The sequence below is a fragment of the Paenibacillus sp. Root52 genome (genome assembly GCF_001426865.1).
GTDB lineage: Bacteria > Bacillota > Bacilli > Paenibacillales > Paenibacillaceae > Paenibacillus.
This window is the reverse complement of sequence record NZ_LMFO01000001.1, coordinates 115,343-230,685: the sequence shown is the minus strand read 5'-3', so window position 1 is coordinate 230,685 and position 115,343 is coordinate 115,343. Positions and strand designations below refer to the sequence as shown.

The following is a 115,343-nucleotide window of genomic DNA, read 5'->3' as shown; positions in this document are numbered from 1 at the left end:
TGCAGAACCTAACAACTCTTCAGCTCAGGTCACCCCTGAACTAGTTGGCAGCCTGATGATGGGTCTGCAAGGTCAGGACAATGTTGCTCAAGTCACGCCACTTGGCATGACAGAAGATCTGGCGATATTTAGTCTCATTCCGAAGACAGGCCCTAATGATGTGACCACCAAAGACCTAGTCAATGATCTACGTTCTGCCGATGCCAGTTTCGCACAGCAGAATGACGTAAAAATTGGAGTTACAGGTCTGACAGCGGTCAACATTGATATGTCGGCCAAACTGGCACAGGTATTCCCTATTTATGTAGGTATTATTATTCTACTCTCACTCATTATTCTATTACTTGTATTCCGTTCAATTATCGTTCCGATCAAAGCAACGATTGGCTTCCTGCTTAGTATTCTGGCTACATTCGGTATTACAACCGCGGTGTTTCAATGGGGCTGGCTGCATTCGCTCTTTGGCTTCGATACGGGTGGTCCGCTGCTGAGCTTCATGCCGATTATCGTAACAGGTATTTTGTATGGTCTAGCCATGGACTATCAGGTGTTTCTCGTCAGCTCGATGCGCGAATCGTATGTACATGGTCACAGAGGACGCGAATCGGTTGTTCATGGATACAATCAGGTCAGTCGCGTTGTTGTAGCGGCAGCGGTGATCATGGTTTCTGTATTCGCAGGATTCATCTTCACAGATGATGTCATGATCAAACAGATCGGTTTTACGTTGGCCGTAGGTATCCTGATTGATGCCTTCATCATTCGTATGGGACTTGTTCCTGCCACTATGGCGATCTTCGGTGACAAAGCCTGGACGCTTCCTAAGTGGTTGGATCGTATCCTGCCGAATCTGGATGTGGAGGGTGAGAAGCTGATTGCAACACTGAATGCGAGTGATCAAACACCTTCTCATTCTGGATCAAAAAAATAAATGAATGAATGATTAATGGGCTGAATCAATCATCACTTGCCTAATACGAAGACCTCCTCTGATAGAATCATTGGAGGTCTTTTTTTATTTTACATACTCGCCAATCAACTGATCTAGGCAATAATGTCTTCGATATTCTGATCATAGCTAAGAGACTGGCAAGAGGACACAAAGCTTGAGAATAACTTTTGACTATACTCATCTACACTGAAACTATATTCTGGATGCCACTGTACAGCCATAACAAATGTGCGCTCAGGCATAACTACAGCTTCCACTAATCCATCCTCGGCGACGGCTACAGCCGTTAATTGATCAGCTAAAACTTTGATGCCCTGATGATGATAACTATTCACTTTAATTGTATGGGTCTGAAGAATATCATGAAGTAAATTATGATTAGCAATATGTACCTCATGGACAAGATTCGTGTACGGCGGACTTTGCTTGTGCTGAACAGATGTCGGTAACTGCAACCCAGTCGGAATATCCTGAATCAAAGACCCGCCCAACATTACATTAAATAGCTGCAGTCCACGGCAAATCCCAAAGGCTGGTTTATCTAGCTGGGCGACCTTTTGAAAAAGAAGTGCCTCCATTCGATCCCGTTCATGACATAGCTCCCCGCACGTCTCCTCCACCTTTTCATGATAAAGCTCTGGATTGAGATCATGTCCGCCGGTGAATAAAAATCCGTCAAGTTCATGCGCTAGCCTTACAATAATATCGAGGTTAGTCGTCAGAGGTAACATCATTGGAATTCCGCCTGAACTCTCTATAGCGTACATATAATCCGGGAGCATCCAATAACTCTTTTTATTAGAATCATACAATGGCAGAACACCGATGATTGGCTTTTTCATTCTTTTTACCTCCTCATGTCATGGAACTTACTGCTGGAACCAAGAAAGCTTTTTATCATTCTATCAAATCTGCTCCCATACAAGCTCACCAAAAGATTGCATTTTTCTACTACAAGTCAGCTAAATGGGAATGTAAAAGTTACTATCAAGACGCATATGTTATTGAGAAAAAAGATATAGAACAACAGAAAACCATACAACTCTGCTTAACAGCAAATTTGTATGGTTTCTCGCGAACCTTATTCTATTATTCATTGCAGCAAAACATTCATTCATCTTGGTCTGTCAGTTTAGGCTGCATTCGTTGCCATTTCTCCATCTGTCTTCAATTGAATCGAGCGCTGGCATACTTTCGTAATAACAAAAGCTGACAAAGCCAGCACAACGGCAACCGGCGGTACCCAATTCACGCCACCCAGATTAACGGCAAGCCCGCCGATTCCAGAACCAAGCGCAATGCCAACATTGGCCGATACGGGTAGCAATGTGGATGCAAACGCTTGAGATTTTGGCGCGACTACGCCAGATACATCATACAGATACAGTTGGGATGCGGCACTCATCGAGGATGACAGACAACCGATCAAGAATAGAAACGTTAGCCCAAGCCACAGATTCGATACAGTTAAACTCAGCCCTACGAAGATAACGGCTTGAATAATAAAAAGCCAGTTAAGCTTGGGTAGGAAATCGCCTTTGGCAATTTTGGCTCCGATCCAGTTACTCAAAATACTGCAGGCTCCATAGATCAGGAGCACACCGCTGATCCAACTTGTAGGCACCCCCATGGACTGGCTCAATAAAGGAGTAATGTACGTAAATGTCACGAAGATACAGCTATTACCGAGCACTGGAATCAAGCAGGCCAGCAGAATACGAGGTTTCATAAATAAAACCATTTGGTCACTGAATGAACTGGTGATCGTCGTCGTTTGCCGCGGAAGAATACGGAACATCAATATGAACGGTATCACACCGATCCCTGCAGTTACTACAAAGGTCATCCACCAGTTCAGATGCTGTCCAATGAATGTCCCTAGTGGTACGCCAAATACATTAGCGATAGAAAACCCGCCTAAGATCCAAGCGATCGCTTCGCCCCTTCTCTCCTGCTGAACTGCATCGCTAGCAATGGAGATCGACAGCGAAACGGTAAGCCCACAAGCGACCGCTGATACAATACGAATAGCCATTAATGAATAGAATGTTGTGGCGAACACCGTCAGTAGATTCAACGCGAGTACGATGCCAAAACCGATCAGAATGGAGCTTCTGCGTGACAGTTTGGACAAAGATGCGACCGCAAACGGTGTCCCGATAGCGTAGGCAATCGCAAATCCAGACACGAGCGCACCAGCGGCAGCCAGCGATACTTTCATCGCATGCTCTATTTCTTTTAATACACCTACGATGACATATTCGGTCGTGCCTAATACGAAGCTCACTAGCGTAAGCGTTAATATAAGTAAAGTTTCTCTATTTCTAGTCATGAATAAGCCCTCACTATTCCTCTCTATTGTTGCGATTGTTGCAGACCTTTCTATGTCTCTTATATTTATTTTATGTCAAATTATATACTTCCCCTTCCCCTTAGTTCGATATATAGTACATATGAATAGTCAAATTGTACTGTCAGATGAGACTAGGCGACAATTAAGGTTGTTGTGGTCTTATTTATAAACATGATATATGTTGTCATTTTGTATGTAGATGTAATGAAGGGAAGACAAGCTAAATGAATACACACTTAGAACCCGCCCAACGATATGATGATCAAGAATGTACTATTATTTACGTAGGTAAGCTTGCGGATCATCCCCATTGGAGCTTCCCTACACACAAGCATGACGATCTGCATGAGATTATTTATGTAATAGACGGTAAAGGCTCGTTCACAATCAACGGCACGAAGCATTCAGTTCAACAAGGCGATCTGCTTGTCTATAACAAAGGAACATTACATGAAGAGAAATCGGATCCTGAGTTCCCGTTATCCACCTATTATTGCGGCTTCCGTTTCCATGAAGGGGTCCATCCAGATAGAGATTGGGTTGTTTCCCCTGGCAGTGAACCTGTCATTCGCTCGAACCGCTATTCGGAGGAACTCTGTTCGTTAATGCAGACGATGTTCAATGAGTTTTCAATCCGTGAAGACGGGTACGAATATATCTCTCATCATGTGCTAAAAGCCATATTGATCATTATTCATCGGATGTCACATCATCAGCGCACAGCAAGCGAGATTGTTCTGAGCAATAACCTTGCGGAGAGAGTTAAAGACTATCTGGATACTAACTACAGACAACCCATTAAGTTAAAAGAACTAGCGGATCATTTTCACATTGACTTCTATTATCTAATTCATATGTATTCCAAACACTATGGTACGTCTCCTTATCACTACTTGATCCAGCGTAGAATGGGAGAAGCTACCCGGTTATTAGTCTCTACCAAGAAAAAGGTATGGGAAATTGCCAAGCTCGTTGGCTATGATAATCCAAACTACTTCACGATTCTGTTCACCAAAACAGTTGGTGAGTCTCCTCGTAGCTTTAGAAAACAAAATCAAAAGGATATGTTCGTCGAGAATTGATCCACATAACGGAAAAATAAAAAAACAGGTAGCCATTCTGAACTGGCTACCTGTTATAAACAGGCTTTTATAGACATGAGCGACGTTTCATTTCCTATCAAAGAAGCTAAAAAAGCCGCCAATTGGCGACTTTTCGAACTGTCCACTTGTTATGATGTTACATGTTACACCAGATGGGATATGCGTATATCAATAGATCTGTTTAAACGGAAATGAGACCATGCTTTACAAAACTTTTGTACAGCCCATCATTCTCTAGATCATCTGTAATATCGTCTGCGATCTCTTTCAAGCCAGGCTTGGCATTTCCCATCGCGATTCCCAACCTGCAAAATTCCAGCATCTCGACATCGTTCATCCCGTCTCCAATTCCAATCGTATGTTCCACGGGCAAACCAAGATGATGTAGCACATCTGCAATCGCAACGGCCTTATGAATGCCAGGCAGCATTAATTCTCCACTGTCTTCTCCGAAGATCGGGACTGTGCACTGAATAGCTTGGAATTTCCCTTCAAACCGTTGCTTAATCGTTGCAAATGGAACCTTGCTCTCTAGGAAACACACTTTGTTGACATCTTCTTTGTTCCAATCCGTTTCCCCATAAGTGAGTTGAGTGATAAATGGATGTGGTAATGCCTCCATTTGTTGCCTTGCCGCAGGATTATTCTCTACATTTCCATGCAACAATCTCTCCAGATGAGGCTTCAGATCAGGGCTTGCGTACAGCGCCGAATTCGACTCAAGATAGAAATTAATACCATGCTCAATGAAGAAATCAACCATATCAATTACGTCTTCAGGAAGTACTTTTTTATGATAGAGGGTCTCTCCATCCACTTCCACATAACCGCCTCCTGCACCAATCAGCCCGTCAAATCCCAAATTCCAGATCTCATCATATATTTCAGCCTTCGAACGTCCTGTGCATAGAAACAATAAATGACCGTTTTCTCTCGCCAAACGACAAGCAGCTTGGGCAGACTCCGGTACACTGCCATCATCCGTCACAAGTGTACCGTCGATATCAATAAATATAATTTTACGTTGTTGATCCTGACTCATGTTCTTGCTTCCCCCTCATGAAAGGCGATATTATGTTGGAACGTACTCCAGGTTAAAATTATTTCATGAGTTGAGTGTATCGGTTGTAACGGGTTACAAGTCAAGCTATAAATGGTTTAGCTCACTAGCTTCAATCCTACTGCGGAGCCGAGTACCATCGTAATAAATACAATTCGTAGTGCATTTCGGGGTTCCCCATAAAAAATCATGCCTAGAATCGCTCCGCCTGAGGCTCCGATTCCAGTCCACACAGCATAAGCTGTTCCCATGGGAAGAGTCTCCATCGCCAGAGATAACGACCAGAAGCTCAGGCCAAACCCAGCGATTAACAAAACTAATGAAATTACATTTCGGTCTTTGTGCAGCTTATTGATCATAAGCACCCCGATCATCTCAAATATTCCGGCCATAATTAGAAATATCCAGTTCATTAATGATGCCCCTCCTTCGTTTTCTCTTTGCTTAACATTTTAAGACCGATCACACCAAGCAAGAGCAATCCAATAAGTAGCATTTTTCCGGTCTGCATCGCCGCACCAAATAGAATAATCTCTGCAAGTACGGTGCCGGCTGTACCCAGTCCAACAAATACAGCGTATACCGTTCCTACAGCAAGCGAACGTGAAGCTGCAATCATCAAGGTAAAACTTATAATGATTGCGATCAGGGTTAACCCCCATTCCAACACTCCACTCGCATGCTTCAGGCCAATCACCCAACCTACCTCAAAAATGGCTGCTACAATTACGGATAACCAGGTTTTGTTCATTGTTGTCACACTCCTTCTTCATAAGTTGCATTTTGCAATAGAATTACATGCAATCAAAACAAAAAAAGCCTGGGAAACAAACTGCAGTTACGCAGTTTATCTCCCAGGCTTTTGTCCTTCCGTGACACAACCAAACGGCTGTGAGTTTTCTCTCGGACCAGACCAACATCTCTGTCGCGGAACCCTAGAAAACTTTCATGTAATTCTATTGTCCAATCAATTATACAGATTTCTTGCTTATTAGCAATCAAAACTTATGCAGACATCCATTCAAGAAATTCAAGCCGATTACCAAACGGATCACTCAAGTAAAACCTTCTTACCCCTTCATCTGTCCGTTCGTCATCATGAATTACTTCAATCTGTTTACGTTGCAGATCATCACGTAGCTCATCCAAATTCTGCACATGAAAGGCAGGATGAGCTTTTAAGGCAGGAACAAAAGCTTCTTGGACTCCAATGTGCACTTGATGAGCACCACATTGAAACCATACGCCACCACGTTTTTGTAGAGCTTCAGGTTTGGGGATTTCACGCCACCCTAATAACTGATTATAAAAGTGACGAGCCTCTTTTTCACAACCTTCTGGAGCCGCTAGTTGCACGTGGTCAAGACCATAGAAATGATAAGACATCTAATTCCTCCTTGTGGTTTCGTTAGATGAAACTTAGTTTCATTATATAAGCTAACTTTATCGTAATTCTCAGTAAAAATCCAGTATTTTCTCATTTTCATATGGAATTTTATTTTGAAAATGTAGGTTGACTTTAGGGTTCAGGAATGGTTTGCTTTTTCTCCAGTTAGAAAGAGAAATAGTACCAATGGCGGTGATAGAAGCTAAGTACAATTGATTTTTCTATTATGAATTTTTCATATGTTGAAATATTATAATGAAATTTCCCCTGAGCTAAAGATACTAAGGTTGTTGTTGCTGAGTTAATGTTGGTCACTGTTGGGCTATTGAGTGCCTATTAATTTCTATGAACTCTTTCTGAGTTTTTTGAATGATTTTCTGTTATGAATTTTTCATGTATTGAAAATAAATAATATCAACCACTAACGGCTTTCCACCGAATTTCAGTATCACCAGATAGAGAAAAGAATACAAAAAAAGCCACCATCGGTGGCCTTTTTGACTTATATTAAGAGCATTCTGCCTCAACAATTTTCACGATATCGTTGCGCATTGAAGATCCTTTATTCTTATAGAACTATGTTGCCTCTTATATTTGTCCTGTCCAATCAGGTCTTGCAACCTTTTTCCAATGCGTTCTAATCTCTTCATAAACATCTTGTGGCAATGCTCCTTGGGATACGAGATCCGCATTTTGCTGCCAACGATTCGGCTTAGAGGTTCCGACAATTGCTGTATCCACACCCTCTGTGCTCAAGGTGAAGCGTAAGGCCGTTTCAACAGCTTTTTGCACGTTAGTATCTTTGAGAAAAGCATAGTCTAGTTCCTTCAAGCGCTTCCAATACACATATGAATAATCCTTTTCCGGAAGCGTCTCATGTGTCCATGCTGCGTTCGCGATCGGTCTTTTGGCGATTACCCCCATATTTCTTTTACGTGCCTCAGGTAAAGTCAGCTCAATCGCCTCTTGATCAGCAATATTTAGGGAGGTCTCCAAACTGTCAAATGCCCCAGTCTCTATTGCGTACAGTGCATCCTTCGTATCCCCGCTATATCCAATAAATCTGGTTTTCCCTGCTTGCTTCGCACGCTGAAGAACTTCTATAACTGCCCCTTTCCGAAGCACCTCTTCAGAACAGCTATGTAGATGAATGACATCCACATAGTCCGTTTTTAGACGCTTAAGACTCCGATCAATGGTTTGCTCCAGCACTTTAGCATCCCAATTCGGCCCTTCGATCCCAGCGGCATGTCCACATTTGGTAAATAGATAATAGTCATCTCGACGATGTGACAACACCTCTCCAATCAATGTCTCACTATCCCCATAACATTCAGCGGTATCAATGATATTAAGTCCTGCATCTAACGCACTGTTTAACAATGTCGCCACATCTTCCTTAGAAACGTTCTGTCCAATCTCAGCTCCACCAAATCCAAGTGTACTCACTTGCATACCTGTATTCCCATATTCACGTCGTTCCATGGATGATTCCTCCTCCAAACTTCGTAATATCGTTAATGAAGACAAACCTAACCAGGACTATTACCCGATCTAACTGGTTTTAAAACCCATAAATGGACATTCCACCATCCACTAAGAGCGTTTGCCCAGTAATATAGCCTGCCGCATCGGATGCCAAAAATATAACCGGTCCCACTACCTCATGTAGCTCACCGACGCGCTGAAGTGGTGTTCGCTCAATGATCTCTCCAAGGTATTTGGCATCATTCAATAGCTTCTCGGTCAGTGGTGTATGGAAATACCACGGGCCAACAGCATTGACACGAATTCCGTATTTCCCCCACTCCATTGCAAGCACCTTCGTCATATGTATCATGGCTGCCTTCGTCGATCCATACACAACGCCAGTCCGAAGGGCTGTATGCCCGCCAACCGAGGAGATATTTACGATTTTTCCACCGCCCTGATCCTTCATATGTTGACCAGCTATTTGTGAAGCCATAAAAGCCGATTTCAGATTAGTCTGCATAATCGTTTCCCATTGCTCGTCCGTTACTTCCAGTGCAGGTGTGCGGATGTTCATACCTGCATTATTAACAAGAATGTCCAACCTTCCCATCTCAACAATGGCCTCTCTGAATGTCTCTTCGAGTTGCTCTCTGGACGTTACATCGGCAGCAAGAGCTATCGCTCTGCGCCCTGTGTGTTCTTGAATGTAGGCTGCAGTTTCCTCAATTTCGCTGAAAGTCCGTGATACCAACACTACTTCACTGCCCGACTCAGCAAGCCCTATGGCAATCGCCTTACCAATCCCTCTGCCTGCACCTGTCACCAGTGCCGTTTGTCCCTCCAGATGAAATTCCAGCTTGTTCATTTCATACACTCCTTATCTAGCTTACAATATGTAGTTTTTTCATTAATTTATCCATTACGTCACAAAAAACTGACTGGGATTACCAAGCTCCGGATGGAACTTTTCTCGAAAACGTCCGCCTGTGTAGGCTCCAATAACCTTGCGCCAGAAAGCCTGAGCGACTACGTTGTTACGTACCTGTGTAACCTTCCAACGACCAGGAAACCGTTCAAACAACTCATGCGCCGCTTGTGTCCCCACTCCGCTGCGCCGATATTTTTGCATCACAAAAAATTCAGTTAAGTAGTAATCATTGTCGATATTTCCTGGTTCAAAGCGTTCTACCAGAGCGAATCCAGCTGGCGCTCCATCACTCGTTATCAAGAACGGGAATTTGCGTCCTTCTTCTGCCCAGAATGCATCCAGTCCAGGGTATTCTGGAAACACTCCATTATGGTCAACATCAATATTAAGATATTTGGTGAAATCATAAAGATAGAATTGCATTAAATGCCGAATTACCTGACGACGTTCCCAGGGAACCAGCTCCAGTTTCATATTCATCCGGTTCATCTCCCCTGCTCCACGATTTATTACTATATTTATTACTTTAAAGGTTTGATCGCGGAAGGGCAAGAATGACGAACCAACCTACATGACGTTCGTGAACAGACTGTGACCATGTAAATTATGGTACACTTAAGCATAGACTATCTTGAGAAATGCTTGATCTTGGAGGTGCCGACATTGACTAATGTTCAAAAAGAAATTGACCGACGCAAGCTGGATGAGAAGCTACCTACCATGCCCTGGTTCGTTCAGCAATTCATTGACTATAAATTACCGGATCTCTCTCCCTCCACCTTGCTGGAGTATCTGCGAGACTATGATACGTTCTTTAGCTGGCTCCGTGCGGAAGGCTTGTCTGTAGCTAGCACCAACGCAGAGGTTACTTTAATTGAGCTAGAAGTGCTCCGAATGGATTCCGTAACCGCCTATCGATTATTTCTTACAACCAAGCGTGAGGGAGCTAATTCTAGAATTACAGTATCTCGAAAATTATCTTCCCTACGTTCACTCTTTCACTACTTAAGCCAAATTGCCGAAGATGAAGATTTCTATCCCTTACTCAAACGCAATATTATGGCCAAAATTGAAATTAAGCGCACACATAAACCGAAGGATACTGCCGCCAAACTAAAAGGAAAAATTCTCGAAGATGAAGAATTACTAGAATTCATCGGATACATTTTGGAAGGGTATGCGGTGGATGTGGAGAAGAATAAACAAGCGCTGTACTCACATGAGCTGAACAAAGAACGAGATGCCTGTATTGCCAGCCTCATCTTGAACTCCGGATTGCGGGTATCCGAAATCGTTAATTTGAACTTGGATGACCTTGATCTAAATAACAAGCTATTATATGTTTACCGCAAAGGTAACAATGACGAAACGTACAAGACACCTGTCTACTTCAGAGAACAGGCCAAAGACGAACTTGCCATCTATACCAACCTAAGACAGACAAGGTACCGTACACCGAAACGGGAGAAGGCTTTGTTCATTGCTCTACGCAATGGAGAATCTGAGGGAAGTCGAATGACGAAGCGCGCGATCCAGGCCATGATCATGAAATATGCTAAGCGGTTTGGCAAACCTTATTTGACTGTACATAAGCTGCGCCATTCCTTCGCTACCGATTATTATTTGCAGAACGATATATACAAAACGAAAGAACAACTAGGGCATGCCTCTACAGAGACTACCGAAATTTATGCCCATCTCACCGACAAAACAATGTCAGAGGCGATTGAACGCCGTAATGAAGGCACCGGGTCTTAAACTAGGGAGTGTCCGTAAATTCCGAAGTACGCAGATTTTACCGAATTTTCGTTCCAAGCCAGGAAGTTTTCCGCAGGCGTGCCGGGGCACGTCAAGGGAAAGTGACGCAGCAGGGGGCGAAAATTCGGTAAAAGATGCTTCAGCGAGTTTTCAGACACGACCTAGCATGATCTATGGCAAAATAAAAATAGAGCGATTGATCCTAAGGTCTCAATCGCTCTATTTCACATACTAGAACATAATCAATATTATAATCGAACTCAGCATGCTTCGATCTTAAATCCCCTCAATACGTTGTAACAGCCAGTTACCGATATGCTCTGTCTGCTGAATATCGTGCCAAACTAACTGCTCACAAGCTACATCGTCACGATCTACTGCTGCCCTTGTAACCACGGCTATGATCCCCTTTAATTGTTCGTACAATATGAGATCTTCGGGTTCTCGGATCATCAGAAGCTTAGGATATGCCGCTTGCTTGTGCCCTTCAATCAGAATCCAGTCATACTCGGTTAAATATTCAACCATGTCACGAAGCTCTGTAGCTCGTTGTTCAATGATGGCCGTCCGTGTATCGGACATCACAACGACAGCCGAGGCTCCATTCGCAGTGAAGTTATAAGAGTCCGTGCCTTCCTGATCCATCTGGAAGTGATCATGTCCATCATGTTTAATGACGGCGACCCTGCGTCCAAGAAAGGTCAGTTGTTTAGTCAACGCTGCTGTCAGCGTACTCTTACCTGAGTTTTTATATCCCACGATCTGCACGATATGAGGTTGCTTTGTTTGGATATCTGACATAGCCTACCTCACAAGACCTTTAGGCAGCTTGAGAATCCGTACTAGCTCACCCGCAGGAATCCCCTTTTTGTCAGGCGGAATAATAATCAAACATTCGCTATCCTTGATCGTGATCATCACACTGGATTCATCAACCCGGGCTGCTGCCGGCAATGCATGAACCTCACCATTTCGAACCTCTATTCGTCCCCGCACAAAACGGGTATAGTTATTTACCTTTGTATACCCTTCATCTAATATGGCTGTCCATTCTTGTAAATAAGGATGAGGATCATTTTGCATCATGCGAATCGTAGGTCGAACAAATAAGTTAAATCCAACAAAACATGCTCCTGGATTGCCTGATAATGCAAATAGGTTTTTTTGATCCACGATGGCTGCTGTGGTGACACTTCCTGGTCTCATTGTCACTTTGTTAAACAGCATTTCGATGTCGTCTTCACGCACAAGATCTCCCATAATATCATAGTCACCTACAGACACGCCGCCTGTTGTAACAACCATATCGTTGTGCTTGACTGCTTCAGCTAGTGTTTTACGCGCGGTTTCCGCATCATCTGCGATGGAACCGTACATGATCGGCTCACCACCTGCCTCAACAACGAGTGAGCGCAGTAAATAACTGTTACTATTACGAATCCGTCCAGGCTGCAGCGGCTCGTCCAAAGCTAACAATTCGGTTCCCGTTGCGAAGATCGCCACCTTCGGCCGTCGAAATACGGGTACTTCCGCTACACCAAATGTAGCTAATACGGATTGTTCACCTGCTTGGATCAGCGTGCCTGCATCCAGCAGCAACTGGCCTTCTTCTACTTCTAGCCCAATTGGCGTAATGTTAGCCTTTGCCTGTACATGTCGTTTCAAACCAATCCATTGCTCGCCATTCTCTGTTTTACTCTCGGTCATCTCAAGCATCACAACAGCGTCAGCACCTTCTGGCACCTGTGCTCCGGTCATTATTCGCGCTGTTGTACCTGGCGTAATCGTCTGATCCGATGTATATCCACAAGGAATCTCATCTACAACACGAAGCCAGATTTGCTGTTCGCTGCTAGCATGAAGCGTGTCGCTGCTTAGTATGGCGTAGCCATCCATTCCTGATCTGCGGAAGAACGGATACGGATGGGGCGCAACGATCTTCTCCGCAAGCGTGCGTCCATGTGCCGATTCTAAGGACACTTTCTCGATTGCGCCTGGTCGTACATGAGCAGCAATTCTAGCCTGAGCATCAGGAACCTGTACAGCCGTTCGATTGAATTTAGCATTTGTCATATCATCAGTATGCGAGTTTAATTTCAATGCAGTCGAGCCTCCTAGTGAGCAATCTCTATGTCTAAAAGTGTAGCTTGAAAGTTATAAGGTGACAAGCGTTATCCCTATTCTGTAACGGATATAACATCATTTGTTCATGGATTGACCATAATATGCTGTAGAAACGGAGGAATCCCATGTGAATGATCGATGTGAATTATGTGGTAGAGAGCCTGTCAAAACAACCGTTCATCATCTTACGCCCAAGCAGATGGGAGGCAGCTTCATGCCTACTGCGGATCTATGTATTGCGTGCCACAAACAAATTCATTCCCTCTTCACAAATCGAGATATTATGACGCTGGGATTAACTACCCTTCAGGCTCTTCGAGAGCATGAACGCATGGCTCCGTTTATTCGCTGGATTCGCAAACAACCCGCAACAACGATTCCGCGTATCCGCAAATCGAATCATGTTCGTAATTCCTGAAGCAATAAAAAAAGAACAGCGTCTGAGGTTGATCCGTGGATAGAGCACTACTCCACCTTACCTCTTCGCTGTTCTTCTTATGCGTTACAATGTACTGATTAGGAAGTCCGTGCTACCTTCGCCGCATGATTCGGCCTCCGCCCACCCTTGTTTTTGGCTTCTTGTAAGAGCTCTTGGGTGAGTTGAATAATCCGCCACTTTTGCCGCGATCAATCTTACCTGAACTTGGTTCCTTCTTACGACTAAACAAACCTCCGCCAGAACCTACACTGGTATCCGTATCGCCACCACGTCTAGTAATTGAGCCTTTGCGTTCCACGGTAATCGGTGGAGCAAGCTTTTTGTCATTACTTGTAGGCGCACGAAAAGTGCCTTCCCTTGGTTTATACGTATCTTTGTTTGTATACCCACGATATTTCCCGTTTCCGCCTCCGCCAAAGGAATCAAACAAATTTCCGATTAACGTTGCGGTTAAATATCCCTGTAAAAAGGAAGAATCGTAGTTCTGACGAACGTATTCTTTGGAATCAACTTCAATTAACGTGTCTTCCTCTTTATTGGGATCCTGCTGTAAATGGTAATATTGATCCTGATACACCAGGAACATCCGCTCGGTGCTCTCAGCCGAAATCTGATCGGGTTGACGCTGCTCAGACAATTCCTGGGCAACCTCTGGAACGGTACGCTCAGCAGCCCGGTATACATAGGATGTGGTGTTACCGCTACCACTCACAGATTCAAGTGGGTAGTTGTCCTGTACGGTAGGTGCACCGCAAGCGGACAACAGTGACATCACAAGGCTAAGAACCAACATTAATTTCAAACTATGTGCCATGTGTTTTTTCATGGGAACCTCTCCTAGCTCGAACGAATCACTTTGATATCCGCAGGAAGGATAACCTCACCCTCATAAAGTGTAAAACGTCTGTCTTGCCACTCCACACGAAGTAGCTTGTGATCATCAGACTGATACTGCCACACGAGCTGCTCTCCTGCCTGGCCATATGGTGTTCTGCCTGCAGTCGTTACCATACCTCCATATTCTTCCTCCAAGTGGTATGCGCGTCCATCTAGATCTAATAAGGTTGGCACCTCATCTGGTGCATCTAGACGACCATCAATCGGTGTGTAGAGAGCATAACGCGTCAATTCACGCTCCTCAATGTGCAAGTGTCTGAAAGCTGTACCATCCTGCAGTGTTAATACGACGGCATTTCTCGAACGATGATGTACCCGCCCAACAACCTCATATGTCACAAGAGAGACTTCACAGATATCACCAGGTTCAAGCTGTAGCATCGTCTTCTCGGCCCGAGGCGGTTCGGGTTTAGCTAGTATTCCTTTAATCCGTTTCCATACACTCATGCCCATTAACTCCCGTTCTATATCTTCTAGAGGTTGGTTGACCCTCAATTTATAAGCAAGCTGCAATAATTAATGCACCTACAATATGCAATGCACCTGAGAAGAGACCATACCCTGTTTTCCCTTGTTGAATACCTGTATCCAGATCTAAATTGGCTCTTGTACGAATAACATAATGCACGCCATTCTCCAGAATCAGCAATATAATAAAGGATACGACAGATACGAGCAGTGCCTCACCAAGATGTCCTGCAGTTGAGATTGAGGTCGCCAATACGTAACCTTGGGCAAAAAGCTTCATAACCATCCGAGTGGTTACGGCCATATTGCCTGCTTTCACTTCAGCAAAATCCTTGTATTTCGTAAACAATGAATCCACATACATCAAGACAAACAGCAAAACCGAACCCGATAACGTCCAGACCAGCATTGCCAAAATGTTCAAATCCATTTCAACAGCCCCCACATTTCAACATGAACCGCATTTAAAAGCGAAGAAGAAACACATGTCTCTTCTCCGCTAATTTCCTTACATCATCCAAAAGTTAGTTCTTATTATCGTACTGCTTCATCAGTGCTGCCAGTTCATCTTCAACCGCCTGATCTTTACCAAGCTTCTCGAATTCATCATCCAAGGACTTTCCTTTGGAGGACATTTCATTGCTCGCTTCAGCCTGTGCTTCCATTTGCATCATTTTTTCTTCCATACGCTTCATTCCAGCACTTGCTGTGTCGGAACTGAATCCGTTCAGCGCTTTGTTAATTTCAGTTTGAGCCTTCGCTGCATTATAACGAGCAACCAAAGTCTCACGTTTGTTTTTCATTTCCGTTAACTGCTTGCGCATCTCATCTAACTTACCACGCAGATTGTCAGCGGAAGCTTTATTCTGGTCATAGCTTGTTTTGTATTCAGCCATTTTTTCTTCAGCCGTTTTCTTCTCTTCTAGCGCTCGGCGAGCCAAATCCATATTTTGTGCGCGTGCTGCAGTATGCGCTTGCTCTTCGCGTTTCTTCACTAAAGCTTCTTGCTCTTCATAAAGCTGCTTGAACTTCTTCTCAATGGCGATCTGTGCAGCTACAGCCTTCTCCGCATCTTGCAAATCCTCTTGCATATCACGAATATACTGGTCTGTCATTTTAATTGGATCTTCTGCCTTATCAATGATGGAGTTAATATTGGACATCGTTAGATCTCGTAAACGTTTGAAAATGGACATTATGTTATTCCTCCTAGTCGATATTACAACCTTGTATATAATCATACATACGTGATAATCCTCAACCCGTTTCAATTTTAGCAAAAAAAATCATAACAAACTTCTTCATCATGTAAAATTATTCATTTATTTGACCTTTTAGCAGCAGATGTTCATCAAGGAGCCTCTCTGCAGTCTGCACGATTTCATCAATCTGCATGCGTGTGACCGCATCAAAATGAATGCCCATAATTACCGTCACCGTAACCTTCAACTGATGTGCCGCCTTGCGCGCAAGCCTCTCGCATAACTCCTGCTCCTTATGCCCTGGAACATGAAAGGTAGCTCCACTAAGACGATCGTGATCTACATAATAGGTTGCCACCGCTCCTATGTGTGCATCGCCGCCTGTAACCATGAATACTTTGTCCTGCCCCACTTCTACAACCTGTAATCGAATTGAACTCAAATCATATTTACTCATACTAATCCACCTATCCTTTTCTCTATCTCATGTTATGGTCCGAATTATGAACAAGATTCGAGAGACTGACAATGAAACATCTCACAGGTCGAATAAATCACGATTACATCGGGCATACCATAGAGAACGCATTTTGGGAAAAGGGGGCTGCTATTATGCGTATTCGCCTCATCGCAATATCATTTATCGTCTTTCTCTTGAGCGGAAATTTCGCTCCTGCTCATATGTCGGCTGAACCGAACCAAGCCAGTACACCTGTCACCGAATTTGATGCACAGGGCGATGAACAGCTTACGCTAGGTCAACTTAGACAGAAATATGCTGATACGTTCAAGACGAATGGGCCTTCCACCAAACAGGTTGCTCTGACTTTTGATGACGTTCCTGATCCAAGATTCACTCCACAGGTATTGGATGTTTTGAAGAAATATAAGGTCAAAGCGACTTTTTTTATTGTAGGCAAACGGGCAGAGAAACATCCGGCTCTAGTCAAACGCATGGTTCGTGAAGGTCATATCATTGGTAACCACAGCTATAGTCACCCTGAATTCAGTAAGCTGACGATGAACGATTTTCGCAAACAAATTTTACATACCGGGGATATCATTCGCAATCTAACCGGGTATACGCCAAAAATGATTCGCCCACCTTACGGGGATATTAATGAAAAACAGCTCCAATGGGCTCAAAAGCAGCAATATAGCATTGTGAACTGGAATGTCGATTCACTCGATTGGAAAGGTCTTTCCAAAGATGAAGTGAAACAGAATATATTATCGGCTGTTAAACCAGGGTCGATTGTTCTTCAACATGCAGGAGGCGGAGTGGGTTCTAACCTACAAGGAACGATTGATGCGTTACCAGAAATCATTGAGGAGCTTCGAGCTCGGGGATATAGCCTTGTAACACTGGACGAGATGTTAAATATCTCTAAGAGCAAGTAATTCCAGCATATTGCATTAAGAGTCCCTTCGGTTGGAATCTTGGTAAGCATGAATGATTAGTGAATAGCTGCGTTTGAATCGTCTGATCCAACGTTAAACTAAAAAGGGCGTCCTCTACTCACATCAGACTGTGAATGGAAGACACCCTTTTTCATTTTGTTTGCATGACGTTTATTTTAGAATGTAAAGCTCAACATCTTGGAAACCGAATGTGCTTACGGATTGTTTACTACCAGGAATGAAAATATCAACGCGTTTGCCTTTAATCGCACCGCCTGTATCTCGCGCCGTAGCTACAAACGCTTGTTTCGGCAGTCCTGGGTGTGCGTGACCTGTCACGAGGACTTTCGTTCCCAGCGGGATCACACTTGGATCTACAGCGATTGTACCCAGTTCAAGCGGATTACCGAAATAATCTACTGCACCCCATTTTCCGTTTTCGGACGGATCTGCAGAGTATGCTGTTGCCTTCATTTCAATGGACTTGCTGTAATCAAATGTTTTACCCCAGGCTTCAACCACTTTGCTGTCTGCATTGACATCCAAGCTTGCTGTTGTGATCGTTTTAGCCTCTGCTTTGGCTGCTGGAGCCGCTGCTGCCGAGACGGTGTTAGCTTGTCCAGGTACAGTAATTTTCAGCCCACCATAGATGTTATAAGGTGAAATATTGGCATTTGCTTTAATGAGTGCTTCCATACCTACACCATACTGTTTGGATAAAGTATAGAATGTATCCCCCTCTTTGGCCACATGAACAGAGTCAGCGTAAGCTGGAACGGCCTGAATGAGCATAGCTGCTGTCAGCAATGCTGTTGCTGCTTTCGCAATACGTTTCTTGTTAAACATGGTCTTCCTCCCTCATTATGCCTGCGAGGTTAGTTGTCGGATTCGGATGGAGGAAACCACCCTATAGGTTCAATCACATGCCCTTAACGTTATGTACGCCCTAATTCACCCCTAGCAGTACGCGAACATCAATCCTCGTTTCTGCATCGTTACATCCCCCGCACTTCCTCCTCGGAAGTTTCGGCAGGAACAATATATCACAATCTTGTAACCTATAGTTGTAGTAAATCTTACCAATACGTTTATGACACATCAAAATTGGTTAATAAATAAGCCTTTTTCATATTAATAATTCATATATGTCTTCTATATAAGTAACAAAAAAGTTACCTTTTATTCCATCGATCCTTCCGATTATGTATCTCCGGAAAACAAATAAAAACAGCCCTGCCGACGATGATGTCGACAAGGCTGTTTGTTACTCTTCATTCAATAGTGTATCCCCAGCTGCTCGGCAGCTTATGATCACATAACTATAGAACTTTAGCAAGAAAATCACGTGTACGAGCATTCTTAGGTGCACCAAACACTTCATCAGGTGTTCCTTGCTCAATAATTACTCCGCCATCCATGAACAGAATCCGGTCTCCTACTTCACGAGCAAAGCCCATTTCATGCGTAACAATGACCATTGTCATTCCACCCTCTGCCAGGCGTTTCATGACATCAAGCACCTCTCCAACCATCTCTGGATCGAGTGCTGAAGTTGGCTCGTCAAACAACATTACATGTGGTTGCATTGCCAAGGCTCTCGCAATCGCAATACGCTGTTTTTGTCCACCTGACAACTGGTTGGGGTATGCATCTTTTTTGTCAGAAAGGCCAACCGTTTTAAGCAAATCGGCTGCAATCTGATCGGCTTCCTGCACCGATTGTTTCTTTACTTTGATCGGGGCAATCGTGATGTTCTGCTGAATCGTCTTGTGAGGAAACAGGTTGAAATGTTGAAACACCATACCCATCTTCTCACGAGTAGCATTGATGTTATGCTTCGGTTCTGTAATTGAAACACCTTCGAATAGGATCTCGCCTGAAGTCGGCTGCTCAAGCAGGTTCAGACAACGCAAAAACGTACTTTTACCCGAACCGGATGGCCCGATGACAACGACAACCTCACCTTTGCCAATCGTGACGTCAATGCCTTTTAACACTTCATTTTTCCCATAGGATTTATATAATTGACTAACGTCGATCACTTGCATTCAACTTCCTTTCCAGTCGTCCGAGCAGCTTGGACAATATGAAGGTCATTACGAAATAAATTGCTGCTGCAATAAGGAATGGATTCATCCCTTGGTACGTAATATTTTTGACCACACTTGCTTGATACATAATGTCGACCATACCAATAATCGAGATAATGGAAGACTCTTTAATAATCGTTACGAACTCGTTACCGATTGCCGGCAAGACAGCCTTGAACGCTTGGGGCAAAATAATGTAGCGCATCGCTGCGCCTCTACCCATGCCAAGTGAACGAGCAGCCTCTAGTTGTCCACGATCTACACCTTGCACACCTGCACGGAAAATCTCCGCAAGATAAGCACCACTGTTGATAGAGAGTGTAATTACACCGGCTTGTAGCGCCGAGAAATTAATTCCAAAGGTCAGTGACAAACCATAATAGATAATCATCAATTGTACGAGCATAGGCGTACCACGAATAAGTTCAACGTACGCTGTACCGATCCAACGCAGAATAGCCATATCATGCATACGGAACATACAGATAATCAAACCGATGATTACCCCGAATAATACACCCAATGCAGATAACAAGAGAGTGTAACCAATACCTTTAGCATAGAAGCTTTTGTATGCCCAGAATACTTCGAATATATTTTTGGTATCTTTACCTACCATCAATTGGCTTGCTTCAGTGACCATTTCTTCGATTCTATTTTCACTCTTAAGCCGATCCAACGTACTATTTACCGCATTCAGCAGTTCAGTATTGCCTTTACGAATTCCGATTGCAGCCTCAACCTGCTCGCCGTCCACCACAATAGGTGCAAGACCGATGGCATCATCCAAATAACCAGCAGCTACGGTATCTTCTACAATCGCTGCATTTACACGATTGGTCTGCAACTGTAGAACGATGTCGGAGATTTTATCCAGTGCCGTTAATTGAGCACCTGGAATTCCCTGTCCAATGGTTTCCTGAATAGATCCCTTTTGAACCCCGATTTTTTCATTTTGCAGATCCGCCATCGTTAAATATTTTCCTGCGTCTTCCGTGCGAATCATAATGACTTGCTTCGATTTATAATACGTATCAGAGAAATCGATGCTTTTCTTACGCTCTTCCGTTGGTGTCATGCCTGAAATGACTAAGTCTACACGACCGCTCTGGAGTGCAGGTAGAAGCCCGTCAAATCCCATATCCTCAATGACAAGCTCCGCTCCTAGATCTGCAGCGATTTCTTTTGCAATTTCAATATCAAATCCAACAATTTCATCTTTTCCATCAATAACTTTATGGAATTCATATGGCGCGAAGTCGGCACTTGTGCCGAGCACCAATTTTTTACCGCCTGAATTGTCCGTAGTGCCGCTTGCGAGTACCGTCGGTACAGCAACTGTCAACATCAGTACAAAGGCCAGCAGCATCATGGTATAACGACTAATCAATTTCAACCCTGTTCTCCCCTTACAATACTTTGTATACGACTTTGTCCATAGTTTTACATCACTCGATATATCTGCTTTTAAGAAGCTGCCCATAAAAATGATGCATAAGCCTCATATCGATGCCTGAGTCATTATAAAGTACAATGCATGATTATGCAATGCATTTTGTTTTTACAAATCTTGACTTGTTTCTGAAAAATGAGAGCAAACATGATATAATCATTTCACTATTTTTATTTTCTTCGAGAAGGGGCTTACGATGACACATTCCAAATCACAAATTTTAACGGTTATTGACCAATATGCTTCCCGTTTTAAAGAAATTTCATCATACATCGGTGCAAATCCCGAACTTGGCAACGAAGAGTATCTTGCCTCTGCTCGCTTAAAAGAAGAATTAACGTATCATGGCTTCGAAGTAGAAGCGCCGATTCTCGGACTTGATACAGCTTTTATCGGAACTTACACCGCAGCTAAGCCTGGGCCAACCATTGCTTTATTGTGCGAATATGATGCCTTACCTGAGATTGGTCATACCTGTGGACATCACCTCATCTGTATGATGAGTCTCGGTGCTGCTGTAGGTCTCAAGTCGATCCTCGATGAAGTGGGAGGAACCATTAAAGTGTTCGGTACACCTGCCGAAGAGACACGTGGTGCCAAAGTTCCTATGGCCGAGGCAGGCATGTTCGATGACTGTGATATTGCAATCATGGCTCACCCTTATTATGCCTATGAGAGATCAGGAAGCTCGCTCGCGATTGATGCCGTGCAATTTGAGTTCCATGGCAAATCGTCCCACGCTGCAGCTAGCCCGCACGAAGGCATTAATGCACTCGATGCAGTCATCCAAACCTTTAATGGCATTAATGCTTTTCGGCAACAGGTCAAAAGCACAGTTAGAATCCACGGTGTAATTAATCATGGCGGACAAGCTGCGAACATTATCCCTGATTATGCTTCTGCTCAATTTTATGTACGAGCAGCCACTCGTAAAGAACTGAATATCCTCACCGAGCGAGTCATTCAAATTGCAGAAGGATCGGCATTGCAGACTGGATGTAAGCTGGTCACGTCCAACTATGAAACTTCTTACGATGAGATGGCTACCAACGATCGCTTATCAAACACATTTAGCGAAAATCTAGTTCAACTCGGGATTCCACAAGAAGAGATCGTAAGTGGCAATGATCATGGCTCGATGGATATTGGTAATGTATCCCTTCGTTGCCCAGCGATTCACCCTTACATTCGTGTTGTGGATGAAGTTCATACCCTGCATTCCATTGAGTTTCGTGATTTGGCTCTACAGGAACGTGCGCTAGACGGCATGATTCTAGGTGCTAAGGCGCTTGCAACAACCGCTTACGATGTATTAACTCAGCCCTCATTGCTGGAAGCGATCCAGTCTGAATTTAAGCAGCTTAAACATTAATTAGATGAAATAAATCCTACTGCTCAGAGTCTACTCACTCCCTTGATTTAGGGGTTCAAGTGTAGGCTTTTTCTTTATGTAGAGTATGTATATAGACCATCAACCTGGAGATGCTGTGAAAAGGATATTGAAAATGTTGAAAAAAATGTATGATTTCCACAACTGATGCAGAAAAACCGATTCAAAGCTCGCTAACTTGGTTATATACACATACCTTATCTTATAATTTCAGGAGGTGCTCTCATGCTGCTTGAAGCGTTGTACCACGTTCCTCGAGACAAATGGGCTTATGCCTACGATCCGTCTACGATCCATCTGCGTGTGCGCACCAAGAGAAATGATGTACAGTACGTGACTGCACTCACCGGTGACAAATATGATTGGTCAGGTACCTTCCGTGAAATTCAACTTGAAAAGGCTGCAGCGGACAGCATGTTCGATTATTGGGAGATCGCGGTTAAACCAAAATTCAAGCGTGTGTCCTACATATTTCGAATTACATCAGGCTCGGAAAATATATATCTGGCTGACGATGGGTTTCATCATACCCCACCTTACCCAACTGGAGGATATTATGAGTTCTCTTACATACATGAAATCGATGTATTTAAGGTACCAGAATGGGCAAAGGAAGCTGTCTTTTATCAAATCATGACCGAGAGGTTCGCGAATGGTAATCCAGAGTTGAATCCCGAAGAAACACAGCCTTGGGGTGGCAAACCTGAACTGGATAACTATTTTGGTGGTGACCTACAAGGTGTATTGGATCATCTACAGGATTTAACAGAACTAGGAGTTAACGCAATTTACTTTACCCCCCTCTTCCAAGCCAACTCCTACCATAAATATGACACCATTGATTATAAAAAAGTAGATCCGCATTTTGGAGACAATGAATTGCTCAAACAAGTAGCCGAAGCCTGCCATCGACGTGGAATTCGCGTTATGCTTGATGCGGTATTCAACCATTGCAGTGAGGACTTCCCTCCCTTTCAAGATGTGCTAAAGCACGGACAAGCTTCCAAGTATGCAGATTGGTTCCACATTAATGAATTCCCCGTGCAGATCAAGGACGGAATCCCCTCATACGACACATTCGGATTTTATGGCAGCATGCCCAAATTTAATACAGCTAACCCTGAAGTTAAAGCCTATCTCCTCGATGTTGCTGAATATTGGATCAAAGAAATTAGACTGGATGGATGGCGACTAGATGTCGCAAATGAAGTGGATAATCATTTCTGGCGGGACTTTCGTAAAGTGGTGAAAGCGGCCAATCCTGACGCATATATCGTAGGTGAAGTGTGGAGCGATTCCTTGACCTGGCTCATGGGAGATCAATTCGATTCGGTGATGAATTATCCCTTTGCCGACAAAGTGCTGGAGTTCTTCTGCGGGTCGATGGATGGTTACAATTTTGCAAACGAGATGGGATCCCTTATCATGCGTTACCCTCAGCAAACGAATGAAGTCATTTTCAATATGTTATGCAGCCATGACACCCCTCGTCTGCTGTCCAGAAGTGGACAAGATAAGCGAAGATTGAAACTTGCGGTCGTGTTCCTTTTCACTTACATTGGAACCCCGTGTATTTTTTATGGAGATGAGGTAGGCATAAGTGGTGACAGTGACCCAGATTGCCGCAAATGTATGGAGTGGGACACTGCTAAGCAAGATCGGGAGCTATATGATTTTTACCGACTAATGATTGATTTGCGCAAGAGCAATGAAGCACTGCGTAAAGGTCGTTTTCGCTTCTTAAAAGCAGACCAGCATGACCCCTGTATTGTATATGAGCGCATGGATGAACGTCTTCATTTTACCGTCTGGATGAACAATACCCCAGAGAGTCGTACCCTTTCACACCCTATGGAAACCCAAGATTGGAAAGATGCTCTAACCGAGCAAGAGGTCGTTCCTACCGGTGGTATCATGCATATCAAGCTTGATCCTTACGGCTACCGTATTTTATATCGACTGCTTGATTCTCATGAACATCGATTCTAGAGGTTATGCAACATAAAACCATAGAATCTTGTGATAAACTGCCCGCATGCGTAGTCCCGCCTCTATCATTTAGGTTATTTGCACAAAATAGTCTGTGGTTTGTAGCCGTAAAAGCCAAAATGCTCCAACTTGCGTAGATCTAGCTACACAAGTTAGAGCATTTTTTGTTACCTTACAAAATGGATCAAGTTGAATATTACTTATCTGTTGTAATATCCCGATAGATATCCATGTATTCTTCGGCAGAGACATCCCAGCTATAGTCCCCGCTCATCGCATTTTTCACAATCGTCTTCCAATGCTGCTTCTCTCTGTAGTACTCCTGAGCACGCCGAATCGTATTCATCATATCATGGGCGTTAAAGTTCGTGAACGAGAATCCGTTCCCTTCACCAGTAAATTCATTATAAGACTGCACCGTATCATTCAATCCGCCCGTTTCACGCACGAGAGGGATGCTCCCATATCGAAGAGCTAGCAGCTGACTGATGCCACATGGCTCGAATCGTGAAGGCATTAAGAAGAGATCACTTCCTGCATAGAAGCGCCTGGACAATCCATCATTAAACGTAATTTGAGCAGACATCTTGAGCGGGAAGCGATTGGCTGCCTCACGGAACCAATGCTCATAATCGGACTCCCCTGTGCCAAGCACTGCAAATTGAATATCATCGTAATACAGCAATTCATCAAGTACACGGCAGACGAGGTCTAGCCCTTTTGAATCAACAAGACGGGTTACCATAACCATCAGAGGAACGTCTGGACGAACAGGCAGACCAAGCTCCTTTTGTAATTCTACTTTGTTCTCAATTTTCTTGGATAGACTTGTTCGATATTTCACTGCGATTTTGTTGTCGGTTGCCGGATTATAACTGTTGGTATCAATTCCATTTACGATTCCGCTGAAGCGATTCCCTAGAGAACTAAGCAGTCCATCTAGCCCATAACCATAATAGGAAGTCTGTACTTCCTGAGCATACGTTGGGCTTACGGTAGTAACATGATCCGCATAGACAATACCTGCTTTCAGAAAATTCACATTACCGTAATATTCCACACCATCCATGGTGAAGTACCGATCATCGAGTTCTAGCAAGTCACTGAACAACGAATGTGGGAATACGCCTTGATACAGCAAATTATGTATCGTAAAGACCGTTCGTATCTCACTATAAAACGCATCATGGGCATAATGTGCCTGCAGCAACAGAGGAATCATACCTGCATGCCAATCATGAGTATGCAGCACATCAGGCTTGAATTCCAGAAGTGGCAATACTTCAAGCACAGCTCGGTTGAAGAACGCAAACCGTTCCCCATCATCCATATAACCATACACGCCATCCCGTCCAAAATAATACTCGTTATCTACAAAGTACACCGGGATACCTTCATATTTCATCATTTCGATTCCACAATATTGCCGGCGCCAGCCGAGTGGCACATCCGTCACAATAACAGGCTGCATGGCCTCTTTGTATTCATCAGGTATACCTTTATATTTGGGTAAAATGACCCGAACATCTGCCCCAGCCTTTTGCAAGGCTTGAGGCAAAGCTCCAATCACATCAGCAAGTCCTCCTGTTTTGATAAATGGATGTGCCTCTGCGGCAGCAAATAGAATGTTCACGCCTTCTTCCTCCTTCTCGGTTTGACCGGGGTGCTTGCTATAGTTTCAATCGTTTTTGGTCTGACAGAAGTGACTTGATTCGATGTCTCATCCGCTTTCCGGCGTGTTGTCTTTTTTAGAATAACCACGCTCAGTGGAGGTAAAACAATTTCCAGACTATATGGATGCCCGTGAAAAGGAATCTTTTCTGTAGGCAACTGCATATCATTTAGTATACCTGATCCTCCGTAATCGGAATGATCGCTGTTCAGAACTTCGGTATACATACCGGGACGCATGACGCCAATCCGGTAACGCTCCCGCTTGACTGGTTGAAAGTTAATGAGCACAAGGAGTGTATCCGCAGGTTTTTTTCCTTTGCGAACATATGAAATGACGCTCTGTGCATGATCATCCGGAGCAATCCATTCATAACCGTCTAAGGAATGATCAAGCTCCCACAACGCTTTCTCGTTGCAGTAAAGCGCAGACAGATCCCGCTCAAATTGATGAAGCTTGCGGTGACTGTCATAGTCTAGTAAGAACCAGTCCAGTTGATCCTCATCTTTCCATTCGATGAACTGGCCAAACTCTCCTCCCATGAACAATAGTTTTTTACCAGGGAACGTCATGAAGTATCCTAAGAAAGCACGCATCCCGTCAAACTTTTGCTCGTACGTTCCTGGCATTTTGTCCAGCAATGACTTTTTACCATGCACGACCTCATCATGGGAGAGAGGAAGCACATAATTTTCAGAGAAGGAGTAGACGACAGGAAATGTGAGCAAATGATGTTTGGATGGACGCTCATGGAAATCAGACTCGATATAATCCAGCGTATCATTCATCCAACCCATGTTCCATTTGTAGTTAAAGCCTAACCCTCCCACGTCGACCGGAGAGGTCACGAGTGGCCACGCACTTGATTCTTCAGCCATCATCAGTGCATAAGGATAGTATTGGAATACCGTTTGATTCAATTGCTGGAGGAACGCTACAGCTTCTTGGTTCTCCAATCCACCATCTACATTAGGACGGAATTGACCTGGCCCTTTTTCAAAATCAAGTTTCAGCATGCTCGTTACTGCATCTACGCGTAGTCCATCAAAATGATACATTTCCATCCAATACAAAGCATTGGAGATCAAGAACGAACAAACTTCAGGTTTAGAGTAGTCAAAACTGAGTGTTCCCCAGCCGGGTTTCTCCGCTAACAACGGATCTGCATACTCATATAGAGGTGTTCCATCGAACAATCGCAAACCATGTGCGTCTTTGGCAAAATGAGCCGGAACCCAATCAAGCAGTACACCGATTCCTGCCTGATGTAGCGTATCTACGAGATACATCAGATCCTTCGGATGTCCATAACGACTAGTCGGGGCGTAGAAACCCGTATTTTGGTATCCCCAGGAAAGGTCATACGGATGCTCGCTTAAGGGCATCATTTCCACATGGGTATAGTTCATTTCTAATAAGTATGGAACTAGAAGATCAGCCATTTCCCGATAGGTATACAGCGTGCCATCGTCTTTGCGCTTCCAAGTTCCAATGTGCATCTCATAAATATGTAAAGGCTTGTTGTAGACGCCTCTTTGCTTGCGTCTCCACGCCCCATCATTCCACTTATAACCTTGAATGGAACTTGTTACTGAAGCGGTCTGTGGTCTGACCTCAGCTTCAAAGGCGTATGGATCTGCTTTGAGCAATTCCGTCCCATCTTCCGTTAATATACGAAATTTGTATAAAGTTCCTTCATGGATTTCAGGAAAAAAACGAGTCCAAAATCCAGAATCGGGTATCTTATATAGAGGATCCTGTTGACCGTTCCATCCATTACGATCTAGAGCCAGCCCTACTTCTTTGGCATTCGGAGCCCATACGGTAAATTGGTACCCCTGACGGCGATCCACGGTCGCAGGCTGTGCGCCTAAAATACGATAACTGTGATGAAGGTTTCCTTCATGAAACAAATAAATATCCTCCGGTGAAATAACCGGACTTGTCAGTGGTTGAATAGCCAAGAGATCACCTTCTTCCTAAGAAAATAGTCATAACAGCAACCATTACCCCATTCTAGCCAAGTTGAAAAGAAAAATGACGCGTTTAAAAAAATGTTGTATATTTTCAGAATTTTTACAGTATATATCGTTTCAATGGCTCCACGTTGCGTTTATGTATCTACTACACTAGAAAAATATCTTGGGAGGGAAACGATCATGTTTAATAAAGATTGCATCGCTATGCTGTTGGCGGGAGGAGAGGGTAAAAGATTAGCCCCCTTAACTTCAAGTATCGCAAAACCCGCTGTACCGTTTGGCGGGCACTACCGTATTATCGATTTTCCTCTCAGCAACTGCGTTAATTCAGGCATCGACACTGTAGGTGTGCTTACGCAGTACCAAGCTGACTCTTTACACGATCACATTGGTGAAGGAGAACCTTGGGGAATTGGTAATACGGTTGATGCAGGAATCTCCCTGCTTCCATCTTATCATACAGGAAATGACGAATACTTGGGAACGGCGGATGCCATTTATAAAAATATTGACTATATTGACAAACAAAACCCCGAAAATGTGCTGATTTTGTCGGGTGACCATATTTATCATATGAATTATCGCGAAATGTTGGATGCCCACATCGCGAATGGTGCAGCGGCAACTATTTCCGTAATGGAAGTCCCATGGGAGGAAGCACATCGATTTGGCATTATGGCTGCCGATGAGAATTTACGTGTTACCGAATTTGCTGAAAAGCCTGCTGAACCAAAAAGTAACCTAGCTTCTATGGGTATCTACATGTTTAAGTGGGATTATCTGAAACATCATTTGCTGATTGACGCTGCAAACGAAGAATCAAGCCATGATTTTGGTAAAGACGTCATTCCACAGATGTTGAATGAGAACAATCCCCTATACGTTTATAACTTCGATGGGTATTGGAAAGATGTTGGCACTGTGAAAAGCCTGTGGGATGCTCACATGGATCTGCTTCATAACGAAGAGAACTGGAGCTTGCAAAAAGATCACTGGCCAATGTTTACACGCGAATGGAGAACAAAACCAAGTGTGTACAAAGCTCGCAATAGCCGGATCGAACATCTCTCCTCCTTGATTCATGATTCTTGCGCCATTGAAGGTCATGCGGATCGTTCCGTCATTTTCTGCGGAGCTGAGGTTGGTAAAGGATCTGAAGTTCTTGACAGCGTGGTAATGCCGAATGCTCGCATCGGTCGTGGCGTTCACATCGAGCGTGCAATTATCGGGGAAGGTGCCATTATTAAAGACGGCGCGATCGTTAAAGGCACTGCTGACGAAATTATGGTTGTTGGCCCTCAAGAGGTTGTGGCTGCTAAACCGGCTGTACGTACTCAACCTACACGTATATTCAAAGAAGTATACGAAAAAACAGGCCGTTTGCGTGCGGGAGAGCTCTCCTCATAATATAGAAAAAGGTGGATTCCATAGGAATCCACCTTTTTTGTGTTATCAATTTGGAATTGATCCATCACTCGATTGGGTCTCTACTTCATCATCATTCGTATCTTCCATGAGAGCCGGTAACGTAATGGTGACCGTTGTACCTGATCCCAGTTCACTTTGCATGGTAATCGTGCCTTCATGCAGTTCCACGAGCTCCTGTGTGATGGCTAGACCGAGCCCTGTTCCCCCGTTCTGATGATTCACCTGGAAGAAGCGGTCTCGCACTTTAATTAGGTGCTCCTCACTAATCCCGATCCCCGTATCTTGAATGGCGGCGATAATCTGACCATTCTCTTCTTTTACGGACAAGTAGATCCAGGAGTTCTCATGTGAGAATTTAATCGCATTATCTACAATGTTAAGGAATACTTGCTTCAGTCGGTTTCCATCACCAAATACGTTATACGGATACGTTTCATCGGCATCCAGCTTCAGATGAATTTGCTTTTGTTCCGCTTTGGCCCAGACATTCAGCATCGTTTCTTGCACAATTTCACGAATACTGACTGTTCCCTTCACCAGCTTCATCTGATTCTGTTGCAATTTGGAGAAATCGAGCATCTCTTCTACAAGCCCAATTAAACGCTCCGTTTCTTTGGAAATGATGCTCATCCCGATTCGTGTCTCCTCTGGATCATAACCTCCGGAGTCCAATGTCTCACTCCAGCCTTTGATACTTGTCAGAGGGGTACGCAACTCATGCGAGATAGATGATATGAAGTCGTCCTTAATCTGATTACTTCGTACGATCTCATGTGCCATGAAATTCAATGTTGAGGCTAACTCACCTAGTTCATGCTTGTAATTGCCCTTGACCCTAACATCCAGTCGCCCACGTGCCATCTGAGCAGATACAGCAGTGATATTATTAATCGGACGAACAATGGAATTCGCCATACCTATACTAATAATTAATACGATAGCAAGCACAGCTACACCTACTGCACTAGCCAGCAAACCCATAACCAGCAATTTCGAGTTGACCATGGTGAGTGCTGTCATATATCGGATAACATACGTATGATCTCCACCAAGGTCGAATTTGTGCGAAACAGCCATAATCTGTTCACCTGTCGAAGGTTCCCTGCCTACCCATCGCCCCATCGCACCATTAAGCGCCTGAGAAATATCACTCGTTTGCAGCACAGCACGATCGGATTCAAAAGCGGTTGAGCTTGCCAATACACGTCCATTCAGATCAAGAATCTGCAATTCTGTATTGGATAATTTCAGATTTTCAAGCAATCTAGACAGATTGTTACCATCCTCAGCATTATTTGCCCGCGAGATTGGTTCAAAAAAATCCTTGGAATTCGAAATATGAGTACTTATGGTGTTATAGATGCTCTCGTAGTAATATCGCTGCACCGCCAGCATAAATACAAATTCCACCAGCAGCAGAGCTAGAAAAACTACGAAAAAGTAGTGTAATACAATCTGCCGCGTAATACCTTTTTTTATCATTGCTCCCTGCCCTTCCATTTGTACCCGTGTCCCCATACAGTTTGCAGGTATTCAGGTTCGGAAGGGTTGTTCTCAATTTTCTGGCGTAAGCGACGTATATTTACATCCACAATTTTGGGGTCACCCATGTACTCTTTGCCCCAGACATGATCCAGCAGCAAATCTCGACTGAGCGGTGTATTTTCCTTCTCTAAGAAAAATTGAATCAATGAAAATTCTGTAGGTGTTAGCTCAATTAGTTCATTTTGTTTCTTAAATTGCTTCGAGATTAGGTCAAGCGAGAACGGGCCAGATTGGAAAGTAACCTTAGCCGCTGTCTCCCGGTGCACATTGACACGACGCAGTAAGGACTGAATACGAGCAATCAGCTCGGTTGGACTGAAAGGCTTGCTCACATGGTCATCTGCTCCGACCGATAATGCATATACTTTATCCTGTTCCTGTACTTTAGCTGTTAAGAAAATAATACCTAAGCGTTCATTGGTCTCACGAATGCGTCGACAGACTTCGAATCCGTCAATGCCCGGTACCATGACATCCAAAAGCGCTAAGTCAATATCCGGCACGGACTGCAAGATTCGCAGTGCTTCATGACCATCTCCTGCTTCAAGCACCTCAAATCCATTTCTTTTCAGATTAATGACGATAAAACTGCGGATGGATTCTTCATCTTCCAAAATAAGTACTTTACTCATTTAGCTCGTCCTTTCTGTTCAGTTGCGACATGTTATCTAGTAATCCATCAGTATTCGGTTGGGCTACACGCGAAGCAATAACTCGATCGTTCGTTCGTGTAATCTCTTTCCACCGTTTCCCTTTTTCCTGTTCCCACTGGGACAGTGTAAAGTACTTGATTTCAGCTACTGTTTCATCGGTATCGATCATTTTGAAGCGAATGTATTTTTCTTTTTCTGATCGGGTATCAATGGTAATTTTACCGTACCACTCAGACTTGAGATTTAAATGGAATAAGTCGGCGTCATCCCGATATTGGAATGAAACAAACTCCTTGCCGTCCTTGCCATCCCACTGATAAAAATTATAGAACCACATACGCGAATCAAAAACGTAATGCTCCCAACCTTTTGGGGTTTCTTTAAGCCCAAATTCAATAATACCATCATTGTTGAAATCACCGCTTAAAATTTTGTCATCTCTATACGTTTGATCCGGAGATTTGAACGCATTTACCAGTTTGTTATCCTTCACATAGATAAGCTGAGAGAATGAACTCTTATCATCCAGCTCGGCATCCAGAACAATTCCCGGCTGATCCTTGGCAATCTGGCCTCCAAGTGCATTGTAAATCTCTTTTACCGTATAGTCCGTCTGCATCCGATCAACTTCCTTGAAGCTACCCTCATCGTATTGGTACAATGCAATCGTTGCGAATCCACTGCTATTCAGGGAAACAATCGTAAAATCACTTTTCCCGTCACCATTCAGATCGAGTGGATTGCCTTGTGCATCATCAATAATAAATTGATTGTAGGGTACGCCGCCTAATACCTGTTCGAGCGCACCATTTTTATAGGAGTATGCCGTTAAGGCTTTTTGATCCTGCAAGCTTACGCCCAATATAATATCGGGATTGCCATCATTCGTAATATCCAGCAGCTTGAAGGACTGCAGCTCACTACCTGGAACATCAAACGTTAATTTTTTGACCCATGCGCCGCCTTGTTCCTCCAGCAGTAATCCGTGAATCCGAACATTCTCATTCGGTGTCTCATAAAAAGCAATGGCTTCCCTTGTCCCATCTCCATTAAGATCTTCCACACGGATCATGCTGGTATTGCTCAGATCTTTCGGACGAATGAGTTCACTTTCGGGAGGCTGCTCGAGCTGCACGACGTTGTACAGTTTTTCTTTATCTGTTGACATCATCGGTTTACGCATCAAAATCTTGGGGTCACTGATTACCGTACATCCGCTCAAAACAGAGCCCAGCAACATAGCAATCGCTCCACCTGCTATCAAGCGTCCCCAACGTGAGTTAAGCAAGTTCATCACTCTTTTCAATAGTATAAGAGGTTGTTCAAGTCTAATAAGGTAATATCATTCTTTTCGAACAGTAAACATGTATTAAATCATATTCTTCTCTTGCTGCGTCAGCCGCCGTCCACGTATATCAAAAGCAATCTTGCCCTCTGCTAGTCCCCAGATCCGCGTCGCGTGCTTCTCCGCAAGTTCAATTGGCAATACCGCAATGATGGTTGCCCGTTCCTCTTCACATAATTTACGTAACGTTTCCAGAACAGCATCTGCTGTATGTGGATCCAGTCCAATAACCGGTTCATCGGCCAAAATCACCTTAGCGCCATGAGCCAGCGCTCTGGCAATAGCTACACGCTGCTTCTCTCCACCACTAAGCTTTTCAGCGAGCTGATGCGCTTTATCGAGAAGGCCTAGACTCTCCAAATAATCCATAGCCCCCATATAATCATCCGAACGAACCATACCCGTGACCATTCTCCATACGGGTGTCTGACCTGAACGACCAATCAACACATTTTTGAGCGCTGATCTTCTTGGAAATAATTCAGGATTTTGTTCTAAGTATGCCCATTCACGCTTTATTCTCCGTTTACCAGCCATGCCTTCTTTTAATATTTCGGCTCCGTCTACGGTTAAGCGACCGCTATCCCATTTCTCCATCATCGCCAGGCATTTAAGCAGCATGCTCTTACCACTGCCGCTTGAACCTACAACAGCGATCATTTCTCCTTGTTGCATATCAAATCGAATATCCCGCAAAACCGGAATTCTGTCCGCTCCTACGGATTTACTTAAATTCTCAACTCTGATCATCGCGATGTCTCCCCTTGTCCAAGGTTTTCCCTACTCCATAGTGTACTCGGAAACGGACATCAATTTCCATGCGAACACCAGCTTCTATTCTACCACAGATTGAAGCTCAGGTTTACGTCTAAAGAACACACCTGCAACTCCAAACAGAAGATACATGCAACCCATCCATATAAACATGCTTCCTGGGGAGAACCAGTTAATAACCTGACCGCCGAGGTTAGGCCCAATAATGCTACCAATTGTGAAGTAAAAGGATGCTACAACATTAGCCGCTGGCAGCAGCACTTTTGGCAATAGATCCGCTGCATAAGCCAGTCCAAGAGAGAAAAACGACCCAACGAGTCCTCCTGCAATCGTCAGTAACACCAGCGTCCACCAGAAATGGGTTCCGGCTGCCGGAATGAGCATAAACGTAATCCCTCCTGCAATCCCAGCGGACATGAGCACCTTTTTTCTACCCAATCGATCACTTAACATCCCAAGCGGGAACTGCAGGAACAGTCCACCTATTCCGACAAATGGAAGCAACGAAGAGATCTGGCTCTCATCCATGCCAATGCGGAGACCGTACACGGGGAAGTTACTGTTCATTCCCGCTTCCATATAACCGTACAAAAGTGCTGGTATTAGCGCATACCATGCCCAGGTCAAGCTGCGACGGAATCGACGTTCCGGCATTTGCCCCTGTTCTACCTTCTCAGGTCTAGAATTCGGAAGTTTCATTAATACAAGCACGAGCACAGCTCCCATACAGATGAAAAGTACCCAGAATGGAACCGCTTGACCGAATCCCAGCAGCTTGATGCCGAGCGGACCAATACTGAATCCTAGTCCATAGGACATCCCGTATAGGGATATGTAGCGCCCTCTTTTCTCTGGAGCCGTCACAAGAAGAACCCAGAGCTGGGCGGCATAGTGCAGAGCACTATCTCCAACGCCAACGATGAGGCGTAGAATGAACCATATTTTGATGTCCGGAAAATAAGGAAATAAGATTAAGGGAATCATAACAAAGATGAGCCCGCCAATGATTAATTTTTTGAAACCAAATGCTCCTAATAAACGCTCTGCCACTAGGGTCATAGCAAATGATCCAACATACAATGCGGCAGCATTAAGTCCATTGAGACCTGGGGATACACCCTTTTGTTCCAAAAAGATGGACAATACTGGTAATAAAAGCCCCTGGCTAATCCCTGCCACAACAATAACCGTTATCAAAATCAGGTAGTTGGATATGGAATGTGACGGTTTAGCAGTATGAATAGATGACACGAAATGATTTCCCTCCTGCAAGCATACAAAGAAAAATCGCCATCGCTGACGACTTTTCGTATGATCTTCATATTCTTTTGCTCAAGCACAGATATCCCAGGACATTTGGCCGGGACTTGAACATTATAGTGGACAACGCCGTGCAAAACAAGCCATAATAGTACATAAGTCGCTGTGTATATTAGATGTGACGGGAGGATTCTACATCATATGCCTTATCAAGTTAAAATTGATGTTTCACCGATATATGAGATGCTCAATAGTTTTCTGGTTTATGTCACCAAGAAGTGGATCCAGCATTTGGACGTTGGTCCAGAATGGATCCTTGAGGTCGAAGGCAAACTAAGCTCCAACGTGAGAGCTGCGCTGGCTCCAGCCGCTACGTGGCCTTTTGATGATTTTGATGTATTGTTTGCATGGGCTGCATACCGAAACTGTGATTCAGAGAATCAGGATTTCCTGAACATGCTTTCGGATATGTCGGCAGAACAATTATTTGCACAGATCTCACCTTTACTGCCTTCCATTACAATGGAAGAGTCCACACGGATACGGGACAGTTATGTTCCGCTTTTGCGCTTGTGGGACGAACATTACTGCAAGAATATCAGCGAAGATTATCGTACCTGGCTCGAAGAGGATGCGGAGGAAAAACAGATTCTGTTGGACAAAATGGGACCAGAACTGTTAATTGAATATGCGACAGCAGGTGTCATTGTTGAACCGATGCCTGGACTGAACGAAGTGATTCTTTTTCCAACCATCCATAATCGGCCTATTAATATGTACTGTTTCTATGAAGGCATGATGATTATGCAATATCCGATTGATGCACCTGAAGAAGATGAAGATCAACCGCCAACCTGCTTGTTGCGATTCACTCATGCTCTGGCTGATCCCGAGAGACTTCGCTTGTTGCGTTACGTTTCGGGCGAACCGAAATCGCTAGCTGAAATGTGTGAGGAACTCGATAAGGACGAAGATATGGTCAAAGACCAGGTAATGGCGCTGCGCATCGCGGGCTTGCTGAGAACACATCTTCTTGGAAGTAACCGTAAAGAGAAATATAGTATTCGGCCGGATGGCGTGTCTGAACTGAACATGTTCCTGGAATCCTACATTCGCATATAAATGCATTAAACTGAGGTTGCCGGCTGCAAGGAGTGATTTTGATATGAGCAACACGAAACAACACATTTTGTTCGACCTAGATGATACGCTTGTATACTGTAACAAATACTTCAACCTCATTCTGGGTGAATTCTTCGAAAACATGCAGGAGTGGTTTGACGGTGATGATCTAACCATTCAGCAGATTCGTGAGAAGCAACTAGAGATTGACGTAACTGGAGTTAACAAAGTGGGGTTCGCAAGTCACCATTTCCCTCAATCTCTGATTGATACGTATCGTTACTTCTCGCAAAAGTTCGCAAGATCTACCTCCCCCAAAGAGGAGAACTACTTAAGCAAACTTGGAATGAGTGTGTACGATCAGGAGGTAGAACCTTATCCTCATATGGTCGAAACGTTGGAGAACCTGCAGTCCGCTGGACATGCCCTCTATCTCTACACTGGTGGGGAAACTGTCATTCAACAACGTAAGATTGATCAGATGAAGTTATCTGCATATTTCGATGATCGCATCTATATACGGCAACACAAAAACGTTGAAGCTCTGGAAGGCATTTTATCTTCGGGGACGTTTGACCGTACAGCGACGTGGATGATTGGTAATTCCTTAAGAACAGACATTATGCCTGCTGTAACAGCTGGAATTCACAGTATCTATATTAAGCAGCCTAATGAATGGCAATACAATATCGTGGAGCTGAAACCTAATCCCGAACGCGCTTTATATACGATTACGGCACTTGAAGAGGTACCGAAAGTTATACAAGAGAATATCGAGCAACAATACAAAAAGACCCTGTAATCTTACAGGGTCTTTTCGTGCTGTATTTATTACAATACACTCTCTACCTATGTTTCATTTGTCAATACCAGAGAGTCCAAATGCAGAGCTTTTACGTCTCTATCTTCTCGGCTGTCAGTTTACCGGTAAGCATGTCCTGCAACACAATACGAGCTTTAACGGTACTGCCGTCTTTTCGTTTAAAAGCCAGCACTTGTGTGCTTCCTTTGTCGATCAACGATTTCAGCATCGTACTCGTTATTTTTTTGCCGATGTACTCTTTCCAGATGACAAAGCCACAGCCTTCTTTGAATCGTGTGCATCCATAACCTTTTTTACCTTCAATGATCTGGCCCGTACAACCAGGTGCAGGGCACGGAGCCAACAGCTCACGAGCACCAGACGGATTAGAAACAGCAACAGTCGTCTTAGTTTTAGCTGCTGTACCAGTGGCGCTACGGGCGTTGCCAGAAGCTCCTGAAGATGAACGTGACGTTGATGCAGAAGAACTAGCCGCTGTTCTGGTTGAAGTTTTAGCCCTGTTCCCTTTGCTACTAGCGCCCTTGCCTTTACCTCGACTGCCACGAGCATCTTCACCAAATGCATCTGCTGGCGCAGGAGCTTGCACCTTAACCTTATCAATAATCGACATGGTAAACTTTTTCACGTTCTCCATAAACTTGTCTTGTCCCGCTTCTCCTTTGGAGATTTGGTACAATCTCCGTTCCCATTGACCTGTCATTTCTGGAGATGTTAAGAGATCTACACCTGCTCGTCGAATTAATTCGATGGCCGTTCGCCCTTTGAGCGTAAGTTGCATCTTTTTGCCCTGCATAGTAATATAACCAACATTTTTGAGACGCTCAATCGTAGCAGCCCGCGTTGCCGGTGTTCCTAATCCACTGTCTTTCATGGCATCACGAAGCTCTTCATTCTCGATCTGCTTCCCGGCACTCTCCATCGCCTTGAGCAACGTACCTTCGGTATAACTTTTTGGAGGCTGGGTAGCTTTCTCCTTGAATTCACTCTTCGTGCATTGAACAGGTAATTCAGGCTGAACGGAGAAGGACTTGTCCGTCCACTCCTCCGCTTCCTCTTCTTCATTACCATTCTTTTTGGTTTTCTTCTTCCCAGAGCCACTCTGTTCCTGATCTGATGAAGAGAGTACCACTTTCCAACCTAATGACAATAACTCCTTCACAGACGTTTTGAACTGATGCTGTTCAACCTCTGTTAGTACGGTGTGCTGTTTATACTCGGCTGGTGGGTAAAAATGAGATAAAAAACGTCTAACGATCAGATCATAGATGTTCTGTTCATCCTTGGATAATGTACCTGGTCGCTTCAACGTTGGCAAAATCGCATGGTGATCTTCAACCCGTGATGGGTTACAGACCCCTTTATTATTTTTGTGTACCAGTTCTGGCTTAGCTCCTTGAGCTAGCTCACTGTACGTTCCATTTTTCAATAAATTCAGCGTTTTGTGCATGCCTTCAATATTCTGTTCCGTCACATAGTTGGAGTTCGTACGTGGATACGAGATTACCTTATGTTTTTCATATAAGGCTTGGGCAATGTCCAACGTTTTCTTCGCACCATAACCAAATTTCGCATTCGCCTCACGCTGCAAAAGTGTGAGATCGTACAACCGGTAGGGATATTCCTTCGTTTGTTTTGCTTCATATTTGGTGATATGCCCTGTCTTGCCCTTCACACTGGCTGCAATTGCCTCCGCTGCCTCTGGATCAGTGAGTTTGTCACCTTGACGCAAGCCACGATATTCAACACCTTCCTGACGAAACCAAGCCGCCACTTCATAAAAGGTCTGCGACTGAAAAGCTTCAATCTCAATCTCTCGATCATAGATCAATGCGAGTACCGGTGTCTGAACACGTCCAACAGACAACAGCGCATTGTGCCGTGTCGTGAAAGCGCGTGAAGCATTCATTCCGATCAGCCAATCTGCCTCGCTTCGTGCACGAGCAGCATGTGTAAGATTTTCAAACTCCGATGCATCCTTCAGCCCATCAAATCCTTTTTGGATACTTGCGGCAGTCAGATCCGATATCCATAATCGTTTAACCGGCTGACGAAGCTTCAACTGCTGCTGGATCAGCGCGAAGATATACTGACCCTCACGCCCTGCGTCACATGCATTGATAATAGCAGAAGCGCGTTTGGAAAGTTCTCCGATGATCTTCAATTGATCCTTCGTTTTGGGGTTAGGTACGATTTTGAACTGATCCGGAATGATGGGTAAGTCAGCGATGTTCCAACGCTTATACTTCGTATCATATGCATCTGGTTCAGCCAGTCCGAGCAAATGACCAATCGCCCAAGTGATGATGTAATGCTCCCCTTCGAGGTAACTGCGATTGTTCTTGGCTTTTGGTTCTATGACGGCGGCAATGGTTCGACCCATATCAGGCTTCTCCGCTATAACCAGTGTCTTCATCCGTCCATCTCTCCTCCTTCACCGTCCGCACGACGGCAAAAAGGGGCCTTCCGCCCACGGAAGCCCCTTGCTTCTGAAACATATTATATCAGATTTTGAGTCCGGGAGCATCCCTCCACGAGGGAATTACCCAGCAGCCGGCTCATTTAAAGCTCGTTTTTGTCTACATTCCTTGCATACGCCTTGAAAATCAAGTCGATGATCCGTAACGGCAAATCCATATTGCCGCTCAATTTGCTGTTCTAAACGTAACAGACCATCCTCCATAATCTCCTCTACACTGCCGCAGTCTGTACAAATGAGATGGTGATGATGATGAGACCCGTCCGTACTACGTAGATCAAACCGCGCAGCCCCATCTCCAAAATTAATTTTCTCTACCACTTGCAGATCACTTAACAATTCAAGTGTGCGATATACCGTTGCAAGGCCAATCTCAGGGAATTGTTCTTTTACAAGTAAGAAGACTTCTTCGGCGCTAAAATGATCCTTTTCATGCTCAAGTAACACACGCACGGTCACTTCACGTTGTTGAGTCAACTTGTATCCTTTCTCAACCAATTGCTTCTTAATATCATAAATCTGGTCTGAAATGCATTTGTCCCTATTCGTTGCCATAGTTGGTTGCACCTCCGAATATTATATGTGTTCACGTCATTGATTTTCATATTTTAAAAATCTCTTATTTATAATTATTATAATATAATAATAAATCTTTAGGGAATAAAAAGCAATGCTCTACCTCACACTTACACTAAAAAAACGCAAACGACGCAGTCTTAACTACGGAATGACTAAGTAATTGATCTAACTTGTTCTATATTCCCAAAACAAATAAAGAACAGATAAAAAGCAGATAGAACGTAACATAGAAAGTAATATAGAAAGCAAATAAAAAACCCCCGCCATCATGGCGAGGGTTGCAATAACGATATGAGTTATACGAGAACCGTAGCTCCCATCAAATATTTATCAACTTCACGAGCTGCTTCGCGACCTTCATTGATTGCCCATACAACAAGACTTTGTCCACGACGCATGTCGCCTGCTGCAAATACTTTATCAACGTTCGTGTTGTATTTACCATAGCGGGCTTTAACATTGGTACGACGGTCTGTTGCAAGTCCCAATTGTTCTACCAATGTCTGTTCTGGCCCATCAAAACCGATTGCAATCATCGCCATTTGAGCAGGGAAAACGCGCTCTGTTCCAGGGATTGGTTGATAGATTTTGCGACCTGTCTCATCCACGATACGCTCAATCTGAACGGTATGCAACTCTTTCAAGTTGCCTTCTTCATCACCAACAAATTTCGTTGTCATGATGGAGAATTCACGCGGATCTTGACCAAACAACGCTTTGGCTTCTTCTTGAGCGTAATCTAACGTGTACACATTAGGGAACTGTGGCCAAGGATTATTAATCCGGTCACGCTCCATAGGTGCTTGAGTGTGAGTACCAAACTGAGTAATCGTACGACAACCATGACGAAGCGATGTAGCTACACAGTCAGAGCCAGTGTCCCCGCCACCGATAACGATAACATCTTTGTCTTGTGCAGACATATAGTTACCATCCTCCAAGTTAGAATCCAAATAGCTCTTAATGCTACTATTGAGGAAGTCCATAGCGTAATGCACGCCTTTCAGGTCACTACCTTCAATGTTGAATTCACGAGGTTTGGTTGCGCCACCACACAATACAACAGCATCATAATCGTCTACCAGTTGCTGTGCAGGAATATCTTTACCGATCTCTGTATTTGTAATGAATTGAACGCCTTCTGCTTCAAGCAAGTCCACACGACGTTGAACTACTTTTTTATCTAATTTCATTGTTGGAATACCGTACATCAACAAACCACCCACACGGTCAGAACGCTCATATACTGTTACAGTGTGACCTGCTTTGTTCAATTGAGCCGCAGTTGCAAGTCCTGCTGGACCCGAACCAACAACAGCTACACGTTTACCCGTGCGTTTCTCTGGAGGTTGAGGAACTACCCATCCTTCTTCAAACCCTTTTTCAATAATCGCTTCTTCTATCGTTTTAATGGTTACAGGCTGACCAATCAATCCAACGGTACAAGATCCTTCACAAGGAGCTGGACAGACACGACCTGTAAACTCAGGGAAGTTATTCGTTTTGTGAAGACGCTCAAGTGCTTCTCTCCACAATCCGCGGTAGACAAGGTTGTTCCATTCCGGAATCAGGTTATGCACGGGGCATCCTGACGTGCCACCAATCATATCTATACCTGTATGGCAATACGGGGTACCACAATCCATGCATCGTGCACCTTGTGTTCTGAGCTCTTCTTCGGCCATATGTTTATGAAACTCTTCCCAATCCTTAATCCGCTCCGCTGGCTCGCGATCCGCTGGCAATTGCCGTTTGTATTCCATAAATCCAGTAGGTGTAGACATCTTACGTTTTCCCCCATCCGTTCTTGTCTTAATCCCTTCATCTGCACGATTCTATATGAAATGGATTACTCATGATCTGAGTTTTTTGTCTATTGTATCACAAAATCTTCTCGAAGATATTTCAATTATAGTAGCATTTCGACATCTGAATATTAAATGGATTATCCGCATAATTATTTGTATTTTATACATCATATCGTCACAATCTACTCATGGTCAATCCCCTAATTTTGGTGCAATATGTGTTATTTCATTATAAAAACAGGCGTGCGTTGGTCATTTCACAGTTCAGAACGTCACGTAAATGTCAGATAATTTACCATTAATATCAACTAATTTGTGCCTATATGATGCTTTTTTCCGAATATTACGCTTATTTTAGGGCTTTACAACGTTGAATGCCTACAACTTTTACACTATTTGTCTTATGACAGCTGATCTATATGTATATTATACATAATCCCCCATGCTTTATGTTACATAAATGTTATATACCATTTTTTTGCAGATTAAAATGTTCTGAAAAAATTGAAAAAGACGCTGTTCACGAATATTTCGTAATCAGCGCCTCAACATTTTTTTTATAAATCACTTCAAAACGTATAAATCGATTGAAGCTATGTTCCATCTTATTGTTTACGTTCATAAAACTCGAAGGTAAACGCGTGGACGTTTTTCTCATCCTGTTCGCCTTCAACTTGCTTAATTAGCTCCCATTCAGACCAATCCACTTCGGGGAAAAACGTATCTCCCTCAAAATGTTCATGAATCTTAGTGACAACAAGACGGTCGGCAAACGGTAAAAATTCACGATAAACCTGTGAACCACCGATTACACACAACTCTTCCCCTTGCGTTACACTTAGACCCTCTTCGATGGTGTGAACCACTTCAGCTTGCTCTGCTTTGTAGTCTAAGTCTCTAGTTATGACGATATTACGACGTTTAGGGAGTGGTTTGCCACCAAAAGATTCCCACGTATTACGTCCCATAATAATGGTTTTGTTCAACGTTTGTTGTTTGAAAAAGGCCATATCTTTGGGTAAATGCCACGGCAGTGAATTATTTAAGCCAATCACGCCATTCTCCCCCATCGCCCATACAAGTTCAATGCTCAACAGTTATACACTCCTTCAATCCAAAATCAATATCGATTCCGCTTCTGCATTTTATACTGCAATTGGAGCTTTAATGCCTGGATGGTGCTGATAGTTCTCAAATTCGAAATCTTCAAACTTATAGTCAAAAATGGATTCTGGCTTGCGCTTAATTACCAATTTAGGTAATGCAAAAGGTTCACGCGCCAGTTGAGTTTTGACCTGCTCTACATGGTTTGAATAGATATGCACATCTCCACCTGACCAGATGAACTCACCCACCTCAAGATCACATTGTTGCGCAATCATATGTGTTAGAAGCGCATAACTGGCAATGTTAAACGGCAGACCCAAGAACGTATCTACTGAACGCATGGTAAGCATACATGATAATTTACCCTCTGCAACATAAAACTGAAACGCGAAATGGCATGGCGGAAGCTTCATGTGGTTAATTTCGGCCACATTCCACGCACTTACAAGATGACGTCTAGAATCTGGGTTGTTTTTAATCGAATCAATCACTGCCGCGATCTGGTCGATCTTCTCTCCATTTGGCGCTTCCCACGAACGCCACTGTGAGCCATACACAGGTCCGAGATCACCATTCTCATCCGCCCAATCGTCCCAGATTTTCACGCCGTTTTCTTTCAAGTAAGCAATGTTTGTATCCCCACTCAGGAACCATAAAAGCTCATGGATCACCGATTTAAGATGAATTCGTTTTGTTGTAACAAGTGGAAATCCTTCAGAAAGATCATAACGAAGCTGTCTACCAAATACAGATTGTGTTCCCGTTCCGGTACGATCTCCTTTGTGTACGCCATTGTCCAATATATCTTGTAATAAATCGAGATAGTTTTTCAAGTTGATTTCCCCTCACATCTCTATATATGTTGCCACTCAGTTCCAGATTGACTCGAATTACATCATGTCTGACCATCTTAACAGTTTATCACACTGTGCACGTTGGAAAAAGAGTTGAGCCATATTCAATTTTGCCCACGTTTTACAGTACTAAGTGCAACATATTCACCTACGGAAGCCATTTAACTCACAAAAAAAAGGTGAGTAGCGCTAACGCACTACTCACCTCTTTGATCTACGTATGATGCCGGACGAATCCGAAGCTTAGAGGATCTTAACGGGAGATGATGTGGATCGGGTGACCCATAACCAATTCCGCTGCTTCCATCACGATTTCGCCCAAAGTTGGGTGAGCGTGGATAGTAAGCGCCAGATCTTCCAAAGTTGCGCCCATCTCGATTGCAAGACCAAGCTCAGCAATCAGGTTGGAAGCTTCCAGACCAACGATTTGGCAACCCAGTACAAGGCCGCTCTCTTCGTCAGCTACGATTTTCACGAAGCCTTCAGCATGGTTCAAAGATACTGCACGGCCGTTACCCGCATAAGGGAATTTACCTGCTTTTACTTTGTAACCTTTTTCTTTAGCTTCTTTTTCAGTGTAACCTACGCTGGAGCATTCTGGATCTGTGAAGACAACAGCTGGCATACATTTGTAATCTACTACAGATGGTTGTCCTGCAATTGCTTCAGCAGCCACTTTACCTTCATAAGAAGCTTTGTGCGCCAGAGCAAGACCAGATACGATATCACCAATTGCGAAGATGTGCGGAATGCTAGTGCGACCTTGGTGGTCAACTTTAACGAATCCACGCTCATCAACGTCAACACCGATCATATCAAGACCAAGCTCACCATCTGTGTTTGGACGACGTCCAACAGTAACAAGCAGGTAATCTGCAGTTACTTCTTTGGACTCACCATTTACAGAATATTTAACAGTTACATCTTTATCCGTTTGCTCCGCACTTTCAGCTTTTGCACCCGTTACGATTTCGATGCCTGTTTTCTTCATGTTTTTAGCCACAAGGCTAGTCATGTCTTTATCGAATCCTGGCAATACAGTATCCAAACCTTCGATGATTGTTACTTTAGCACCGAATTTGGAGTACATTTGACCAAGCTCAGCGCCGATATAACCGCCACCGATTACGATCATACTTTTTGGTACTTCAGGCAAGTTCAATGCTTCTGTTGAAGACAGAATGCGTCCGCCAAACGGGAAAGGTTTCAGTTCGATTGGACGGGAACCTGTTGCAATGATTGCATTTTTGAACTTGTAACGCGGTGACTCATGATCGTTAAATACACGAGCTTCGTTTTCGTTGATGAACATGCACTCACCGTTGAAAACTTCAACTTTGTTGCCTTTGAGCAAACCAGCTACGCCGCCAGTCATTTTCTTAACAACGCCGTTTTTGAATTCTTGAGTTTTGCTGAAGTCTACTTTAACGTTCTCAGCAGAGATACCAAATGCTTCACCGTGAAGTGCAGACTCATATTGGTGTGCAGCAGAGATCAAAGCTTTGGATGGAATACATCCGCGGTTCAAACATACGCCGCCCAGCTCGGATTTGTCTACGATCAATACGCTTTGGCCCAGTTGTGCAGCACGGATGGCAGCTACATAGCCACCAGGTCCTGCACCAATTACTAATGTGTCGATATTGAGAGAAGCGTCGCCTACTACCATATCTTACACCTCCATAACAAGCAACTCAGGGTTAGCGAGAAGCTGTTTAATGTAATTCATAAAGTTTTGTGCAGTTGCGCCATCGATGATACGGTGGTCGAAGCTCAAGGAAAGAGCCATTACTGGTGCTGCAACAACTTCGCCGTTTTTGATAACCGCTTTTTCACTGATGCGTCCCGTTCCGAGGATAGCAACTTCAGGGAAGTTGATGATCGGAGTGAAGAACATACCGCCAGCAGAACCGATGTTACTGATGGAGATTGTGCTTCCTTTCATTTCGTTCGCGCTCAGTTTACCTTCACGACCACGAGCTGCCAGATCACGGATAGAGTCAGCGATCATCCAGATGGATTTACGATCAGCATCTTTGATAACAGGAACGATCAAACCGTTGTCTGTATCTGTAGCGATACCGATGTTGTAGTATTTTTTGTAAACAATTTCGTTAGCTTCTTCATCGATCATTGCGTTCAGAGCAGGGAATTGGCGGGAAGCCGCAACCAATGCTTTAACGATGAATGGCAAGTAAGTAACTTTTGTTCCTTTTTTCTCAGCAATTGGTTTCATGCGAGTACGGAAAGCAACCAATTCAGTTACGTCAACTTCGTCCATGATTGTAACGTGAGGTGCTGTGTAAGCCGATTTAACCATTGCGTTAGAGATCGCTTTACGGATACCTTTGAACGGTACGCGCTCTTCTTCAAGGCGTTGATCAGCTGCAGCAGCTGGTGCTGCGGATTTTTTCTCTTCTTGAGCAGGTGCTTCGGAAGATGCCGCTGCGGAAGAACCGCCACCATTTTTGAAGGATTCAACATCTTCTTTGGTTACTTTACCGTTGTTGCCAGTACCGTTAACCTGAGCGATGTCTACACCTTGTTCACGAGCGAATTTACGCACGCTTGGAGTTGCCAGAACGTCTTTAGCAGGTACTGCTGGTACGCTGTTATTTCCGCCTTCTTTAGCTGCATCCGGGTTGGAAGCTGCCGCAGAAGAACCGCTAGTGTCTGCTCCACCTTGAGCTGCATCTTTCTCTTGCTCGCCTTGATCGCCAGCAGGAGCGTCGTCTTGCTCAGGAATTTCGCCTTCTGCGTCAATGATTGCTACAACTTCACCAACGTGGCAGATTTGACCGTCTTTAGCGAATACTTCAGTAACTGTTCCGTTAACCGGACAAGGCACTTCAACTACCGCTTTATCGTTCTGCACTTCCATGATGATATCGTCGTCAGTTACCTTGTCCCCAACTTTGATGTGCATCTTGATGATTTCGCCTTCGTGAAGGCCTTCGCCTAGTTCAGGGAATTTATATTCAAATTTAGCCAACTGAAAAACCTCCTTGATTATGTGCTCAATCCTGAAAACAACCCTTAACTCCAAGAACCAACTGTTACTGCTAATGCAAATAACTGTTACTCAAGGGGCTAATGGCTGTTTACAGTGCAGCCTACGCTGCGGTGTGAATCACCATACTGCGCCTTGCGGCATGTCAGATGATTAAATTAGAAATTTACGACTTTGTTAACCGCAGCAACAATACGTGCTGGGTTAGGCAGCCATGTATCTTCGATTTGCGCAAAAGGATATACAGTATCCGGACCTGCTACACGCAGTACCGGTGCTTCCAAGTGCAGGATTGCTTTTTCATTGATTTGTGCAATGACTTCAGCTGCAATACCTGCGCTCTTTTGAGCTTCTTGTACAACAATAGCGCGATTTGTTTTCTTAACAGAAGCAATAACTGTATCGATATCGATCGGGCTGATCGTACGAAGGTCGATTACTTCAACTTTAATTCCTTGTTTTTCAAGCTCTTCCGCTGCTTTAACGGAAGTGTGAACCATCATACCGTAAGTGATGATAGTAACGTCGGAACCTTCACGAACAACGTTCGCTTTACCCAGTTCAACAACATAGTCCTCTTCAGGCACTTCTGCACGGAAAGCATGGTACAGGTTCAAGTGCTCCATGAAGAATACAGGATCGTTGTCGCGGATAGAAGCAATCATCAGACCTTTTGCATCGTAAGGGTTAGATGGAACTACTACTTTAATACCCGGAGTTTGCGTGAGCAAACCTTCCAGAGAATCTGTATGCAATTCTGCCGCTTTTACACCGCCACCGAATGGTGTACGGAATACGATTGGAGAATTGTATTTTCCGCCGGAGCGGAAACGCATACGAGCAGCTTGAACTACCATTTGGTCAAGTGCTTCGAAGATGAAACCAACGAATTGGATTTCAGCTACTGGACGGAAGCCTTGGATACCCAAACCTACAGCCAGACCACCAATAGCGGACTCAGCCAGCGGAGTATCAAATACACGCTCTTCGCCAAACTCTTTTTGCAGACCTTCCGTTACACGGAAAACACCGCCTACATTACCTACGTCTTCACCGAAAAGCAGAACGTTAGGATCACGTTTCAACTCAACGCGAAGCGCATCACGGATTGCTTCTTTCATGTTCAATTGTGCCATTTGCTTCATTTCCTCCTTAAACATTGACAGTTCACATTTGAATTCATACATGTATACCGAGACACCATAACTGGCGCCGGATGTTTATGCTTTATCGGAAAAAACTTATTGGAAATCAGCTTTTTGCTCTTCCAAGTGCTTAGGCGTTTGTTCGAACATGCTGTCGATCAAGCCTGAAATCGTCATTTTCTCGGTTTTTTCCGCTTTTTTGATCTCTTCGTTTACTTTAGCTTTTGCTTCTTCTTTCACACGTGCTGTATCTTCTTCAGTCCACAGACCTTTTTTCTCCAGATACTTAGCGAAACGTGCGATTGGATCTTTTACGCTCCACTCAGCCTCTTCTTCTTTTGTACGATATTTGGAAGCATCGTCAGAAAGGGAGTGAGGACGGAAACGGTAAGTTACCGCTTCGATCAATGTAGCGCCTTCTCCGTTACGTCCACGTTCAGCAGCTTCCTGAACAGCTTTGATAACAGCGAAGATGTCCATACCGTCAACTTTAACACCTTTGATCCCTGCTGCTACCGCTTTGTGAGCGATGGACAGAGCTGCTGTTTGTTTAGCAAAAGGAGTTGTGATGGCATAACCATTGTTTTGTACGAAGAAGATAACTGGCAGTTTGTATACACCAGCGTAGTTCAGACCTTCATAGAAGTCACCTTCAGAAGAACCGCCATCACCTGTGTACGTAATAACAACTTGCTTTTGTTTCTTCAATTTGTAACCCATAGCGATACCCATTGCATGCAGGATTTGTGCACCAATGATGATTTGTGGCATCAATACATTAACGCCATCGGGAATTTGTCCACCATGTTGGTGTCCACGGGAGTACAAGAATGCTTGATAAAGAGGAAGTCCATGCCATACGAGTTGCGGAATGTCACGATAGCCAGGACATACAAAGTCTTCTTTTTCAATTGCAAATTCACTACCAACCATTGTAGCTTCTTGACCAGATACTGGAGCATAGAAACCAAGACGACCTTGACGGCCCAGGTTTACTGCACGGTCATCCCAAGTACGGGTAAATACCATGCGGTACATAATTTCTTTTAATTGATCGTCGGAAAGCTTAGGCATCATGTCTTTGTTAACAATTTCGCCGTCAGGAGACAGCACGGACAGAGCTTCTACATCCTCCGTATATACTTCATAAGGAACCTTGCTCATTTTTTTCTTCACCTCAACAAAAAATTTGAATATCAAGTTCCGCTGTTATAATATTATTATACACCTGTTTCACTGCATACGTCAAAGATATCCGTATTTTTTTTATATTTTCTTTCGGATTGTATGTATAACAGGGTTCTAATATTGGTATAACAGCATAGTACATGTTTGCGTTTTTTACCTAAACCCGCATAAGGTTAATCTTACCGTATTGCGCGGTCGAATGCAAAAATAAAACCGAGAAAGGTGACGTTTTATGACGGATTCTCGCTATTTGAAACGCACAATTGTAAAGGAAGAGATTGAAAGTCGTTATCTTGGAGAGAAGCGGACTCTACGAATTTATCTTCCGCCTGGCTACAATGAACTGCTTAGTTATCCTGTCGTTTATTGTCAGGATGGCGAAGAATTTTTTAATTTTGGACGAATCGCTACAACAGCAAACCGCATCATCCTAGATGAGGGTGCCGAACCTTTCATCATCGTTGGGGTTCAGGTTGACGTGTCTGTAAGGACACAGGAGTACGCTCCCTTCGGAGATCGGTTTAAGGCTTATACCGCTTGCTTCGCTGAAGAGATTATTCCCTATGTAGAAGAGAAATATCCTGTGCGCCGATCACCGCAAGAACGTGTCTTGGCTGGTGACTCACTCGGGGGCAGTGTATCATTGCATCTTGCCCTACTCTATCCCGATCTGTTCCATCGCGTCATTAGCTTGTCCGGAGCCTTCTATTCCGCTTCCCAAGAAATCTATGCCGCAGAAGAGAATTTGTCTTGGCTTTCCATCTGGATGATCGTTGGTTTGCAGGAAACAGCTTTTGAAGCAGACACAGGAACTTATGACTTTGTTCAATTGAACCGAGATACACGTGATTTACTGGATAAACGCGGTGCGATCGTCTCCTATAGAGAGAAAGAAGGAAACCACCAATGGGGATTTTGGCAAAAGGAACTGCCCGAAGCACTGTTATACTTTCTTCAAGAAAATTAATATTGTATTCAACTGAACAGGCGGCTGAAATGCCGCTTTTGTTTCACTCTTTTATGTTATCGCTTACATTTATCTGCAATAAAAAAGCTGGATGTTGTTCTTTAACCCAGCTCTACTCGTATTCATTCCATTACTTTTTACAAAACGCCTTACAAAATCTTAAGACAATGCATGTTCTGCAGTAATTCGTTCCAATAATACATCGCAGCCTGCATCAACCAATTGATACACTTCCTCAAAATTTCCAGTATGATATGGATCGGGAACTTCACGTAGTACTTCATGAGGTAGCAGATCCATAAGTTTGATGATATCTGCATCTACACCACCTATAACTTTGCGAACATTCGCTTCATTAGAGTTGTCCATGCAGACAATATAATCGAATTGCTCGAAGTCATTACTTGCGAACTGTCTTGCAGCCATATTGGCATAAGAGATTTGAACGCTATCTAACAGTTTGCGAGTTCCCTCATGAGGAGGTTTACCTACATGCCAGTCCCCTGTTCCTGCTGAATCAACTTCAATCTGCTGTGCTAATCCGCGTTCTTCAATTTTGTGGCGCAGCACAGCTTCAGCCATAGGTGATCGGCAAATATTTCCAAGACAAACGAATAAAACTCGAATCATTTTAATTATTCCCCCTTGCTTAACGTATGACTTAACGCAGTCTGTGTTGCCTGTGGTTGGATGCTGTCCGATGCAACAAGTGAACGGCGTGGCAGTTTCCATTTATAATGTACAGAACACATCCGGAAGAACACAACCCCTGCAAAACAGATTAGCAGCCCAATATTGCTTGTGAACCAGCCCATTCCAATCGTAAATCCAGCAGCCATTGCCCACACTGCGTATATTTCGTCACGTAACACGAGCGGCTTCCGTCCTGCGAGCAAGTCCCGGATAATCCCCCCGCCAATACCAGTCATCACTGCAGCTACAATCACTGCACTCACGGGATGTCCCATTTTGGCAGCGTACAAACCACCTTGAATCGCAAATGCCGCAAGTCCGATCGCATCAAACAGCGCTTCCGTTCGCTTCCAATGACTGATCCATTGCAAAGGAAGAACAAATGCAATGGCAACTGATACGAGTGCCAGCATAATAAGACCGCCCTGACTCCATAAAGTAGTTACCGGCACTCCGATCAGCACATTACGGATTATACCTCCGCCAAAGGCTGTCACAAGACCCAGTACCAGCACTCCTAGGATATCATACTCCTCTTCCATCGCCACAAAGGCACCGGACATCGCAAACGCAATCGTCCCTATAATACTGAACACTTCAAAAATGTGTAAGTCCAACCTGTTCAAACCTCACTTTTCAAGTCATCTCCATGTCGCTCTACCCATTGTATCCGCGAGTACTAAAATTAAGCAACAACATTTTATCAAATGTACGTGTATTTTGTTGAAATCGAACCAAACTAGCCTGCAATCCAGTAAAAAAACATCAATTTATTCATATTACTATACACCTGCTCTATAAATATCCGCATATCTATACTAATGTTCTCAAACATTTCGCAGTTGTATTTTTGAATTTAGAACCCCACATGACCTTCCTTCTAGAAATTTGAGCCCAAATGAAGTATAGCTACATCTGATAGTAGAGTTTCGAATCAACATAAAAAAATGATATAATTTCTTCATTAGAAGGAAGGATGAATAGAATGACCATGAAACGTATTGTCATTTTTACCGGTGGGGAGCTGTTTCCTGAGTTCCTAGAGGCACTTCATAAGGATGACATGATTATCGCAGCAGACCGAGGGGCGTTATTCCTCATTGAACATGGGATTACGCCGGATATCGCCGTTGGGGATTTTGACTCCATTACAGAAGAGGAACAACAATTAGTTCGTGAAAAAAGTGGACGGATGATTGTGGTGGATCCTGTACTTAAAGACTGGACAGATACAGAGATGGCTTTTGAGACAGCCTTGGATCACGAGCCAACCCATATTCTAATGTTAGGTGCTACAGGGACACGCATGGATCACACTTTGGCAAACGTACATATTATGGTTCGTGCGATGCAGCGTCATATCTCCTGTTCGCTGCAAGACAAAAATAACCTCATGATGTTAACGACATCCGAAGCCGTAGTCGAAGACCATGGCTATGAGTATGTCTCTTTATTACCTTTGACACCAGAAGTAACAGGGATTAACTTAAAAGGATTCCAATATCCACTGCAGGAAGCCACTCTGCGAATGGGACAGTCATTAGGGATCAGCAACAAATTGTTAGGTAAGTCTGGAACCGTCTCTATTGATAGCGGATTATTGCTAATTATCCAGAGCAAAGATTAGATTAGAATCTTAAATAGTTACTTTTTTGTAACCCATGATTCAAACTTAAATTAAGTGGAATTCACGTAAAGACCCTTGAATATCAAGGGTCTTTTTTATTTTTCTCCAAATGGATGTCCGTCAATGATTAATTTTTTGACATTTTTAATTGTTTTTTAATAATGATATCCAATGCTTTGCGACACAAGGGATTGTGCACACCTATCCAATTTCTAGGCTGTTACAAACCTGTTATAGTAGCTCTAGCAACTTAACGAAAACGAATTTTGGAGGTACTTACATGAAAACAAACATCTTAGTCCAAAAGGCCGTAACCGTCGGGTTGTGCGCTACACTTGGTTTTGGAGCAGTTCTTATGACTAACGCACCCGTTGCACAAGCAGCAACCGCATCGGTATCAACTGGACAGCAAATTGTAAACTATGGTAAAAAGTTCACTGGAACTCCATATAAATTTGGCGCTTCAACCACAACAACAAAATATTTTGATTGCTCTTCATTTATGAAGTATATTTTCAAGAAATATGGCGTTGACTTGCCACGTACATCCGTGAAGCAATCCAAAGAAGGTAAAGCTGTATCTAAAGCTAACCTACGTGTAGGCGACCTTGTCTTCTTCTCCAGCGGTAGCCGCTCTACTGGTTCTAACGTTACTCATGTCGGAGTATATGCAGGAAATGGCAAGATTCTCCACACTTACGGATCTCCGGGTGTAACTCTGTCAGATTTGGACTCTGGCACTTGGAAAAGAACCTATATCAAAGCTCGTCGCGTACTATAGAGCTTAATTGCAAACGATACGGACAACTTGAATTGAACCGAATCCATGGATTCGGTTCTTTTTGTTTGTTCTAATTTGCTACAGGGTATCCAGAGAACCATCCATAATTATTGATCAATCCCCAGTACTCAGGTATGAAGCATATAACCCACTCCACGTACCGTATGGATCAATTTCTGGGGTCGCCCTTTGTCTACTTTTACGCGTAGGTGTTTAATATATACGTCTACGACATTCGTATCCATTGCAAATTCGTATCCCCATACTTCACTCAAAATCATACTACGCGTGCACGCCTCATTAACATGACGAGCCAAATACTCCAACAATTCGTACTCCTTAGGTGTTAACATCAAATATTCCCCCGCACGGCTCACTCGGCGAGAACGCAAATTCACTTTAAGATCATGCACAACGATGACCTCTTCATCCATCTGACCTACACTCACAAATAGTCTTAACAAATTACGAATCCGTGCCAATAGGACACTCGAGTGAACGGGCTCTAGAATTACATCGTTTGCCCCAAGATCGAGCCAATGAACAATCTCTTCATCCATTGCCTGGTATGTAAGTACCACTATTGGGACAGGCTTACTCTTTTGAGCTAACCGCTCAATACCTTCCGAAAGCTCTTCCCGTGAATCCGTATCATGCAAGAGAATGATCATACGGATCGATTCCAGTTGTGCATCTCGCTCTTGTTGCAATTGTTGCCAACTAAGATCCACAACAGTATATGAATGATTCAGTAACACAACTTTAATGGATGTGGTTCGCTCTGTCGTTCCCACCAAAAGGATGGATGTTTGCATGTAGTATTCACCCGGCTTATCTCAAACTTCGCCATGATATTTCTGCACAATGATTAAGGATCACAAATAAACACAAAGATGCAGAACAACATTTCGTTATCTGCTTATCATGCCGCATAACTAAAAAGTCCATTCCTTAGGAATGGACTTAGATAGTTTATATCTTGAGTGTATATCTTGAGTCTGTATCTTGGGTTTGTATACTGAATTCAAATCTTCACATCATATTTCTGCTTCATATTTTTAATTAAATCGTTAGTTCATATCGTTAATGTTTGTCGGGTAAATTCACCACTTAACCAAAGTAACGATGTACAAGCGTTCGCGCTTCTGCTGTATCTTTCGTTCCATGCACAAGAATACGTCCGTCCTGGAAAATAACCATTCGTTGCGCTCCCGTTGTGAACGAAACTAAAAAGGGATTAGCCTCAACCTGACCTTCATCAAGTCCGCGTAAGCGCTCAGCTGTATGCTCTAGATCAAGTTTTGTTGGGCGTGCCGGGCGAATCTGTACTGTGTCTCTGCCACATAACACGTCCGTCTTCTCCAGATTTGAAGCAGAGAGATACGGATAAGTCGCTGTTTCACCACAGGAAGCACATTGTTGCTTTTTCGCACCATCCACGTTAATTGAAATGTATTCATTGCGCCATAGATCGAAGGATAATAACTTCCGTCTTAACGCCTCTGGATGGCCACTTAACCATTTCAACGCTTCAGCTGTTTGATTCGCTGTTACCATCTGTACAGCCTGAGGAATAATTCCGGAGGTATCGCAAGTATCGCCTCCAAGTGGAACCTCTCCCAGCAAACAATTCAAACAAGGTGTCTCACCAGGGATAAATGTGTACGTAATTCCATAACTGCCGACACATCCGCCATATATCCATGGAATGCGGTATTTCTGGCACATATCATTGATCAATAACCTCGTATCAAAGTTATCTGTTGCATCCATAATTAGATCAACATTTGGAATTAAATCCTCTAACTCATCTGCCCTTACATCCATTACAATTCCCTTAACGGTAACTGTGGAATTAATTGCACTGAGATGCTTTTGTGCGGCTATCGCTTTGGGCATTCTCTCCATTGCATCCTGTTCAATATATAGTTGCTGTCGCTGCAAGTTGCTCCACTCTACATAGTCACGATCTACAATTGTGACATGTCCTACACCGGAACGTACCAGCGTCTCCGCAATACCGGTTCCTAATGCACCTGCACCAACGATCAAAACTTTACCGTTACTTAATTTGCGCTGTCCTTCCTTGCCAAGGGGAGCATAACGCTCTTGTCTGGAATATCGATCTCCTTGGTCAGGTGAACACGTCTCATTCATCATGTATGAATCATTCCTTCCGCCGGACTACTCGCTGCTGCATAACGCTTAACTGGAATCATTCCTGCCTCATATGCCAATCTTCCTGCCTCTACCCCGAGTCTCATGGCCTTTGCCATATCAACAGGATAACCTGACCCAGAAACTGCTGTATTCAACAACACAGCGTCTGCTCCCATTTCCATTGCACGAGCAGCATCACTAGGTGATCGAAGTCCAGCATCCACAATCACAGGGACAACCGCCTGTTCAATAATAACTTCGAGGTTGTATGGATTCATGATTCCCTTACCTGATCCAATTGGTGAAGCCCCAGGCATCACAGCGTGTACGCCAAGTAACTGGAGCCGTTTCGCCAAGATTACATCATCAGATATATAAGGAAGAACCGTAAAGCCTTTATGTAGCAGCATCTCACAGGCTTTATACGTTTCAATCGGGTCTGGTAACAGTGTAATTCCATCGCCAATCACTTCTACTTTTATCATATCACAAAGTCCGGAAGCACGGGCGAGTTCAGCAATACGAACAGCTTCTTCTGCCGTAGAAGCACCCGCAGTGTTAGGCAGCAAGGTGTAGCGATCCAAATCTACCATATCGAGAAAATGCTTTTTGTTACGCTCTTCAAGGTTAAGACGTCTCACAGCAAACGTAAGTACCTCTGTACCTGAGGCTTCAATAGCCTGAGACTGCACCTCTAAATCGTCAAACTTACCTGTACCCAACAATAATCTAGACTGAAAGACATGTTCCCCAATTTTCAACATTACTTAACCTCCTCCTACAAAATGTACAATTTCAACCCGATCCCCATCTTTTAAATGGGTCGTCTCATGATGTTCACGGGTAAGAATCTGGCGATTCAACTCAACAACCACTGTTTTCACATGAAGATCAAATGAGTGCAGCAGTTTATCTACACGGTTCAAACGGTCTTCAATCTCCATTCGTTGACCATTGACTATAATATTCAATGCAAGATCCCCCTTTTAATGAAGCGTTCTGGACGACAACCTTGCATATTCAGCTCCTCAGAAGATTTACCTTCGATAAAATCAGCGAGTAAGCTACCCGTTACGGCGCTTAACAAGATTCCGTTGCGATGATGTCCAACAGCTGCATACAAACCAGATATGCTCTCACATGCGCCCAGGTAAGGTAATCCATCAGGTGTTGAAGGCCTTACTCCGGCCCATGCCCGTACAAAATGAGCTTCTGCAATGCCAGGCACCCAGTTGGCAGCCCGTTCAAGCAGTTTTTGCAAACCAGCAGCTGTAACATGCAGATCAGATTTCCCCGGTAGAACTGTCGCACCAATCCATACTTCTCCATTGGCTTTAGGCACGATATAAATGTCCTCTGCATAGACCGTTTTGTCTGGGACAAGTTGTCCAGAATGATCTGAGAACTGTACTGCTGCAATTTCGCCTTTGACAGGTAAGATTGGCAAATGAAGTCCAACCTGCTTCATTAACTCTTCGCCTTGTATACCATTAGCAACAATGACATTTTGACATGTCATCGTTCCAATGGAAGTTTCCACGGCTTGTATTCTGTTTGCATCCGCGCGAAGATTAACTTGATGAACGCCCTCAACAATTCGAGCTCCTAGAGCCTGGGCTGATCTTGCATAAGCTTGAGTCAAATTGACAGGCAGCACGTCACATTCCAACGGTCGATAATAGGCACCATAAATATCTTTGTTTAACCATGGAGCTTCTTGTTGTGCCGTAGTACCATCCCACCAAATTTCAGTAGCTAGTGATCGTAGTCTGGGAACTATGGAATCATTACTTAAATCATGTTTAAGACGGATAGGCGTGATAAAACCATTTTGTTGAAATCCAATATGGATCTCACTCAGGGAACTCAGCTGTTCGTACTGCTCATGAAGTAACTGTCTGCTCATGGTTGCCAAGTTCAACATCATTGGCGAAGAAAAGTGCTCACTATCTGCTGCAATCATGCCAGCTGCTGCACAAGATGCACCCTCAGCGATCCGTCCACGCTCAATTAGAAGAACATCTTTTCCTCGTGCAGCAAGCTCATAGGCAATCGCACAACCAATCACGCCCCCACCAATCACAATCGTTTCTGCATGAAGCTTTCCATGGATTCCAGCATTGGTTCTACTGCGGGACAAGGTTTTACGCAAATCTCGGTTACTACTTCGGCTCCAAACTCTCGCTCTATCGTTCACCATCTCATCTCCTTGCTCAAGATTAACCTTCCGATTCAACGATCGCCTGTTTTAGTGAACTAACCGCTTGCTTTGGATGCTCGCTCGCCCAGATATGTGATATGACTGCTAAGCCTCTTGCTCCTGCACTGCGAAGATCACGAACATGCTCGATCCCAATGCCACCAATTGCAATTACTGGAACGTTCACTGTAGCGCATACTTCAGCAAGTTGCTTCAGTCCTCTGGGTTTGATTCCTGGTTTACTATTAGAGTTATAGATATGACCGAAAATAACATAGTCTACGCCTTGTTGCTCAGCAGCCTTTGCTTCATCTACAGAATGAACGGACACACCAATGCGAATTCGCTTTCGCATATCTCCTATAGATATCGTGCTTTGTGAGAAATCTGCCTGACCCCAATGGACACCTGCGAATCCTCCACCTTGACCCACTTCATGCACACCATTGACTACAATACGATCTGAAGGAACCCCTGATTCATGCAGTTTGTTTGCCCACTCCCAACGCTGTTCAGGCGGCTGTTGTTTTTCCCGAATATGAATATAGTCGACCCATGGCCAAATATCCTTCGATACACTTACAAAGTTGTGCAAATTCCCTACGCCTTGAGAGATAACATGCAGCTCAAAAGAAGCTGTGACATCGGAGTCATGCTCTTCTGTAATTACCAAACGATAACCTCCTCTCTTGACCAATGACATAACAAAAAAGCCACTCCCGTAGGGGAGTGGCTGCGAAATATATGCTTTGATTCGTTTAATTAAGTGTTGAACGGCCACAGAGGTTCTATGCATGCAAAGGTTAGCCCCATTGCAAAATCTCATAGAAACAACATGCTGTTCTCTCAGAAACAAGCATCTACCTCATTCATGCAGAGTACTGTTCCAATAAACGAAAACGCGCCACTTCCCTACGCTGGTATGATCCAGATCAGGTGCAAAGGGTCCGGAATCGCATTCTTCCGTCTCAGCCGCATCGTGCGACCCCCCTAGTGTTCATATGAAGTTGTAGCCTATATTACCATAGAGTCCTTTTTTTGTCACCGAAGATTTCTGAATCCCGTTCGGCTACGTAGACTAATTTTTCTCAGACCAAGCTTCAACATCCCACGTCTTCGTAACCCAATCCTCGTAAAAATCAGGTTCGTGAGATACGAGAAGTACTGTACCCTTAAATTCCTGGAGGGCCCGCTTCAGTTCAGCTTTGGCTGTTACATCAAGGTGATTGGTCGGCTCATCGAACAAAATCCAGTTACTCTCGCGCATTAACAACTTGCACAAACGCACTTTTGCTTGTTCTCCACCACTTAGCATGTTAAGTGGACGAGTAATATGTTCGTTTTTTAATCCACAACGTGCAAGATGTCCCCTAACCTCATTCTGGGTCAGATGCGAAAATTCATTCCATACATCCTCAATTGGAGTGATATTCCCCGCCCGTACCTCCTGCTCGAAATAAGCCGTTTCCAGATAATCTCCCAAAAATGTTTTGCCGCTGATTGGCGGAATTTTACCAAGAATCGTTTTTAGTAGTGTAGATTTACCCACACCGTTACAACCAACGATGGCAATTTTCTCTCCACGTTCAATGGTCATCGTCATTTTAGGTAATAAAGCATGAGAATATCCAATTTCAAAATCAATGCCCTCAAACACCGTTTTACTGCTGGCACGAGCATCTTTGAATTTGAAAGTAGGTTTGGCTGCTTCATCCGGACGATCAATCCGTTCGATTTTACCCAATTGCTTCTCACGGCTCTTCGCACGACCTGAAGTAGAAGCACGTGCTTTATTCCGCTGGATGAAGTCTTCCTGCTTTTTGATGTACTCCTGTTGCTTCTCATAAGCATCAATATGCTGTGCTTTCTGCATATCGGCCATCTCAAGAAACTTGTTATAGTTCGCTGCATATCTTGTCAACTTGGCAAATTCCAAGTGATAGATCACGTTAACTACTTCGTTCATGAACTCTGTATCATGGGAGATCAGAATAAAACTATACGGGTAATCCTTCAAATACCGGGTCAGCCATTCAATATGCTCTACATCCAGATAGTTCGTAGGTTCATCGAGCAGTAGCGCTGTAGGCTTCTCCAAGAGAAGCTTAGCCAGGAGCACCTTGGTACGCTGGCCCCCACTTAGTGAAGCAACGTCACGATCAAGTCCAATGACGGACAGCCCCAGACCGTTAGCCATCTCTTCTACCTTCACATCGATCAAATAAAAATCGCCCTGCTCCAACTGTTCTTGGATGTCGCCCATTTCTTCAAGCAACTGTTCCAATTGCTCAGGGTCAGCATCAGCCATCTGATCTGTAATTGCCATCATTTCTTTTTCCAATTCAAGCAGTGGCAAGAATGCATCCTTCAGCACATCCCGGATTGTTTTGCCTGGCGTTAATTTGGTATGCTGATCCAAATATCCGTAACGAACTTTAGGTGTCCATTCAACTTTGCCGCTATCTTTAAGCAATTTTCCGGTCAAAATATTCATAAGCGTGGATTTGCCTACACCATTTGCTCCAACAAGACCTACTCGCTCACCTGAAAGTAAACGAAAGGATACATTTTTAAATAACGTGCGATCTCCAAAATTGTGACTCACGTTCTCAACTGACAATAAACTCATAAGATGAGGTTGCTCCTATCTATTTGACATTACTTGATCACTAATTTAGACATTGTACCAAAGTCCTATTCTAGCACGTACCTGTCTTTTCTGAAAGTAATGTCTTCTTGCAAACTTTTTCACTTATGGAGCTTGCCCGCTGACATAACAATTACGCTCAAAATAACCTTGTGCAGCAGCTTGTTTTCCGTCACCAAAAACCTCTTCTGCTCTATAACCATAGTTACATGTAGACGGATAGTAATATTTAACTCCAGTTACTGGATCTACTCCTCCGACCACAGCAGTCTTCTTTACAAGCCTGCCTCCACCAATAGCATAATTATTAACGTTTTGATCCCCTACAGGTATACCTTGGATAAACGCCATAATGCCTGTATCATTAATTGAATTATACCAATCCTCTTGCGGGATTAAAGGCAATGTAAACGTATAAGAGATACCATTTCTACGTGCAAATTCATTATGGCGGTTAATAATTTCAGCAAGATCCTCCTGTACACTGGTCACAATCCAACTTCTTCTCACTTGCTCAAATGTGTCGGCATCCTGTAATAACGGGATTTGCGTGTTAGATGCCAACTCACTCTGAAACCCTTCAATCCACTTCCCCTGAACAGCATCATAAGCGTATACATATCCATCCAAGGTAAAGTTAATGCTGCTGCCATTCGGATCTACATATGTATATGGCTTCTTGGGACTCCAGACTTGCTTGAAAGAAAGCTCGGCATTTCCTGTCATTTCCGTTTCTTTCGCTAAAATGTAGTATCCATCATAATCCAGTACAACAATTGCTGGTATGTAATCAAATAACGCTTGAATAGCAGCCGGATCAGCCTGAATTCCCATATTCAATGCCATCGTTTGTGTAAATGTAAGCAAGGCTAGTTCCTTATCCGCCTTCACAAATTTCGTAGAATCATAACCTGCTTCATTATTTTGCTTTTCATTTTGATGCATCACCGCTCCTGCATCGAGTACAGCAGTCTGCAATGCAGACTTATACTTCTGACTTAGAAGCTGAGCTTCCTCAGCATCCCGTGTATGAAGAGATACAAGCCAGAACAACGGCACGAAGATAATTACAAACACAATCGAGAAATCAGTAATCTTCATTTAAAACCATACCTCCATAGGTGGTAAGCACAGCAGGTGCAGTCGGAGTTCCATTCAGCCATTCCCGGATCAACATACCGGATGTGCGATTGGTGCTTTGGACGGTAATCGTAATAAAATCCCCCATGACCAGCGTATATCTACGATCTGGATCATCCGTAGTTAGCCCACCTGCAGCAGGAAATAACCGTTCTTTAATCTGACTGGTGTAATATCCATCCTCTACGGTCTCATATGTACCTGTGAAGGTACTTTGATTCATTGGATCAGTATAGTGTGGCACATATTTTTTGTGTAAATGTTCTATTAGAATCTCATAGGCATTACCTGTTCGAGCCAGTTGTTCTTCCAATTCGCTGTACATGGCTGGTGAGATATATCCCTTGGTTCTAACCGCATCTACAAAACGTACAACGCTCTGATTCACGGTTATTCTCGCCAGGTCATCCTGTCGGTTAGCCGTTTCAGCCGTTGGATAGATATAGAGCAGGATTACAGCTAGCATAACTGCGAGTAGCTTAGATGCAGCATTAATCAATGAACGCTGGCCTCCTTCCAGAATTGGATTCTCATCAACCCTCCCCATTCATCTCTAATGAACTCTGGTCTGTACGAGCCGTTAAGCTGCACGGGAATAGTCTTCTTGCGATTTATTAAGGGGTCTACGAGATGAGCCTGACCATCCACTTCCACCGTGATCGATGTCCCAGTCATTTGTCTCACCGTATGTAATACTTCAGCACCGCTATATCTTTTTGGCTCCGTTGTACGGAGCGTTGTGTTCATTCTTCCTTCCATCTCCACTGTGAATTGTGTCGTATTATTAAGAGCATCCGTCATCGTTTTAATTAACTGCTGCCCGTACAGGCAGGCTGTCACAAATAGGACAACCGCCGTACTGAACAACATAAGTTGTTGAGCGTTTCTGAACATCTATAGTCAACCCCCTGTTAGGATTGCTGGAAAATGAGTCCTCTGACCACATTCGATTTATCCTTTACGATTAGTGCTTTGAATTTCCCGCTCGGATTCACGTACTGATTCTCTTTTTCACTCATCGTTTGATTAATATTCCCTACCTTTTCATTCGTCTTGATCACTGAACCATAGCTCTCATTATTGAGGTCTTGAGAAATATTCAACTCATTTCCATACCATTGTCCACCTTTGTTCTTACCCGTAATGACTTGAATACCGAATTGATCCTTGTCTGCGTATTTCCGCAATGCATTGGTAACTTGTGATCCACTAATTGTGGTGCCGTCATATACCGTAAAAGCCGCCTGAGACAACTCTGTCTGAATATCCGCAAAGTTGTTCTGTGCAGTCTTGGTAGCTTCCTGTGCAGAGATAAAAAGTAAAACCACGATAGTAATGAGCGCAATGGTCAAAAAGATCCCTGCCGCCACTTTTAAAGCGCTTGATGCATTATTCATGAAAAATCCTCCGATTAATTTAGAATTTGATTATAACGAGAGCCGTTTTACGGCTAGATCAGTTTTACTTTTTAAACACTTTATTGATCACAGCTTCTGAATCTGTTCATAATACATGTTCATTTGCAAGAAACTCATCCCTACAAGTGGAATTACAAGGTATAAAAAAATTAAAGCATACATCGGAGTAAATCCGATCATCCGTCCCCAAGCTGCTTTGGCATCAATCATTTTGGTATATTCCTGCTTACGCTGCTCAAAATAAAAGGCCATCATGCTATCCAGATCATCAAACGCTTCACGAATTGAAATTCTACCAAGGGCAAGTTGTAATTTATCTACCAGCCGCTGAAACTCAGGTAATCCGGCATCTGACTTTAATTGCTCCAGTGCATCCTCTGGTCCATGTTCAAAATGCAGTAGACACTTTTGGAGCGGACGCTTGAAAATGACAGAAAATCGATTTAACCATTCCAAAATCTCCTCCACAGACATTCGATCCATCTCGCGTAAGATTGATATGACCGTCTGGAATTGATAAATCTCATGTCTCATATCCATACTGCGCATTTTACGCTGAAACAGCATTAGCCAGATTGGCAGATAAAATCCCGCTATTCCGATGGCAACAGCAATAACCACTTCCCACCAGTGCAAAAACTGCTTGTTATACGAATCCATCTTTTGCATAATTCTCGCAACAACCTCGGTTTGTGTATCATGGTCTAGTTGAATAGGTGAGCTCTGTTGTAAAGCCAAAGCGATCTCATCATAACTAGCCCAACGTTTCATATTAATTTTTTGCATGACAGATCGATCCAAAGCTGCTTTTTCCTTGGCCTGCTCCAGCTCAGCTTCAGCCATTGCTCCGAACATCCGATCATCTCGCACCGGGTCGTACATAATGTGATTTCGCTCAACCTGATGTAGCAACAACACGCACGTTACACTCAGAATGAAGCAGGTTACAAACAACATTAACCTTCGAATCGCTAACCATTCATACTTCAATTCAGAGCTGCTCTCACGCATAAGTCTTACTGTCTGACTGTACTGTGTACTCCCTGGTTTGGGAACAAATAACATCGCCAATTTACGAATAAATATCTGGTTATACAACAAACGAGCCAACAAAGATTGCTTTCTCCCTGCACGAAATCGCGTTTCATCATACTGCTGTAACCGTTGTAATAACAAGTAAGCAAGGATGATGATGATGTATATTGATATTTTGGTAATGAACCCCAGCTTGCTGCGATAGAACTCATCCATCGTTGGAAAGCTGCCTCTAGCCCAACGTTCGATGGGAGCTGTGAACAACACGGGAGCAAGCGCGATGATATTTAGACCTTTTAACAGGTAATCTAACTTATCCCGGCGCAGTATTTCTAAATGAATTTCCTGCGTAAGATTGCTTAATCCCTTCAGGTAGATGGACCCCTGTGCTCGATCCTTATCTCCAAATTCCATTACCATGTAGGAAATTCCCGCAAAACCTTTAAGAAAACGATTCGGCGCAACTTCATAGTACCGTTCTAATGCTTCGCTCGGATCAGGTGAAGTCAGCGCTTCGTATATGAGCATCACTTGCTCTGCGGCTTCTCCCTGACCTACTTCGCCGGCTTCATAAAGTGCCTCCTCAATCATTCCATGCTGGTGATACCGATGACGAACATCTGCGAACAGTTCCAGCATCTGTACCAATAGTCGTTTTTCGAGTCGATTCAGATACATATCTAGGATTAGACTGTTTAATACAACACCGCAGAGCACAGACAAGATAATAAAAGCAACACCTGGCTGCATGAGGAACAAGATTAGACTGACACTTCCGTACCCTCCGGCAATAATCAGAACAACCGTCATCGTCCTTCTTCTGAGAGCAGGTTCATCACCAACGTGTCGGAATGAAATCCGCTTTTTTACTTGTACAATGTACGAGGATAGCAGTGGAACCTTCATCCCCCATCGATACAGTCGCAATAGGGATGACGTGAGCTTTAATGATCGATTACTAACAGGTGCCAACCCTGCGGCTACATTCTTATTAAATCCACCTCCTCTCTGTCGAAGTAAACTCAGGATAAGAAAAGTGACAATCATACCCGTGACACATATCCCCAATACGATAATTAGTATGGATTTAATGGTCATAGTGGTCACCCCAATACCGGGCGATGAATCGGTCGAATTCCGCAGCATCCTGCAACGTCATCTGATCTCGCATGTCTATAATACTTCCAGCCGAGATCGGAGCTGTTACGACATAGCCTCCATTTTGATACTCCACGACATTCCGGAATGTAAATCCATTACGTTCTTCAACGCTATCGCTCTGCTCTGCCCGAGGCAAACACTCTGTAATACGTTCAATATACCGTCGTCCCTCGGCGTCCTTTTTCATATGTACATCAAAATTAATGACACTTACTACCTGTTCCTCGGCAATATGCTCATGCTGAAACATTCCTGTTTTGAGCAGTGAATTTCGAAGTGAAAACACCAGATCGCGAAACGTCTTAGCGTGATGCGTAAACAACGTGAACAAACTGGCTACTTGCGACATCTGAATCATCCATGCAGCAACCTCATCACTCGCGACTTCTCCCAGAATATTGACTGTACCGTCTGTTTTTTTCTGTAGATCAAGTCCTTGTTGCCCTGAAATGTGCTCTGTTTCGCGAAAACTCAATATGTTACGTCGGCTATAGATTCGTCTAAGCTGCAATTCAAACGCCATCTCTTGTACCCGTAACGTATACGATGCATAAATATGCTTCACCATAGCCATTAACAAAGTTGTTTTACCAGAACCCTGTGCTCCAGTTACCGCAGTAATTCGGCTGCCTTTCATTAAATACTGCAGTATAGTTATTGGCAGCTCAGCATTCGTGCCTGTGATCAGTTGTTCCAGCGAGGCATTAGGGATATCAAATTTTCTTACAAAGAATGCCCATGACTCTGCAAATGGCGGACGTACCACGACGACACGAGAACCATCCTTCATTTCATTAACCTTGTAACCATTCGCTTCGGATAGCTGACCGGGATAGTTATATTTATAAATATTTTGACATACCCTTTTCAGTTCACGGATGCTGCCAAATGACAGAAATGCTAGATGAATCGACTTGCCTTTATAGAAAATCCATACACTCTGCATACCGTTCAATGGAGCCTGCGTCTGAGCATCTTCAAGCCCCGCTTCCAGTAAATCATTCCACGAACTAGGCTGCCGAAGTCGCACATCCTGCATCGCATCAAGCATGCCGCTAACACCACCACTCACGCCGTCAATGCGTTGATCTCGAATTTCATCTACAACTGAGAACCCTTTGTAGTGTTGATAGATGCGTTGCACAATGATATCCGTCTTTTCTCTGAATCCAAGCTCCCGATACTCACATTCGAACACATATTGAATATCTTCTTCAGAGATATAAAAGCCTCCCCCATCCTGGATACCTTCTTCCATTCGCAGTCTACCCAGATCATACGTATCAATTAGACGGGATAACGCATCCATACCGAATTGCTGCTGGTAGAGGTAAAAGACAATTTCAAATTGATCCTGACTTGTCAGCAGTTCCGGTTCTGCAAAAGGAATAACTTCATCCACATTCGATTTATTCAGTCCTATGCTGCGTGTTAGCAGATCACTTATTAGATTTTTGACATAAGTTTTGTCACTGATACTACCAGAGACACAACCTTTCAGTGCCTTTCGCATTTCAGCTCGCTGATTGATCCTTCTCCGATATTCCTCTTCATGCAATCCAGCATCCGCGAGCTGACCATGGCTTAGTTCATGAAGTGAATTTTTTACCTTCTCGGTTAAACTTTCAATCGTGAAGCCGCCCGGTTCAGTCACATCTGTACGTTGTTCTCGATGGTAAGCGCGGTATCTGAAACCTACATAACCAAGACCCGCAACGATAATTAACCCTATACCGATCATGTTCCATAACATTTAGGGTCAGGCACCCCTTTCCAGCCTCTTCAGAGCCGTGCGCATCCCTGCGCCGTCCATTATGAGGCGAGCAAGTTCAGCCATACTTGCTGTGAAGCTTCCTTTTCGAACATTCTTACTGTCACTTAGACCTTCCAAATGTAAATATGCTGCCGCATCACGCCGATTGACTGCATCTAGAAACCCGGTTGTATAAGGAAGAATAGAGATTGAGCCCTTGTATCGAAAACGTCTGCGGATGTTGCTTATTGATGCTTTAGCGTTTGGATCATATTTGTTCAACACCAGATGTATCTTCTGATCACTCAAGTGCTTCGGCAAAATATGTTCAAAAAACACTTCTAGCTCTCTCATATTCTGAGATAGGTTCACCACGATATAGTCGGATTGCTCCAGCAATAAGGATTCATTCACGGCTGAGCTACCCGCATCTAGGAGTACCAAATCATAATACTCGTTTGCAACCTGGAGTAAATTCTTTAACGTTTCCTTGTGTTCCTTAGGAGATCTTTCGATCTGATTAATTCTGCCAGTCAACAGATCCAAACGCTCTTTAAGCAAAGGTTTAGTATAATCACGCAGATTATGCTTATTCAGACTTCCGCTGATGAACAAACGTTCAATTGCATCCCATCCCCCTTCCTCAAACCTAAACAGTGAATCAGCATCCTCAATCTCAGTTGGTGGAAGTGCAGCTTCAATACTGCTACCGGTCGAACCAGTGTTAACTAGCAATATTCTTGTTCTATAGTGGAGCGCCATAGCATACGCACTTATTAATACATTTGAAGTCGTGCCAGTACCCGCAAAAGGGCTCCAAAACGAAATAATACTCATGCCCTCATCCTCTCCGCTTCCTTCATCGTCCGACGACTGTAGACACTTTCCCAACCTGTCAGCTGCTCTACCAGTCGGCATAATGATTTCTTATAATTTCTAGATAAGGGCGCAAGTAACACGCGGCGATGATGTTCGTTCTCCAATTTTACAGCTGCCGTCAATTCGTCCCATGGAAGAAGCAGCGCATCCCCTGTCCAGACAAATGGACTTCCGTCCAGATACGCCCATAAGTAACGTTCTTCAAGCTTACAGTCAACCGCATTGATTAAAATACGTTGGAATGAAAGCTCTACCGGCAAAGACTTCTCTTCGAGGAGCTGCTTCAACCACAACTTGCCCCGTTCCAGATTATATCGTTCGTAATTGCTTACCCAGACACGAATATCAGCAGCTAACCACAGGTCTCTAGATGCAAAATGAGAGGTTTCAATATCATAAATAGTATAATCATACGATTCGACCTTCTCTCCATTCGCTTCAAGATGAGTCTCCACCGCATTAGATGTCACAAAATGACTGGCGATATCGAACCCTTCGAACTCGGTAATTCGTAATGAATGCTGTACTTCCCCTGTCCAGTAGCCATACTTTTGCTGCAATGTTCCGTCTACAAGCAAGACACGCTTACCTGAAGCAGTCAAAATTTTAGATAAATATAATAACAAGTCGTTTTTCTCACATAATCCAGCAAAAATCCATGTTTGCAAATGAAGTCACGGCTCCTTTCATCACTCTATAATTCGTTGTTAGGAGAAATATGTTTCTGATATGTCTTTTGATTTCTACTATTCATTTCAGATTCCCTCTTATTTCAGATTCCCCTACTTATTCTCCACCTGTGAGGAGGGTCTTCTGCTCATCGTACTCTGTTACACCGGAAGTATAATTATTATTTGTGGCAGGATTCGACGATTTTTCATGCCCCACACTGCTTGACCCATCATTCCAGATCACATCATTGGCCGTGCTGTTGGTTCCCGGCCTACTGTTATAAGAGACTGAAGACTGAGCAACATCCTGCTCCACGCCTTGTGAAGGTGTTGTCATCGAAGCTGCTAGAGAGCTCTCTAGCGAGTTTCTAACCTGTCTTGATAACTCCTGTTCGGCTCGACGAACAATATTGGGATCACTTTCTAACAGCTTCAACACCTCACTGTTGGCGGGATATGTTGGGATCGCTGCTGTCTGGAATTGAGGTTCAACATACGTCAGAGCGTAAATTGAGGCTTTATGTAAATAGGCATCTACGATCGCACTGGACAAGGTCAATATCTCCTCTTCCGTCATCGTGATCCATAACGTTGCTGCATTTAGACGCTCTACTTTCTTCTTGGATAATAAGATATAGTCCTGACCTGTCGGAAACTGAATCCGAATATCAATATTATCTCCTTTAGTGAGTGATGAAGGTAACAGTACAACTTGCAGTTCACGGTTTCTTAGATCGGGCGGTGCGGGCGTATCTTCATACACCATTTCCGTCGTAATAGCTGTTCCTTTTTTAAGCTCTATTTTGGCAATCTGACCATTCATTTGCTTCGTGCTAGACCATAAATTACGTGGAGCCTGTGCATCGGGAACGGCAACGAGCTTAATATCCTCAGACATAATTTTCTCGCCTGCCTCCACATCACGGATCGTCACCCATCCCTGTGCCCCTGAATTCCATTGCTGCAATAATTCGGCTTCCTTTTGTTCATACGCGGATAAATAGTGGGACTCCATCTGAGTCTTCGTGTCACTCATCGTCTTCATGTTGTAGATCACGTATCCACCAAACAACAAACCTACCACACCGGCTCCAGTAAGACTGGCATAGATGAGTTGACGACTTTGCTTTCTTAATTTAGACAAAAAAGGGCTCTCCTCTCAAAATCTCCTCAAAATATCTAACTTCAAATATCCTTCAAATACCTATTCTCAGACCCCAGCTCTTCTTCGTGCAAAAAACGAACGCTTCTTCGGCAACTGCCCAATCATATGAGTGAAAATGTGAGCAAATATTTTATCCATATGTGGTTCTCGGTCAAATGGATCAATGTTCAACGGCAAACTATATACACTGGACGTATCCAATGATTTTCGAATACGCTGGACAGCATCCGAAGATGCTAGTGGCAGACAGTATATCCATTTGTCTCTTGGAAAACGATGATTCGAACGGACAAACGCATGAATCTCCGCTTGTCTCCACTCGGCACCAGAACCAATCACGATTGGTAGATCAGCTCTAAGAAATTCCTCAAGTCGATTCTGATCCTGTCCACTTCCGAGATCCATAATAATGAATTGATAACTTCCACCCAGTAAAGACAAAATATCAGCTCGTCCGGATTGTTTCCAATAGTGCACACCATCAACCTCAAATTGTCTTCCCGATGATAACGGCTTACCTGATTGTATAATCTGTTGAATTCGTGAAAATGATTGAGAGCGTGGAGACATCTCGATCACAGCAACTTTAAAATTTTGCCTTTCTAAGTAGTGACTAATTGCGATTGCTGTATGGGTAACGCCAACACCGGATGAAGCTCCGGTCAGAGCGATTACCCTTGTTCCTCCACTCATCGTCAGCGTTGTTTCTCCCCTCGAAGTTGCTATTCCGGGTCTACGAAGTAACTCTTTACGTACTTCCTCCGCAGATTGAAATCGCTCATCCGGACTCAGCCTAAGCAACCGCCTCACGACAGGGATATATGTACGAGGAACATCGCTACGAATTGCACCTTCAACGCCTTGAATCCACTCTGTATAAGCACCAGAAGTCATTAAATATAACATCAACGCTCCTAAGCTATACAAGTCTGAGCGCGCATCCGTCTGTCCAGAGCCATATTGTTCAGGGGCAGCAAAACCAGCCGTTCCCAGTTTGACAGTATCCTCTACGTGATTAGACTTATAGCTTCGCGCAATGCCAAAGTCAATCAGCTTCACTTCATTATCCGAGATGATCATAATGTTTGACGGCTTCAGATCCCGATAAATCACAGCCGGATTCAGCCCATGTAGATAACTCAACACATCCAGAAGCTGCAATATGAATTCAGTCAATTGTTCCATCGGGATCTTGCCTTTGCACTTCTTAAAGTACTCACTAAGTGTCTCGCCATCGATGTATTCCATTACCAGATAGGTATATCCCTCTTCATCCGGAACGAAAAAATCAACAATTTGTGGAAGCCGGGGATGTCTCAGTGACGTTAACAACGCCGCTTCGGCTTCCATACTTCCTTCATAAGACACGCTTGTTATGCTCTCTTTGATCGCCCAAAACTTACCGGGCAGCTTCAAGTCTTCAGCCTTATATACATGACTCATCCCGCCTATACCCAAAACAGATATGATTCTGTATCTTCCGCCCAGCAGGCTTCCATGCTCTAGTCTGGCCGGATGTCTCATATGCCACACTCCTCTCTGACACAACAAAAAAGGGAAAGCTTCACCGAAGCTACGAACCAAAATCATTGGTTCATTCACTCCGGGATGCTTTCCCTTTAATTCGTTATGGTTAATATTGGTATCATTATAGTACATGCAATAATGGATTGTAAAGCAATAAATTTCAATTAACTCTATACGTTTACGTTAGTACTTAATCATGTACAGTGTAATCTCTTCCCGATTGTGGAACAACTGTTTAGAGCGTTGAATCTGCATACGTGAGCGCTCAAATGTATCAATAACTTCCTTAATCAGAGCAAGTGGCTTCTTATGCAGCAGCTTGACAGTAACAACAGCGGTTCCGCCTGATTGTAGACTATATAGAAGGTCAGATACAAGGCGACTCATCAACTTAGGACTCCAACTCATATCACATACAAGCAGGTCAAATTCTCCATCATGAAAACGAACATCCCCTGCATTCTTCTTCAAAAATGTCAATCGAGGTGACTGCAGCAGGGTTGCATCCATTTTGGCAGGGTCAACAGCTGTTACTTCTAATCCACGTTCCAGCAAGAAAGACGTCCAACCACCGGGTGCAGCTCCAATATCTAAAGCTTTGTGGAACGATGTAAAATCGATTCCAAACGTCTGCTCTGCTTCAAGTAGCTTGAACTTCGCGCGAGAAATCTGTCCTTCTTCCTTCTGAAAGCGGATCGCTCCGCCACTCCAATCAGAGAGATTCTGTTCAGGCTTAGAAATCCCGGCATATAACGCATCATTTGAGACAAATACCGAAATAACAAAATCAGCGTCGCGGATAACCCATTCACAATTGAGTTCGTGCAACTTATCCGTTAACAATTGCTTCAACGAAGCAGCATTTTCCTCCCAGAAGGCTGACTCTGTTTTGCGAACCTGCAATACAACACGCTCACCCGTCAATTCAGATCGATTCAGAACAAACGCAACAAACTTATCCAACGCTTCCTCTGTTTTCTCTGTGCTTTCTTGAAATTGAACAGGTTGAATATGCCGCAAAAACGTAGGAGACTCCTCTAACAGTTTCTTCGATACTTCTTCTTCAGCGACAGGTAGACCCGCCAATAAAATCTCACCTGGTACGACAACTGTGCTCTTAACTGCACCAAAAGCACGGCGCAGCTCCTCCTGAGCATATGGAGCAAATCCATGATTGGCAGTGCATATAAAGCGGGAAAAATTTCCTTCTCCCCAAGACGACTGTGTACTCAAATTGTGTTACCCTCCAGAACGTACGCGTATCCAAGGACGTCCATCATCCCACTGGATCTCGACCGGAATATCGTACGTAAGCTTAATTGTTTCTTCTGTTAATACATCGTGTTTAGGTCCTGCCGCAGCAATACGACCATCACGAATCAACGCCACATGTGTAAACAAGGGTACGATTTCTTCAACATGATGGGTTACATACACGACCGTTATATTACGCTTGCGTAGACGATCAATCTCAGCCAGCATTTTTTCTCGTTCGTAAAGATCCAAGCCTGCACAAGGCTCGTCCATAATTAGTAATTTGGGATCTGCCATTAAGGATCGCGCTAACATGACTTTTTTACGTTCTCCCTGTGAGAGTGTTCCGAGTGCATGATTGGCTAGTTTGGCAAATCCCATCTCGTCAAGAAGTTTCAACGCCTTCTCTTTAACCTCATCTGGGATGGTCTGATAAAAGCGTAAAAATGCATACGCACCTGTAGCCACGACTTCCCATACTGGATCTCGCGGCGTGAGCTTTTCAATCAAGGTCTGACTGATATAACCTATTTCCTTACGCACTTCTCTAACATCACATTGTCCGTATAAATTACCAAGCACTTCTATTCGTCCATGGCTAGGGAACATATATCCATTCATCATTTCAAGTAGCGTTGTCTTACCAGAGCCGTTTCGACCTAGAATGACCCAATGCTCACCTTCATCGATGTCTAGATCTACGTTATCAAGAATCTGAAGATCTTCACGTTTAAGTGAGACCTGCTGCATCTTAATTATACTCATTTTAGCACCGCCTTCCGAATTTCATTCAGCAAATGCTCTACTGAACTCATTCGATAGACCATTTTGGGTACATCCTGCTCTCCATCGAATATCATCACCGCAGGTACACTCGAAATCTGAAATTGCTGTACAAGTTCGGGAATGTCATGAATGTTCATCTCAAATAGTATATCAGCCGGTAGCAGATGCTCGGCAATCTCCAGCATACGACGCGCAGCAGCGCATGTACCGCATAAAGGCGTATATATGAATACAGCCTGCGGCACACCTTCCCATACACTGCGCATTAACATTTTGGATGTAATTGGCTTCATACGACATTGTCCTCAGCAGCCACTCGAAGCATAACTTCTCCTGTCATTGGCCCATTATGAATGGTTACATCGTCCGGTTTGTTGCTATACAACATTTCATACATCTGCCGTTTGCCATACATGCTCGATGTATGCAAATAGATCTCACGTGGATACAGCCCTTCTCTCACAATAGTAGCCGCCACTTCGCCGCCGTTCGGCGAATCTGACCCCAACTCATAATCGAGAGATAGTATATCCACATCGCCCTCTCGAAGAAGCATCAGACACTCTTCAGCATTTATAGCTAATACAAACCCTTTCGGACAGGCTCTGTAATCATCCAAAAACACATGCATACAATCGCTCCTCTCCCTGATTATAACCAGGAACGCATGAGCGAAAGATCATCACGGTGCGTTCCATCTTCGCCTGATTCCGTCTCGAGCACGACAACGGCTTGTTGAAATTCAGACGAGCTGAGCAGCTCCTGCATCCCTTGTAGACCTATATGCCCTTGCCCTATTCTGGCATGTCTATCTTTACAAGATGCAGACGCATACTTCGAATCATTAAAATGTACTGCCGCAAGCCATTCCCAGTATCCGAGCTGTTTGCCTTTCTCCAGCATCGCACCTTCGTTTCCTCGATCCCACATGCCTGAAGCAAAAGCATGGCAGGTGTCAAAACAAAAAGCAATATGTTCAGGAAACTGGCTAAGCTTACGAATTTGCACTAGTTCCTCCATTGTGGTTCCCATGGAGCCATGATCGCCTGCTTGATTTTCAAGCAGTATTTTGGCCTGCCCGGTCCAGTTTTGCAGAACCGTATCCAGACATTGAATGAGATTTTGATAACCCTCAAGCGGGTTAATACTCTTCATGTGACCAAAATGAACGACCGTTCCAACCGATCCGCAAGCCTCGGCAATTTCCAAATCATTGCGGATCGATGAAACTATAGCATGAAACGCCGCCTCTCCACGGGTCATGCCTATTGCTGGATTCGTAGGATACGGTGAGTGCCCTATGGATGCTATCCCATGCTGCTCACACCATTCCCTGCACTGTTTCGCATCACTCTGGTCGAAATCCTTCAGTACAAGACTTCGAGGGTTTTTCGGAAAATACTGAAAAGCTGTCGCTCCAATTCCATGCGCCCTCTTGGCTGCTTGAAGAAAACCTCCCCGCGTGCTCACATGTGCACCGATTCCTAGTTTAGGCCTCATTCTGGCAATTCGGACAGAAAAATGCCTTCTTGCCCGTAATCTCTACTCGCTCAATTGTTCCCCCACAGCGCAGACAAGCTTCCCCTTCACGATCATATACTCGGCACTGTTCGTCATAACTACCCGTCTTCGTATCTCCGTTCATTAAGGGCATTTCCATATAACCACCCTCTGAAGCAGCTTCTCTTAACACGGATTGCATCGCGTGATATAACCGCTCCGTTAGTTCAGTCGAAGAAGCAATATTTTGCGTTTTGGAGCTTGGTCTCAATCCAGCTGCAAATGCAATTTCATCAGAGTAACAATTACCGATTCCTGCGATAATATGCTGATTAACTAGGGTTGTTTTGAGTGTACCCCTTCTTCCTTTCAGCAAATTCGCAAAACGCTCTGCATTCATACGACGATCCAGTGGCTCTGGGCCAAGATCCGACATCGCTTCTTCTGTTTCTTTCGAAGTAAGCAGGTGCAGATAACCCAAACGAAGGCCAATAAAGAACAACGTGTATTCTCCAAATTGAATTTCGACTTGTGTGGAGCGATCTGGACGCTCTTCTTCCGTACCCCAGTAAATCATTCCACCTAACATGAGATGAAGAACAAGCCGTTTCCCATTAGCTAAATGGAAAATAAGGTGCTTCGCTCTACGCTCGACAAAAATAACTCGATTTCCTACAAGCTCTTGTGAGAAAGCCTGAACTTCTTTATTAATGGATTTATCCCGATTAACAATCACACCTGTGATCGGTAAATCCAATATTTTTTCAGATAGTAATACTCTGTAATTTTCCATTTCCGGCAGTTCTGGCATGATAACATCTACCCCTTCTTGGATGCTTGGCCTGTCGTTTGCGACAGCCACTCAATCAGTTTATGCAAATCTTCAAACACATGATCAGGACGCGCCTTCGCCGCTTGAATATGTCCATCCATATTATCACGTGTCGTAACACCGGTGAGTACCAGCAACGTTTCACATCCCGCTGCCACGCCTGCTGCAATATCGGTTCGCATGTTGTCACCAATTACAGCAACATCTTCGGCTCTTAGATTCAGGCGGTGAATAGCAGATCTCATAATAATGCTGGATGGTTTTCCGATCACCGTTGGCTGAACTCCGGTTGCTGCTTCAATGGCAGCTCCAATCGTTCCCGCGCCTGGCGTTAATCCATCGTCAGAAGGGAGTTGCAGATCTGGGTTGGTCATGATAAATTGAGCCCCAGCGTTAATCCACCGTAAGGCTTTAGTTAATTTAGCATAGGTAAACTCACGATCAATCCCCTGAATGACGTATTGTGGATTAATTTCAGTAAGCTCAAGTCCTGCCCCATCAATAGCTTTCAACAATCCGTCTTCCCCAATACAGGCTACCTTAGCACCTGGAGATTCTTGAGCAACATACTCAGCTGCAGCTACTGCAGATGTACACACCTGAGAAGCTTTGGCAGGAATACCCATACCATTCAGATGCTCCGCTACTCCTTCGGGTGTTCGTGAAGAGTTATTCGTCACATATAAATAAGGAATCCCCTGCTCGTCTAATGTTCGAATGAGCTTGTCAGCTCCTTCGATACGGTGCTTACCATGATAGAGTGTGCCGTCTAGGTCAATTAAATAGGCCTTAACCACACATAACACGCCCTTTCTTTAATTCCATTAACATTTCATGTCCTTAACTATAGAACCTAAAATCCAACGTGAAGCTATGTATGAAGTCTTAAACAGAGTGTTTTCCCACTGAGTCACAACACGTCGAACTGAATCGAACACGGACATATGACATTGCGCGCCTTCTGTACAAGCTTGTCAATTCCTGCGCTTTCCCGGAAAATAATTTGATTTATTTCCCTGCTTATACTGCACATCCTACACGCTTTCTCGCCAGATTGCAAAAGGGACCTTGGGAGTAACTTTCCCGCAGTCCCGGTTCTTCATGAATTCTTCATTCACGCTTGATCAGATGGATCAATCTGCTACAGGATTATATTCCTTCCAAGATGCCAGGGGAATCAATTGATGCTCAATGGCAAGTAACGTATTCGGAAATAATTCCTGTGCCTCTTCCAAAAGTGGCCGTAGTTGCTCTTCATCTTTATAGCGAGAGCTAAAATGAGTCAAAATCAACTGCCCTACGTTCGATGCTCTTGCCGCTTCAGCTGCTTCTTGAGCTGTGCTGTGATAGTACTCGTGTGCAGTATCGGCCAAATCATGCATAAATGTAGCTTCATGAACAAGCACATCCGCATCTTGGGCAAGTGTTCGCACATGATCACACGGACGTGTATCTCCTAGAATCGTAATGATTTTCCCACGTTTAGGTGTTCCCAGAACATCCTCCGGACGCACTAAGGTACCGTCTTCCAACGTAATCGTTTCACCACGTTTAAGCCGTCCAAACAGCGGACCTGGTTTCAATCCGTATTCCGCAAGCCTCGCAGAATCCAAGCTGCCAGGACGGTCTTTTTCTGTAATGCGGTACCCGTAGCTATCAATTCGGTGCTCTAATAACTCAGATTCAACAATGAAGCTGTCATCTTCAAAAATTTTACCACCCGTATGCTCCACAATCGTAAGCTCATAGTTGATACGAGATTGGCTTAATTCCATAGCGGTTGATACCATACGCTCTGTTCCTGGTGGTCCGTACAACGTCAAAGGTGTTGTCCCACCCTGATATGCTCTGCTTGACAGTAAACCCGGAAGACCAAATACATGATCTCCATGCAGATGGGTAATAAAAATTTTCTCCAATTTGCTCAGTTTAAGCGGAGAGCTTAAGATCTGGTGTTGTGTTCCTTCCCCGCAGTCAAACAACCATAACGCTCTTCGTTCGTCTAACATTCGAAGTCCTATGGAAGTTACATTCCGCTGCAGCGTAGGTACACCAGCGTTAGTTCCCAGGAAATATAGTTCCACTCTGGATCGCACCTCTTTCTGCTGCCAGCAAAAAGCCTCCGACAATGCGGAGGGCTTTGCCTGACCATTTTATTATACTATGCCTTTTCTACATTAAAATACTTCGCTTGTGGATGACTGAAAACCATGGCTGATACGGATGCTTCTGGTTCCATCATGAATCCTTCTGTCAGCTCCACACCAATATCCTCAGGCTGCATTAGTTTAAACAGTGGCCCTTGATCTTCCAAGTCTGGGCATGCCGGATATCCGAATGAAACCCGAATGCCTTGATAGCGTGCACCGTGACGTTGTTTCATGGTCATTGTTGCCGGATCTGGAAAGCCCCAAATATCCCGCATCATATGGTGAACCCGCTCAGCTAAACCTTCAGCGACTTCAAGCGCTACAGATTGCAGAGCATGTGAGCGGAGATATTCTCCTTCTTCCTTCCACTTCGTTGACAATTCACGCACGCCATGTCCAGCAGTCACTACCAAGAAACCTACGTAATCCATTTGACCAGATTCAACGGGCTTCAGGAAATCTGCGAGACATAAGTAAGGTTCTACTTTTTGACGCGGGAACGTAAATGTATGCAAGATGTTACTTGTATCCTCAGGATCATAGATGATGACGCTGTTTCCACTGGATTGAGCAGGGAAGAATCGATACATCGCATGCGCCTGAATAATGCCGTCACGAACAGCTTCTTGCATAATTTCATCGACGACAGATTTCAGATCTGTTGCTTTCTGGTCGCCTGACGCAAGTAGTTGCTCTACCGAACCACGAAGGCCAAGATGGTGACCTAACAGCATCTGCATATTCACATAAGGCAGAATATGAGATAGCGGATAGTTACGAAGAGTATGTCTTTCCAGATCTGGAGGTACTAACACTGGATGATCAATTGAGATATCAGAACGCTCTACCCGGGTAAGCTCTGGCAGTTGCTGAGTATTCTCTGAATTCGCAGCATCAGCTTCTTTTTCAGCATCCATCTCCACCTGCATCACTTCACGCGTTACAGGATTCATCAGCTTGTTCGCCAAATCAAGACCATCCATCGCATCCTTCGCATATACAACCATTCCATTATATTCTGGACGGATTCGGTTCTTCGTGAATTTACGAGTTAATGCAGCTCCACCTACCATGATAGGTACATCAATGCCTGCTGTACGTAAATCCTGAGCCGTGACAATCATCTGTTGTGCTGATTTTACCAGTAGCCCTGACAATCCGATTGCATCAACCTTTTCCTCACGATACGCCTCAATGATACGTTCAGGTGGTACTTTTATACCCAAATTTATGATCCGGTAACCGTTATTGGATAGAATGATCTCCACCAGATTTTTACCGATATCGTGAACATCACCTTTAACGGTTGCCAAAATAATTTTGCCTTTGACTGATGTCTCATTTTTCTCCATGAACTGCTCTAGATAAGCTACGGAAGCTTTCATCACCTCGGCACTTTGGAGGACTTCAGCGACAATAAGTTCATTGTTGTTAAACAGTCGCCCTACTTCCTCCATACCACGCATAAGTGGACCATTGATAACTTCAAGTGCTGAGTATTTGCCTAGAGCCTGTTCCAAGTCAGGAATCAGCCCTTCCTTACTTCCTTCAACAACGTAAGAGCCTAATCGTTCCTCAAGGGAGAGATTAGATATTTTCTCTTTTTTCTCTACCTTTTTATTACGGAACGCTGCTACAAAAGCTGCCAACGTATCATCATTCGTATTATATAGAAGCTCTTCGGAAAGTTTACGCTCATGCTCTGGGATTGACGCATACCGTTCGAGCTTTTCTGTATTTACAATCGCATAATCAAGACCCGCCTTCGTACATTCATACAGGAATACGGAGTTCAATACTTCACGACCAGCCTCCGGAAGTCCAAAGGAAATGTTACTAATCCCCAGAATCGTGTGAACCTCAGGCATTGCTTCCTTAATTACGCGAATCCCTTCAATTGTTTCCTTAGCTGACCCGATGTATTGCTCGTCCCCCGTACCAACAGGGAACACCAGTGTATCAAAAATCAAGTCTTCTGGATTAAGACCATATTTGTTCACCAAAAGATCGTAGGAACGCTTGGCTACGTCAAGTTTATCTTCTCTGCTAATCGCTTGACCACGCTCATCAATGGTGCCGACAACAACTGCTCCACCATACTTGTGAATGAGTGGTGTAACCAGTTCGAATTTTTCTTCGCCATCCTCAAGGTTAATGGAGTTAATTATCGCTTTACCCTGAGAGTACTGAAGCGCAAGATCAATGACTTGAGCATCCGTTGTATCAATCATCAAAGGAACTTTAACCTTCTTCACGACTAGTTCAAGGAACTTCTCCATATCTTCTGCTTCTTCGCGATCCGGATCTTGAACACAGACATCGACGATATGAGCGCCACTTTTCACCTGAGCCCGGGCAATCTCGGAAGCTTCTTCGTATTTCCCTTCAACGATCAGCCGCTTGAATTTCCGTGATCCAAGCACGTTTGTTCGTTCACCCACCATGTAAGGCCGATTGTCTTGTTCAACATAGACAGGATCAATGCCTGACAGTGCAGGCGGATGAGTTCCGTTCATTTGTCTTGGAGGATATTGGTCAAGCGTGTCTCGCATTGCTCGTATGTGAGCAGGGGTTGTCCCGCAACACCCACCAGCAATGTTCAACCAACCTTGTTCGGCAAAAGCACCTATTTTTTGCGCAAGCGATTCAGGCGATTCATGATAGTTACCATTCTCATCTGGAAGGCCAGCGTTAGGATAACAACTCACGGCCACAGAAGCCATAGCGGATAGTGAGCGAATGTGGTCACGCATGAATTCCGGCCCTGTTGCACAGTTTAGTCCAACCGAAATTGGGTTAAGGTGTTCTAAGGATATATAAAAGGCTTCAATGTTCTGACCAGCTAGAGTGGTACCCATAGGCTCAATCGTTCCCGAGATCATAAGAGGCAGTTTCACACCGCTCTGGTCAAAAGCCATTTGAATTCCAATGCTGCCTGCTTTTACATTTAAGGTATCCTGGGAAGTTTCAAGCAGTAGCGCATCAACGCCTCCCTCAATTAAAGCGAGAGCTTGCTCGAAATAGCTATCGATAAGTTCCTGGAACGTAGTGCCACCAGTAACGGATAGCGTTTTGGTAGTTGGTCCCATTGCGCCCACAACATACCGCGGAGACTCAGGCGTTGAAAATTTGTCCACCGCAGCTTTAGCAATTCTTGCGGCTTCCAAGTTAATCTCGCGGGCACGATCCTGAATATCGTATTCAGCCAGTACGACAGAGGTAGCTCCAAACGTATTGGTCTCGATCAAATCGGCTCCCGCCTCCAGATATTCTTCATGAATACGCTGGATAATGTCAGGTCTTGTAAGTACGAGCATCTCGTTACACCCGTCTAGATCTTCACCGCCAAAATCTGCGCCGGTAAGATCAACCTGTTGAATCATGGTCCCCATTGCACCGTCGAGGATTAATATTCGTTGTTTTATTGCATCGTGTAGACTAAGCTTATCCAATATCTTCACCCCCGCAAAACGTTAAATCTTAGTTTAACAGAAACTAACTTATTGTGAAAGATCGGTTTTAACCGTACTCAAGCGGTTTTTAGGCACACTGTGACAAAATGTGAATCGACAAAATTCGTTGCAGCCGATATAATATCAATTAAACCAAGTGGAAAAGAGGGAAAGAACATGGCTGAAATTGTAATCCGAAATACGAACGAACGTATCACTGGAGACGAGAATGTTCGAAATTTCTTAGACAAATATGAAGTATTATACGAAAAATGGGATGCGTCTAAATTGGACTCCGAGCTGCAAAACAACTTTGCACTTACGGATGATCAAAAAAGCGCAGTTCTCGAAACTTTTGACCATGAGATCAAAGACTTAGCTGCACGTCGCGGGTATCAGATTTGGGATGTAATCACGTTATCTGAACAAACCCCTGATATTGAGGAGAAACTCGCTAAGTTTGAAGAAATTCATACCCATGCGGAAGATGAAATCCGTGCAATCGTAGCGGGTAAAGGTATCTTTGTTATTAAAGCCACTGATGATGTAGGTTATTTTAATGTTGAGTTGTCTCCTGGAGACGTTATTTCTGTACCAGAAAGCACACCGCATTTCTTCACATTAATGGAGAATAAACAAATTATCGCTGTTCGACTCTTTATCGAGAAAAATGGCTGGATTGCTGATCCATATCCAGATCCTACATTCATTAAACAAGCTCAAAATTAATCACATACAAGATTGTGTGTGCTCAACAAACCCCCTGTTCCGCGGAACAGGGGGTTTTGTGTATGAAGTCATTATACACCAGTTGTATTTTATATGAAATAATGTGGATATTTACTCTTAATCGTTTCCTGCTCCACCACAACGAGACGAAGATGCTGCTCCATTACTTCAACTGCTTGGTCTGTCTTGTGTTCTGTAATAAGTTGATAAATTTCCTTATGCTGAGAAATGATATTGCTGGCGTTGGAAACCTCAGAGAGCCGCAATATCCGTAATCGATTAAAGGGAATGTTAAGCTGCTGAAGCATTTTCCAAGTTCTCATTTTCCCTGTAGCTAGAAATAGAATCTGATGAAATTCCTCGTCCAATTCAAACAATCTGTAAAAATTGTTTTTATCCGCGCTCACTTCTTGCATCGCAATATTGGTTTCCATTTTGAATTTGTATTCATCATCAAAGGAGGAGCAAGCGAGCGTAACGATTTCTTTCTCAATCTTCTCTCTCATGAAGCGACCTTCTTCAACATGCTCCAGATTAATCTTGGAAACAATCGTTCCGCTCTGAGGAATGATATCCAGCAACTCCTCTTCGGCAAGCTTCATAAACGCCTCTCGAACTGGGGTTCTACTAACCTGCAATTCATCAGCAATTTCTTTCTCCGAAATCTTGGTTCCAGGTTCAAGCTCTAGATGAAATATTCGTTCCTTGATGAGGTTGTATGAATAAGCTCGGGTTGAGCCTCTAATCTTCTGGTGAAGTGACATCGTTTAACCTCTTTCTATCAGCCGTATCCACCCATACTACCACAAATTGCCGTCCCACTAAAACTAGGTCAGTGAAACGGCAATAGGTAATTGGTACATTCTAGATTAGATACTATTACTGATTATTTTCTTTGTACTTCTTGTACGTATCATTTGAGATTTCAATATATTGTGACAGGCCTTGTTTTTCTAACTCTTCTACAAATGTATCAAATTCTGAAATATCACGATCTCCTAAGATGAATTTTAGCGTATTCTGATCTGAGTAGTCCTTCAAGGGAGTGCTTAACAATGTTACCTGTTCACGGTCAATGTCGGAGTATGGGATAGGCGGTTCAGCGGGAATGACTTCCTTGGTATCCTTCATAGCCTGTTGGAACTTTAACTCTTCCTCGCTAAACATGGAGTGAAGCAGATCTGTCGTTCCGCCATAGGCAAATACACCACCTGAAAAGCCATAATCAATACGTAAATCCTTCGTTCCTTTTGGATTCAATCCGTTGTAATTCACGTCATCCGCTAATTTGCGCACACCATCTTGTTTGGTATACGTCTCTCCTTCAACACCCCATTTGGCAAATTCCTGACCTTCGTCACTGTAATATAACCAGTCAATAAATTGCAACGTTGCTTGGAAGTAATCGTTATCTTTAATTTTGCCTGAAATCATGACCCCGTTCTCAAGTCTAGAGCCAGACATCAGTTGACCTTTCGGTCCACCAGGTACAGTAATTTTGGCAATGGAGAAGTTCCCTTCACCCAATGTTTTGTTCATATCATTGCGATGCAGTACAAGGGTTTGCGAGTTACCGTTAATCATAAAGGATTTACCAGAGACAAATTTTTGAGTAGCCTGATCATCATCTTGAGTAAAGCTTTCTTTGTCCAGAAGTCCCTCAGACACCAACTTGTTAAAGTACGTCAGCATCTCCTTGTACTCTGGTGTCGTTGCAGTATATACGAACTCATCCTGATCTTTCTTGTACGTCAAACCGTTACCAAATCCCCACCCACCTTTTGTTCCAAAACCAGTGGCAGCAATGTTCAATGTGCTGTTGAATTCAAAGCGATCGGAAAACGGAACGGAATCCGGATAAATTTCTTTAAGCTTTTTAGCTGCGTCATATAACTCTTCCCAGGTCGAAGGAATAGCAATATTATTTTTCTCAAATAGATCCGTTCTGACAATCAGTGTATAATCTGGCCAGACTTCTTCATGGAGACCTGGGAGCACATAATATTTTCCGTCCTCTTGCCGCAATCCTTCAAGCTCATCTTCCAGTCCCCACTTCTCTACCTTATCCTTGAAATTAGGCATCATATCAACATAATCACTCACTGGCAGAATCGCACCTGAGGATACAAAGGCTGACTCTTCACCAGGATACGTTTTGGGAATGACTAATGGCGCATCACCAGAACTGATCAGAAGGGATCTTTTCTGTGGATAATCACTCATGGGAACAATCGTTGGATCCAATGTTACGCCGGTTAGCTCCGTTATTTTCTGTATTAATAGCCAATCCTTATTGTATGGATACGATGGATGATCACTGTACAGGATTGGCAGTTTAAACGGTTCCGTTGCCTTAAACGTATCACCGACACTATACGATTCCATTGCCCCCAACGTCTCAGGTTCTACTTTTCCTTCACTACCACCCCCGCTGCTACATGCTGCCAAAACAACACTCATCATTGTTGCCAAAACCATCTTGCCTACAAGCTTACGTGGTCTGTGTTTCATTTCGTTACCCCCTGCATGTGGTTTAAGTTTGGCCTTAAAATTCAAATGTGAACTATATCGAATTGGGACTATTGTTTCACTGACCCCAACATGATACCGGTTACAAAGTATCTCTGAACAAATGGATAAATCGTGAGAATAGGTAAAATGGTAAGTACCATCGTAACGGATTTAATATTTGCGGCAATTTGAGTTAAGTTATCGGCCGAAGCACCTGCTGAAGCTCCACCGGTCGCGCCAGCGATCATATTACGCAAGTAAATCGTAACGGGAAACAGTTCCTTTTTGTCGAGGTACAGGAATGCTGGAAACCAGGAATTCCAATGACCTACTGCATAAAATAGAACCATTGTTGCCATGACGGCTTTACTCAGCGGCAGTATAATTCTTAGCAAGATTCCATACGTATTCAGTCCATCAATAGCTGCGGCTTCCTCTAACTCCTCAGGCATATTTTCAAAGAATGATTTCATAATTAACATGTTATAGATACTAATTGCACCAGGGACTACAATTGCCCACATCGTATTGTTGAAACCAAGATAATTAATCAACACATAGTTTGGAATCAAACCTCCACTAAAGAACATCGTAAACACCGCAAACATCGTTAGAAACTTTCGTCCCATGAGTCTTTTCTTGGAGAGAGCATACGCAAAGATCGTTGTCATGAACATCGAAATCAACGTACCAACAACAGTGTAGATAATTGTATTCTTATAATTGGTCCAGAACATGCTATCCGCGGAAATGGTTTTGTACGTTTCTACATTAAAACCTCTCGGGAACAAGCTTACTTTACCTGAGTTAATGTAGGACTCGCTGCTGAATGATTGGGCTACAACATTAAGGAACGGATAAAGCGTGATGAATACAACAAGGATCAGAAAGATGGCGTTAAATACTTTGAACACTTTATAGGATCTAGATTCAATCATGCTGCCCCTCCTCTACCACAAGCTTCGCTGTGTCAGTCTGCGTGAGATTGCGTTAACCGAGAATACCAGAATCAATCCAATCACAGATTCAAATAATCCAATCGCGGTTGCATAGCTAAAGTTACCTGTTCCCATACCGACACGGTATAGATAGGTTGAAATCACGTCAGAAGTTTCATATATAAGCGGGTTGTATAAGAGCAAAATTTTCTCAAAACCAACAGCTAAGAAATTACCCATGTTTAATATAAGCAAGGTGACTATCGTTGGTAAAATACCTGGGATCGTAACATGAATCGTTTGTTTCCATCGGTTTGCTCCGTCGATACGTGCTGCTTCATATAAAGAGTCATCGATCGTTGTCAGTGCCGCAAGATACAAAATTGCTCCCCAGCCCATTCCCTGCCAGATTTCAGAAGTAATATAGATGGTTCTAAACCACTCTGCTTTCTGCATGAACGGAATGCTCTCACCCGTAAAAAATGAGACTAGACTATTAATAGAACCATTTACTGAGGTCAATTGTAGAATCATACCTGCTACGATTACGATGGACAGAAAATGTGGAAGGTACGAAGCAGTTTGCACGAATTTTTTGAAACGTTTACTTTTCACTTCATTCAGTAAAAGGGCAAAAATGATTGGAACTGGAAAAGTAAATAGCAATGCGAGTCCACCTAACATTAACGTATTGCTAAACACTTTCCAGAAAGTTGGATCTTGGATGAACATTTGAAAGTATCTTAGTCCGACCCAAGTTTCCCCAAAGATGCTTCCCCCTGGTACAAAACGTCTAAATGCAATAATATTGCCGATCATTGGTCCATATTTGAAAATGATAAGGTAAATAATGGGTAGAATTAACAATGAGTACAACTGCCAATCCTTGCGGAACATTGCTCCCATTGTTCTAAGCTTGCTCTCTTTACGTAAAGATGTCATCGTTAGTGTGGCTTTAGCTGTTTCAGACTCCATGTGTCACTCACTCCGATCCCTATCTTGATAATGTAACTGAGAACCAAAACTTCGATTACAACTCCCACCTCTTCTTTGTGTTGAAGACTATACCAACAGACCAATCTCACCCCCACTACGGAATAAACAAGCTGTAAATGTAAGCGATATCATTTTATTGGGTGATGTTGCATTCTCTAAGCGTTTTCCTCAGAGCAGCGTTGAATCTTTCTCTTCTGTATTCCATTTAACTGAATCAAAGTTATGTAAAGCGCTTACAAAATAATTGAAAATAAATATGGTACACTCAAACTTCTCATTAAAACCAAAATTTGAATTAACCACTCACTTATTTTCCATATACTAGTCATACTAGTATGTTAGTTATATTCTAATCCAGGTAATATATTATTTCAATAACTTTTACAAAAAAATAATCGTTGGCTATGCTCTCAACAGTTGCTGATTTCTTTTAAAACAAAAAAACATCAATGACCGCGCTGGATGAACTTCCATCTCAACACAAGTCATTGATGTTTGGTAATTAAACAACATCGTAAATCTCTTTAGAATGTAGCAATAATATGTTCCAATTCCGAAAGATGCTTAATTTCATGATCAGGTGTATACGTTTCGGCGTTCTCTTTGTTCTCACGATTAATCCATACTGACTTAATCCCAGTGGATAAAGCACCGCGAATATCCGTCGTGAGCTTGTCTCCAACCATCATACTCTCTTCAGGTTGAACACCTAATCGGTCCAAAGCATACTGGAAGATAGAAGGATCAGGTTTACCTTTACCAAAAGAACCAGAGATAATGATTTCATCAAAGAAAGGTACGATCTCAGGAACACCATCTAACTTCTCTTGTTGAAGAGCTGGACAACCATTCGTTAAAAGCAAAAGTTTGAACTTTCCTTGAAGATGACGCAACGTATCCATCGTTTCCTCATAGATATGGGGTCTAGATCTACGTTCTGCCCCAAACTGGGATGCCAATCTATCCGCGAGATCTTTACGATCCACACCCAACTTCAAGAGACCACGATACCATGAATCCCTACGATACACTGGAGCAAGCTGCTCTAACTGGCGAAACTCCGGTTGATCGCCTCCTGTGAAGTTAGCCCACAGACCTTCAAATGGGTTGATTCCAATCATCTTGGTGAACGCAAATGTCTCGTAGGATTCATACAGATTCCGTGCTTCATTACGAACAGCTTCTTCAAGTTCAGCCGGATCAACGCCTGTCTCTTGTGCAGCTATAAGGCAAGTTTCATGGAAAGCTTCTCTAACACTGCGCTCATCCCATAACAATGTATCATCTAGATCGAACAAAATCGCTTTTAACGTCATTACGGTCATCTTCCCCTTTATGCAGTAATTACTTTTGCTCGTAAGTTTCCACAGTAATCTGATGCGACTTGGCAAATCTTAAAAGACGTTCAGTAATCGCATCTGTATCGTAACGATTCAACAATTTAGTGAATACCCATCTCTTACCGCGACCGTTGTGCTCAATGACAACTGAGCCAGGCTCAATTCGGAACTTCACGATATCGTCAACGCCGATCGACCGTTCACGGTTACCCTTAATTGTAGCAATCGTACTGTTTCCAATTTTAAGGTAAGGACGACGAAGGAGAAAGATCACAGCCAAAAATACGTACAGCAGCATAGTAACCCAATCCCAGGTTGTCATTGGAGCTTTCACAAGAAATGTACTCATAAACAGATACAGAAACGCAAGTCCTATCAAGAATATAGGGAACAACAGGCTGCGACCTTTGAAAATATCGACTCCTGGTGTACCTGAAACTTGCTGACCACTCTTTTTGCGTTGTTGATTCAACTGCTTAGAATTTTTCCGAACCGTCCTCTCGAACGAACGAGCCATGAGAATCCCCCTTATTGTCTTTGTATCGGCTTACATGACTGTAAACCAAAAGTTCCCCCTTATAAGAAAAACGTCTATCGACGTACTTTCAAAGAAGACAGACCGCGCTTAGCTGAAGTTTTTCTTGCGATAATCGAATTGTTCAGCTTCGCCTGAAAACTTATAAATTCAATTATCTAAAAAAAACAGCAATCTCAAATAACAGTAAGAAACCTAAATATCATAATGATATCATTAGGTTTCTCTAGTGTTTGAGTTTGCCTTGGCGGCCTTGATCCTTCTCATCATCCACAATTTCAATAGAATCTAACTGTTGTCTGAAATTGCTACGGATGTTGTTCAAATAAATCTCTCTAAGTTTTGCACGCTCAGCAAGCTCTTCCTCTGATAAACCAGTAGATTTTTGTTTGCGAGCCAATTCGTTAATACGTGCTACTAGGCTATCTATATCCAATCTTGTCCCCTCCAAAATTACAAAGTCATATTAACTTTGACATGATCAGGACGGGTTGTCAAGGTCGGCGGCGGCTGGCTGGTTAGAATCTACTCTTTATTGGGAAATCTGGGGCAAAACCAGTACTTGTCCAGCACGAATTGTAGTCGATTGAAGTTGATTCACTTGCTTAATTGCTTCTATATATACACGCGTGTCCATGCTTTCCGGTTTGTAATCTACAGAAATACTCCATAACGTATCACCATCAGAAACTGCAATTTTGCCACCGGGCAACAAATCGTTCTCATTCCCGGCAAATACAGTGAGCACTGTACTGCATCCAACGATTATAATGAAAGCCGCCAAAGAAAATTTCAAAATCCAGGTTGGCATCTTCAGCTGTGCGAATGATCTTTGGAAATTACCTATGTTAGTCTTAACCGCTTCGGAATTTACTGGCTCATAAATACTTTGATAAGTTGAATATCTCATTAAAAATCGACCTCCAAACATTTGTTCCTATCTGTTGAAATCAATATAACACGAACATTTGTTTTGTTCAACAACTTTTTAGAACAATTGTTCGCTTATTTTCCGCTTCATTTCCGACTTAATTCTTCCTCAAGTTGTTCCTTTAGTCGCTAGATGTATTTTCAATGCTCAAAATTCCATCTTTTTGTAGCAATTTTCTTGATTTTATCCCATTTTATTTAGAACTTATGTTTGTACGAACGGAGGTTCTATGTTATAATTTTCCCAAACGTTACTAAATGGGGTTGATACGGTATGTCGAAGATATCCAGCAGGCAACAGGCTATTCTGGAGTTTATACGCAATGAAGTCCGGTTGAAGGGGTATCCTCCTTCCGTACGGGAAATTGGAGAAGCTGTTGGACTAGCTTCCAGCTCTACGGTTCACGGACATTTGGATCGTTTGGAGAAGAAAGGTCTTATTAGAAGAGACCCAACGAAACCAAGAGCTATCGAATTGTTAAGCCAAGAAGAATCAGAGCACTCCCACCAGTTCGCTCACAGCGTTGCTCGCATTCCTGTTGTGGGTAAAGTAACTGCCGGTGTTCCTATCACAGCAACCGAGAACATTGAGGACTACTTCCCTCTTCCTACTCATTATGTAGGCGAACAAAAGGTATTTATGCTTTCTGTCGTAGGAGATAGTATGATTGAAGCAGGTATTGTAAATGGAGACTATGTGATTGTACGTCAACAACAAACTGCTGATAACGGTGATATCGTTGTTGCCATGACTGAGGATGACGAAGCTACAGTGAAAACCTTCTATAAAGAAAAGGATCATATTCGTCTTCAGCCGGAGAATGCCACATTTGAACCGCTGCGCTTGAAGCATGTTAGCATCTTAGGTAAAGTTATTGGTCTTTTCCGCGATATTCATTAATAAGGTTTGATTTTCAGTCTTCAATTTCTACACATGAAGTGAAATACACAAAAGAGGCTGTCCTATTGTTTAGGACAACCTCTTTTTTTTCGTTACTTTTAATCAATGAAATAGTTGACGATTATTCGCTACGTTTCATAATACTTTTGTGATGGGAGAACACATCAAAGCTTTGCTGTCCATGATACGAACCCATACCACTTTCCCCCACGCCCCCAAATGGCAGGTAATGCGAAGTCATATGAGATAGCGTATCATTAATACAGCCTCCACCAAAGGACACTTGATTCAGAACTTGCTCCTGTAATTGCTCATCTTCTGTGAATAGATATAACGCCAATGGTTTTGGACGACGAACAATCTCATCTAACACGGGGTTAAGATCTTGATAGGTCATGACCGGAAGAATCGGGCCAAAAATCTCTTCCTGCATTATTGCTGAACTCCAGTCAACATCCCCTAATACTGTCGGTTCAATAAGCAGTTGATCACGTTCAGAACGACCACCAATCAGCGCTTTACCATCTTCCAGGAATCTCGACACTCGATCAAAGTTACGGGCATTAACAATGTGTGGGAAATCAGAGTTCTTCATTACGTCATTTCCGAATTTGTCCTGAATCTCTTCTTGAATTAACGCAATCAATGCATCATGTACCTGTTCATGTACAAATAAATAATCTGGTGCTACGCAGGTTTGTCCAGCATTGAGGTATTTACCACGTACAATACGCTGAGCCGTAAGCTTCAGATCCGCATCCTTGTGAACAATAACCGGGCTTTTGCCTCCCAGTTCCAACGTAACCGGAGTCAGATGTTTAGCAGCAGCTTTCATGACGATGCGTCCAACACCCGTGCTACCCGTAAAGAAAATATAATCAAAATGTTCGTTTAATAGCTCCGTGCTTGTCTCAACTTCACCTTCCATGACTGCAATGTACTCTCTAGGAAATACATCCTGAATCAGATCGTTGATCAGATGAGAAACTGTCGGTGTTAATTCGGATGGCTTAATAACGGCACAGTTCCCCGCTGCAATTGCTCCAATGAGTGGCCCAAAAGCTAGTTGGAATGGATAGTTCCAAGGTGCAATAATTAGTGCAACTCCGTACGGTTCAGCGTATATGGTACTTACTCCATCAGGTATAGCTGCAGCTGTAGGTACAGATTTAGGCGTAGCCCATTCCTCTAAATGCTCCAATGCAAAATCTAATTCGCCCAGTACGATTCGAATCTCTGAGCCGTATCCCTCAGCCTCTGATTTATTCAGATCAGCACGTAATGCATCTAATATGCGTTGCTGATATTTCTCAATTCCTACTCGTAGTTGCTGAAGTGCACGGATACGATATTCTACGTTTTTAGTTTGACCTGTATAGAAAAATGTCCGTTGTTCGGAAACAAGTTGCTTCGCTTGATTCATATTAACATCTCCAATTAATGAGTTTTTTAGTTTTAAAAAATTAAATTGTTCAAAATATAAATGAATTATAACTTATTCATATGGAACTTTCAACATATTAATAACATTATGCTATTTTACATTAATGATCACTAATCATCCAAGAGCATACCTTAAACATCTTTACACTCATACAAGTATTGCTCACAAGTAGTACTTACTACTAACCGTTCTTTGATATTTCACCATAATTATACGTAACCAATCTATTGAGTATTTATTTATGTCCCTATGTATTTAAATAAATAAAAAAACCTATCAGCCTTAGGCTATAGGTTAGTTATCCCGTACTATTCAATATGTGATCTTTTCAACAGATCTACGTCCACAGCAGCTGACATCTTTTGTGCAGATGAAACATTCAGATAATACTCTCCAGCTGACCATGACTTTTCATTAGAAAATGTATGTATTTTCCCATCTGCTGGAATTGTACCAGACATTGCTGCATTACCCGTGTTCGACCCATGGTTTATTGTAAACGTGAATGGCTTTGTGCCTGAGTTTATAAAATCTATTTTTACATAATTAAATTCTGCTGGGATATTAATCAGTTTGATGGATGAAGTGCCTGCAAGAGCCTCATTCTTAATGATATGCAGGATATGTGAATTTGTATTGAATGGCTCGTCACGATTTGATTTTTTATTGGAAGTAGATGATTGTAAGACTACTATGATACCTATTACAACTACAATGGCTAACACTAATGGTAAAATAAATTTCATGATATCCCCCAAAACTTATAGTTATATTTATTATGACATATAAAAATATAACCTACAGAATACTTTGTGTAAACTTTATCGAATATTACGATATAGATTCATTATAAAAGAGGCAATTGCAAATAAAACATAAAAAAAGTCGCCAGATGGCGACAAAATAAAATCCGAGTATCATTTTTTAGGGTCTGACTTAAGTAGCAGACTGAAGAGTGCTCCACCTATCGCAACAATTGCGGCTAACAAAAATGTGTCTGAATATGCAGTCATCGTTTCTGTGATGGGTTGCCCTGAGCTTTCTACACCTGACATTCTTGATCGGAGGGTAAGAAATTGCCCTAATCCAGCAATCGAGAGAGGAATGACAAGGTTAGCGCTGGCTGATGTTAATGGTGTTACACGACTGACGGATTCAGATGGAGCCGACTGCAAAATATACGTATTCAATGACATCATACACAGCCCCATTCCAATGCCAAGTAAACCAATGATGCTTCCAATGTACAAACCATTTGCCTCAGCAGAAACTTGCGAAAGTATAATTAGTGACACCCCTATGATTCCTAATCCCGAGCTTGCGAGCGGTCGAATCCCAACACGGTCGAACAATCTTCCTCCGACTGGCATGAGAAGACCTGAAGTTACTGCCAACATGCTCATTGCAATTCCAGCATCAAGAGGGCTATACCCCTTGAAGTGTTGTAAATATTGAGGAATGAACACAATGGAACCATTCAGTGCGATGTATTGTATCCAACTCACAATCATTCCTCTACGGAAACGTATTTCTCGGAAAGCACGAAGCTCTAGCAAAGGATTAGGATGTCTCGTTTCATGTAACCACAGCCACACTAACAGGAAAACACCGATCAATCCCATTCCCCACACAGCCCAGGCATCCAAATCCAAATTGATGCTTAGCGCCAGTAATACAAATGATAGTGGGGCTAAGAATAGTCCCCCAACATCTAGCCTTTTGTTGTTTGTTTCTATCTTTTGTAACGTATCTTCTTTTAATAGAAAACACAAGATGAGCCCAATCGTGATGATGCCTATCGGAAGGTTAATCCAGAAGATCCAGTGCCAACTAATAAATTCAAGCAACCATCCGGAAAGTATAGGCCCTGAGGCAGGCGCTATTAACATGGGTATACCTAACATCCCCATCACTTGGCCTTTTCGATTTACTGGCGCCAAACGAAAGATCATTGCAATACCCATAGGTTGGATCATACCTCCCCCCAGACCTTGGACAATTCTGTAGACAATTAATTGATTAATATCCTGAGCTATAGCACATAATAACGACCCCAAAATAAACAAAATAACAGTATAAAGAAAAGCCCTACCCGAACCAAATCTATCCGAAAACCAACCGGCCAGTGGAATAGTCACTGACATTGCGAGCATGTATCCAGTAATGACCCATTGAAGGGTTTCAAAGGGTACATTAAAGCCCTCACTTAAACTCGGAATAGCCACATTCATAGCTGTGCTATTGATCATAACCATCATCATGCCTGGAATGATAGCCAGGAGAGCAAGGATAAGTGCTCTGTTCTCTTTATTAGGTATCGCTTTATTTATGTTTCCTACCCCCATATTGAACATTGTGTTGAATATTTTTGTCTTGAGCCATTATAATGTCAAAGTAATCATTTGTAATGACCATCAACTGTCGATATGTTCAATAATCAACACTCAGCATCATTGTGATTAATAAACACTGAATTTTTTGTATTCCAGGAGGAAGTCATGAACGCAAAAATGGATCGTCGAAGTTTACGCACGCGCGAAATTCTAAGGGAAGCGCTGTTTGATATGGCATCTCATAAACCGCTGGAGAATATTACGGTTAAAGAGCTTACTGATCGAGCAAGATTAAATAGGGGTACATTTTATGTGCAATATCAGGACATGAACGATTTTCTGGAACAACTTAAGAATGAAATTTTAGAGGAATACCACAGTATCATTAAGAAACTCGGATATTATAACGGAGGGCGAGAGCCATTTGTTGATCCGCCTGTCGGATTTATCCGTCCCTTTGAATTTGTCCAGCTACACGAACGTTTCTTTCGAATTTTCATGGGTTCAGTTGATTCAACTGGATTCGCGAAGCAAATGTCCGATCTTATAAAAAATCAATTTCAATCCACTTACTTAATGAAGCATCGTCATCTCAAACCAACTGACATTCCTGTGAAACAGCTGTATTTATTCTCCTATTTAGCTTCAGCATATATTGGCTCGTTACAGCTTTGGATACAACGGGACTTTGATTTGTCCCCGAACGAAATGGCTATTTTATTTTCCAATATTTCCAGACTCGGGTCGGCTGGTTTGGAGTTCAAAGATTAACTTGTCTTACATAAGACAATTTCAGCAACAACAAAATACCCAGTCGTTTGACCAGGCATGGTTAATTAACACATAGTATAAACAATAACCCGCAAACCATTTAGGTTAGCGGGTTATCTCTTTTAGCCCAGATCTTGTACAACAGTTCCTGAATAGTAGGCTCTCACATGTGATGGGCTAACTTGAACAATATTAGTTCTTCTGAGCATCCCGTAATAACCATCTGCATCAGAATAAAATTTGGTCGCAGGAATGTCAGCAGACGAAGGGAAATCTTGATATATCGTCACATTCTTTTGTTTATTCATAATGGTAATATCAGAGGCTTGACTCGCCATTACTGGTACAGAGATTGCCAAGAGGGAAAGAGACAAAACAGAAGCAGTTAATATTTTTTTCAAAGTCACAAGATCATCTCCTAGTTTTTTATGTATCACAAATACAATAATACTACATTTTTACAATTATTTATGTAACATTTGATACACTAACTCTCTGAAATAATACATATTCACTATACATAATCACTATATTAACTCTAAGTTCTAACTTATCTCTAATCTATCGATTTTTAGTAGTCTATTGGAATTATTTTCACGGTTTGAATCACTATGGTTCGCTCTAAGATCAGAAGTTTGTGGGCATTCGAGGGGATATTCGGGGGACACTTGCTTACACCGCACTTAAAAACCATTTGCCCACAAAAAGAAAAACCCCTCACGCCATGTGGCGCAAGGGATTCGGGAATTAGTACAATGTGATATATTGATCGCGTTCCCATTGGTGGACTTGTGTACGGTACATGTCCCACTCAATTTCTTTCAGCTCGTAGAAGTGAGCCAGGGCGTGGTCGCCAAGAGCGTCACAGATGACTTCGCTGCGGATCAATTCGTTCAATGCTTCTTTCAGGTCAGCTGGCAAGCTAGGAATACCTTCTTCCACGCGCTCTTCTTCTGACATGATGTAGATGTTGCGGTCAATCGGAGCTGGTAAGGAAAGCTCACGTTTGATACCGTCCAGACCTGCTTTCAATAAAACAGCCAAAGCCAGGTAAGGGTTAGCTGCCGGATCCGGGTTACGAACCTCAACACGTGTACTCAGACCACGTGAAGCTGGAATACGGATCATTGGACTACGGTTACTTGCAGACCATGCTACGTAACATGGTGCTTCGTAACCTGGTACAAGACGTTTGTAGGAGTTCACAGTCGGGTTAGTGATTGCTGCAAACGCACGTGCATGCTTCAGAGTTCCAGCCATGAAGTGACGTGCAGTTTTGCTCAAGCCTAGTTCGTCCGACTCGTCAACAAATGCGTTTTCATTGCCTCGGAACAAGGATTGGTTACAGTGCATACCGGAACCGTTCATACCGAACAATGGTTTTGGCATAAATGTAGCATGTAATCCATGCTGACGCGCAATCGTTTTAACAACGAGTTTGAACGTTTGGATCTGGTCTGCCGCTTTCAATGCATCCGCATATTTGAAGTCGATCTCGTGTTGACCTGGCGCTACCTCGTGGTGAGATGCTTCGATCTCAAAGCCCATTTCTTCAAGTGTAATTACGATGTCGCGACGACAGTTTTCGCCCAGATCTGTTGGCGCAAGGTCGAAATACCCACCTTGGTCATTCAGTTCGTTCGTTGGGTTTCCTTTTTCATCCGTCTTGAACAAGAAGAATTCTGGTTCAGGACCAACGTTGAAGGAAGTGAATCCCATTTCTTCGGCTTCCTTCAGGTTTCGTTTCAAGATGCCACGTGGATCACCTGGGAATGGGTTCCCATCTGGCAGATATACGTCACAGATTAAACGCGCAACGCGATTGTCGGATACCCATGGGAAAATAAGCCAAGTGTCAAGATCCGGATAGAGGTACATGTCGGATTCTTCGATACGAACATAACCTTCGATGGAAGAACCATCAAACATCATTTTGTTATCCAAAGCCTTCGTCAACTGGCTTACAGGAATCTCAACGTTTTTGATCGCCCCCAGCAAGTCGGTGAATTGCAATCGAACGAATCGTACGTTTTCTTCTTTGGAGATGCGGAGAATGTCTTCTTTTGTATAACTCATGATTCCTCTCCCTTTCTTATCTGCGTATTTGGCTTGCTTGTTATATTTGTACATTAGAAAGTTCCACGGGTCAAGGCGTCATGCTTGCCAATTGAATGATTTCCTCTCACCCTCCCGGTTATACGAACTTACTTTTTATTAAAAAAACGGGAAAGCTCTCCCTGAATGAGAGATACTTGTCCAGGTCTCTTACCTGACACCAATTGTTGTTTCAACAAACGATGCAGTTGTGTATCCGATAACTCTCTGCGCTTCACTTCCGTATCGGGTGTAATCACAGTCGCTTCTTCGGATTCTTTAGATACTGGATTCATCACTTGCTTGATACCTGCAATGTTAACGCCTTTTTCAATCAGAGCCTTGATTTCGAGCAAACGCTCAACGTCATTGAATGAGAATAAACGCTGATTACCTGATGTTCTCGCAGGAACAATCAAGCTGTGCTGCTCATAATAACGAATCTGCCGTGCGGACAGATCCGTCAGTTTCATTACGATACCTATCGGGAATAAGGCCATATTTCTGCGAATTTCGTCACCCATGTTCATCAACCTTCCAGTCATCTATTCTTGACCTTATTGTACATTTAGATGTTACTAAGTGTCAATGACGTGTTAGATAAACTCACAATAATTTGCGATCTTTCATCGCTTGTAATGCCATCAAAACGCCATATTTAACGTGGGAGTATGTTAATCCACCTTGCATATAGCCAATAAAAGGTTCACGAATCGGTGCATCCGCCGATAATTCCAAGCTTCCGCCTTGAATAAATGTACCTGCCGCCATAATGACAGGATGTTCATATCCTGGCATATCCCATGGTTCCGGCACCACATGACTGTCTACTGCTGCAGCGCGCTGAATCCCTTGTACAAAAGCAATTAAATGCTCTGCAGAGCTGAATTGTACTGCCTGAATCAGATCCGTACGCGGTTCATTCCATGCCGGCTTAGTCACAAAACCAGATGCTGCAAACATCGCTGCTGCAAAGGTACTGCCTTTAATGGCTTGTCCAACAATAGTAGGCGCCATGTAAAGTCCCTGATAGATTGCCCGAGTCGTTCCCAACATGGCGCCAACTTCACCACCAATGCCAGGTGCGGTGAGACGATATGCTGCAAGTCTAACATATTCCTCTTTTCCACATATGTATCCACCAGTCTCAGCAATTCCTCCGCCTGGGTTCTTGATCAGCGATCCTGCCATAAGGTCCACACCCACTTGGGTTGGTTCAAGTTGCTCCGTGAATTCGCCGTAACAGTTATCGACAAATACTATGACATCTGCCTTGATCGCTTTCACTGTTGCTACCATCTCTGCGATCTCGTCGATGCAGAAAGAAGAGCGCCAGTCATAGCCACGCGAACGTTGGATGCCGATCACTTTAGTCGCTGGTGTAATGCACTTCTCTACTGTTTCCCAATCGACACGACCATCATCAAGTAATGCAGTCTCTTGATATCCAATTCCAAAGTCTCGAAGAGAGCCCGTACCATCACCTGGCTTACCGATAACTTTGTGCAATGTATCATAAGGCTTACCTGTGATGTACAATAACTCGTCTCCTGGTCGTAATACTCCGAATAGAGCTGTCGCAATGGTGTGTGTACCTGACGCAAAATGAGGACGTACCAACGCAGCCTCTGCGCCGAATACGTCCGCATATACCTCGTCCAAAACTTCACGGCCACGATCATTATAAGCATAGCCTGTAGAACCTGCGAAGTGAAAATCACTTACTTTTCTACGCTGAAAAGCATCAATCACTTTCCATTGATTATGATCCGTAATTTGATCTATCTTTTTCAATTGTTGCTCGATCTGAATTTCCACTTGTTGTTGAAGTTCAACAATTGTTGAATCAATACTTGCCATCGTACTTCATTCCCCTTCATTGCTCGAATCTGACTTTTAATCGCATATATTGTGTCAACTTATCACATGAACATATCACGAATATTACGAATCAATGAAGTCTTCGAGTAAATATCCGTATTTCTCATATTCACCAGTCTGCAATTCCACTTGATAAATAACATCATTCTCTTCAAATGTTGTTTCTACTACATCTCCGACTTTATATAACACCGAGGTAAGATCGCCACGTTCCGCAGGAATACGGAACCTTTTGGTTTCGCCTGTCAATTCTTCTTGGATACGTTCACGTATTATCAGAAGATCTGCTTCGTCCAGCGCACTCACTTTGATGTGGTCCTTATCCAGAGGTAACATTTCTAGTTGCTCAGGTGTACATGCATCTTTTTTATTGTACAGGACCAGTTGTGGCTTGTCTCCTGAACCAAGCTGTTGTAGGATAGTGGCTACCGTTCTCATTTGATCATCACGCATTGCCGAGGAAGCATCAACAACGTGAAGAATGAGATCCGCTTCATTGACCTCTTCCAACGTTGCACGGAACGCTGCAATCAGATCATGCGGAAGGTTTTGGATAAATCCAACAGTATCGGTAAGTACAATCTCTTTGCCACTTGGTAGTTCCATTGTACGAGATGTCGGATCTAAGGTAGCAAACAATTGATCTTGAATATATACATCTGCCGAAGTTAATTGTTTGAGTAGCGTGGATTTCCCTGCATTGGTATAGCCAACAAGAGCAACTTGCACGATACCTGTTTTCTTACGGCGCTCACGGTGCAATTTACGGTGCCTTGTTACTTCTTCCAGATGACGTTTAAGATCATCTATACGACCACGGATATGTCGGCGATCCGTCTCGAGCTTGCTCTCACCTGGTCCCCGTGTCCCGATTCCACCGCCAAGCCGTGATAAGTTTTTACCGTGACCCGACAAGCGAGGTAACAGATAACTTAACTGTGCCAATTCAACTTGAATGATACCTTCACGTGTGTTGGCACGTTGGGCGAATATGTCTAGAATCAATTGTGTACGGTCAATAATTTTGAGATCCAATGCTTCTTCCAGGTTACGAACCTGAGCCCCAGACAACTCCTGGTCAAAAATTGCCGTGGTAGCTCCTAGTTCCTCTGCTGCTGCACGAAGCTCTTCCACTTTTCCTTTACCAATGAACCATTTTGTATCCCGTGTCTCCCGATTTTGAGAGAGCACACTTAATACTTCTACTCCAGCCGTCTCAGCGAGCTTTACAAGCTCTTCCAAGGAATACTCCGGATTAATTCCAGATCGTTTAACTTCATCTGTAATCAAACTAACCAATATAGCGCGGTCTTTTTTAACTTGATCTGTATCATGTGTTCCACTTGTCATTAGTCAACTCACTCCTTATATCCACATCAACTCGCCCCATTTTCACAGGACGTTTTGGCATCGCATACTTTAAGCCGAACCGGTTGAACCGGTCGGCTGATCCAAAATTATATTATCGCTTACTTTAGCAGAAACTTCAAATATTCTAGGCAGTATTATTGGAAAATAATATGATTGTTCAGGCTCGTTTCCATCGTTTTGGAGGAGATATCTCTCGCTAATAGATCCATCAGATTTTGTTTGGAAATGTTACCGGGTCTGCCCATGAGTCTAACCGCTTGATGCCTAATCGCCTTTTCAATCACATTCCTAACATATCTGGCGTTGCTAAAATGATTACGAATGTCTTTTTCATATTGAATCAGTTCTTTTAATTTGATCATGGCATCAGACGTAATATTGTAGTCCTTCTCCGTAGCCATCTTCATCGCAATCAGCATCAATTCATCTGTAGAATAATCATCGAAGCTAATTTGTATAGGGAATCTTGAAGGCAGACCCGTGTTAATTTCTAAAAAATCTCCCATTTCATTCGGATACCCCGCGAGAATAATAATTAGATCCTCACTTTTATCTTCCATCACCTTAACAAGACAATCAATGGCCTCTTTTCCAAAATCCTTCTCCCCGCCACGGGCAAGACTGTATGCCTCATCTATAAATAGAATGCCACCCATAGCTTTTTTCACTAATTCTCTTGTTTTTAATGCAGTATGCCCAATATATTCACCGACTAAATCTGCTCGCTCTACCTCAACAAGATGTCCTTTACTTAACACGCCCATCCGATTCAACATCTTAGAGATGATTCGCGCAACTGTAGTTTTACCCGTTCCTGGATTGCCTTTAAAAATCATATGATAAACCTGCTTACTACTTTTCAATCCCTGCTCATCCCGAAATTTCTTCACCTGAATCAGCGCGTAGATTTCGTAAATCAGATCTTTAACTTTTTCTAACCCAATCATTTCTCGCATATCACGAAATATATCCGCTGCCGATTCATAATGATTACTGATTAATGCCATGTCTTCCGCTTGCTCGGATGTGAGCTCTAAGAGATCTTGGCTTTTGAAAACAATATTAATGCGCGAATCGTTTACAGTTATTTTTCTGGCGCTCTCGTCCACAGTAATCACCTCGTTAAGACAGTATATGCGATTACTCGATTACCTCATGCAACGAATTCCAAGTTATCTGACGGAAGATTATACACTTATTTTCATTGCCAAAAGCATACGAAAGAGGCATGGCTCCATTCAAAATGAAACCATGCCCTAATCTTTCATTGTTAAAGCATTGTAAAACATTAAATCTGAACGTTCTTTCTAAACTCTCCATTTTCGAACAACGTTTGTCGGTGCTTCAATGACAATTGAAAATACGGAAATACATGCGCATCAATTGCGTGAAGCAATTCCTTAGCAGTCTTGTTTGCCAAGTCGTAGTCTCCGGTTGTAATGTGCTTACGAGACAATGCATCTTCGAGCTCATCCTCGTCCAGCAAAAATACCTCTCCGTCCTTTAATACGACAACATCCAAGTATAAATCATCAAACCACGGTACGCCTTGATCCGTTATGCCTTGACTGCGGCACGTGTCAATATACCATTCTACGATACGCTCCTGATCATCAAACATCGCTGTGACGACAAAGTGCTCTCCTTTGGGATAATACTGTAACCAAGAATAACCTTTATCTGCGATACAAAATGTGCTTCCCCCATAGGTTTTCCACAGAGGTTCTTTCAGATCCTGTATCGTATACAACGTGATGTATCCTGTAAATATTTTGGATTGAACAAACCGGCATGTAAATTGTCGGTTCGTAATCCGGCGCCAGTTTGCGCGATCCCCGAATTTCCGTTTCATACGAACCCCTCTTTGCCGACCACAGGTCGTGACCTGCTCTATTATTGGTGAACAATGCATACACCCCATCACCGAGCTTCGAGCAACCGGCTCTTATTCGGCTTTGCGCAGGCGTATTACGAATAGTTACAGCTTACCATATTTGAGTTATACACTCAAAATTAAGCTTTCACCCACCTCAATCGTTACCTTTCATTTGAAAGAAAAATAAAAAAAAGAACCTACCTCCCGAGTTAATCGGGAAGCAGATTCTTATGCATGGAAGATTGGAATCAGCGTAACGAACTATCCATCAGTTCCTGATTGAGTACTAGCTGGCGCATCAGGCTGTTGGTTTGTACCGTCACTACCAGGATCAGGACTCACTACTTCACCTGGCGTCGTAACGGTCCCACCTGTAGAATCATCACCAGTGTTACCAGGGTCAGTTGTGCCTTGATCCGGAGGAGTACCTCCATCTCCTGGTTGACCGCCGCCTTGCTCCGATCCACCATTTCCATTTCCATTTCCATTGCCGTTATTGCCGTTGTTACCATTTCCATTGTTTCCGTTGTTACCATTCTGATTACCGTTACCATTGTTGTCCCCAGGATTGCTGTTTCCATTTGATCCATCATCCGGATTGTCTACTCCTGGTTGCTCTGTGCCTGGATCCAATCCTGGATCCGGATCTGGCTCAGTTTCATCTGGTATCGCTTCCTGCGCTTCAATCATGAGAGAAATGGTATTGGTAGGTGCAGTTTCAACACCTGTAGCCAAATCATAAGCAGTCACATAGTACTCGTAGGTTAGTCCCGGAAGAGCACTTAGATCCTGCGTACTGGTTGCTCCAATGGAATCAATAAGATGTGTAAACTGTGCTTCAGATGTTTCCTTCCGGTAGATCCGATACTGTGTATTCGCATCCCCTGTTCCTGTCCAGTTGAGTGATACAATTTGCGATGTAGGATCATAGGATCCGCTCAAACCACTCACCGACAGTTGCGGTTGTTCCGGTTCTGGCTCCGGAATAGGTGTCTGTCCGCCTTCTGGCGCCTTGAACTCCTTAACCGGTACACCTTTTAACGCATCACTCATAACTTTAGCGAAGAAAGCAGCTGAAAGTTTACTACTGTTCTTGAGCATGTGCGTCGCATCAGGGTTGTCGTAACCCATCCATACGGCGGCCGTCCATTCTGGCGTATATCCAACAAACCATACGTCACGGTTCGCACTATTGCCCGCGATTCCACTTTGAACAGTACCTGTTTTACCTGCTACCGGTCGATCTAAGCGTGCAGAACGTCCAGTACCATCATTAACTACATTTTGCAGCATTTGAGTCAATTGATACGCATTCTGTTCACTCATGACACGAGTTGTGTCTGATTTATCATGCTTATAGATCGCTTTATCTGTGCTGTCTTTAACCTCTTTAATTGAATAAGCCTGTTGATACTCACCCAGATTTGCAAAGGCACTATATGCCTGAGCCATCTCCAGTGTATTCGTACCTTTGCTCAGACCACCTAGTGCGATCGCAAGGTTTTTATCCTCATCTGCCATTTGAATACCAACACTTTTGGCAAAGTTTATGCCCGCGTTCACACCAATTTTGTCCAACAGCCATACAGCCGGAATGTTCTCTGATTTAGTAATTGCATCCGTCATACTAATCGTCGAAGAATATCCGTGTAGGTTATTCGGACAGTAATTACCGAAACATTGCTTCGCATTACTTAGAGCAGAGTTAGCATTATAATCGCCTGTCTCTAGCGCTGGTGCATAGGAAACGATCGGTTTAAAGGCTGAACCTGGCTGCCTGCGGCTTTGTGTTACCCGGCTATAACCCTTAGTCTGATAATCCCGTCCACCTAGAAGCGCAACGAGACTACCATTTTCATGGTTCATAATAACCATTGAGCCTTGAACCTTCTGATCGTCCTTACTTTCTTCAAATAAGCTATCATCTGCAAAGGCTTTTTCCATTGCGGTTTGAGCCTGAGCGTCCATCGTTGTGTAAATTTTGTATCCACCAATATTGAGATCATCTTCTGTTTTGCCAGTTACTCGCTCTGCTTCACGAAGAACGTAGTCGATGAATGGCTGATACTTCTTCTCTTTCTCTGGTGGCGTATAGTCGTAATCAACTGCCTTCGCTTTGTCCATCTCAGCTTTACTGATGTAACCTTGCTCATACATGAGCTGCAGAACAACAGCACGACGCGCTTTGGAATCGTTAGGGTTACTCAGTGGATTGTACGCTGAAGGCCCTTTAGGCATCGCAGCCAGCGTTGCAATTTGCCACAATTCTAGTTCATCCAGCTTCTTCACACCAAAATAAAATTCGGATGCTGCTTGAATTCCATAACGTTGATGACCGAAGAAAATTCGGTTCAGATACATCGTCAAAATTTCGTCTTTTGTATATTTGCGTTCTAGCGCCATAGCAATGGATACTTCCGTTGCTTTCCGGAAAAATGTTTTGTCACGAGACAAAAACATGTTTTTGGCCAATTGTTGGGTCAGCGTACTTCCGCCCTCAACCATTGAACGAGCCATAACATCTTTTACCGCGGCACGTCCGATCGACCAGATATCTACACCCTGATGTTCATAAAAACGTTTATCTTCTGTAGCAACAAAGGCTTCTTTCAATAATTTCGGAATAGCATCACTATCCACCGGTTCTAATTTCTTAATGGACAATTCGCCCATTAGTTGACCATTGCGGTCATACACCTTGGACGTTTCATTAATCGTAGTTTTGTCCATATTGGCGTCGAGCAATTTCTGCCCACTCACCATAATGAACAAATACCCACCTAGTGCACAGAAAATGGCGATTGCCATTGTGAAAAACAGTGTCCATCCAACGCGTTTACCCGTAATTTTTTTCTTTTTAGAGGTCTTTGGTTTCGCTTTTTTGGTTGACTTATTATTGCTATTGCGATTATTAGACCTCGACAACGGATCGTTTGGCATGTTACCTCCTGACTCCCTTTCGGTTGCGTAATTTCTATTCGTCTGTTGGCTAAGCTTATATTAAACTTATTTTGCCCGGAATGAAAAGAACAACCCTTATTCAGGTTGCTCTGCTTCAATTCCTATACATGTAGACGAAATGGTTGATAAAAAGGTTTCGTAATTTTTTAAGCTTCGCCGTTGTTGTCTTGCTGCATCAGCGATACGCTGCGTTGCGGCGTGAACGTGGAGATGGCGTGCTTGTAGACCATTTGCTGGCGTCCGTCGCTGTCAATGACGATCGTAAAATTGTCAAATGCCTTGATCGTTCCGCGGATTTGGAAGCCGTTGGTCAGATAGACCGTAGCAGGAATGTTTTCTTTCCGCAGTTGGTTCAAGAACGTATCTTGGATGTTGATGGACTTGTTCATTAGCCGTACCCCCATTGGTTCATTTGAATTCGTGATAAGTAATATTCAATATCGCTGAGTAGCTTTCGTGCTATTATATCATGAACAGTTTCATATAATCCACAAAAACCCCTTGTCTGCTATTTTGCACCTTCTCATCAGCACATTAATAACTAGAAGACTTATCCATTATACACCGCTTGCCAGATTTGCAAAAGAGGGACAAATCCTTCGTTTGTTAACGCTTTTCTTCTCGATCCCACTGTTCTTCTCTCAAATTGGTTGCATGCTGATTCTGCGAACTATAATCTCGCTTTCTTCGATCATCAATGAGTAAGTTTAAATATGCCCAGTAGTTATATCAACTTCATAATCATAAAAATATAAAACCTCCCTCTTTTTATTAAAAAGAGAGAGGTACAAAAGTTGTAATACTAAGTATTCTGTTATAGATCAACTAAATTTCTGTCTAATTAATCCAGATACTTGCTCAAGATTACCTGCAAAATGTTCAGTATCTGTCACATCGACCCACTCGATATCTTTCATGTGACGGAACCAGGACAATTGACGTTTAGCGAATCGACGTGTGTCCCTTTTCAACCATTCCACTGCCGCTTCCCAACTTACTTCCCCTTGTAGATATGCAGCAATTTCCTTGTAGCCAAGCCCTTGCATGGAAATATGCCCTCTGGCAACACCACGATCTAACAAGGATTTCACTTCATCGACTAAGCCCTGCTCGATCATTAGGTCGATTCGTTCCTCTACTCGGCTGTACAGCTTCGCACGATCCATCGTGAGTCCAATGATGCTTAGATCGTATGGTGACTCTTTCTTTTGAGCAGCAAGCTGATCTGACCATTTCTCACCCGTTAAATGATGGATCTCCAACGCCCGCACAATTCTTCGCTGGTCATTCATGTGCAAACGATCTGCACTCACAGGATCGACTGCTCTTAGTTTATCGTGAAGCGCCTGAGGCCCATGTTGCTCCGCATAACGAAATTGCTCTTCGCGAAACGCTTCGTCGGAGCCGCTATCCGAGAACTGAAATCCATAACATACCGATTCGACGTATAGTCCGGTTCCACCTACAATAAACGGGAGTTTACCACGTTCTTGAATTTCTCCAATTAATCGTGTAGCGCTCTCTTGAAACTCTGCCACGGAGTAAGGATACTCCGGTTCATGTATATCAATCAGATGGTGAGGAATGCCCTCCATCTCATCTTGGGTAATTTTAGCCGTGCCAATATCCATTTCGCGATATACCTGCATGGAATCTCCCGAAATAATCTCACAATGAAACGCTTTGGCAAGCTCAATGCTCATTCTTGTTTTGCCTACTGCTGTTGGACCAACCAATACAAGCAATTTCGGCTTAGCTTCCACTTTCAACATTAATCACTCCGTACAGTGTTTTTGCATTAGCTCGATCCAGTACCTCAAATCCAAGCCTCGTAAACTCAACGCTGCCGCGCTTTTCCTTCATAACGATCCGCTTACGTGCCACTCGCTTCGCTTCAACAATACTCTCTTCCGCTAAAGCATTTGCGTTTGCATACTCTCGTAGAGGCTGGATGGCACTGGAGTCCATCATTGGCTCACGAAACATCGGATCAAAGTAAATCGTATCACAGCTTCGGTCAGGCAGCGAGCGCAATAAATCCAGATGATTGGCATGATGGAGCTCAATACGTCTGAATGCTTCATCTACTGCAGGCTGATTACTCTCATAATGAGACATCCCTTCCATTAATAATACGTAAAGGGCTGGTGAGCTTTCGCATGCAATCACACGTCCACTTTTGCCAGCAGCAACAGAGAAAACCATCGCATCCGTACCTAAGCCTGCTGTGCAATCTAGAATAGTATCTCCTTCACATACTAAGCCTGCATCTAGCATAGGGTCAGGCTCTCCTCTAAGCACACGCTTCGCACGAACAAACCCCATACTTGGATGAAACTCCAGTTGGGGTGCGTCCTTGCGAAATAAACGTGCTCTACCTTTCAGTACAACAAGAATCTCATTGACTCCGTACCGTTCTAACATTCTTGTCAACGATGTTCTGTTGCGTGGCACGTAAGTTCCGCCTGTTGATTGTGCAAGCTTACGTGCCCGTTCCACGAGAGAAGTGGCCTCCGTGTCACCGGTTGTAATATACATAACTGCCTCCTAAATGATTACATCACCCGTTTGAATAGTTTTTCCAGATCATAGGTTGAAAATGAAACCACAATCGGTCTACCATGTGGACACGTGTACGGTTGCCTGCACGAACCCAACCGCTGAATCAAGACTTCCGCTTCCTGATTGGTCAGCTTTTGATTCGCCTTGATGGAAGCCTTACACGAACACATAATTGAAGCAGCTTCTCTCATTTTAGCCACATCAATGCTTCGCTCACTAAGTACCCATTCAGACATTTCCTCAATGATGTCCTTTTCATCCCCTTTAGGAAACCAAAACGGATGCGAGCGCACTCGAAAAGTCTGTCCGCCAAAATGCTCTAAATAAACACCTGCCTGTTCAAACCAGGCTAGTCTTGTTTTCAGCTTTTCCGTCTCCGATGGCGTAAACTCCAGCGTTATTGGTAACAACAACTCCTGTGAAGCTGTTGCTGGATTGCCAAATTTCTCATAATAATACTCGTAATTCACTCGTTCATGTGCAGCGTGTTGATCGATCAGATAGAGTCCATCTTCGTTCTGCGCAATGAGATACGTGCCATGATGCTGCCCAATCAGACTAAGATCGGGGAATGCAGGCATCGAGGCATTGGATTGAATGGCAGACGCCAGTTTCGCCGTATTCGGCAGACTGGAGCCCTTCCAGCTCCGTTCTCCCTTTGCAGCGTTACTCGGACTGTAGGATGAACGTGATTCTCTAACAGAATAATCTATAGAGCGATGTTGATTCACAGATGATTTATCATTTTGTAACGGTTGTGAACTAGAATCATTGTCTCGTTTGTCCTTTTCGCTTTCTTGCTCCAGCACAGTACGTTTCGGACTTAATGAAGCATATGGATCATATGAAGCTTCATGTTCAGGTGGTGCCTCAGGCAATGGTGCCAACTGGTTGACAAGTTCAGCAACCTCGCCAGGTTGAACATCAGCAGGAGCATCTAGATCATCCTCTTCTGAAGGAAGGGTTGACCCCGAGATATGCTTTGAAATAATCTCCGATCCTTTTCCTGATCCATGCTTCGATTCGTTTTCTGGTGCATCTCCTGCGGTTGCTTGCCCTTTATGCCCTTCAGAATCTCCATATTCCTTAACCGGCCCTCTTGGGAAAAGGAACTGTTCCTGAATAAATGAGCTATCATCCCCACGTCTGATCTGTTGCTTCTTGACCTGGGGAATAAGAACTTCCTGCCGTAATATACCACGCACCGTCGCTTCCACAAATTCGTATAACTCGGCTTCTTTACTGAAGCGTACCTCAAGCTTGGCTGGATGCACGTTCACATCCACTAGTGATGGATGCATCTCAAGTTGAATAACGACGAGTGGGAAACGATTAATGGGTAGTAAAGTATGGTACGCCTTAAGAATCGCCTGATTGAGACCATAATTTCGAATAAAGCGACCATTCACTATCGTTGACATCCCACCACGATTAGCACGTGTCCACTCCGGCAGACTGATTAATCCACTCACGCGATAGTCTAGATTCTCTCCTTCAATCGGCAACATCGCCTTGGCTGCACTCGTTCCATAGATGGCGGCAACGACCTGCAGCAGATCCCCATTACCTAACGTTTGCAGCAATACGTTGGCATTGTGCCGCAGTGTAAATGAGATATGAGGATGAGACATCGCCATACGATATAACACGTCTGAAATATGCCCCAATTCGGTCTGAATGGTTTTCATATACTTTAATCGCGCCGGTGTGTTATAGAATAACTCCTTCACAATAAACTCCGTGCCTTGTGGTGATGTCGCATCCTCATGTGAAGTGAGCTTACCGCCCTCAATGATGATGCGACGTCCTCGACCGTCATCCCCAGTGGCTGTCAATACATCAACTTTAGAAACTGCCGCTATACTTGGTAAAGCCTCGCCGCGGAACCCTAGGCTCGTAATCTGAAATAGATCACGCCCATGTGTAATTTTGCTCGTGGCATGACGGTAAAAGGCAGTCTCTAGATCATCAGGTTCTATGCCTGACCCATTATCCTTGACGCGAATGCTGAGAAGTCCACCTTCCTCTACTGCAACCTCAATTTTGGTAGCTCCGGCATCCACCGCATTTTCTAGCAACTCTTTCACCACAGATGCAGGGCGCTCAACAACCTCACCTGCTGCTATCTGGTTGGCAATATGTTCGTCTAGTACATGTATTTTCGCCACAGGTCTCTCCCCTCCCGTATTCTCAGGATAACTGCTGCGCCTTTAATTTGAGTTCATTCAACACTTGCATTGCCTGAAGTGGCGTCATATTCATCACATCAATATCTTTCATATGGTGAATGAATTCTTTCGTCGATTGATCCATCTCCTGGACAACTGGAACCTGAGTTGTACTCGGTTCTTCATCCCCGAAAATAGACAGTTGCACAACTTCAGGAGACTTATGACTAGATTGCCCCTTGTTGCCTTTTCTGATCTCCTGCTCGGCTCGTTGATTAGACTGCTCGATCGGTTCGTTTGGCTCCAAAGATACGTTTTCCTCACGGATGATCGAAGAAGTATCGATCCGTGCTGTGTCCTCTCTGGAGAAGACCTCACGCTCACTGAGCTTGACTACAGTCTCACTCCCTACGGCCACCTGAGCGGCAGCATGTTCAAACCCATGAAGCAGTCCATTGGCTCTATCGATAATACTATCCGGCAATCCTGCCAATCGTGCACAATAGATTCCGTAACTGCTGCTTGCCGCACCAGCAATGAGTTTACGCAGAAAATTGACTTTGTCACCACTTTCTTGAACAGCCATGGAGTAGTTCGCCAGCTTGTCTAAGCTCTCCTCCAGATGAGCAAGTTCATGGAAGTGCGTTGACACAAGTGCTTTACATCCAATCACATCATGTACATATTCAATAACGGATTGGGCAATGGCCATACCTTCGCTTGTGGATGTGCCTCGTCCCAACTCGTCAATAATAATCAAACTCCGTGGTGTGGCTTTTTCGGTCATGACCTGAATATCAGCCATTTCCACCATGAATGTACTCTGACCACCGATCAGATCATCAGCAGCACCAATTCGAGTGAAAATCCGATCCATAATCGGTACTTCTGCCTGTCCAGCAGGAACGAAGCAACCAATCTGCGCTAGAATTGATATGAGTGCTACCTGTCTCATATACGTACTCTTACCAGCCATATTGGGGCCGGTGATCAACAGAATCCGAGCCTCATCCTTCTTCATTGCAGTTTGGTTGGCGATAAACGCCCCATCGCGCATAACAGCCTCAACCACCGGATGTCGTCCTTGCTCAACAACAAGATTGTATCCATCCGTGATTGTAGGCTTAACGAAACTACGTTCAGCACTGATCGCTGCGAACGATTGATACACATCAATCTCTGCGACCTGTTCAGCTAGCTTCTGCAATCTGGCAATTTCTAAATTCAGCTTGTCCCGAAGTTCTGTAAATAAAGCATACTCAATATCAACCATCTTATCCTGTGCTTCGAGGATTAAGGTTTCTTTCTCTTTCAATTCTGGTGTGATATAACGCTCCGCATTAGCAAGGGTCTGCTTCCGCTCATAACGTCCTTCTGGAAGAGCAGCCAGATTCGATTTGGTAATTTCAATATAATAGCCAAATACCTTGTTATATCCGATCTTAAGAGAACGAATGCCGGTAGCCTCACGCTCTCTTGCTTCCAATTCCGCAATCCATTGCTTACCATTCACAGATGCTTCTCGTAGCTCGTCCAGCCGTTCATGATAACCTGCTCTAATTAATCCACCGTCTCGTACGGATACGGGTGGCTCATCCTCAATTGCTTGCCCGATGATATCACGCAGATCCTCACAATCGTCCATCACCTGTGCAATTTGTTGAAGGGTAACAGACGGTGAATCTGCACAGTGCTGGCGCAAGCGCGGTACTTTGTACAGCGATTGCTTCAGTGCATTCAGATCTCGTCCGTTGGCATTGCCAAATGCAATTCGCCCCACTAGACGCTCTAGATCATAGATATCCTTAAGCTCCGCACGAAGGTCTTCACGTAAAATAAATTGATTATATAGCGTATCAACCGCTTCGAGCCGCTCATTAATTTTGCCTTTTTGCAGCAACGGCTTATCAACCCATCTACGTAACATACGTGCACCCATTGACGTTTCCGTTCGATCTAACAGCCACAGCAATGAACCTTTTTTGGATCGTTCTCGTACCGTTTCAACCAGCTCCAGATTACGTCTAGTGAACGGATCGAGTATCATGTAATGTTCTGGCTCATACGTCGAGATTTGAGTAAGCTGACCAAGAGAACGCTTCTGCGTTTCACTTAGATAAGAGAAGAGGCGTGCAATACATTCTTGACGCTCTGGCTCCAGCCGAGCCCATACCGCTTCACCGAATTGCTGACGCACCAGATCTCCCTTGCTCTTCACCCATGGCGTATATACCACCGGTCGACCTATCGGTGACGATTGGGCTGCAACGACATCGAGCAAGGCAGCATCCCCCACAAATTCCGATGGTTCATAGATACCGATCTCGTCCTTAAGCCACTCTGCAGAGTACGGAACAGATGTGACATACAACTCTCCTGTGGACAAGTCACACGCCGCCAAAGCCAGTGTATTGGCATTTCCCGTTAAACACACCATATAGTTATTCGATTTGTCCCCGAGGGTTTTACCTTCCATAACTGTACCAGGAGTAATGACACGCACAATCTCACGGCGAACCATTCCTTTTGTTACGGTTGGATCTTCCATTTGTTCACAGATCGCTACTTTATATCCTTTTTCAATCAAACGCTGTATGTAATTGTCAGCCGAATGATAAGGCACACCGCACATCGGAATTTTATCTTCTGTACCGCCATTACGAGCGGTTAATGTTATTTCAAGCTCACGAGCTGCATTGATTGCATCATCGAAGAACATTTCATAGAAATCACCTAATCTAAAAAAAAGAAAAGCATCCTGTGCTTCAGCTTTAACTTGCAAGTATTGTTGAATCATTGGCGTATACTGAGCCATGAATATCCTCCATCCGTTTGCTTTTACTGTCAGGGTGGCATCGATCCTTACAACGTGTTCTTTTGGTGCATTTTTGAACGACCTCTATAAGGAACAATAAGGCGGTAAAGCATCTAATCATGCCTCCGCCTCGTGTTATGGCTTGCGCCATTTCCCTGCAGGTTTCTTGCCTGCCTATCTTCCGTAGCTATATCCAAACCTGATCGAATCTTATTATAACAAAAAAGTATTCATTCTTCATGACTTGCTCGAATATTCCAAAGTTTGCGTATATCACGACTCTCATCCCATGTGTTGCCTTCTCTCAACTGACGAATGAGAGGCGCTGCGTATTGGTCTACCTTTTCGTATCCGGATAGCCTTGTCAGGTCATCCAGAAGCGAAGGAATATACCTCTGCATCACATCCCGGTCTCCCTCGTAAAAAGCCGTGTGAACATGAGCTTGTGCCAAGGGGCGCTGACGTAGATTCAAAAAGTTACCTGCGATGAGACGGGCTAGCGCAACGACCCCTTTGGCAACTAATGGAGACACCAAGAAGCTTGGAAGTGTGCGGTACTCGAATCCACCATAGGACTTTACGCGAAAATCCCCAAGAACTCCGTAGCGTGGTCGCCGCCCATCTCCCCGAGGATCCTGTAAAAAAGCAAGTGGCAGCGCTAAGTAATTATCCAAAGCGCGTAACAACTGCCCGCTTAGCGTAACCCCGCTGAAGTGGATATGCCCGCCAAGTGGCAGACCTCGCTGTGGCATCCCACCTGCCTGCCATATCAACGAGTGATCCGTTATGCTGCGCGAGGCTAGATTAAAGGCTCGAAGTAAATGGGTGAGCAGTTCACGTGGCTCTGCGCTTGGAGATGGACGCAGCTCCGCGACAGGATAGATCCGTCGACCACCGATTGTCACCGAATCACACCCAGCAAGCCCTGAGCGCTCTAGAAATCGGGAGGCAGGAACGATTTTGGATTCTGGCATCTGTACAAGCAGGAATTCCGGATCCATCCCGAGCACCGGAACGACCTGATGACGACGTTCTTCATCCAGCGCTGTCTGAAGCTGGTTCCAACCTGCACGGTACAGCGTTGTCAGATCCGTCATTCCTTTCCATGGACGGGGATCAATCGAGATTACCGCACAACCAGTCTTACCTGAGGCCTCGAGCCTTACAGAGCCATGATCTAATCCAAGCGTATACAATGTTTTAACTGCTAATCTTTCGATCCGTTTGAACAGCGTTGATGCTGCATCACGATCTAGCACACTTTCCTGCGTACTGTTCATACCACTTGTATCTCTTCGTTTGATTTTAATAGCCTGAAGACAACATACCTCCACCTCATAACGAACGCGCAGTCCAGACTTAAGCCTAAGTTTTTCCTGTGACGAAGCCACTTCAACGCCTACTTGTTCCAGCCGCCTAATTCGTTCACCGGAGAGCATCCCTTGGTATCGCCTTACAGCCTCCTCCGCTTCCTCCATTACATTCACCCTGTCCCCTCCCTTCAATTGGTTTCACAAAAATTTCAATCGCGCCGAATAGTACACTTTCATTCAACGTTTACTTCACATTGCCAGACTCATTCTGCCATCCATAATTAAATAAAAAAAAGAGGGCTTACGCCCTCTTCGTTGCCGCTTCCGGCGCATATGATACCTTAAAGCGAATGTTCAAAAAGATCGGTTTTCAGTACCGAGAAGATGGGGTGAAGCTAGAAATGGAGTAGCGGAGCGTAGATCAGGCTACGTGACCAACTACATTGTTTCCGAAGGAAACAAACTTCGTAAGCATCCCACTTATTTCGGCTGAATCCCATATTCGAAGCTGAGATGCCGCCAGGCATCCTTCGTAATCAAAAGCGGACTTTTTGAACTACCTCTTAAAGTTGAACAACAGGTACGATGAACTTACAGCTCATCGTCCAGCAGATCGGGATCGAGATCATCATAATCTCCATCGCTGCTGCCGTAGTCGTAGTCCTTATCCTCATAATCTCCACAACCATCCGTGCACACTTTCACACAAACCTTAGTTTCAGCGATTAGCTCAACAGCGAATTCCCGTTCCACCCGGATAATTACGCTGCCTCCACCTGCTGATACTGTGGCTTCCACACAACTTGGTTCCTGCGTTGATTCCGCAGATACCTCTACCGTGGAAGCCCGGTGCTTTGGATCCAGGTAAGACAGAGGCACATGTTCTACATACGACACCGTTTCTTTGGCTACATCCGTCTGCGAGTTTTTGTCATAGGAATACCAAATGTTGATATCGTAAGTACCAATAACTTCAATCCCATCTCCCGCTGATACGGCTTCATATTGGTGGTTGATAATCCAAGCCCCCAAAATACTGGTCGGACCATTTGGCGGAGTCACGGTATGTGTTACGGTAGAGAACTTACGACCTTTGCCGCAGATCGCCTTCGTGATGATCTCTCTACATTGATGTTTATGACTCAATGACATCTTTAAACCTCCTCCATACAATCATTCACTACAAGTGTATGCAGGGCATCCGTCTAGGGTGACAACTATTTTCTATTATTCATTTGTAGATTGAGAACGATCCGAAATCGGTGACGGCGCTTTGTCCTTCTTCGCGATCTTAAGATACAGCGCGAGTTCGCGGCATAGCTGGAGAATTGCAGAACGAATCTCGAATTCTTCCCTTGTATCTGGCAGCTCCATACGTCTGAATTCTTCTTGCACATCTGCAAGAAGTTTTTCGGTTCGTCCAGTGTATGACTCTGTCAGCACATCCTGACTGAGCTGATCGAACAGCTCTGAGACCATCTCGGCATGAGGCATCTTCTGATATATCTGAGATACTAGATGCATCATATGCTGGATCGAATCCAGCTGCGTTTTCCGCATATAGAAGTATACGCTCCATTCCTCATTAGGATGGATCACTTGATTTTCGAGTGAGCGCTTCGCTGCTTCAATACCACCGAGAACGGCTTTATCTGCTTCAATAAGCTCTTTACCTGCCCATACTTCATTCGGATTACGAAGTGTAGCTGCAAATTCTTTGAAAATGACTGAGAACAGTTCATCGATTCTTTTACGAATACGTAACATCTGCGGGTCTGCAGCAGGCATATAAGCCAGATTAACAATCATGGCAGAACCCAGACCAATTAATAGCAACGCGA

Annotated in this window: 107 protein-coding genes and 3 riboswitches (2 of these 110 running past the window's edge); of the genes, 17 read left to right on the top strand and 90 right to left on the bottom strand. The window is 43.6% G+C overall.

Annotated elements, in window-relative coordinates:
• A protein-coding gene (locus ASD24_RS01055; protein WP_056690187.1) for an MMPL family transporter crosses the window boundary here: on the top strand, positions 1–931 show its 3' end. 1,400 nt of this gene lie to the left of the window's left edge; the window shows 931 of its 2,331 coding nt (coding positions 1,401–2,331); the start codon falls outside the window, past its left edge; it ends in the stop codon at positions 929–931.
• Between the two features lie 113 nt (positions 932–1,044).
• Here the strand turns inward: ASD24_RS01055 and ASD24_RS01050 are convergent, their stop codons facing one another.
• Together ASD24_RS01050 and ASD24_RS01045 are read right to left on the bottom strand one after the other, a co-directional pair.
• Positions 1,045–1,794, bottom strand: coding sequence for a gamma-glutamyl-gamma-aminobutyrate hydrolase family protein (locus ASD24_RS01050; protein ID WP_056690184.1), 750 nt, complete (start codon positions 1,792–1,794; stop codon positions 1,045–1,047).
• Between the two features lie 290 nt (positions 1,795–2,084).
• Positions 2,085–3,284: an MFS transporter gene (locus tag ASD24_RS01045; protein ID WP_056690180.1), complete on the bottom strand. Its 1,200-nt coding sequence runs from the start codon at positions 3,282–3,284 to the stop codon at positions 2,085–2,087.
• Positions 3,285–3,529: 245 nt separating this feature from the next.
• Here ASD24_RS01045 and ASD24_RS01040 point away from each other — a divergent pair, with 245 nt between their 5' ends.
• Complete coding sequence (locus tag ASD24_RS01040; protein WP_056690176.1) at positions 3,530–4,387, top strand: helix-turn-helix transcriptional regulator; 858 nt, start codon at positions 3,530–3,532, stop codon at positions 4,385–4,387.
• Between the two features lie 202 nt (positions 4,388–4,589).
• Here the strand turns inward: ASD24_RS01040 and ASD24_RS01035 are convergent, their stop codons facing one another.
• From ASD24_RS01035 to ASD24_RS01005, 7 genes are all read right to left on the bottom strand, one after another.
• The gene (locus ASD24_RS01035; RefSeq protein ID WP_056690172.1) at positions 4,590–5,450 is read right to left on the bottom strand and encodes a Cof-type HAD-IIB family hydrolase; all 861 of its coding nucleotides are present in this window, start codon (positions 5,448–5,450) and stop codon (positions 4,590–4,592) included.
• Positions 5,451–5,566: 116 nt separating this feature from the next.
• Complete coding sequence (locus ASD24_RS01030) at positions 5,567–5,881, bottom strand: DMT family transporter (protein ID WP_056690169.1); 315 nt, start codon at positions 5,879–5,881, stop codon at positions 5,567–5,569.
• The gene (locus tag ASD24_RS01025; RefSeq protein WP_056690166.1) at positions 5,881–6,219 is read right to left on the bottom strand and encodes a DMT family transporter; all 339 of its coding nucleotides are present in this window, start codon (positions 6,217–6,219) and stop codon (positions 5,881–5,883) included. The genes ASD24_RS01030 and ASD24_RS01025 overlap by 1 nt, the downstream gene beginning before the upstream one ends.
• Positions 6,220–6,317: 98 nt before the next feature.
• Positions 6,318–6,418: riboswitch (guanidine-I (ykkC/yxkD leader) on the bottom strand.
• 55 nt (positions 6,419–6,473) lie between these two features.
• Positions 6,474–6,854 (bottom strand): VOC family protein, encoded by a 381-nt coding sequence (locus tag ASD24_RS01020; RefSeq protein WP_056690163.1) that lies wholly within the window; start codon positions 6,852–6,854, stop codon positions 6,474–6,476.
• A gap of 589 nt (positions 6,855–7,443) precedes the next feature.
• Positions 7,444–8,340, bottom strand: coding sequence for an aldo/keto reductase (locus tag ASD24_RS01015; RefSeq protein WP_056690160.1), 897 nt, complete (start codon positions 8,338–8,340; stop codon positions 7,444–7,446).
• A gap of 79 nt (positions 8,341–8,419) precedes the next feature.
• Positions 8,420–9,193 carry an SDR family NAD(P)-dependent oxidoreductase gene (locus ASD24_RS01010; RefSeq protein WP_056690157.1) on the bottom strand — a complete coding sequence of 258 codons (774 nt, stop codon included), beginning with the start codon at positions 9,191–9,193 and terminating at the stop codon, positions 8,420–8,422.
• 54 nt (positions 9,194–9,247) lie between these two features.
• Positions 9,248–9,736 carry a GNAT family N-acetyltransferase gene (locus tag ASD24_RS01005; protein WP_082560223.1) on the bottom strand — a complete coding sequence of 163 codons (489 nt, stop codon included), beginning with the start codon at positions 9,734–9,736 and terminating at the stop codon, positions 9,248–9,250.
• 183 nt (positions 9,737–9,919) lie between these two features.
• Here ASD24_RS01005 and xerS point away from each other — a divergent pair, with 183 nt between their 5' ends.
• The gene (gene xerS, locus ASD24_RS01000) at positions 9,920–11,014 is read left to right on the top strand and encodes a tyrosine recombinase XerS (protein ID WP_082560222.1); all 1,095 of its coding nucleotides are present in this window, start codon (positions 9,920–9,922) and stop codon (positions 11,012–11,014) included.
• Positions 11,015–11,290: 276 nt separating this feature from the next.
• On the opposite strand, the gene mobB is transcribed toward xerS, so the two are convergent.
• Together mobB and ASD24_RS00990 are read right to left on the bottom strand one after the other, a co-directional pair.
• Positions 11,291–11,815 (bottom strand): molybdopterin-guanine dinucleotide biosynthesis protein B, encoded by a 525-nt coding sequence (gene mobB / locus ASD24_RS00995; RefSeq protein ID WP_056690151.1) that lies wholly within the window; start codon positions 11,813–11,815, stop codon positions 11,291–11,293.
• 3 nt (positions 11,816–11,818) lie between these two features.
• A complete protein-coding gene (locus ASD24_RS00990) occupies positions 11,819–13,087 on the bottom strand; it encodes a molybdopterin molybdotransferase MoeA (RefSeq protein ID WP_056692442.1) in 1,269 nt (422 codons plus the stop codon).
• Positions 13,088–13,265: 178 nt separating this feature from the next.
• Here ASD24_RS00990 and ASD24_RS00985 point away from each other — a divergent pair, with 178 nt between their 5' ends.
• On the top strand, positions 13,266–13,556 hold the full coding sequence (locus ASD24_RS00985) for a hypothetical protein (RefSeq protein WP_056690148.1): 291 nt from the start codon (positions 13,266–13,268) through the stop codon (positions 13,554–13,556).
• Between the two features lie 112 nt (positions 13,557–13,668).
• Here the strand turns inward: ASD24_RS00985 and ASD24_RS00980 are convergent, their stop codons facing one another.
• From ASD24_RS00980 to ASD24_RS00960, 5 genes are all read right to left on the bottom strand, one after another.
• Positions 13,669–14,403: a DUF4247 domain-containing protein gene (locus ASD24_RS00980; protein ID WP_056690146.1), complete on the bottom strand. Its 735-nt coding sequence runs from the start codon at positions 14,401–14,403 to the stop codon at positions 13,669–13,671.
• 11 nt (positions 14,404–14,414) lie between these two features.
• Entirely contained in the window at positions 14,415–14,921 is a 507-nt protein-coding gene (locus ASD24_RS00975) for a DUF4178 domain-containing protein (protein WP_056690143.1), read from the bottom strand.
• A 49-nt stretch (positions 14,922–14,970) separates the two neighbouring features.
• The gene (locus ASD24_RS00970) at positions 14,971–15,372 is read right to left on the bottom strand and encodes a DUF350 domain-containing protein (RefSeq protein ID WP_056690140.1); all 402 of its coding nucleotides are present in this window, start codon (positions 15,370–15,372) and stop codon (positions 14,971–14,973) included.
• A 94-nt stretch (positions 15,373–15,466) separates the two neighbouring features.
• A complete protein-coding gene (locus ASD24_RS00965) occupies positions 15,467–16,138 on the bottom strand; it encodes a PspA/IM30 family protein (RefSeq protein WP_056690137.1) in 672 nt (223 codons plus the stop codon).
• Positions 16,139–16,256: 118 nt separating this feature from the next.
• Positions 16,257–16,601: a prenylated flavin chaperone LpdD gene (locus tag ASD24_RS00960; RefSeq protein ID WP_056690134.1), complete on the bottom strand. Its 345-nt coding sequence runs from the start codon at positions 16,599–16,601 to the stop codon at positions 16,257–16,259.
• A gap of 155 nt (positions 16,602–16,756) precedes the next feature.
• Here ASD24_RS00960 and ASD24_RS00955 point away from each other — a divergent pair, with 155 nt between their 5' ends.
• Positions 16,757–17,545 (top strand): polysaccharide deacetylase family protein, encoded by a 789-nt coding sequence (locus ASD24_RS00955; protein WP_056690131.1) that lies wholly within the window; start codon positions 16,757–16,759, stop codon positions 17,543–17,545.
• 171 nt (positions 17,546–17,716) lie between these two features.
• Here ASD24_RS00955 and ASD24_RS00950 read toward each other — a convergent pair whose 3' ends face one another.
• The 3 genes from ASD24_RS00950 to ASD24_RS00940 all read right to left on the bottom strand — a co-directional run bounded on the left by ASD24_RS00950 (position 17,717) and on the right by ASD24_RS00940 (position 21,031).
• Complete coding sequence (locus ASD24_RS00950) at positions 17,717–18,391, bottom strand: 3D domain-containing protein (RefSeq protein ID WP_056690129.1); 675 nt, start codon at positions 18,389–18,391, stop codon at positions 17,717–17,719.
• Between the two features lie 2 nt (positions 18,392–18,393).
• A riboswitch (cyclic di-AMP (ydaO/yuaA leader) is annotated at positions 18,394–18,587 on the bottom strand.
• A 277-nt stretch (positions 18,588–18,864) separates the two neighbouring features.
• Entirely contained in the window at positions 18,865–19,587 is a 723-nt protein-coding gene (locus ASD24_RS00945; RefSeq protein WP_186380900.1) for an amino acid ABC transporter ATP-binding protein, read from the bottom strand.
• A complete protein-coding gene (locus ASD24_RS00940; RefSeq protein ID WP_156395288.1) occupies positions 19,574–21,031 on the bottom strand; it encodes an ABC transporter substrate-binding protein/permease in 1,458 nt (485 codons plus the stop codon). Before ASD24_RS00940 ends, ASD24_RS00945 begins: the two co-directional genes overlap by 14 nt.
• A 253-nt stretch (positions 21,032–21,284) precedes the next feature.
• Here ASD24_RS00940 and ASD24_RS00935 point away from each other — a divergent pair, with 253 nt between their 5' ends.
• Together ASD24_RS00935 and ASD24_RS00930 are read left to right on the top strand one after the other, a co-directional pair.
• Positions 21,285–22,460 (top strand): M20 family metallopeptidase, encoded by a 1,176-nt coding sequence (locus tag ASD24_RS00935; RefSeq protein ID WP_056690122.1) that lies wholly within the window; start codon positions 21,285–21,287, stop codon positions 22,458–22,460.
• Between the two features lie 243 nt (positions 22,461–22,703).
• Positions 22,704–24,467, top strand: a complete 1,764-nt coding sequence (locus tag ASD24_RS00930; RefSeq protein WP_056690116.1) for an alpha-glycosidase — start codon at positions 22,704–22,706, stop codon at positions 24,465–24,467.
• Between the two features lie 196 nt (positions 24,468–24,663).
• Here the strand turns inward: ASD24_RS00930 and glgA are convergent, their stop codons facing one another.
• The gene (gene glgA / locus ASD24_RS00925) at positions 24,664–26,100 is read right to left on the bottom strand and encodes a glycogen synthase GlgA (protein WP_056690112.1); all 1,437 of its coding nucleotides are present in this window, start codon (positions 26,098–26,100) and stop codon (positions 24,664–24,666) included.
• Positions 26,097–28,103, bottom strand: a complete 2,007-nt coding sequence (gene glgB / locus ASD24_RS00920; protein WP_056690109.1) for a 1,4-alpha-glucan branching protein GlgB — start codon at positions 28,101–28,103, stop codon at positions 26,097–26,099. Before glgB ends, glgA begins: the two co-directional genes overlap by 4 nt.
• 195 nt (positions 28,104–28,298) lie before the next feature.
• Here glgB and ASD24_RS00915 point away from each other — a divergent pair, with 195 nt between their 5' ends.
• Positions 28,299–29,525 carry a glucose-1-phosphate adenylyltransferase gene (locus ASD24_RS00915; protein ID WP_056690107.1) on the top strand — a complete coding sequence of 409 codons (1,227 nt, stop codon included), beginning with the start codon at positions 28,299–28,301 and terminating at the stop codon, positions 29,523–29,525.
• 45 nt (positions 29,526–29,570) lie between these two features.
• On the opposite strand, the gene ASD24_RS00910 is transcribed toward ASD24_RS00915, so the two are convergent.
• The 5 genes from ASD24_RS00910 to ASD24_RS00890 form a co-directional block, all read right to left on the bottom strand.
• The gene (locus tag ASD24_RS00910) at positions 29,571–31,028 is read right to left on the bottom strand and encodes a sensor histidine kinase (protein ID WP_056692435.1); all 1,458 of its coding nucleotides are present in this window, start codon (positions 31,026–31,028) and stop codon (positions 29,571–29,573) included.
• A complete protein-coding gene (locus tag ASD24_RS00905; RefSeq protein ID WP_056690105.1) occupies positions 31,025–31,723 on the bottom strand; it encodes a response regulator transcription factor in 699 nt (232 codons plus the stop codon). Before ASD24_RS00905 ends, ASD24_RS00910 begins: the two co-directional genes overlap by 4 nt.
• Complete coding sequence (locus ASD24_RS00900; protein ID WP_156395286.1) at positions 31,716–33,038, bottom strand: hypothetical protein; 1,323 nt, start codon at positions 33,036–33,038, stop codon at positions 31,716–31,718. The genes ASD24_RS00905 and ASD24_RS00900 overlap by 8 nt, the downstream gene beginning before the upstream one ends.
• A 75-nt stretch (positions 33,039–33,113) precedes the next feature.
• Positions 33,114–33,839: a phosphonate ABC transporter ATP-binding protein gene (locus ASD24_RS00895; RefSeq protein ID WP_056690102.1), complete on the bottom strand. Its 726-nt coding sequence runs from the start codon at positions 33,837–33,839 to the stop codon at positions 33,114–33,116.
• Positions 33,840–33,923: 84 nt separating this feature from the next.
• The gene (locus ASD24_RS00890; RefSeq protein WP_056690100.1) at positions 33,924–35,114 is read right to left on the bottom strand and encodes an MFS transporter; all 1,191 of its coding nucleotides are present in this window, start codon (positions 35,112–35,114) and stop codon (positions 33,924–33,926) included.
• 210 nt (positions 35,115–35,324) lie between these two features.
• Here ASD24_RS00890 and ASD24_RS00885 point away from each other — a divergent pair, with 210 nt between their 5' ends.
• Positions 35,325–36,245, top strand: coding sequence for an ArsR/SmtB family transcription factor (locus ASD24_RS00885; protein ID WP_056690097.1), 921 nt, complete (start codon positions 35,325–35,327; stop codon positions 36,243–36,245).
• Positions 36,246–36,288: 43 nt separating this feature from the next.
• A complete protein-coding gene (locus ASD24_RS00880) occupies positions 36,289–37,047 on the top strand; it encodes an HAD family hydrolase (RefSeq protein ID WP_056690094.1) in 759 nt (252 codons plus the stop codon).
• 91 nt (positions 37,048–37,138) lie between these two features.
• On the opposite strand, the gene ASD24_RS00875 is transcribed toward ASD24_RS00880, so the two are convergent.
• The 9 genes from ASD24_RS00875 to pdhA all read right to left on the bottom strand — a co-directional run bounded on the left by ASD24_RS00875 (position 37,139) and on the right by pdhA (position 49,211).
• Positions 37,139–39,481, bottom strand: coding sequence for a type IA DNA topoisomerase (locus ASD24_RS00875; RefSeq protein WP_056690091.1), 2,343 nt, complete (start codon positions 39,479–39,481; stop codon positions 37,139–37,141).
• A gap of 126 nt (positions 39,482–39,607) precedes the next feature.
• A complete protein-coding gene (gene fur, locus ASD24_RS00870) occupies positions 39,608–40,099 on the bottom strand; it encodes a ferric iron uptake transcriptional regulator (protein ID WP_056690088.1) in 492 nt (163 codons plus the stop codon).
• Positions 40,100–40,419: 320 nt separating this feature from the next.
• On the bottom strand, positions 40,420–41,907 hold the full coding sequence (locus tag ASD24_RS00865; RefSeq protein WP_056690085.1) for a glutamate synthase subunit beta: 1,488 nt from the start codon (positions 41,905–41,907) through the stop codon (positions 40,420–40,422).
• 629 nt (positions 41,908–42,536) lie between these two features.
• Positions 42,537–43,025 carry a dihydrofolate reductase gene (locus ASD24_RS00860; protein ID WP_056690082.1) on the bottom strand — a complete coding sequence of 163 codons (489 nt, stop codon included), beginning with the start codon at positions 43,023–43,025 and terminating at the stop codon, positions 42,537–42,539.
• 51 nt (positions 43,026–43,076) lie between these two features.
• Positions 43,077–43,871 carry a thymidylate synthase gene (gene thyA / locus ASD24_RS00855; protein WP_056690080.1) on the bottom strand — a complete coding sequence of 265 codons (795 nt, stop codon included), beginning with the start codon at positions 43,869–43,871 and terminating at the stop codon, positions 43,077–43,079.
• Between the two features lie 274 nt (positions 43,872–44,145).
• A complete protein-coding gene (gene lpdA, locus ASD24_RS00850) occupies positions 44,146–45,561 on the bottom strand; it encodes a dihydrolipoyl dehydrogenase (protein ID WP_036613658.1) in 1,416 nt (471 codons plus the stop codon).
• Positions 45,562–45,564: 3 nt separating this feature from the next.
• Entirely contained in the window at positions 45,565–46,884 is a 1,320-nt protein-coding gene (locus ASD24_RS00845; RefSeq protein ID WP_056690077.1) for a dihydrolipoamide acetyltransferase family protein, read from the bottom strand.
• 176 nt (positions 46,885–47,060) lie between these two features.
• Positions 47,061–48,038, bottom strand: a complete 978-nt coding sequence (locus ASD24_RS00840) for an alpha-ketoacid dehydrogenase subunit beta (protein ID WP_056690073.1) — start codon at positions 48,036–48,038, stop codon at positions 47,061–47,063.
• A 105-nt stretch (positions 48,039–48,143) separates the two neighbouring features.
• Positions 48,144–49,211 carry a pyruvate dehydrogenase (acetyl-transferring) E1 component subunit alpha gene (gene pdhA, locus ASD24_RS00835; RefSeq protein ID WP_056690070.1) on the bottom strand — a complete coding sequence of 356 codons (1,068 nt, stop codon included), beginning with the start codon at positions 49,209–49,211 and terminating at the stop codon, positions 48,144–48,146.
• Between the two features lie 256 nt (positions 49,212–49,467).
• Between pdhA and ASD24_RS00830 the strand changes: the two genes are divergently transcribed.
• Positions 49,468–50,202 (top strand): alpha/beta hydrolase, encoded by a 735-nt coding sequence (locus tag ASD24_RS00830; protein ID WP_056690068.1) that lies wholly within the window; start codon positions 49,468–49,470, stop codon positions 50,200–50,202.
• A 159-nt stretch (positions 50,203–50,361) separates the two neighbouring features.
• Here the strand turns inward: ASD24_RS00830 and ASD24_RS00825 are convergent, their stop codons facing one another.
• Positions 50,362–50,832 carry a low molecular weight protein-tyrosine-phosphatase gene (locus ASD24_RS00825; protein ID WP_056690064.1) on the bottom strand — a complete coding sequence of 157 codons (471 nt, stop codon included), beginning with the start codon at positions 50,830–50,832 and terminating at the stop codon, positions 50,362–50,364.
• A 5-nt stretch (positions 50,833–50,837) separates the two neighbouring features.
• Positions 50,838–51,512 carry a trimeric intracellular cation channel family protein gene (locus ASD24_RS00820; RefSeq protein ID WP_082560221.1) on the bottom strand — a complete coding sequence of 225 codons (675 nt, stop codon included), beginning with the start codon at positions 51,510–51,512 and terminating at the stop codon, positions 50,838–50,840.
• A gap of 368 nt (positions 51,513–51,880) precedes the next feature.
• On the opposite strand from ASD24_RS00820, the gene ASD24_RS00815 reads away from it, so the two are divergent.
• Both ASD24_RS00815 and ASD24_RS00810 read left to right on the top strand, forming a co-directional pair.
• Entirely contained in the window at positions 51,881–52,522 is a 642-nt protein-coding gene (locus ASD24_RS00815) for a thiamine diphosphokinase (protein ID WP_056690061.1), read from the top strand.
• A 280-nt stretch (positions 52,523–52,802) separates the two neighbouring features.
• Positions 52,803–53,303, top strand: a complete 501-nt coding sequence (locus ASD24_RS00810; RefSeq protein WP_056690059.1) for a C40 family peptidase — start codon at positions 52,803–52,805, stop codon at positions 53,301–53,303.
• 128 nt (positions 53,304–53,431) lie between these two features.
• Here ASD24_RS00810 and ASD24_RS00805 read toward each other — a convergent pair whose 3' ends face one another.
• From ASD24_RS00805 to metH, 26 genes are all read right to left on the bottom strand, one after another.
• Complete coding sequence (locus ASD24_RS00805) at positions 53,432–54,118, bottom strand: winged helix-turn-helix domain-containing protein (protein WP_056690056.1); 687 nt, start codon at positions 54,116–54,118, stop codon at positions 53,432–53,434.
• Between the two features lie 295 nt (positions 54,119–54,413).
• Positions 54,414–55,463, bottom strand: a complete 1,050-nt coding sequence (locus ASD24_RS00800; RefSeq protein WP_156395284.1) for a thiazole biosynthesis adenylyltransferase ThiF — start codon at positions 55,461–55,463, stop codon at positions 54,414–54,416.
• A complete protein-coding gene (locus tag ASD24_RS00795; protein ID WP_056690052.1) occupies positions 55,460–56,227 on the bottom strand; it encodes a thiazole synthase in 768 nt (255 codons plus the stop codon). The genes ASD24_RS00800 and ASD24_RS00795 overlap by 4 nt, the downstream gene beginning before the upstream one ends.
• 3 nt (positions 56,228–56,230) lie before the next feature.
• Positions 56,231–56,434 carry a sulfur carrier protein ThiS gene (thiS, locus tag ASD24_RS00790; protein ID WP_056690049.1) on the bottom strand — a complete coding sequence of 68 codons (204 nt, stop codon included), beginning with the start codon at positions 56,432–56,434 and terminating at the stop codon, positions 56,231–56,233.
• Complete coding sequence (gene thiO / locus ASD24_RS00785; protein ID WP_056690047.1) at positions 56,431–57,663, bottom strand: glycine oxidase ThiO; 1,233 nt, start codon at positions 57,661–57,663, stop codon at positions 56,431–56,433. The genes thiS and thiO overlap by 4 nt, the downstream gene beginning before the upstream one ends.
• 19 nt (positions 57,664–57,682) lie before the next feature.
• A complete protein-coding gene (locus ASD24_RS00780; RefSeq protein WP_056690045.1) occupies positions 57,683–58,336 on the bottom strand; it encodes a thiamine phosphate synthase in 654 nt (217 codons plus the stop codon).
• A gap of 219 nt (positions 58,337–58,555) precedes the next feature.
• A riboswitch (TPP riboswitch) is annotated at positions 58,556–58,665 on the bottom strand.
• A gap of 76 nt (positions 58,666–58,741) precedes the next feature.
• Positions 58,742–60,292 (bottom strand): ribosomal protection-like ABC-F family protein, encoded by a 1,551-nt coding sequence (gene abc-f, locus ASD24_RS00775; RefSeq protein WP_056690043.1) that lies wholly within the window; start codon positions 60,290–60,292, stop codon positions 58,742–58,744.
• A gap of 123 nt (positions 60,293–60,415) precedes the next feature.
• Positions 60,416–61,411 (bottom strand): hypothetical protein, encoded by a 996-nt coding sequence (locus ASD24_RS00770; protein WP_056690039.1) that lies wholly within the window; start codon positions 61,409–61,411, stop codon positions 60,416–60,418.
• Positions 61,398–61,949 carry a hypothetical protein gene (locus tag ASD24_RS00765; protein ID WP_056690036.1) on the bottom strand — a complete coding sequence of 184 codons (552 nt, stop codon included), beginning with the start codon at positions 61,947–61,949 and terminating at the stop codon, positions 61,398–61,400. The genes ASD24_RS00770 and ASD24_RS00765 overlap by 14 nt, the downstream gene beginning before the upstream one ends.
• Positions 61,946–62,344: a hypothetical protein gene (locus ASD24_RS00760; protein WP_056690033.1), complete on the bottom strand. Its 399-nt coding sequence runs from the start codon at positions 62,342–62,344 to the stop codon at positions 61,946–61,948. Before ASD24_RS00760 ends, ASD24_RS00765 begins: the two co-directional genes overlap by 4 nt.
• A gap of 17 nt (positions 62,345–62,361) precedes the next feature.
• Positions 62,362–62,847 carry a hypothetical protein gene (locus ASD24_RS00755; RefSeq protein WP_056690030.1) on the bottom strand — a complete coding sequence of 162 codons (486 nt, stop codon included), beginning with the start codon at positions 62,845–62,847 and terminating at the stop codon, positions 62,362–62,364.
• Between the two features lie 87 nt (positions 62,848–62,934).
• On the bottom strand, positions 62,935–65,001 hold the full coding sequence (locus tag ASD24_RS00750; protein ID WP_056690026.1) for a hypothetical protein: 2,067 nt from the start codon (positions 64,999–65,001) through the stop codon (positions 62,935–62,937).
• On the bottom strand, positions 64,991–66,817 hold the full coding sequence (locus ASD24_RS00745; protein WP_056690023.1) for an ATPase, T2SS/T4P/T4SS family: 1,827 nt from the start codon (positions 66,815–66,817) through the stop codon (positions 64,991–64,993). The genes ASD24_RS00750 and ASD24_RS00745 overlap by 11 nt, the downstream gene beginning before the upstream one ends.
• A 6-nt stretch (positions 66,818–66,823) precedes the next feature.
• The gene (locus ASD24_RS00740; RefSeq protein WP_056690020.1) at positions 66,824–67,654 is read right to left on the bottom strand and encodes a ParA family protein; all 831 of its coding nucleotides are present in this window, start codon (positions 67,652–67,654) and stop codon (positions 66,824–66,826) included.
• On the bottom strand, positions 67,651–68,364 hold the full coding sequence (locus tag ASD24_RS00735; protein WP_056690017.1) for a hypothetical protein: 714 nt from the start codon (positions 68,362–68,364) through the stop codon (positions 67,651–67,653). Before ASD24_RS00735 ends, ASD24_RS00740 begins: the two co-directional genes overlap by 4 nt.
• 118 nt (positions 68,365–68,482) lie before the next feature.
• Positions 68,483–69,511, bottom strand: a complete 1,029-nt coding sequence (locus ASD24_RS00730; protein WP_056690014.1) for an SAF domain-containing protein — start codon at positions 69,509–69,511, stop codon at positions 68,483–68,485.
• A 66-nt stretch (positions 69,512–69,577) separates the two neighbouring features.
• On the bottom strand, positions 69,578–71,056 hold the full coding sequence (locus ASD24_RS00725; RefSeq protein WP_056690011.1) for a serine/threonine protein kinase: 1,479 nt from the start codon (positions 71,054–71,056) through the stop codon (positions 69,578–69,580).
• A 186-nt stretch (positions 71,057–71,242) separates the two neighbouring features.
• Positions 71,243–72,292 carry an SAM-dependent methyltransferase gene (locus ASD24_RS00720; RefSeq protein ID WP_056690008.1) on the bottom strand — a complete coding sequence of 350 codons (1,050 nt, stop codon included), beginning with the start codon at positions 72,290–72,292 and terminating at the stop codon, positions 71,243–71,245.
• A 6-nt stretch (positions 72,293–72,298) separates the two neighbouring features.
• A complete protein-coding gene (locus tag ASD24_RS00715) occupies positions 72,299–73,078 on the bottom strand; it encodes an ABC transporter ATP-binding protein (RefSeq protein WP_442952572.1) in 780 nt (259 codons plus the stop codon).
• Positions 73,075–73,392, bottom strand: coding sequence for a thioredoxin family protein (locus tag ASD24_RS00710; protein WP_056690005.1), 318 nt, complete (start codon positions 73,390–73,392; stop codon positions 73,075–73,077). The genes ASD24_RS00715 and ASD24_RS00710 overlap by 4 nt, the downstream gene beginning before the upstream one ends.
• Positions 73,389–73,730: a cyclic-phosphate processing receiver domain-containing protein gene (locus ASD24_RS00705; RefSeq protein ID WP_056690001.1), complete on the bottom strand. Its 342-nt coding sequence runs from the start codon at positions 73,728–73,730 to the stop codon at positions 73,389–73,391. The genes ASD24_RS00710 and ASD24_RS00705 overlap by 4 nt, the downstream gene beginning before the upstream one ends.
• 20 nt (positions 73,731–73,750) lie before the next feature.
• Entirely contained in the window at positions 73,751–74,599 is an 849-nt protein-coding gene (locus tag ASD24_RS00700) for a deoxyribonuclease IV (RefSeq protein WP_056689997.1), read from the bottom strand.
• Positions 74,589–75,410, bottom strand: coding sequence for an Fpg/Nei family DNA glycosylase (locus ASD24_RS00695; protein ID WP_056689994.1), 822 nt, complete (start codon positions 75,408–75,410; stop codon positions 74,589–74,591). The genes ASD24_RS00700 and ASD24_RS00695 overlap by 11 nt, the downstream gene beginning before the upstream one ends.
• Before the next feature lie 8 nt (positions 75,411–75,418).
• Positions 75,419–76,228 carry a TIGR01457 family HAD-type hydrolase gene (locus ASD24_RS00690; RefSeq protein ID WP_056689991.1) on the bottom strand — a complete coding sequence of 270 codons (810 nt, stop codon included), beginning with the start codon at positions 76,226–76,228 and terminating at the stop codon, positions 75,419–75,421.
• Between the two features lie 336 nt (positions 76,229–76,564).
• Entirely contained in the window at positions 76,565–77,515 is a 951-nt protein-coding gene (gene rnz / locus ASD24_RS00685; protein WP_056689987.1) for a ribonuclease Z, read from the bottom strand.
• A 77-nt stretch (positions 77,516–77,592) separates the two neighbouring features.
• On the bottom strand, positions 77,593–80,973 hold the full coding sequence (metH, locus tag ASD24_RS00680; RefSeq protein ID WP_397338351.1) for a methionine synthase: 3,381 nt from the start codon (positions 80,971–80,973) through the stop codon (positions 77,593–77,595).
• Positions 80,974–81,210: 237 nt separating this feature from the next.
• Between metH and ASD24_RS00675 the strand changes: the two genes are divergently transcribed.
• Positions 81,211–81,762: an acireductone dioxygenase gene (locus ASD24_RS00675; RefSeq protein WP_056689982.1), complete on the top strand. Its 552-nt coding sequence runs from the start codon at positions 81,211–81,213 to the stop codon at positions 81,760–81,762.
• Between the two features lie 89 nt (positions 81,763–81,851).
• Here the strand turns inward: ASD24_RS00675 and ASD24_RS00670 are convergent, their stop codons facing one another.
• The 8 genes from ASD24_RS00670 to yneA form a co-directional block, all read right to left on the bottom strand.
• Complete coding sequence (locus ASD24_RS00670; protein ID WP_056689979.1) at positions 81,852–82,526, bottom strand: GntR family transcriptional regulator; 675 nt, start codon at positions 82,524–82,526, stop codon at positions 81,852–81,854.
• Between the two features lie 115 nt (positions 82,527–82,641).
• The gene (locus ASD24_RS00665) at positions 82,642–84,273 is read right to left on the bottom strand and encodes an ABC transporter substrate-binding protein (protein WP_056689977.1); all 1,632 of its coding nucleotides are present in this window, start codon (positions 84,271–84,273) and stop codon (positions 82,642–82,644) included.
• A gap of 68 nt (positions 84,274–84,341) precedes the next feature.
• On the bottom strand, positions 84,342–85,211 hold the full coding sequence (locus tag ASD24_RS00660) for a carbohydrate ABC transporter permease (RefSeq protein WP_056689974.1): 870 nt from the start codon (positions 85,209–85,211) through the stop codon (positions 84,342–84,344).
• A 12-nt stretch (positions 85,212–85,223) separates the two neighbouring features.
• Positions 85,224–86,153 carry an ABC transporter permease gene (locus ASD24_RS00655; RefSeq protein ID WP_056692423.1) on the bottom strand — a complete coding sequence of 310 codons (930 nt, stop codon included), beginning with the start codon at positions 86,151–86,153 and terminating at the stop codon, positions 85,224–85,226.
• Positions 86,154–86,731: 578 nt separating this feature from the next.
• Positions 86,732–87,523 carry an HAD family hydrolase gene (locus tag ASD24_RS00650; RefSeq protein WP_056689972.1) on the bottom strand — a complete coding sequence of 264 codons (792 nt, stop codon included), beginning with the start codon at positions 87,521–87,523 and terminating at the stop codon, positions 86,732–86,734.
• A gap of 28 nt (positions 87,524–87,551) precedes the next feature.
• On the bottom strand, positions 87,552–88,064 hold the full coding sequence (locus tag ASD24_RS00645) for a hypothetical protein (protein ID WP_056689969.1): 513 nt from the start codon (positions 88,062–88,064) through the stop codon (positions 87,552–87,554).
• Between the two features lie 244 nt (positions 88,065–88,308).
• Positions 88,309–88,518, bottom strand: coding sequence for a DUF896 domain-containing protein (locus tag ASD24_RS00640; protein WP_056689967.1), 210 nt, complete (start codon positions 88,516–88,518; stop codon positions 88,309–88,311).
• Between the two features lie 96 nt (positions 88,519–88,614).
• A complete protein-coding gene (gene yneA / locus ASD24_RS00635; protein WP_235540248.1) occupies positions 88,615–88,893 on the bottom strand; it encodes a cell division suppressor protein YneA in 279 nt (92 codons plus the stop codon).
• A gap of 393 nt (positions 88,894–89,286) precedes the next feature.
• Here yneA and lexA point away from each other — a divergent pair, with 393 nt between their 5' ends.
• Positions 89,287–89,913 (top strand): transcriptional repressor LexA, encoded by a 627-nt coding sequence (gene lexA, locus ASD24_RS00630; protein WP_056689962.1) that lies wholly within the window; start codon positions 89,287–89,289, stop codon positions 89,911–89,913.
• 121 nt (positions 89,914–90,034) lie between these two features.
• On the opposite strand, the gene ASD24_RS00625 is transcribed toward lexA, so the two are convergent.
• The 3 genes from ASD24_RS00625 to ASD24_RS00615 form a co-directional block, all read right to left on the bottom strand.
• Positions 90,035–91,336, bottom strand: coding sequence for an aldehyde dehydrogenase (locus ASD24_RS00625; protein WP_056689959.1), 1,302 nt, complete (start codon positions 91,334–91,336; stop codon positions 90,035–90,037).
• A gap of 329 nt (positions 91,337–91,665) precedes the next feature.
• Positions 91,666–92,103 (bottom strand): hypothetical protein, encoded by a 438-nt coding sequence (locus ASD24_RS00620; RefSeq protein WP_056689957.1) that lies wholly within the window; start codon positions 92,101–92,103, stop codon positions 91,666–91,668.
• A 171-nt stretch (positions 92,104–92,274) separates the two neighbouring features.
• Positions 92,275–93,702: an MDR family MFS transporter gene (locus ASD24_RS00615; protein WP_268795302.1), complete on the bottom strand. Its 1,428-nt coding sequence runs from the start codon at positions 93,700–93,702 to the stop codon at positions 92,275–92,277.
• A 153-nt stretch (positions 93,703–93,855) separates the two neighbouring features.
• Here ASD24_RS00615 and ASD24_RS00610 point away from each other — a divergent pair, with 153 nt between their 5' ends.
• The gene (locus ASD24_RS00610) at positions 93,856–94,461 is read left to right on the top strand and encodes a TetR/AcrR family transcriptional regulator (RefSeq protein ID WP_056689952.1); all 606 of its coding nucleotides are present in this window, start codon (positions 93,856–93,858) and stop codon (positions 94,459–94,461) included.
• Between the two features lie 122 nt (positions 94,462–94,583).
• Here the strand turns inward: ASD24_RS00610 and ASD24_RS00605 are convergent, their stop codons facing one another.
• The 6 genes from ASD24_RS00605 to ASD24_RS00580 all read right to left on the bottom strand — a co-directional run bounded on the left by ASD24_RS00605 (position 94,584) and on the right by ASD24_RS00580 (position 100,916).
• Positions 94,584–94,868, bottom strand: coding sequence for a hypothetical protein (locus tag ASD24_RS00605; RefSeq protein WP_056689949.1), 285 nt, complete (start codon positions 94,866–94,868; stop codon positions 94,584–94,586).
• A 340-nt stretch (positions 94,869–95,208) separates the two neighbouring features.
• Positions 95,209–96,537, bottom strand: a complete 1,329-nt coding sequence (gene glnA, locus ASD24_RS00600) for a type I glutamate--ammonia ligase (protein ID WP_056689946.1) — start codon at positions 96,535–96,537, stop codon at positions 95,209–95,211.
• A gap of 128 nt (positions 96,538–96,665) precedes the next feature.
• Positions 96,666–97,079 (bottom strand): MerR family transcriptional regulator, encoded by a 414-nt coding sequence (locus ASD24_RS00595; RefSeq protein ID WP_056689944.1) that lies wholly within the window; start codon positions 97,077–97,079, stop codon positions 96,666–96,668.
• 82 nt (positions 97,080–97,161) lie between these two features.
• Complete coding sequence (locus ASD24_RS00590) at positions 97,162–98,415, bottom strand: methionine gamma-lyase family protein (RefSeq protein WP_056689942.1); 1,254 nt, start codon at positions 98,413–98,415, stop codon at positions 97,162–97,164.
• Between the two features lie 84 nt (positions 98,416–98,499).
• Complete coding sequence (gene hflX, locus ASD24_RS00585; protein ID WP_056689939.1) at positions 98,500–99,786, bottom strand: GTPase HflX; 1,287 nt, start codon at positions 99,784–99,786, stop codon at positions 98,500–98,502.
• A gap of 155 nt (positions 99,787–99,941) precedes the next feature.
• The gene (locus ASD24_RS00580; RefSeq protein ID WP_056689936.1) at positions 99,942–100,916 is read right to left on the bottom strand and encodes an AAA family ATPase; all 975 of its coding nucleotides are present in this window, start codon (positions 100,914–100,916) and stop codon (positions 99,942–99,944) included.
• Between ASD24_RS00580 and ASD24_RS30115 the strand changes: the two genes are divergently transcribed.
• Positions 100,858–101,067 carry a hypothetical protein gene (locus ASD24_RS30115; RefSeq protein ID WP_156395279.1) on the top strand — a complete coding sequence of 70 codons (210 nt, stop codon included), beginning with the start codon at positions 100,858–100,860 and terminating at the stop codon, positions 101,065–101,067. The two genes, ASD24_RS00580 and ASD24_RS30115, sit on opposite strands and share 59 nt — an antisense overlap.
• Before the next feature lie 28 nt (positions 101,068–101,095).
• Here ASD24_RS30115 and ASD24_RS00575 read toward each other — a convergent pair whose 3' ends face one another.
• From ASD24_RS00575 to ASD24_RS00530, 10 genes are all read right to left on the bottom strand, one after another.
• Positions 101,096–101,659, bottom strand: coding sequence for a DUF402 domain-containing protein (locus tag ASD24_RS00575; protein WP_056689934.1), 564 nt, complete (start codon positions 101,657–101,659; stop codon positions 101,096–101,098).
• Positions 101,660–101,944: 285 nt separating this feature from the next.
• On the bottom strand, positions 101,945–104,623 hold the full coding sequence (locus ASD24_RS00570) for a PBP1A family penicillin-binding protein (protein WP_056689931.1): 2,679 nt from the start codon (positions 104,621–104,623) through the stop codon (positions 101,945–101,947).
• Positions 104,624–104,790: 167 nt separating this feature from the next.
• Positions 104,791–105,033, bottom strand: a complete 243-nt coding sequence (gene hfq / locus ASD24_RS00565) for an RNA chaperone Hfq (RefSeq protein WP_056689929.1) — start codon at positions 105,031–105,033, stop codon at positions 104,791–104,793.
• A gap of 432 nt (positions 105,034–105,465) precedes the next feature.
• Positions 105,466–106,416, bottom strand: a complete 951-nt coding sequence (gene miaA, locus ASD24_RS00560) for a tRNA (adenosine(37)-N6)-dimethylallyltransferase MiaA (RefSeq protein ID WP_056689926.1) — start codon at positions 106,414–106,416, stop codon at positions 105,466–105,468.
• A complete protein-coding gene (locus ASD24_RS00555) occupies positions 106,397–107,182 on the bottom strand; it encodes a class I SAM-dependent methyltransferase (RefSeq protein WP_056689923.1) in 786 nt (261 codons plus the stop codon). Before ASD24_RS00555 ends, miaA begins: the two co-directional genes overlap by 20 nt.
• A gap of 17 nt (positions 107,183–107,199) precedes the next feature.
• The gene (mutL, locus tag ASD24_RS00550) at positions 107,200–109,374 is read right to left on the bottom strand and encodes a DNA mismatch repair endonuclease MutL (protein WP_056689920.1); all 2,175 of its coding nucleotides are present in this window, start codon (positions 109,372–109,374) and stop codon (positions 107,200–107,202) included.
• A 22-nt stretch (positions 109,375–109,396) separates the two neighbouring features.
• On the bottom strand, positions 109,397–112,189 hold the full coding sequence (mutS, locus tag ASD24_RS00545; protein ID WP_056689916.1) for a DNA mismatch repair protein MutS: 2,793 nt from the start codon (positions 112,187–112,189) through the stop codon (positions 109,397–109,399).
• A 230-nt stretch (positions 112,190–112,419) separates the two neighbouring features.
• On the bottom strand, positions 112,420–113,667 hold the full coding sequence (locus ASD24_RS00540; protein ID WP_056692421.1) for a putative amidoligase domain-containing protein: 1,248 nt from the start codon (positions 113,665–113,667) through the stop codon (positions 112,420–112,422).
• Positions 113,668–114,093: 426 nt separating this feature from the next.
• Positions 114,094–114,654, bottom strand: coding sequence for an outer spore coat protein CotE (locus tag ASD24_RS00535; protein ID WP_056689913.1), 561 nt, complete (start codon positions 114,652–114,654; stop codon positions 114,094–114,096).
• A 75-nt stretch (positions 114,655–114,729) separates the two neighbouring features.
• On the bottom strand, positions 114,730–115,343 hold the 3' portion of the coding sequence (locus ASD24_RS00530; protein WP_056689911.1) for an aromatic acid exporter family protein. Its footprint extends 364 nt past the window's final position; only the last 614 of its 978 coding nucleotides appear in the window; the start codon falls outside the window, past its right edge; its stop codon occupies positions 114,730–114,732.

Excerpts from the sequence above, each read along its gene's own strand:
- ASD24_RS01050 (WP_056690184.1), bottom strand. The coding sequence starts at position 1,794 with ATGAAAAAGCCAATCATCGGTGTTCTGCCATTGTATGATTCTAATAAA.
- ASD24_RS01045 (WP_056690180.1), bottom strand. The coding sequence starts at position 3,284 with ATGACTAGAAATAGAGAAACTTTACTTATATTAACGCTTACGCTAGTG.
- ASD24_RS01040 (WP_056690176.1), top strand. The coding sequence starts at position 3,530 with ATGAATACACACTTAGAACCCGCCCAACGATATGATGATCAAGAATGT.
- ASD24_RS01035 (WP_056690172.1), bottom strand. The coding sequence starts at position 5,450 with ATGAGTCAGGATCAACAACGTAAAATTATATTTATTGATATCGACGGT.
- ASD24_RS01030 (WP_056690169.1), bottom strand. The coding sequence starts at position 5,881 with ATGAACTGGATATTTCTAATTATGGCCGGAATATTTGAGATGATCGGG.
- ASD24_RS01025 (WP_056690166.1), bottom strand. The coding sequence starts at position 6,219 with ATGAACAAAACCTGGTTATCCGTAATTGTAGCAGCCATTTTTGAGGTA.
- ASD24_RS01020 (WP_056690163.1), bottom strand. The coding sequence starts at position 6,854 with ATGTCTTATCATTTCTATGGTCTTGACCACGTGCAACTAGCGGCTCCA.
- ASD24_RS01015 (WP_056690160.1), bottom strand. The coding sequence starts at position 8,340 with ATGGAACGACGTGAATATGGGAATACAGGTATGCAAGTGAGTACACTT.
- ASD24_RS01010 (WP_056690157.1), bottom strand. The coding sequence starts at position 9,193 with ATGAACAAGCTGGAATTTCATCTGGAGGGACAAACGGCACTGGTGACA.
- ASD24_RS01005 (WP_082560223.1), bottom strand. The coding sequence starts at position 9,736 with ATGAATATGAAACTGGAGCTGGTTCCCTGGGAACGTCGTCAGGTAATT.
- mobB (WP_056690151.1), bottom strand. The coding sequence starts at position 11,815 with ATGTCAGATATCCAAACAAAGCAACCTCATATCGTGCAGATCGTGGGA.
- ASD24_RS00990 (WP_056692442.1), bottom strand. The coding sequence starts at position 13,087 with ATGACAAATGCTAAATTCAATCGAACGGCTGTACAGGTTCCTGATGCT.
- ASD24_RS00980 (WP_056690146.1), bottom strand. The coding sequence starts at position 14,403 with ATGAAAAAACACATGGCACATAGTTTGAAATTAATGTTGGTTCTTAGC.
- ASD24_RS00975 (WP_056690143.1), bottom strand. The coding sequence starts at position 14,921 with ATGAGTGTATGGAAACGGATTAAAGGAATACTAGCTAAACCCGAACCG.
- ASD24_RS00970 (WP_056690140.1), bottom strand. The coding sequence starts at position 15,372 with ATGGATTTGAACATTTTGGCAATGCTGGTCTGGACGTTATCGGGTTCG.
- ASD24_RS00965 (WP_056690137.1), bottom strand. The coding sequence starts at position 16,138 with ATGTCCATTTTCAAACGTTTACGAGATCTAACGATGTCCAATATTAAC.
- ASD24_RS00960 (WP_056690134.1), bottom strand. The coding sequence starts at position 16,601 with ATGAGTAAATATGATTTGAGTTCAATTCGATTACAGGTTGTAGAAGTG.
- ASD24_RS00955 (WP_056690131.1), top strand. The coding sequence starts at position 16,757 with ATGCGTATTCGCCTCATCGCAATATCATTTATCGTCTTTCTCTTGAGC.
- ASD24_RS00950 (WP_056690129.1), bottom strand. The coding sequence starts at position 18,391 with ATGTTTAACAAGAAACGTATTGCGAAAGCAGCAACAGCATTGCTGACA.
- ASD24_RS00935 (WP_056690122.1), top strand. The coding sequence starts at position 21,285 with ATGACACATTCCAAATCACAAATTTTAACGGTTATTGACCAATATGCT.
- ASD24_RS00930 (WP_056690116.1), top strand. The coding sequence starts at position 22,704 with ATGCTGCTTGAAGCGTTGTACCACGTTCCTCGAGACAAATGGGCTTAT.
- ASD24_RS00915 (WP_056690107.1), top strand. The coding sequence starts at position 28,299 with ATGTTTAATAAAGATTGCATCGCTATGCTGTTGGCGGGAGGAGAGGGT.
- ASD24_RS00910 (WP_056692435.1), bottom strand. The coding sequence starts at position 31,028 with ATGATAAAAAAAGGTATTACGCGGCAGATTGTATTACACTACTTTTTC.
- ASD24_RS00905 (WP_056690105.1), bottom strand. The coding sequence starts at position 31,723 with ATGAGTAAAGTACTTATTTTGGAAGATGAAGAATCCATCCGCAGTTTT.
- ASD24_RS00900 (WP_156395286.1), bottom strand. The coding sequence starts at position 33,038 with ATGAACTTGCTTAACTCACGTTGGGGACGCTTGATAGCAGGTGGAGCG.
- ASD24_RS00895 (WP_056690102.1), bottom strand. The coding sequence starts at position 33,839 with ATGATCAGAGTTGAGAATTTAAGTAAATCCGTAGGAGCGGACAGAATT.
- ASD24_RS00885 (WP_056690097.1), top strand. The coding sequence starts at position 35,325 with ATGCCTTATCAAGTTAAAATTGATGTTTCACCGATATATGAGATGCTC.
- ASD24_RS00880 (WP_056690094.1), top strand. The coding sequence starts at position 36,289 with ATGAGCAACACGAAACAACACATTTTGTTCGACCTAGATGATACGCTT.
- ASD24_RS00875 (WP_056690091.1), bottom strand. The coding sequence starts at position 39,481 with ATGAAGACACTGGTTATAGCGGAGAAGCCTGATATGGGTCGAACCATT.
- fur (WP_056690088.1), bottom strand. The coding sequence starts at position 40,099 with ATGGCAACGAATAGGGACAAATGCATTTCAGACCAGATTTATGATATT.
- ASD24_RS00865 (WP_056690085.1), bottom strand. The coding sequence starts at position 41,907 with ATGTCTACACCTACTGGATTTATGGAATACAAACGGCAATTGCCAGCG.
- lpdA (WP_036613658.1), bottom strand. The coding sequence starts at position 45,561 with ATGGTAGTAGGCGACGCTTCTCTCAATATCGACACATTAGTAATTGGT.
- ASD24_RS00840 (WP_056690073.1), bottom strand. The coding sequence starts at position 48,038 with ATGGCACAATTGAACATGAAAGAAGCAATCCGTGATGCGCTTCGCGTT.
- pdhA (WP_056690070.1), bottom strand. The coding sequence starts at position 49,211 with ATGAGCAAGGTTCCTTATGAAGTATATACGGAGGATGTAGAAGCTCTG.
- ASD24_RS00830 (WP_056690068.1), top strand. The coding sequence starts at position 49,468 with ATGACGGATTCTCGCTATTTGAAACGCACAATTGTAAAGGAAGAGATT.
- ASD24_RS00825 (WP_056690064.1), bottom strand. The coding sequence starts at position 50,832 with ATGATTCGAGTTTTATTCGTTTGTCTTGGAAATATTTGCCGATCACCT.
- ASD24_RS00815 (WP_056690061.1), top strand. The coding sequence starts at position 51,881 with ATGACCATGAAACGTATTGTCATTTTTACCGGTGGGGAGCTGTTTCCT.
- ASD24_RS00810 (WP_056690059.1), top strand. The coding sequence starts at position 52,803 with ATGAAAACAAACATCTTAGTCCAAAAGGCCGTAACCGTCGGGTTGTGC.
- ASD24_RS00805 (WP_056690056.1), bottom strand. The coding sequence starts at position 54,118 with ATGCAAACATCCATCCTTTTGGTGGGAACGACAGAGCGAACCACATCC.
- ASD24_RS00800 (WP_156395284.1), bottom strand. The coding sequence starts at position 55,463 with ATGATGAATGAGACGTGTTCACCTGACCAAGGAGATCGATATTCCAGA.
- ASD24_RS00795 (WP_056690052.1), bottom strand. The coding sequence starts at position 56,227 with ATGTTGAAAATTGGGGAACATGTCTTTCAGTCTAGATTATTGTTGGGT.
- thiO (WP_056690047.1), bottom strand. The coding sequence starts at position 57,663 with ATGGTGAACGATAGAGCGAGAGTTTGGAGCCGAAGTAGTAACCGAGAT.
- abc-f (WP_056690043.1), bottom strand. The coding sequence starts at position 60,292 with ATGAGTTTATTGTCAGTTGAGAACGTGAGTCACAATTTTGGAGATCGC.
- ASD24_RS00770 (WP_056690039.1), bottom strand. The coding sequence starts at position 61,411 with ATGAAGATTACTGATTTCTCGATTGTGTTTGTAATTATCTTCGTGCCG.
- ASD24_RS00760 (WP_056690033.1), bottom strand. The coding sequence starts at position 62,344 with ATGTTCAGAAACGCTCAACAACTTATGTTGTTCAGTACGGCGGTTGTC.
- ASD24_RS00755 (WP_056690030.1), bottom strand. The coding sequence starts at position 62,847 with ATGAATAATGCATCAAGCGCTTTAAAAGTGGCGGCAGGGATCTTTTTG.
- ASD24_RS00750 (WP_056690026.1), bottom strand. The coding sequence starts at position 65,001 with ATGACCATTAAATCCATACTAATTATCGTATTGGGGATATGTGTCACG.
- ASD24_RS00745 (WP_056690023.1), bottom strand. The coding sequence starts at position 66,817 with ATGTTATGGAACATGATCGGTATAGGGTTAATTATCGTTGCGGGTCTT.
- ASD24_RS00740 (WP_056690020.1), bottom strand. The coding sequence starts at position 67,654 with ATGAGTATTATTTCGTTTTGGAGCCCTTTTGCGGGTACTGGCACGACT.
- ASD24_RS00725 (WP_056690011.1), bottom strand. The coding sequence starts at position 71,056 with ATGAGACATCCGGCCAGACTAGAGCATGGAAGCCTGCTGGGCGGAAGA.
- ASD24_RS00715 (WP_442952572.1), bottom strand. The coding sequence starts at position 73,078 with ATGAGTATAATTAAGATGCAGCAGGTCTCACTTAAACGTGAAGATCTT.
- ASD24_RS00710 (WP_056690005.1), bottom strand. The coding sequence starts at position 73,392 with ATGAAGCCAATTACATCCAAAATGTTAATGCGCAGTGTATGGGAAGGT.
- ASD24_RS00705 (WP_056690001.1), bottom strand. The coding sequence starts at position 73,730 with ATGCATGTGTTTTTGGATGATTACAGAGCCTGTCCGAAAGGGTTTGTA.
- ASD24_RS00700 (WP_056689997.1), bottom strand. The coding sequence starts at position 74,599 with ATGAGGCCTAAACTAGGAATCGGTGCACATGTGAGCACGCGGGGAGGT.
- ASD24_RS00695 (WP_056689994.1), bottom strand. The coding sequence starts at position 75,410 with ATGCCAGAACTGCCGGAAATGGAAAATTACAGAGTATTACTATCTGAA.
- metH (WP_397338351.1), bottom strand. The coding sequence starts at position 80,973 with ATGGGGACCATGATTCAACAGGTTGATCTTACCGGCGCAGATTTTGGC.
- ASD24_RS00675 (WP_056689982.1), top strand. The coding sequence starts at position 81,211 with ATGGCTGAAATTGTAATCCGAAATACGAACGAACGTATCACTGGAGAC.
- ASD24_RS00670 (WP_056689979.1), bottom strand. The coding sequence starts at position 82,526 with ATGTCACTTCACCAGAAGATTAGAGGCTCAACCCGAGCTTATTCATAC.
- ASD24_RS00665 (WP_056689977.1), bottom strand. The coding sequence starts at position 84,273 with ATGAAACACAGACCACGTAAGCTTGTAGGCAAGATGGTTTTGGCAACA.
- ASD24_RS00660 (WP_056689974.1), bottom strand. The coding sequence starts at position 85,211 with ATGATTGAATCTAGATCCTATAAAGTGTTCAAAGTATTTAACGCCATC.
- ASD24_RS00655 (WP_056692423.1), bottom strand. The coding sequence starts at position 86,153 with ATGACATCTTTACGTAAAGAGAGCAAGCTTAGAACAATGGGAGCAATG.
- ASD24_RS00650 (WP_056689972.1), bottom strand. The coding sequence starts at position 87,523 with ATGACGTTAAAAGCGATTTTGTTCGATCTAGATGATACATTGTTATGG.
- ASD24_RS00645 (WP_056689969.1), bottom strand. The coding sequence starts at position 88,064 with ATGGCTCGTTCGTTCGAGAGGACGGTTCGGAAAAATTCTAAGCAGTTG.
- yneA (WP_235540248.1), bottom strand. The coding sequence starts at position 88,893 with ATGCCAACCTGGATTTTGAAATTTTCTTTGGCGGCTTTCATTATAATC.
- lexA (WP_056689962.1), top strand. The coding sequence starts at position 89,287 with ATGTCGAAGATATCCAGCAGGCAACAGGCTATTCTGGAGTTTATACGC.
- ASD24_RS00625 (WP_056689959.1), bottom strand. The coding sequence starts at position 91,336 with ATGAATCAAGCGAAGCAACTTGTTTCCGAACAACGGACATTTTTCTAT.
- ASD24_RS00620 (WP_056689957.1), bottom strand. The coding sequence starts at position 92,103 with ATGAAATTTATTTTACCATTAGTGTTAGCCATTGTAGTTGTAATAGGT.
- ASD24_RS00615 (WP_268795302.1), bottom strand. The coding sequence starts at position 93,702 with ATGGGGGTAGGAAACATAAATAAAGCGATACCTAATAAAGAGAACAGA.
- ASD24_RS00610 (WP_056689952.1), top strand. The coding sequence starts at position 93,856 with ATGAACGCAAAAATGGATCGTCGAAGTTTACGCACGCGCGAAATTCTA.
- glnA (WP_056689946.1), bottom strand. The coding sequence starts at position 96,537 with ATGAGTTATACAAAAGAAGACATTCTCCGCATCTCCAAAGAAGAAAAC.
- ASD24_RS00595 (WP_056689944.1), bottom strand. The coding sequence starts at position 97,079 with ATGGGTGACGAAATTCGCAGAAATATGGCCTTATTCCCGATAGGTATC.
- ASD24_RS00590 (WP_056689942.1), bottom strand. The coding sequence starts at position 98,415 with ATGGCAAGTATTGATTCAACAATTGTTGAACTTCAACAACAAGTGGAA.
- hflX (WP_056689939.1), bottom strand. The coding sequence starts at position 99,786 with ATGACAAGTGGAACACATGATACAGATCAAGTTAAAAAAGACCGCGCT.
- ASD24_RS00575 (WP_056689934.1), bottom strand. The coding sequence starts at position 101,659 with ATGAAACGGAAATTCGGGGATCGCGCAAACTGGCGCCGGATTACGAAC.
- ASD24_RS00570 (WP_056689931.1), bottom strand. The coding sequence starts at position 104,623 with ATGCCAAACGATCCGTTGTCGAGGTCTAATAATCGCAATAGCAATAAT.
- hfq (WP_056689929.1), bottom strand. The coding sequence starts at position 105,033 with ATGAACAAGTCCATCAACATCCAAGATACGTTCTTGAACCAACTGCGG.
- miaA (WP_056689926.1), bottom strand. The coding sequence starts at position 106,416 with ATGTTGAAAGTGGAAGCTAAGCCGAAATTGCTTGTATTGGTTGGTCCA.
- ASD24_RS00555 (WP_056689923.1), bottom strand. The coding sequence starts at position 107,182 with ATGTATATTACAACCGGTGACACGGAGGCCACTTCTCTCGTGGAACGG.
- mutS (WP_056689916.1), bottom strand. The coding sequence starts at position 112,189 with ATGGCTCAGTATACGCCAATGATTCAACAATACTTGCAAGTTAAAGCT.
- ASD24_RS00540 (WP_056692421.1), bottom strand. The coding sequence starts at position 113,667 with ATGGAGGAAGCGGAGGAGGCTGTAAGGCGATACCAAGGGATGCTCTCC.
- ASD24_RS00535 (WP_056689913.1), bottom strand. The coding sequence starts at position 114,654 with ATGTCATTGAGTCATAAACATCAATGTAGAGAGATCATCACGAAGGCG.